The sequence below is a fragment of the Chryseobacterium sp. genome (assembly GCF_008831505.1).
Taxonomy (GTDB): Bacteria; Bacteroidota; Bacteroidia; order Flavobacteriales; family Weeksellaceae; genus Marnyiella.
In genome coordinates, this window is record NZ_CP044507.1 from 922,452 (window position 1) to 1,037,794 (window position 115,343).

Annotated in this window: 109 protein-coding genes (2 of these 109 cut by a window edge); 82 read left to right on the forward strand and 27 right to left on the reverse strand. The window is 43.9% G+C overall.

What is annotated here, in order from left to right; translation table 11 throughout:
* The 6 genes from F7R58_RS04340 to F7R58_RS04365 all read left to right on the forward strand — a co-directional run.
* Positions 1 to 618, forward strand: partial view of an ABC transporter ATP-binding protein gene (locus tag F7R58_RS04340; RefSeq protein WP_158065385.1) — the final stretch only. 1,113 nt of this gene lie to the left of the window's left edge; 618 of the gene's 1,731 nt are visible here — the last part of the coding sequence; its start codon lies off the left edge, out of view; its stop codon occupies positions 616 to 618.
* A gap of 28 nt (positions 619 to 646) precedes the next feature.
* The gene (locus F7R58_RS04345; RefSeq protein ID WP_158063721.1) at positions 647 to 1,231 is read left to right on the forward strand and encodes a hypothetical protein; all 585 of its coding nucleotides are present in this window, start codon (positions 647 to 649) and stop codon (positions 1,229 to 1,231) included.
* 43 nt (positions 1,232 to 1,274) lie between these two features.
* On the forward strand, positions 1,275 to 1,850 hold the full coding sequence (locus F7R58_RS04350; RefSeq protein ID WP_158063722.1) for a cob(I)yrinic acid a,c-diamide adenosyltransferase: 576 nt from the start codon (positions 1,275 to 1,277) through the stop codon (positions 1,848 to 1,850).
* Positions 1,851 to 2,501, forward strand: a complete 651-nt coding sequence (locus tag F7R58_RS04355; RefSeq protein ID WP_158063723.1) for a thiamine diphosphokinase — start codon at positions 1,851 to 1,853, stop codon at positions 2,499 to 2,501.
* A 76-nt stretch (positions 2,502 to 2,577) separates the two neighbouring features.
* Positions 2,578 to 3,969 carry an arginine decarboxylase gene (locus F7R58_RS04360; RefSeq protein ID WP_158063724.1) on the forward strand — a complete coding sequence of 464 codons (1,392 nt, stop codon included), beginning with the start codon at positions 2,578 to 2,580 and terminating at the stop codon, positions 3,967 to 3,969.
* A gap of 376 nt (positions 3,970 to 4,345) precedes the next feature.
* Positions 4,346 to 5,173, forward strand: coding sequence for a GLPGLI family protein (locus tag F7R58_RS04365; RefSeq protein ID WP_262714091.1), 828 nt, complete (start codon positions 4,346 to 4,348; stop codon positions 5,171 to 5,173).
* Between the two features lie 612 nt (positions 5,174 to 5,785).
* On the opposite strand, the gene F7R58_RS04370 is transcribed toward F7R58_RS04365, so the two are convergent.
* Complete coding sequence (locus tag F7R58_RS04370; RefSeq protein ID WP_158063726.1) at positions 5,786 to 6,445, reverse strand: HAD family hydrolase; 660 nt, start codon at positions 6,443 to 6,445, stop codon at positions 5,786 to 5,788.
* A 151-nt stretch (positions 6,446 to 6,596) separates the two neighbouring features.
* Here F7R58_RS04370 and speB point away from each other — a divergent pair, with 151 nt between their 5' ends.
* Positions 6,597 to 7,448, forward strand: a complete 852-nt coding sequence (gene speB / locus F7R58_RS04375; RefSeq protein WP_158063727.1) for an agmatinase — start codon at positions 6,597 to 6,599, stop codon at positions 7,446 to 7,448.
* A 75-nt stretch (positions 7,449 to 7,523) separates the two neighbouring features.
* Positions 7,524 to 8,135 (forward strand): alpha-ketoglutarate-dependent dioxygenase AlkB family protein, encoded by a 612-nt coding sequence (locus F7R58_RS04380; RefSeq protein WP_229723865.1) that lies wholly within the window; start codon positions 7,524 to 7,526, stop codon positions 8,133 to 8,135.
* Positions 8,136 to 8,182: 47 nt separating this feature from the next.
* On the opposite strand, the gene F7R58_RS04385 is transcribed toward F7R58_RS04380, so the two are convergent.
* Together F7R58_RS04385 and F7R58_RS04390 are read right to left on the reverse strand one after the other, a co-directional pair.
* The gene (locus tag F7R58_RS04385; protein WP_158063728.1) at positions 8,183 to 8,602 is read right to left on the reverse strand and encodes an SH3 domain-containing protein; all 420 of its coding nucleotides are present in this window, start codon (positions 8,600 to 8,602) and stop codon (positions 8,183 to 8,185) included.
* 8 nt (positions 8,603 to 8,610) lie between these two features.
* On the reverse strand, positions 8,611 to 9,087 hold the full coding sequence (locus F7R58_RS04390; protein ID WP_158063729.1) for a BON domain-containing protein: 477 nt from the start codon (positions 9,085 to 9,087) through the stop codon (positions 8,611 to 8,613).
* Between the two features lie 218 nt (positions 9,088 to 9,305).
* On the opposite strand from F7R58_RS04390, the gene F7R58_RS04395 reads away from it, so the two are divergent.
* From F7R58_RS04395 to F7R58_RS04415, 5 genes are all read left to right on the forward strand, one after another.
* Positions 9,306 to 10,733, forward strand: coding sequence for a dicarboxylate/amino acid:cation symporter (locus F7R58_RS04395; protein ID WP_158063730.1), 1,428 nt, complete (start codon positions 9,306 to 9,308; stop codon positions 10,731 to 10,733).
* A gap of 156 nt (positions 10,734 to 10,889) precedes the next feature.
* Positions 10,890 to 11,996: an Mrp/NBP35 family ATP-binding protein gene (locus F7R58_RS04400; protein ID WP_158063731.1), complete on the forward strand. Its 1,107-nt coding sequence runs from the start codon at positions 10,890 to 10,892 to the stop codon at positions 11,994 to 11,996.
* A 46-nt stretch (positions 11,997 to 12,042) separates the two neighbouring features.
* Positions 12,043 to 12,291 carry a NifU family protein gene (locus tag F7R58_RS04405; RefSeq protein ID WP_158063732.1) on the forward strand — a complete coding sequence of 83 codons (249 nt, stop codon included), beginning with the start codon at positions 12,043 to 12,045 and terminating at the stop codon, positions 12,289 to 12,291.
* A gap of 110 nt (positions 12,292 to 12,401) precedes the next feature.
* On the forward strand, positions 12,402 to 13,787 hold the full coding sequence (gene dacB / locus F7R58_RS04410) for a D-alanyl-D-alanine carboxypeptidase/D-alanyl-D-alanine-endopeptidase (RefSeq protein WP_158063733.1): 1,386 nt from the start codon (positions 12,402 to 12,404) through the stop codon (positions 13,785 to 13,787).
* A 7-nt stretch (positions 13,788 to 13,794) separates the two neighbouring features.
* Positions 13,795 to 14,946: a sensor histidine kinase gene (locus F7R58_RS04415; RefSeq protein WP_158063734.1), complete on the forward strand. Its 1,152-nt coding sequence runs from the start codon at positions 13,795 to 13,797 to the stop codon at positions 14,944 to 14,946.
* A gap of 3 nt (positions 14,947 to 14,949) precedes the next feature.
* Here the strand turns inward: F7R58_RS04415 and F7R58_RS04420 are convergent, their stop codons facing one another.
* The gene (locus F7R58_RS04420) at positions 14,950 to 16,563 is read right to left on the reverse strand and encodes a M1 family metallopeptidase (RefSeq protein WP_158063735.1); all 1,614 of its coding nucleotides are present in this window, start codon (positions 16,561 to 16,563) and stop codon (positions 14,950 to 14,952) included.
* Between the two features lie 110 nt (positions 16,564 to 16,673).
* Between F7R58_RS04420 and F7R58_RS04425 the strand changes: the two genes are divergently transcribed.
* From F7R58_RS04425 to F7R58_RS04435, 3 genes are all read left to right on the forward strand, one after another.
* Positions 16,674 to 17,231, forward strand: coding sequence for an RNA polymerase sigma factor (locus F7R58_RS04425; RefSeq protein ID WP_158063736.1), 558 nt, complete (start codon positions 16,674 to 16,676; stop codon positions 17,229 to 17,231).
* 44 nt (positions 17,232 to 17,275) lie between these two features.
* Positions 17,276 to 18,142 (forward strand): lipoyl synthase, encoded by an 867-nt coding sequence (lipA, locus tag F7R58_RS04430; protein ID WP_158065389.1) that lies wholly within the window; start codon positions 17,276 to 17,278, stop codon positions 18,140 to 18,142.
* 119 nt (positions 18,143 to 18,261) lie between these two features.
* Entirely contained in the window at positions 18,262 to 19,092 is an 831-nt protein-coding gene (locus tag F7R58_RS04435; protein ID WP_158063737.1) for a dienelactone hydrolase family protein, read from the forward strand.
* Between the two features lie 76 nt (positions 19,093 to 19,168).
* On the opposite strand, the gene F7R58_RS04440 is transcribed toward F7R58_RS04435, so the two are convergent.
* Positions 19,169 to 19,552: an STAS/SEC14 domain-containing protein gene (locus tag F7R58_RS04440; protein WP_158063738.1), complete on the reverse strand. Its 384-nt coding sequence runs from the start codon at positions 19,550 to 19,552 to the stop codon at positions 19,169 to 19,171.
* Between the two features lie 181 nt (positions 19,553 to 19,733).
* On the opposite strand from F7R58_RS04440, the gene F7R58_RS04445 reads away from it, so the two are divergent.
* Positions 19,734 to 20,984 carry a CinA family nicotinamide mononucleotide deamidase-related protein gene (locus F7R58_RS04445; protein ID WP_187695262.1) on the forward strand — a complete coding sequence of 417 codons (1,251 nt, stop codon included), beginning with the start codon at positions 19,734 to 19,736 and terminating at the stop codon, positions 20,982 to 20,984.
* 71 nt (positions 20,985 to 21,055) lie between these two features.
* On the opposite strand, the gene F7R58_RS13130 is transcribed toward F7R58_RS04445, so the two are convergent.
* Positions 21,056 to 21,310 carry a BPTI/Kunitz-type proteinase inhibitor domain-containing protein gene (locus F7R58_RS13130; protein WP_158063740.1) on the reverse strand — a complete coding sequence of 85 codons (255 nt, stop codon included), beginning with the start codon at positions 21,308 to 21,310 and terminating at the stop codon, positions 21,056 to 21,058.
* 240 nt (positions 21,311 to 21,550) lie between these two features.
* Here F7R58_RS13130 and F7R58_RS04455 point away from each other — a divergent pair, with 240 nt between their 5' ends.
* From F7R58_RS04455 to F7R58_RS04470, 4 genes are all read left to right on the forward strand, one after another.
* Positions 21,551 to 22,573, forward strand: coding sequence for a glutaminyl-peptide cyclotransferase (locus F7R58_RS04455; RefSeq protein WP_158063741.1), 1,023 nt, complete (start codon positions 21,551 to 21,553; stop codon positions 22,571 to 22,573).
* 34 nt (positions 22,574 to 22,607) lie between these two features.
* A complete protein-coding gene (locus F7R58_RS04460; protein WP_158063742.1) occupies positions 22,608 to 23,381 on the forward strand; it encodes a hypothetical protein in 774 nt (257 codons plus the stop codon).
* Positions 23,382 to 23,456: 75 nt separating this feature from the next.
* Positions 23,457 to 24,071: a deoxynucleoside kinase gene (locus F7R58_RS04465; protein ID WP_158063743.1), complete on the forward strand. Its 615-nt coding sequence runs from the start codon at positions 23,457 to 23,459 to the stop codon at positions 24,069 to 24,071.
* Between the two features lie 29 nt (positions 24,072 to 24,100).
* The gene (locus F7R58_RS04470; RefSeq protein WP_158063744.1) at positions 24,101 to 24,448 is read left to right on the forward strand and encodes an arsenate reductase family protein; all 348 of its coding nucleotides are present in this window, start codon (positions 24,101 to 24,103) and stop codon (positions 24,446 to 24,448) included.
* 2 nt (positions 24,449 to 24,450) lie between these two features.
* Here the strand turns inward: F7R58_RS04470 and F7R58_RS04475 are convergent, their stop codons facing one another.
* Genes F7R58_RS04475 through F7R58_RS04485 form a run of 3 tightly spaced genes read right to left on the reverse strand, consistent with a single transcriptional unit; the run spans position 24,451 to position 26,415 of the window.
* Positions 24,451 to 25,347, reverse strand: a complete 897-nt coding sequence (locus F7R58_RS04475; RefSeq protein WP_158063745.1) for a TIGR01777 family oxidoreductase — start codon at positions 25,345 to 25,347, stop codon at positions 24,451 to 24,453.
* A 3-nt stretch (positions 25,348 to 25,350) separates the two neighbouring features.
* The gene (locus F7R58_RS04480; RefSeq protein WP_158063746.1) at positions 25,351 to 25,659 is read right to left on the reverse strand and encodes a DUF493 family protein; all 309 of its coding nucleotides are present in this window, start codon (positions 25,657 to 25,659) and stop codon (positions 25,351 to 25,353) included.
* 54 nt (positions 25,660 to 25,713) lie between these two features.
* Positions 25,714 to 26,415 carry a DUF4197 family protein gene (locus tag F7R58_RS04485; RefSeq protein WP_158063747.1) on the reverse strand — a complete coding sequence of 234 codons (702 nt, stop codon included), beginning with the start codon at positions 26,413 to 26,415 and terminating at the stop codon, positions 25,714 to 25,716.
* A gap of 188 nt (positions 26,416 to 26,603) precedes the next feature.
* Between F7R58_RS04485 and purB the strand changes: the two genes are divergently transcribed.
* Complete coding sequence (purB, locus tag F7R58_RS04490; protein ID WP_158063748.1) at positions 26,604 to 28,031, forward strand: adenylosuccinate lyase; 1,428 nt, start codon at positions 26,604 to 26,606, stop codon at positions 28,029 to 28,031.
* 169 nt (positions 28,032 to 28,200) lie between these two features.
* Positions 28,201 to 31,896, forward strand: coding sequence for a phosphoribosylformylglycinamidine synthase (locus tag F7R58_RS04495; protein WP_158063749.1), 3,696 nt, complete (start codon positions 28,201 to 28,203; stop codon positions 31,894 to 31,896).
* Here the strand turns inward: F7R58_RS04495 and F7R58_RS04500 are convergent.
* Positions 31,889 to 32,254, reverse strand: coding sequence for a diacylglycerol kinase family protein (locus F7R58_RS04500; protein ID WP_158063750.1), 366 nt, complete (start codon positions 32,252 to 32,254; stop codon positions 31,889 to 31,891). The two genes, F7R58_RS04495 and F7R58_RS04500, sit on opposite strands and share 8 nt — an antisense overlap.
* 112 nt (positions 32,255 to 32,366) lie before the next feature.
* Between F7R58_RS04500 and dnaN the strand changes: the two genes are divergently transcribed.
* The 3 genes from dnaN to gcvP all read left to right on the forward strand — a co-directional run bounded on the left by dnaN (position 32,367) and on the right by gcvP (position 37,385).
* Positions 32,367 to 33,494, forward strand: coding sequence for a DNA polymerase III subunit beta (gene dnaN / locus F7R58_RS04505; RefSeq protein WP_158063751.1), 1,128 nt, complete (start codon positions 32,367 to 32,369; stop codon positions 33,492 to 33,494).
* Positions 33,495 to 33,594: 100 nt separating this feature from the next.
* Entirely contained in the window at positions 33,595 to 34,239 is a 645-nt protein-coding gene (locus F7R58_RS04510; RefSeq protein WP_158063752.1) for a J domain-containing protein, read from the forward strand.
* A gap of 290 nt (positions 34,240 to 34,529) precedes the next feature.
* Positions 34,530 to 37,385: an aminomethyl-transferring glycine dehydrogenase gene (gene gcvP, locus F7R58_RS04515; RefSeq protein ID WP_158063753.1), complete on the forward strand. Its 2,856-nt coding sequence runs from the start codon at positions 34,530 to 34,532 to the stop codon at positions 37,383 to 37,385.
* A gap of 67 nt (positions 37,386 to 37,452) precedes the next feature.
* Here the strand turns inward: gcvP and F7R58_RS04520 are convergent, their stop codons facing one another.
* Positions 37,453 to 38,190: an endonuclease gene (locus tag F7R58_RS04520; RefSeq protein ID WP_158063754.1), complete on the reverse strand. Its 738-nt coding sequence runs from the start codon at positions 38,188 to 38,190 to the stop codon at positions 37,453 to 37,455.
* A 72-nt stretch (positions 38,191 to 38,262) separates the two neighbouring features.
* Between F7R58_RS04520 and dgt the strand changes: the two genes are divergently transcribed.
* From dgt to F7R58_RS13105, 3 genes are all read left to right on the forward strand, one after another.
* A complete protein-coding gene (gene dgt / locus F7R58_RS04525) occupies positions 38,263 to 39,618 on the forward strand; it encodes a dGTP triphosphohydrolase (RefSeq protein WP_158063755.1) in 1,356 nt (451 codons plus the stop codon).
* Between the two features lie 98 nt (positions 39,619 to 39,716).
* Complete coding sequence (locus F7R58_RS04530; RefSeq protein ID WP_158063756.1) at positions 39,717 to 40,649, forward strand: SPFH domain-containing protein; 933 nt, start codon at positions 39,717 to 39,719, stop codon at positions 40,647 to 40,649.
* 124 nt (positions 40,650 to 40,773) lie between these two features.
* Positions 40,774 to 41,829 (forward strand): bifunctional transcriptional activator/DNA repair enzyme AdaA, encoded by a 1,056-nt coding sequence (locus tag F7R58_RS13105; protein WP_187695263.1) that lies wholly within the window; start codon positions 40,774 to 40,776, stop codon positions 41,827 to 41,829.
* Between the two features lie 66 nt (positions 41,830 to 41,895).
* Here the strand turns inward: F7R58_RS13105 and F7R58_RS04540 are convergent, their stop codons facing one another.
* Positions 41,896 to 42,330 carry a type I restriction enzyme HsdR N-terminal domain-containing protein gene (locus F7R58_RS04540; protein WP_158063758.1) on the reverse strand — a complete coding sequence of 145 codons (435 nt, stop codon included), beginning with the start codon at positions 42,328 to 42,330 and terminating at the stop codon, positions 41,896 to 41,898.
* Positions 42,331 to 42,336: 6 nt separating this feature from the next.
* Between F7R58_RS04540 and holA the strand changes: the two genes are divergently transcribed.
* The 31 genes from holA (at position 42,337) to gldG (ending at position 80,518) form a co-directional block, all read left to right on the forward strand.
* Positions 42,337 to 43,374: a DNA polymerase III subunit delta gene (gene holA, locus F7R58_RS04545; protein ID WP_158063759.1), complete on the forward strand. Its 1,038-nt coding sequence runs from the start codon at positions 42,337 to 42,339 to the stop codon at positions 43,372 to 43,374.
* 1,340 nt (positions 43,375 to 44,714) lie between these two features.
* Positions 44,715 to 44,906, forward strand: coding sequence for a DUF3606 domain-containing protein (locus tag F7R58_RS04550; RefSeq protein ID WP_158063760.1), 192 nt, complete (start codon positions 44,715 to 44,717; stop codon positions 44,904 to 44,906).
* 71 nt (positions 44,907 to 44,977) lie between these two features.
* The gene (gene ligD / locus F7R58_RS04555; RefSeq protein WP_158063761.1) at positions 44,978 to 47,671 is read left to right on the forward strand and encodes a DNA ligase D; all 2,694 of its coding nucleotides are present in this window, start codon (positions 44,978 to 44,980) and stop codon (positions 47,669 to 47,671) included.
* Positions 47,672 to 47,807: 136 nt separating this feature from the next.
* Positions 47,808 to 48,425, forward strand: coding sequence for a uridine kinase (gene udk / locus F7R58_RS04560; RefSeq protein WP_158063762.1), 618 nt, complete (start codon positions 47,808 to 47,810; stop codon positions 48,423 to 48,425).
* A 1-nt stretch (position 48,426) separates the two neighbouring features.
* The gene (locus tag F7R58_RS04565; protein ID WP_158063763.1) at positions 48,427 to 48,789 is read left to right on the forward strand and encodes an FtsB family cell division protein; all 363 of its coding nucleotides are present in this window, start codon (positions 48,427 to 48,429) and stop codon (positions 48,787 to 48,789) included.
* Between the two features lie 30 nt (positions 48,790 to 48,819).
* Entirely contained in the window at positions 48,820 to 49,983 is a 1,164-nt protein-coding gene (locus F7R58_RS04570) for a methylmalonyl-CoA mutase family protein (RefSeq protein ID WP_158063764.1), read from the forward strand.
* A 72-nt stretch (positions 49,984 to 50,055) separates the two neighbouring features.
* Entirely contained in the window at positions 50,056 to 51,192 is a 1,137-nt protein-coding gene (locus F7R58_RS04575) for a class I SAM-dependent methyltransferase (RefSeq protein WP_158063765.1), read from the forward strand.
* 65 nt (positions 51,193 to 51,257) lie between these two features.
* The gene (locus F7R58_RS04580; protein ID WP_158063766.1) at positions 51,258 to 51,506 is read left to right on the forward strand and encodes a hypothetical protein; all 249 of its coding nucleotides are present in this window, start codon (positions 51,258 to 51,260) and stop codon (positions 51,504 to 51,506) included.
* Between the two features lie 318 nt (positions 51,507 to 51,824).
* The gene (locus F7R58_RS04585) at positions 51,825 to 53,207 is read left to right on the forward strand and encodes a dipeptidase (protein WP_158063767.1); all 1,383 of its coding nucleotides are present in this window, start codon (positions 51,825 to 51,827) and stop codon (positions 53,205 to 53,207) included.
* Positions 53,208 to 53,337: 130 nt separating this feature from the next.
* Entirely contained in the window at positions 53,338 to 54,258 is a 921-nt protein-coding gene (locus F7R58_RS04590) for a T9SS-dependent choice-of-anchor J family protein (RefSeq protein WP_158063768.1), read from the forward strand.
* A 191-nt stretch (positions 54,259 to 54,449) separates the two neighbouring features.
* On the forward strand, positions 54,450 to 55,508 hold the full coding sequence (locus F7R58_RS04595) for a T9SS type A sorting domain-containing protein (protein ID WP_158063769.1): 1,059 nt from the start codon (positions 54,450 to 54,452) through the stop codon (positions 55,506 to 55,508).
* A 194-nt stretch (positions 55,509 to 55,702) separates the two neighbouring features.
* Positions 55,703 to 56,992, forward strand: a complete 1,290-nt coding sequence (locus tag F7R58_RS04600; protein ID WP_158063770.1) for a T9SS type A sorting domain-containing protein — start codon at positions 55,703 to 55,705, stop codon at positions 56,990 to 56,992.
* 207 nt (positions 56,993 to 57,199) lie between these two features.
* Complete coding sequence (locus tag F7R58_RS04605) at positions 57,200 to 57,907, forward strand: SDR family oxidoreductase (RefSeq protein ID WP_158063771.1); 708 nt, start codon at positions 57,200 to 57,202, stop codon at positions 57,905 to 57,907.
* 122 nt (positions 57,908 to 58,029) lie between these two features.
* Positions 58,030 to 58,776 (forward strand): electron transfer flavoprotein subunit beta/FixA family protein, encoded by a 747-nt coding sequence (locus tag F7R58_RS04610; protein ID WP_158063772.1) that lies wholly within the window; start codon positions 58,030 to 58,032, stop codon positions 58,774 to 58,776.
* A gap of 32 nt (positions 58,777 to 58,808) precedes the next feature.
* The gene (locus tag F7R58_RS04615) at positions 58,809 to 59,756 is read left to right on the forward strand and encodes an electron transfer flavoprotein subunit alpha/FixB family protein (protein ID WP_158063773.1); all 948 of its coding nucleotides are present in this window, start codon (positions 58,809 to 58,811) and stop codon (positions 59,754 to 59,756) included.
* 107 nt (positions 59,757 to 59,863) lie between these two features.
* Positions 59,864 to 60,460, forward strand: a complete 597-nt coding sequence (locus F7R58_RS04620) for a bifunctional nuclease family protein (protein ID WP_158063774.1) — start codon at positions 59,864 to 59,866, stop codon at positions 60,458 to 60,460.
* 13 nt (positions 60,461 to 60,473) lie between these two features.
* Complete coding sequence (locus tag F7R58_RS04625; protein ID WP_158063775.1) at positions 60,474 to 61,733, forward strand: nucleoside permease; 1,260 nt, start codon at positions 60,474 to 60,476, stop codon at positions 61,731 to 61,733.
* Between the two features lie 19 nt (positions 61,734 to 61,752).
* On the forward strand, positions 61,753 to 62,538 hold the full coding sequence (locus F7R58_RS04630; RefSeq protein WP_229723848.1) for a hypothetical protein: 786 nt from the start codon (positions 61,753 to 61,755) through the stop codon (positions 62,536 to 62,538).
* Between the two features lie 170 nt (positions 62,539 to 62,708).
* Positions 62,709 to 63,794 carry a hypothetical protein gene (locus tag F7R58_RS04635; protein ID WP_158063776.1) on the forward strand — a complete coding sequence of 362 codons (1,086 nt, stop codon included), beginning with the start codon at positions 62,709 to 62,711 and terminating at the stop codon, positions 63,792 to 63,794.
* A 121-nt stretch (positions 63,795 to 63,915) separates the two neighbouring features.
* Positions 63,916 to 65,097: an acetyl-CoA C-acyltransferase gene (locus F7R58_RS04640; protein WP_158063777.1), complete on the forward strand. Its 1,182-nt coding sequence runs from the start codon at positions 63,916 to 63,918 to the stop codon at positions 65,095 to 65,097.
* A gap of 94 nt (positions 65,098 to 65,191) precedes the next feature.
* Positions 65,192 to 66,682 carry an MFS transporter gene (locus F7R58_RS04645; protein WP_158063778.1) on the forward strand — a complete coding sequence of 497 codons (1,491 nt, stop codon included), beginning with the start codon at positions 65,192 to 65,194 and terminating at the stop codon, positions 66,680 to 66,682.
* 104 nt (positions 66,683 to 66,786) lie between these two features.
* The gene (locus F7R58_RS04650; protein WP_158063779.1) at positions 66,787 to 67,716 is read left to right on the forward strand and encodes a mevalonate kinase; all 930 of its coding nucleotides are present in this window, start codon (positions 66,787 to 66,789) and stop codon (positions 67,714 to 67,716) included.
* A 47-nt stretch (positions 67,717 to 67,763) separates the two neighbouring features.
* Positions 67,764 to 68,657 carry a UbiA family prenyltransferase gene (locus tag F7R58_RS04655; protein ID WP_158063780.1) on the forward strand — a complete coding sequence of 298 codons (894 nt, stop codon included), beginning with the start codon at positions 67,764 to 67,766 and terminating at the stop codon, positions 68,655 to 68,657.
* 54 nt (positions 68,658 to 68,711) lie between these two features.
* The gene (locus F7R58_RS04660) at positions 68,712 to 69,881 is read left to right on the forward strand and encodes a proline dehydrogenase family protein (protein WP_158063781.1); all 1,170 of its coding nucleotides are present in this window, start codon (positions 68,712 to 68,714) and stop codon (positions 69,879 to 69,881) included.
* Positions 69,882 to 70,025: 144 nt separating this feature from the next.
* Positions 70,026 to 72,473, forward strand: coding sequence for a primosomal protein N' (gene priA / locus F7R58_RS04665; protein ID WP_158063782.1), 2,448 nt, complete (start codon positions 70,026 to 70,028; stop codon positions 72,471 to 72,473).
* A 216-nt stretch (positions 72,474 to 72,689) separates the two neighbouring features.
* Positions 72,690 to 74,108, forward strand: a complete 1,419-nt coding sequence (dacB, locus tag F7R58_RS04670) for a D-alanyl-D-alanine carboxypeptidase/D-alanyl-D-alanine-endopeptidase (RefSeq protein ID WP_410493616.1) — start codon at positions 72,690 to 72,692, stop codon at positions 74,106 to 74,108.
* 81 nt (positions 74,109 to 74,189) lie between these two features.
* Complete coding sequence (locus F7R58_RS04675; RefSeq protein WP_158063783.1) at positions 74,190 to 76,112, forward strand: M1 family aminopeptidase; 1,923 nt, start codon at positions 74,190 to 74,192, stop codon at positions 76,110 to 76,112.
* Between the two features lie 139 nt (positions 76,113 to 76,251).
* On the forward strand, positions 76,252 to 77,445 hold the full coding sequence (kbl, locus tag F7R58_RS04680; RefSeq protein ID WP_158063784.1) for a glycine C-acetyltransferase: 1,194 nt from the start codon (positions 76,252 to 76,254) through the stop codon (positions 77,443 to 77,445).
* A gap of 89 nt (positions 77,446 to 77,534) precedes the next feature.
* A complete protein-coding gene (locus F7R58_RS04685; RefSeq protein ID WP_158063785.1) occupies positions 77,535 to 78,092 on the forward strand; it encodes a CopD family protein in 558 nt (185 codons plus the stop codon).
* A 24-nt stretch (positions 78,093 to 78,116) separates the two neighbouring features.
* On the forward strand, positions 78,117 to 78,845 hold the full coding sequence (locus F7R58_RS04690) for an ABC transporter permease subunit (protein WP_158063786.1): 729 nt from the start codon (positions 78,117 to 78,119) through the stop codon (positions 78,843 to 78,845).
* 11 nt (positions 78,846 to 78,856) lie between these two features.
* A complete protein-coding gene (gene gldG, locus F7R58_RS04695) occupies positions 78,857 to 80,518 on the forward strand; it encodes a gliding motility-associated ABC transporter substrate-binding protein GldG (RefSeq protein WP_410493613.1) in 1,662 nt (553 codons plus the stop codon).
* 8 nt (positions 80,519 to 80,526) lie between these two features.
* Here gldG and F7R58_RS04700 read toward each other — a convergent pair whose 3' ends face one another.
* Positions 80,527 to 80,955 (reverse strand): DUF4268 domain-containing protein, encoded by a 429-nt coding sequence (locus F7R58_RS04700; protein WP_158063788.1) that lies wholly within the window; start codon positions 80,953 to 80,955, stop codon positions 80,527 to 80,529.
* Positions 80,956 to 81,059: 104 nt separating this feature from the next.
* On the opposite strand from F7R58_RS04700, the gene F7R58_RS04705 reads away from it, so the two are divergent.
* Positions 81,060 to 81,353: a putative quinol monooxygenase gene (locus F7R58_RS04705; protein WP_158063789.1), complete on the forward strand. Its 294-nt coding sequence runs from the start codon at positions 81,060 to 81,062 to the stop codon at positions 81,351 to 81,353.
* 21 nt (positions 81,354 to 81,374) lie between these two features.
* On the opposite strand, the gene lipB is transcribed toward F7R58_RS04705, so the two are convergent.
* The 8 genes from lipB to F7R58_RS04745 form a co-directional block, all read right to left on the reverse strand.
* Positions 81,375 to 82,097 carry a lipoyl(octanoyl) transferase LipB gene (lipB, locus tag F7R58_RS04710; protein ID WP_158063790.1) on the reverse strand — a complete coding sequence of 241 codons (723 nt, stop codon included), beginning with the start codon at positions 82,095 to 82,097 and terminating at the stop codon, positions 81,375 to 81,377.
* Positions 82,098 to 82,148: 51 nt separating this feature from the next.
* Positions 82,149 to 82,718 carry an anthranilate synthase component II gene (locus F7R58_RS04715; RefSeq protein WP_158063791.1) on the reverse strand — a complete coding sequence of 190 codons (570 nt, stop codon included), beginning with the start codon at positions 82,716 to 82,718 and terminating at the stop codon, positions 82,149 to 82,151.
* Positions 82,719 to 82,800: 82 nt separating this feature from the next.
* Positions 82,801 to 83,931 (reverse strand): efflux RND transporter periplasmic adaptor subunit, encoded by a 1,131-nt coding sequence (locus F7R58_RS04720; protein WP_158063792.1) that lies wholly within the window; start codon positions 83,929 to 83,931, stop codon positions 82,801 to 82,803.
* A complete protein-coding gene (locus F7R58_RS04725) occupies positions 83,928 to 84,512 on the reverse strand; it encodes a cytochrome b/b6 domain-containing protein (RefSeq protein ID WP_158063793.1) in 585 nt (194 codons plus the stop codon). Before F7R58_RS04725 ends, F7R58_RS04720 begins: the two co-directional genes overlap by 4 nt.
* A gap of 27 nt (positions 84,513 to 84,539) precedes the next feature.
* Positions 84,540 to 85,754: a TolC family protein gene (locus F7R58_RS13110; protein WP_158063794.1), complete on the reverse strand. Its 1,215-nt coding sequence runs from the start codon at positions 85,752 to 85,754 to the stop codon at positions 84,540 to 84,542.
* 14 nt (positions 85,755 to 85,768) lie between these two features.
* Entirely contained in the window at positions 85,769 to 88,912 is a 3,144-nt protein-coding gene (locus tag F7R58_RS04735) for an efflux RND transporter permease subunit (protein ID WP_158063795.1), read from the reverse strand.
* Positions 88,913 to 89,008: 96 nt separating this feature from the next.
* A complete protein-coding gene (locus F7R58_RS04740; RefSeq protein ID WP_158063796.1) occupies positions 89,009 to 89,512 on the reverse strand; it encodes a hypothetical protein in 504 nt (167 codons plus the stop codon).
* An 83-nt stretch (positions 89,513 to 89,595) separates the two neighbouring features.
* Entirely contained in the window at positions 89,596 to 89,832 is a 237-nt protein-coding gene (locus F7R58_RS04745) for a hypothetical protein (RefSeq protein ID WP_158063797.1), read from the reverse strand.
* Positions 89,833 to 90,134: 302 nt separating this feature from the next.
* Between F7R58_RS04745 and F7R58_RS04750 the strand changes: the two genes are divergently transcribed.
* From F7R58_RS04750 to F7R58_RS04775, 6 genes are all read left to right on the forward strand, one after another.
* On the forward strand, positions 90,135 to 90,407 hold the full coding sequence (locus F7R58_RS04750; RefSeq protein WP_158063798.1) for a hypothetical protein: 273 nt from the start codon (positions 90,135 to 90,137) through the stop codon (positions 90,405 to 90,407).
* Positions 90,400 to 90,813, forward strand: a complete 414-nt coding sequence (locus F7R58_RS04755; protein ID WP_158063799.1) for a c-type cytochrome — start codon at positions 90,400 to 90,402, stop codon at positions 90,811 to 90,813. Before F7R58_RS04750 ends, F7R58_RS04755 begins: the two co-directional genes overlap by 8 nt.
* A 110-nt stretch (positions 90,814 to 90,923) precedes the next feature.
* Positions 90,924 to 92,621: a lysine--tRNA ligase gene (lysS, locus tag F7R58_RS04760; protein ID WP_158063800.1), complete on the forward strand. Its 1,698-nt coding sequence runs from the start codon at positions 90,924 to 90,926 to the stop codon at positions 92,619 to 92,621.
* 244 nt (positions 92,622 to 92,865) lie between these two features.
* Entirely contained in the window at positions 92,866 to 94,800 is a 1,935-nt protein-coding gene (gene gyrB, locus F7R58_RS04765; RefSeq protein WP_158063801.1) for a DNA topoisomerase (ATP-hydrolyzing) subunit B, read from the forward strand.
* 70 nt (positions 94,801 to 94,870) lie between these two features.
* Positions 94,871 to 95,692 carry an RsiV family protein gene (locus tag F7R58_RS04770; RefSeq protein WP_187695264.1) on the forward strand — a complete coding sequence of 274 codons (822 nt, stop codon included), beginning with the start codon at positions 94,871 to 94,873 and terminating at the stop codon, positions 95,690 to 95,692.
* A 29-nt stretch (positions 95,693 to 95,721) separates the two neighbouring features.
* Positions 95,722 to 96,570: a diacylglycerol/lipid kinase family protein gene (locus F7R58_RS04775; RefSeq protein WP_158063803.1), complete on the forward strand. Its 849-nt coding sequence runs from the start codon at positions 95,722 to 95,724 to the stop codon at positions 96,568 to 96,570.
* A gap of 27 nt (positions 96,571 to 96,597) precedes the next feature.
* Here F7R58_RS04775 and F7R58_RS04780 read toward each other — a convergent pair whose 3' ends face one another.
* Complete coding sequence (locus F7R58_RS04780; protein WP_158063804.1) at positions 96,598 to 97,239, reverse strand: MarR family winged helix-turn-helix transcriptional regulator; 642 nt, start codon at positions 97,237 to 97,239, stop codon at positions 96,598 to 96,600.
* Positions 97,240 to 97,507: 268 nt separating this feature from the next.
* Here F7R58_RS04780 and F7R58_RS04785 point away from each other — a divergent pair, with 268 nt between their 5' ends.
* From F7R58_RS04785 to F7R58_RS04815, 7 genes are read left to right on the forward strand one after another with little or no spacing between them, the layout of a single operon-like run.
* On the forward strand, positions 97,508 to 98,998 hold the full coding sequence (locus F7R58_RS04785) for a phytoene desaturase family protein (protein WP_158063805.1): 1,491 nt from the start codon (positions 97,508 to 97,510) through the stop codon (positions 98,996 to 98,998).
* A complete protein-coding gene (locus tag F7R58_RS04790; RefSeq protein ID WP_158063806.1) occupies positions 98,991 to 99,842 on the forward strand; it encodes a phytoene/squalene synthase family protein in 852 nt (283 codons plus the stop codon). Before F7R58_RS04785 ends, F7R58_RS04790 begins: the two co-directional genes overlap by 8 nt.
* Positions 99,839 to 100,297: a hypothetical protein gene (locus tag F7R58_RS04795; RefSeq protein WP_158063807.1), complete on the forward strand. Its 459-nt coding sequence runs from the start codon at positions 99,839 to 99,841 to the stop codon at positions 100,295 to 100,297. The genes F7R58_RS04790 and F7R58_RS04795 overlap by 4 nt, the downstream gene beginning before the upstream one ends.
* A gap of 3 nt (positions 100,298 to 100,300) precedes the next feature.
* On the forward strand, positions 100,301 to 100,768 hold the full coding sequence (locus F7R58_RS04800) for a sterol desaturase family protein (RefSeq protein WP_158063808.1): 468 nt from the start codon (positions 100,301 to 100,303) through the stop codon (positions 100,766 to 100,768).
* 9 nt (positions 100,769 to 100,777) lie between these two features.
* A complete protein-coding gene (locus tag F7R58_RS04805; protein ID WP_158063809.1) occupies positions 100,778 to 101,485 on the forward strand; it encodes a lycopene cyclase domain-containing protein in 708 nt (235 codons plus the stop codon).
* 2 nt (positions 101,486 to 101,487) lie between these two features.
* On the forward strand, positions 101,488 to 101,973 hold the full coding sequence (locus F7R58_RS04810; RefSeq protein ID WP_158063810.1) for an SRPBCC family protein: 486 nt from the start codon (positions 101,488 to 101,490) through the stop codon (positions 101,971 to 101,973).
* Positions 101,970 to 103,397, forward strand: coding sequence for an SDR family oxidoreductase (locus F7R58_RS04815; protein ID WP_158063811.1), 1,428 nt, complete (start codon positions 101,970 to 101,972; stop codon positions 103,395 to 103,397). The genes F7R58_RS04810 and F7R58_RS04815 overlap by 4 nt, the downstream gene beginning before the upstream one ends.
* Before the next feature lie 36 nt (positions 103,398 to 103,433).
* On the opposite strand, the gene F7R58_RS04820 is transcribed toward F7R58_RS04815, so the two are convergent.
* Positions 103,434 to 103,985 (reverse strand): hypothetical protein, encoded by a 552-nt coding sequence (locus tag F7R58_RS04820; RefSeq protein ID WP_158063812.1) that lies wholly within the window; start codon positions 103,983 to 103,985, stop codon positions 103,434 to 103,436.
* A gap of 53 nt (positions 103,986 to 104,038) precedes the next feature.
* Positions 104,039 to 105,724: a gamma-glutamyltransferase gene (gene ggt / locus F7R58_RS04825; RefSeq protein WP_158063813.1), complete on the reverse strand. Its 1,686-nt coding sequence runs from the start codon at positions 105,722 to 105,724 to the stop codon at positions 104,039 to 104,041.
* An 89-nt stretch (positions 105,725 to 105,813) separates the two neighbouring features.
* On the opposite strand from ggt, the gene F7R58_RS04830 reads away from it, so the two are divergent.
* Positions 105,814 to 106,776 carry an NAD-dependent epimerase/dehydratase family protein gene (locus tag F7R58_RS04830; protein WP_158063814.1) on the forward strand — a complete coding sequence of 321 codons (963 nt, stop codon included), beginning with the start codon at positions 105,814 to 105,816 and terminating at the stop codon, positions 106,774 to 106,776.
* Positions 106,777 to 106,910: 134 nt separating this feature from the next.
* Here the strand turns inward: F7R58_RS04830 and F7R58_RS04835 are convergent, their stop codons facing one another.
* On the reverse strand, positions 106,911 to 108,119 hold the full coding sequence (locus F7R58_RS04835; RefSeq protein WP_158063815.1) for a metallophosphoesterase: 1,209 nt from the start codon (positions 108,117 to 108,119) through the stop codon (positions 106,911 to 106,913).
* Positions 108,120 to 108,186: 67 nt separating this feature from the next.
* Entirely contained in the window at positions 108,187 to 109,254 is a 1,068-nt protein-coding gene (locus F7R58_RS04840; RefSeq protein ID WP_158063816.1) for a 3-oxoacyl-ACP synthase III family protein, read from the reverse strand.
* Positions 109,255 to 109,348: 94 nt separating this feature from the next.
* On the opposite strand from F7R58_RS04840, the gene F7R58_RS04845 reads away from it, so the two are divergent.
* From F7R58_RS04845 to F7R58_RS04875, 7 genes are all read left to right on the forward strand, one after another.
* The gene (locus F7R58_RS04845; protein ID WP_158063817.1) at positions 109,349 to 109,918 is read left to right on the forward strand and encodes a hypothetical protein; all 570 of its coding nucleotides are present in this window, start codon (positions 109,349 to 109,351) and stop codon (positions 109,916 to 109,918) included.
* Between the two features lie 9 nt (positions 109,919 to 109,927).
* Positions 109,928 to 110,647, forward strand: coding sequence for a bifunctional demethylmenaquinone methyltransferase/2-methoxy-6-polyprenyl-1,4-benzoquinol methylase UbiE (ubiE, locus tag F7R58_RS04850; RefSeq protein ID WP_158063818.1), 720 nt, complete (start codon positions 109,928 to 109,930; stop codon positions 110,645 to 110,647).
* 43 nt (positions 110,648 to 110,690) lie between these two features.
* On the forward strand, positions 110,691 to 111,473 hold the full coding sequence (locus F7R58_RS04855) for a porin family protein (protein WP_158063819.1): 783 nt from the start codon (positions 110,691 to 110,693) through the stop codon (positions 111,471 to 111,473).
* Positions 111,474 to 111,616: 143 nt separating this feature from the next.
* The gene (locus tag F7R58_RS04860) at positions 111,617 to 111,919 is read left to right on the forward strand and encodes a hypothetical protein (protein ID WP_158063820.1); all 303 of its coding nucleotides are present in this window, start codon (positions 111,617 to 111,619) and stop codon (positions 111,917 to 111,919) included.
* Positions 111,919 to 112,206 carry a cell division protein ZapA gene (locus F7R58_RS04865; protein WP_158063821.1) on the forward strand — a complete coding sequence of 96 codons (288 nt, stop codon included), beginning with the start codon at positions 111,919 to 111,921 and terminating at the stop codon, positions 112,204 to 112,206. Before F7R58_RS04860 ends, F7R58_RS04865 begins: the two co-directional genes overlap by 1 nt.
* A 239-nt stretch (positions 112,207 to 112,445) precedes the next feature.
* Complete coding sequence (gene rny, locus F7R58_RS04870) at positions 112,446 to 114,017, forward strand: ribonuclease Y (RefSeq protein ID WP_158063822.1); 1,572 nt, start codon at positions 112,446 to 112,448, stop codon at positions 114,015 to 114,017.
* A 298-nt stretch (positions 114,018 to 114,315) separates the two neighbouring features.
* Positions 114,316 to 114,555: a hypothetical protein gene (locus tag F7R58_RS04875; RefSeq protein ID WP_158063823.1), complete on the forward strand. Its 240-nt coding sequence runs from the start codon at positions 114,316 to 114,318 to the stop codon at positions 114,553 to 114,555.
* A 407-nt stretch (positions 114,556 to 114,962) separates the two neighbouring features.
* Here F7R58_RS04875 and F7R58_RS04880 read toward each other — a convergent pair whose 3' ends face one another.
* Positions 114,963 to 115,343: the 3' portion of a hypothetical protein gene (locus tag F7R58_RS04880; protein ID WP_158063824.1), read on the reverse strand. 150 nt of this gene lie beyond the right edge of the window; only the last 381 of its 531 coding nucleotides appear in the window; its start codon lies beyond the right edge, outside the window — the gene reads right to left on this strand; it ends in the stop codon at positions 114,963 to 114,965.

Sequence of the window (115,343 nt, forward strand, 5' to 3'; positions counted from 1 at the left end):
AATCTGCTCTGTAAGTTCTATTTGCCGGATTCGGGGAATATTACGCTCGATAACATTAACCTGAATCAGTATGAAAATTCATTTCTTCGCGGCGATATTGGTTTGGTGCTGCAGCGCAACCATATTTTCCAGGGAAGCATTGAAGATAACATCCGTTATGGTAATATGGAGGCCACTTTTGAAGAGATTGAAACTGCTGCCAGAAAAGCCTACCTGCATGACCAGATTATGGATTTGCCGCAAGGCTATCAGCATGACGCAACGCAGCTGTCCGGCGGACAGCAGCAACGCATCGCCATCGCCCGGCTATTCCTGAAGGATCCGCCAATTATTTTCCTGGACGAACCAACAGCCAGCCTGGACGCCATTGCCACCGAACAGATCAAAAATTCACTCGATGCGATTAAGGAGGGCAGGACGGTGATCATAATTTCCCATTCACTCTCGCAGATTCTGGACAGTGATATGATTTATGTGATGAAAAAGGGGAAAGTGGTTGAAAGTGGTAATCATGAGCAGCTGGTGAACATGAACGGAACCTACCGCGAGATCTTTGATGCCTCAGCCCGAAGCCTCAATCTGGATAAACTGGTGAGTTCCTTCCGCGATAACCAATAAAAGACTGAAAATTACGTTTAATCCAGACATGAAAATATTTAATACGAACGCGGTGCTGGCTGTAGGTGCAATGATGCTGTTTTCCTGCCAGAAAATTGAGGAAAGCGTAACGACTATTGTAACAGATACTAAGGAGCAGGTTCAGCAGAAAGCCATGGAGACCGTGCACCAAACAATCACCGAACAGGTGAGCAGGGTAGTGAAGGCAGAGGATGTCGCTTTTGACAGTGTGTTTATAGGATCAAATGACCTGCAACTGAGTCCAATAACCGGCAAAAAGATTGTAACACCCAGTGGCTCGCCATATTATGTCTTTAAGTATAAAACTCCGGAGAAGGAACTACTGTTGCAGTCGCTTACAGAACAGCCGACAACCGATGAAAGCCGGTCTTCCAAAGAGTATAAGAAAGTTGATGGCGCATCCATCATCGAAAAGATCGCTTTTGTTGAAAAATTCATCCCCGGTGAATTGGTTAATGTTTCCTTTCTGAATGAACTTAGGACCGATAAAACAATAGAATATTATAAAATAAGCCGTTTTCCAAACTCCAGCACCGTTATTTATCATCCCAAGGACCAGACGGTATGGCATTTCGTGGAGGTAATGAAGTAGGCTATCAACTTAAGATTTCCATTTTAAAACTTTATCTTTGGGTATGAAAATTTATACGAAGACCGGTGATAAAGGCGAAACCTCCCTATACGGCGGGACACGCGTTTCCAAAGCTTCAGCGCGGGTTGAATCTTATGGGACAATAGACGAGCTGAACTCATTTATAGGCTTTGCCAAAGCTGAGATAACGGACGAAGGTATACTTCATCAGCTTAAGAAAATTCAGTTTGACCTTTTTACGGTAGGTTCAGAATCGGCCACGCCCACCGATAAACTTACGCTGGCTAACGGAAAGTCAAGACTCTCTTTGATGATTTCTGAAACAGAAATTGAAGAACTGGAACAGTGGATGGATGAATTTGAAGCTGCTCTGGAGCCATTGCAGTATTTCATACTTCCGGGTGGTGGTAAAGGTGCCACCTCGCTGCATATTTGCCGTACGGTTTGCCGCCGGGCTGAGCGCAGTCTGGTGTTCCTTAATGAGCACGAAGAGGTAAGACCGGAACTCATCAAATACCTGAACCGCCTGTCGGATTATCTTTTTGTTTTGGCCAGATATGTATCAAAAATTCAGTGTGAGCCGGAAGAATACTGGAATCCCAACGACCGCGGCCAATAAATGAATCGCGCACTTCTTTTCATCAACGGTGTTCCACCTAAGCAATTGCCGGAAACTGCTGCGTACGATATGGTTGCCTGCTCTGATGGTGCCTTTCATTATCTGAAAGAAAAGGGTTTTGCTTTGAACCTGCTGGACTTTATTTCAGGTGATTTTGACAGTCATACGGGCAGCGACGAAGAAATTTACAGTCAGAGATTCATCCATACACCGGATCAGGACAAAACGGATTTTCAGAAATCGCTGGAAATTCTGCTGGAACGCGGAATTCAAAAAGTAGATGTGTATGGCGGCAGTGGTGGCGAAATGGACCACTTTCTCGGAAATCTGCATGTAGCTTACCTTTTCAAAGACCGGGTAAAAATTACCTTTTATGATGAATTTTCCAGTTACTTTTTTGCGGACAAATACACAGTGCTCAACGGCATAAAAGACCGTCTGGTCTCGCTATACCCCTATCCCGAAGCAAACCAGATCACTACAAACGGATTAAGATGGCCTCTGAACGAAGAAAAACTGATGATTACAGACCGCATCGGCACAAGAAACCACGCTGCAGACGATTTGGTTGAAATAAAATTTGAAAATGGTGCGCTGGTACTGTTCGTCGGCCTGGCAACAGGTATTTCAGCCGGCAGCGCTGACGGATAACTGAGCCGATTGCTCTTAAAAATCAACTTTTTTTACCACATTTGCATTTTGTAATTCCATAAACCGACAGCATATAATGAAAATTAAATATTCAGAACTTATTGACCAGACCCTGTATTTCCCAACTGAAGAATTCAACGTGGTTGAGAACAGTCTGCAGTTTCACGATATTCCGCTTATGGATATTGTTGAGGAGTTTGGTACCCCGCTGAAATTTAATTATTTACCTAAGATTTCTACCAATATCCAGCGGGCAAAAGGCTGGTTTAAGGAAGCTATTGAAAAAAATGATTATAAGAAAGGCTATGTATACTGTTACTGTACCAAATCCAGCCAGTTTGCATTTGTTGTAGAGGAAGCGCTGAAGAATGATATTTCACTGGAGACTTCATCTGCCTACGATATGGACATTATCCGTTCGCTGTACAACAAAGGCAAGTACGGCAAGGATGTAGAGGTTATCTGTAACGGTTTTAAAACCGATGATTACCTGGCAAAGATCTCAGACCTCATCAACAACGGTTTCCAGAACATCATTCCTATACTGGACAATTACCGCGAACTGGACAAGCTTACCGAAAGCATCGATACCACCTTTAACATAGGCATCCGTATCGCTTCGGAAGAAGAGCCTAAATTTGAGTTCTACACCTCGCGGCTTGGAATTGGATACAAGGACATTATTCCTTATTACAGCCAGAAAATTGCCGAGCATCCCAATGCCAGGCTCAAGATGCTGCACTTTTTCATTAATACCGGAATTAAGGATACTGCCTATTACTGGAACGAACTGTATAAATGTCTACGGGTATATGCCAGACTCAAGAAAATTGCGCCTGAAGTCGATTCACTTAACATCGGTGGCGGTTTCCCCATCAAAACCTCACTCAACTTTGATTATGATTACCAGTATATGGTGAATGAAATCGTTTCGCAGATCAAGAAATTCTGTGAGGAAGAAGGGGTGGAAGAACCGCATATCTACACGGAATTCGGCTCCTTTACGGTAGGTGAAAGCGGTGGACATCTTTACAAGGTGATTTCGCAGAAAAGACAGAACGACAGGGAAAAATGGAATATGATTGATTCCAGCTTCATGACTACACTTCCTGATACCTGGGCTATCTCTCGTAAGTTTATTATGCTGCCGCTTAACCGTTGGGACGATACCTATGAGCGTGTATTTCTGGGTGGACTCACGTGTGATTCGGATGATTATTACAACTCCGAGCAGCATACCAATGCCATTTACCTGCCGGTCTTCAGTGAGACCAAGCCCATGTATATCGGATTTTTCCATACGGGAGCCTACCAGGAAACCATAGGAGGCTACGGCGGAGTTCACCACTGTCTGATGCCGCAGCCAAAGCATATTTTAATCAACAAGGATGAAGACGGCAATTTTACGTACGAAGTCTTCCGCGAGGAGCAGCAGCCCGAGGAGGTTTTGAAACTTTTAGGATATTAAAATAAGGAGCAACACGTGAGTTGCTCCTTTTCATTTGTGATCCCGCTTTACGCTGCAATCTTTTAATATTTGGGTTGCGGCGGCTTCGCCGCCGTAACCCAAATATTAAAAGGATTTCCACTGCAATCCGGGCTAAGATCCGGAGTTTACCTTCTCTGACGGAGGAATTAATCGGTACTTTGATAATCTTCAATTTATCAGTAATTTGAGCCAAGATAATGTCATTCCTCAGGTATTCAACCGCACCGCGCTGTTAATAATGGTTTCAGTGAAACGACAATTGAAAACTTAGTTCAAAGACATTATAGGCTGGTTTTGTTTGTGTAATTAATCTTATATTCGTCATCACCGGTTTAGATTTATTAATAAACTCCTTATCAAGCCATATTCCACACTACTTACGTTATTCCTTTGTGTTGTAAGTTCATTTTTATTTGGACAATCCTATTCAATACTTTATAAAGTAAGCTACCAGCCGGTTGCTGATCTCAAAGAGAGAAAAACTGAGTACATGATGTTGGAGGTCAATAATCACACAAGCCGGTTCTACAGCCTGGATCAGAAGAAACTTGATTCTATGGTGCAGGCCAATGATCCTGCGCTTTCAGACAGCTACGAAAGTCCAAATTTAAAGTTTGAGGTTTACAAAGATCTTGGGACAAAAAAATCATGGGTTTCAGCTGACTTTAATGATGTCACCTATACCTATGAAGAACCTGCGCTCACTTATGAGTTGGTGAAGACGAATATGGAAAAACAGGGAAATTATTCCATGAAACAGGCATGGACAAATGCAGGAGGTCGGGAGTGGGCTATTTTCTATACAGAGGATGTGCCCCTGTTTGTTGGGCCTTATATTTTTTCCGGCCTGCCTGGAATGGTCTTTAAAGCAATTTCAAGTGACATGGATTATGAAATATCTTTTGTCGGAATCCAAAAATACAATCAGATCAGGGAGATTAAACTACCCAAAGCCAACATTACCAAAGAAAAGTATGCGAAGCAGATTCAGGAGTTCCTAAAGAATCCTGGACATCACAGCATAATGTACAAAAATATTTGGGGCGACAGGTTCCACTATAATTTTAAAACAGCTTCGCCAGCTGTAATTAAGCAGCAGGAAGAACTGATTAAAAAGATCACTTCGAGATTTAATAACCCGTTAGATAAAGAAGTTTATCTGTTTGATATCATTGTTCCATAAATTCTATAAGTAAAATTATGGTAGAATTTCGAATTAACCTGATTTGTGCCCGCAGTTAGTTTAAGACAGGTTCCGTAAACGCTCCATACATATCAAACTTCTTGAAATACTTCTGCATATTTTCAATTCAATACCCGAAAAAAAGCCGAAATGTGGGCTTTAGTATAATCTTGAATTTTGTTGGGGGCGACGAAGCCGCCAACAAAATCTAAAAGGATTTACGCTGCAAACGGGGCTGGTAGTCTGCTTTCACTTTGTGCGCCTGTTTGTCATTCAGCAGGAATCTCTACGAATTACTTCTTCTTCGGTTTAGATTCCTCCGGAATGACAGAAGTCATAGAAATAAAGTAATGTCCGTTTCGATTGCATTTTGATCGGATTACACTCACATCCAGACAGCAGCCTCCTTGTCATTCGCTGCAATTGGGGCTGAAAGTCTGTTCTTCACTTTGTGCGCCTGTTTGTCATTCCGCAGGAATCTCCACTAATTACTCCTTGCTCAGTTTAGATTCCTCCGGAATGACAGGCCAACGCGTATAATTTACTGCTGTTAGCTAAGTCTAATTCGCCACATGAGTGCTATAGAAGATGTAGCAAATCACTTAATAGCCTCTAAAAATACTTCTGCACCTTCTCAAATTCAATATCCGAGAAATCGAAAACCGACAGATTGGCTTTGGTATAATCCTGATTTTTTGAATGTGCGCTTTGGTAAGCCGTACAGAAAATCCCCGCCGAATGCGCAGCCTCAATCCCGTTTGTTGAGTCTTCAATCACCATGCAGTGTTCTCTGGGTTCGCCGGCCATGTCAGCCGCGAGTTCAAAGATCTCCGGGTGAGGCTTGGATTCCTGAAGATCCGCACCGGAAATTTTACCGATAAAATAGGGCTCAAGCTCAAACTTTTCGAACACCCAGTTGATGGTGTTCATGTGTGCCGACGAGGCCAGTACGAGCTTAACACCGTTTTCATAATAATTCTCAATCAGGCTTTTTACGCCCGGAATCAGGTCGAAATCCGGGTCAGTATCAAAATAGTTTTTGAAATGATGTCTTTTTATCCGTGCCAGATCTTCATGGTCGGCTTCCAGCCCAAAAGTGTCAATGAGTGTGGTGCAAACCCTCTTTGTAGATGCTCCCGTAAAGGTGGTAAAGAGTTCCTCAGAAACATCAATCCCGAAATCCTCAAACATCCGGAAATAAGCTTTCCTGTGTAAAGGTTCCGTGTCCACAATAACACCGTCCATATCAAATAAAACAGCTTTTAAAGGCATTGCAATTTTTTTTGCAAAACTATTAAAATAATAGGGAACGAAGCCTACGGCATAATGTATATCCGGCAACAGTCACCATGAACGGCTGCCATTGACCGCAATTTTATTATCTTTGACATCCGAAAAAACAAATTAAAAAAGAAGACCATCAATGAGAACATACGCCGCTATTCCCGAAGAGAATGCTACTCTGGAAAACTCGAAAGTGATGCTTGTGACCGTACCTTATGACGGAACTTCAACCTGGGGCAAGGGTGCCGACAAAGGACCTGAGCTTTTCCTGGATGCTTCCGAAAATATGGAACTCTACGATATTGAAACCGGCACCGAGCCTTACCTGGAAGGGGTATATCTGGCGGGTGAGATTTCTGAAAATTCTTCTCCGGAGGCAATGACTGACGCCGTTTATCAGAAAACCAAAGAACTGATTAAGAATGATGGCAAACTGTTCACACTTTTTGGCGGCGAACATTCGGTTTCCATCGGCTCCATCCGTGCAGTGGGCGAGAAGTATGAGAATCTTACCGTTCTGCAGCTGGATGCGCATACAGATTTAAGACCTGAGTTTCACGGTTCCACCTCCAATCATGCCTGTGCGGTTTTTGAAGCTGCGCAGAAACTGAATCTGGTGCAGGTTGGGATCCGCTCCTGCGATGCTGAGGAAATGCAGTATGTACCGGAAGGTCAGTGTTTCTGGGCGCACGAGATCGCCACTAATCCCAACTGGATAGATGATGTTCTGGCCAAGGTTTCCGGTAATGTATACATCACCATTGACCTGGATGCTTTCGATCCGTCGATCGCTCCTTCCACAGGAACACCGGAACCGGGTGGCCTGCAGTGGTACCCAACTTTGGAACTGCTTAAAAAAGTGTTTGAAAAATGCAATGTGGTAGCCTTTGATATAGTAGAACTTATGGATTCGCCCATGCCAAAACCAACCGCTTTCCTAGCGGCCAAACTCTACTATAAGATGCTGGCCTATTATCACGTGAATAAATAGAAATTTCTAAAATAGTGCACCTAAAACTTTCCGGGCTCCCGGGAAGTTTTTATTTTTATACTAATTTGCGGAATGATGTTGAATCTGTTTGACGATAATTTTGATCCGGAAAAAAATCTGCTGCCACAGGACGGTACGGTACTTTATTTTGGCAAAGTACTGGATCGCGCGCAGGCAGATGAATATTATGAAAAATTGCTGACAGGAATTGTATGGAAAAATGATGAAGCCGTCATTTTTGGCAAAAAAATCTTAACCAAAAGGAAGGTTGCCTGGTATGGTGATGAGGGTTTTGAATATACCTATTCCAAATCCACAAAAACTGCATTGGCGTGGACCAATGATCTTCTGGAACTGAAAAAAATTGCGGAACAGAAAACCGGTGAAACATTTAATTCCTGCCTGCTGAACCTTTATCACAGTGGCGAAGAAGGCATGGCCTATCACAGCGACGGCGAGAAGGACCTTAAGAAAAACGGCGCGATTGCCTCCCTGACTTTGGGTGCCGAAAGGAAATTTTCATTCAAGCATAAAACCACCGGCCAGAAAGTGGAGTTGGTTCTGGAACATGGTAGTTTATTGGTAATGAAAGACCAGACCCAGAGTTTTTGGCTGCACCGTTTGCCTCCGACCAAAAAGATATCCGCCCCGCGAATCAATCTTACCTTCCGCACGATCGAAAAATAAGAAATCCCCGAATTTTCGGGGATTGCAAAGTAGTTATTAGGCTGACGTTATGCTTTCAAATAACGCGCGTAAGCATAGCCCTCCTCTCCGGACGACGTTCTGATCTTCCACCAGTCATCTGAAGACTGCTCCACAAGCGTCACAGACTCACCTTTGGAAGCCTTCCCGATGATCGCTGCCTCGGTAGATGGTTCCTGTCTGATGTTCAGGCTGGATTCTTCTGTATTTACTGTAAGGTTGGCACCGGATGCCAAGCCTGTAACCTGGACATCAAGATTGATGTCTGATGCAGAATACGTTGTATCTATGGCACCCAATGCGTTCCATACCGCATCTTTGGCAGCGGTGCTGCCTGCCGAACCCGAAACATAAAGTATACCGTCCTGTTCGCGTACCTGTAAACCGGAAATTCCCGCCGCTTGTGCTGCTGAGATTACACCGGCATATTTGTCCTGTAATGCGCTCATATTTTTTCTTATTTAACGTTATAGTTGTAATTTACCTTACCTGCCTGAAGCGCATCTACCGATTCTTTAATCTTCCTGGCCTGAGCTGGCGATACATCACCTGTAAGGGTCAGTTCTCCGTTCACAACCTCTACTTTAACAGACGGGAAATCCTTTACCGCATCCTGAACTTTCTGCTGAACTGCCGGATCCACTGCGGACACCGTTTCAACTACAGGCGCTTCAATACGGGTCATATCCATTACATCCTTAATTCCGGAAATCGCTTTCAGCTGGCTGATCATCGCGTCGCGGGAAGCTTCATCCGGGAAAGTTCCGCTCAAATGGGCCGTACCGTCCTTAACTTCTACGGTTGCACCGGGGTTGCTGGTAACCACTGTTGTTGCCTGGGTCGTAAGTTCTGCATCGGAAACTTTCTTCTTACAGGAAACTGAACCGAAAGATATAGCCAGCACCATGGCAGCCATCGCAAATGTTTTTTTCATAGTATTTTATTTAATGTTAAGAATTAATGATCTCAAATTTAGTAATACTTATCTGATTGTTGTTTCAGCTAAAGGCTAAATGTTTCTTAAATTTTAAGGTCGTAGTTCCGAACTGTTGCTTTGCTGGGTCTTGTCATGCCGGCTGAGGCGCAGGGCATTTTAATGTTTGTTAACACTCTGATGAAAAATTATATATTTGTAGCTATTATAAAAATTATATGAGTCCTACACTCCTGAGGATATTTCCTTATTTTACACTTACGTTTGCCGTACTGCTTCATGGAATTAATCTGTTAAACCCTCTTCCCCCCGACTATCTTGTTTTTGGGCACCTGCTTTTTGTGCTGGGGATGGTTACTTATGCAATACAGAGAAAAAACCTTACAACATGGATCCTGGTAAGTATTGTAATAGGTGTGATTGTGGGACGGGACTACCCCGGTGTAGCGCTTTCTCTGCAACCTCTGAGCCAGGGCTTTATCAGGCTGGTAAAAACCATTGTAGGACCTATACTCTTTGCAACCCTTGTTTATGGAATTGCAGGTCATTCCGACCTTAAGCAGGTGGGGCGAATGGCTTGGAAATCATTACTTTACTTTTATACTGCCACTACTATCGCCCTATTCATCGGTCTTGCAGCCATTAATATATCGCAGGCCGGTGTGGGAATTGACGCTTCTAAAATTCCTCACCATGATCTTCCCACTGCTTCAGCGGTTAAGGAAGCAGATCAGCGTGCTCTGGAAGCCATTCCGGAGCATAACCACTGGCTTTTCAAGACAACCGCTTTCTTTCGTGATGTATTTCCTGAGAACATCATCAAATCAATTTACGATAATCAGGTTCTTCAGATTGTTGTATTTGCGGTGATCTTCGGTATCGGACTGGCTCAGTTACCGGAACGCAAAAAAAGACCGATGGTGGATTTCGTGGACAGTCTGGCGGAAACAATGTTCAAGTACACGCACATTATCATGTATTTTGCGCCGATTGGTGTGGGTGCCGCCATGGCATACACCGTAGGACATATGGGTATTGACATCCTGAAGTATCTCTTTATGCTCCTGCTTACGCTCTACTGCGCACTGATTGCCTTCCTGCTGCTGGTACTCCTGCCTATTGCGCTCTATATGAAGGTGCCAATCAAAAAGTTTATACAGGCTATAAAGGAGCCGGTTTCCATTGCTTTCGCAACTACAAGTTCCGATGCGGCGCTGCCTGTGGTAATGCAGAATATGGAGAAATTTGGTGTTCCCCGGAAAATCGTATCCTTTGTCGTTCCCACCGGTTATTCCTTCAACCTGGACGGAACCACGCTTTACCTGTCATTAGCGTCCATATTTGTAGCGCAGGCTGCCGGGATGCATCTTTCCTTCGGTCAGCAGCTGCTCATTTGCCTTACGCTTATGATCACCAGTAAAGGTGTGGCTGCGATTCCAAGGGCTTCCTTAATTATCCTGATCGCCACTGCCGACCAATTCGGTTTGCCGGTATTCATCATAGCAGCTATACTCGGGATTGATGAACTGATGGATATGGGCCGTACCTCTGTTAATGTGATCGGAAACTGTCTTGCGTCTGTAGTCATTGCCAAATGGGAAGGTGAGTTTGACCAGCAGGCAGCACTGAACTTTGAGGAGGAGTGATGTTGATCAGCTTATCCGGCAACTTAGCATCAGTTGTTTAGCCTCACTTTCCTGCGGTCACATGACATCGGTTAGGTTGGATGGAAATCCTTATTTTTATTAAGTCTAAATTGGCGTTTATTCCGTAACTTTGCGGTTCAATATTCAGATTATATTATGTTGAAGAAAGCAAACGTTCAGGAATTCCTGAAAGAGATTGAAGTAGAAGACCTCGTGAATAACCTTCAGGTTATGGGCAATGAAGTGTATATAGATATGACCGCACACTCGCCGGCAATGCACGAAAAGAAAAAACTGGAAGTGGCTATGAAGCAGGCTTTTGCCTCTCAGTTTGGAGAGGATGTCGTGCTGAAGTTAAAGATTGTTTCACCTGACCCTACGGAAGTTCAGCAGAATCAGATCAAAGGAAAGCAGATTCCCGGAATTCAGAATATTATCGCCATTGCTTCCGGTAAAGGAGGCGTGGGTAAATCAACAGTTGCCGCTAACCTGGCAGTTACATTGGCAAACATGGGCTTCAAAGTTGGTCTTTTAGATGCGGATATTTATGGTCCATCGGTTCCAACAATGCTTGATACTGAAGGTGCAAAACCACTTTCAGTGGAGGTAGACGGTAAAAACCTGATGCAGCCTGTGGAAAATTACGGCGTAAAGATGCTGTCCATCGGATATTTTTCCGGAGCCAACCAGGCAGTGGTTTGGCGTGGGCCAATGGCTTCAAAAGCACTTAACCAAATGATCCGTGATGCCCATTGGGGCGAACTGGATTTTCTGCTGATTGACCTTCCACCGGGAACCGGAGATATCCATCTTTCCATCATCCAGGAAGTACCTGTAACAGGAGCAGTGATTGTAAGTACACCGCAGCATGTGGCTCTGGCCGACGTGCGTAAGGGTATCGCCATGTTCCAGATGGAAAGTATTAATATTCCTGTTCTCGGTTTGATAGAGAATATGGCCTATTTTACACCCGAGGAGCTTCCTGAGAACAGGTATTACATCTTCGGGAAACAGGGTGCCCAATACCTTGCAGAAGATATCGGTATTCCTGTTCTGGGAGAAATACCTCTGATTCAGAGTATACGTGAAGCGGGTGATGTGGGCCGTCCGGCCGCATTGCAGGAAAATTCTAAGATTGCAGATATCTACGTTGAAACCGCTAAAAGTATGATTGAAAGTCTGGTGGAAAGAAATAAAAGCCTTCCGCCTACAGAGGCCGTAAAGATCACAACAATGGCCGGTTGTTCACCAAAAGCAAAATAATAAGGGAGTGATGGTCTGGAGACAGCACACCACCCCGACAAAAAATATGGAAAGTAATATCGTACACGAAGCCACTGTAACCAAGGTACTTGAAGCACTGGAGAGCATACGTCCCTTCCTGAACAAGGATGGGGGAGACATAGAGCTGATTGATGTGGAAGGCAGCAAGGTGATCGTTAAACTTCAGGGAAACTGTAACGGCTGTCCTATGAGCTTTTCGACAATGAAGTTGGGTGTCGAAAATACAATTAAACAGTATGCACCCGAAATTACTGAGGTTGTAAGTGTAAATTAATGCCTCAAAATTTATCAGAAAACCCTTTCAGCCTCTGCGGCTGGAGGGGTTTTTCATTTGCACAGATCAAGGATCAACTGATATTGACACCGCTTTTACTATATTTGACTATGATTAGTATTCAAAAGAAGCACCTGCTTGCTGCCGCTGTGCTGGGAGGCCAGGTTTTTTATGCGCAGGAAATACCGCAGAAACTGGATGCAGCTACAAAAAATCTGATGGAATTGCCGGCAGCCTATTCAGCGAACCTGTCTTTTTATGTGGCTGATGAAAACGGCAAGTTCATTTATGAATATCAGGGAAATAAAGGACTGTCCACCGCTTCAACCCAGAAAATCTTTACGGCTGCAGCTGCGCTGGAAACTTTAGGTAAAAACTACACCTTTAAAACTACAGCCTCCTATTCGGGAACTGTTAGTTCCGGTAAACTTGACGGCAATCTGTTTGTAAGCTCCAACGGAGATCCAACCCTGGGTAGCTGGCGCTACGACGGTCATAAACCGGAAGATTTCCGCCGCCAGCTTATTGAGGCGCTGAAAAAACAGGGAATTAGCAGCATTGCCGGCGATTTAATCATTGATGATACTTATTTTGATTTTCAAACCGTTCCCGGTGGCTGGCCCTGGGATGATATGGGAAACTATTACGGTGCAGGCGTCTGGAGTGTAAACTGGCGCGAAAACCAGTTTGATGTAAATTTACGGAATGGCGCAATAAAAGATTTTAATATTCCCCTCCACAATGTGAAGTGGGTCAATGAGGTAAAAGTGGCCGGATCTTCAGACCAAAGTCTTATTTTCACCGCACCGCACTCCGAGGTAGCCCTGATAAACGGTACCTTACCGGCTAAAGCGATGACGGTTTCGGGAGCACTTCCCAATCCACCCATGCAGTTGGGTATGGAAATAAAATCCTGGCTCAGTGAAAGCGGAATCTCCTTCACCGGTAATGTTATAACGAACAGCAGTCAACTGATTAATGGGCTCAAAACCCAAAAGGCCCCGGAATCAAAAGTCTTTTTTACATGGCATTCGCCAACGCTTGACAAGATCGTTTACTGGTTCCTGAAAAAAAGTGTAAACCTGTACGGCGAAACCCTGGTGAAGACCATGGCAAAAGAGAAAAGAGGTGTGGGAAGCTTTGATGAGGGAGTTGATTTCATGAAGGATTTTTGGAAGAACAAAGGTATCAATGGGGCGATGATTAATTTCGCCGACGGCAGTGGCCTGTCTCCCCAGAATTACGTTTCTGCCCGGGCCGAGGTTCAGGCTTTGCTCTGGTCCCGAAAACAACCCTGGTTCAGCAGCTATTTTGATGGCTTTCCGGAGCAGAACGGTATGAAGATGAAGAGTGGCACCATCAAAAACATTAAATCCTTTGCAGGCTATCACACATCAACCAGCGGCAATAAATACGTATATTCCATTATTATCAACAATTATCAGGGTGGAAATGTAAGTGATGCCCTTTACAAAGTTTTAAACGTTTTAAAATAGAAAATTCTTGAAAAGACCTTTTCTTTCCAGGCTCAACCAGTGGTTTGTCTTTGGGTTACTCACCATAGTGACCTCGGCAATCGTGATCTCGTCCGTAATGCTGATTGATTACTTGCGTAAGGAAGAGATTAAGAGGATTGATTTATTTGCAAGCGCGATAAAATTTCAGCAAAATGTGATCGCCCCGGATCCTGAAGTTCAGGATTTACTTCTGAAGATTACAAGTTCCAACAGCACCATTCCCGTAATTATACTTGACCGTGAGAACAAACCTATGTTCCACGGAAACATTCCAGCCGATATAGAAAATGATGCCGCTGCTATAGCCGAATTAGCAAAAAACATGGGTAAAACCTATCCCCCCATCGAACTCAAGTTTCCGGACGGAAATAACCAGTTTGTTTATTATGACAATTCGCGTTTGCTCAACGATTTGCGGTGGTCACCTTATTTACTTGGTCTTTTCATATTTGCTTATCTGCTTTTCTCCTTCTGGTTTCTGCGTACGATTAAGAAAACAGATGAAGGATTCCTGTGGGCAGGCCTCGCCAAGGAAACCGCACATCAGATCGGTACTCCGCTCTCGTCAATGATTGGCTGGGTCGAAATTATGCGGATGGATAATCCCAATTCCCAGGAAGCCGCTGAGATTGAAAAAGACGTGAACCGCTTAATGACTATTTCAGAGCGCTTTTCAAAAATTGGCTCGGTTCCGGAGCTGAACGATATGAACCTTTCCGAGACCATCCAGCAGAACTATGATTATTTGAAAAAACGCATTTCCGGCAGGATTGATTTTACACTTAACCTCCCTGCGCGTCAGATTATCATTCCCCATAACCGCATTCTGCTGAGCTGGGTCATTGAAAATCTGGTTAAAAACGCTGTTGACGCGATGAAGGGACAGGGAAAGCTTGAGATTCTTGCCTATGAGCGCGGCCGCAACATCATCGTGGACTTCCGCGATACCGGTTGCGGACTCACCGCACGACAGGCTGCCAATGTTTTCAAGCCGGGATATTCAACCAAGAAGAGAGGTTGGGGGCTGGGACTTAGTCTGGCCAAGCGCGTGGTAAAGGAATACCATCGCGGGGACATCCGGATTCCGCAAACTGACCTCGGTAAGGGAACCACCTTTCGGGTAATTCTCCGTAAATAGAAATCAGTCTGTTTTTCGGTACTCCACATAATAATTTCTGTCGAAGGTAACGGGAACTGAAGAGTTCAGTTCAACCTGCTGCCATCTTTCGGTAGGTAAGATCAGCTGATTCCCGTTGATCCTTAACGGTAATTGCAGGTCTTTCACCGCATTTTCATAACGGAATTCCAGCATCTTTCCTTTCTGTCGGTAAACTAAAGCCGGTATTTTAGTGGTGCGCAGGTATTGGTCGAAAACCGTACTGAGGTCCAGGCCGGATTTTTCAGTGATATAACTCTCAATCTGCCCTGTGGTTACCGTTTGATGGTAAAAATTTTTATTTAGTCCACGCAGGATACTGCGGAACTTTACATCATCATTAATCAGTGTCCGGATGGTGTGCAGCATATTGGCACCCTTAAAATACATATCGCTGCTGCCCGTATTCCTTACGCCGTAATCACCAATTACAGGCAGGTCATTTTGAATGTTCTGTCTTGTTCCCAGCACGTACTTATCTGCCTCCTTTCGGTTCAGGAAATTTTCAGTAAAAAGCGTTTCAGAATAGGAGGTGAACGCTTCATGAATCCACATGTCCGCTTTATATTTGGCTGTAATACTATTGGCAAACCATTCATGTCCACTTTCGTGGATGATGATGAAATCCCATTTCAAACCGACTCCCGTTCCTGATAAGTCCCTGCCCAAATAACCGTTAGTGTAGCCATTTCCATAGGCCACATTACTCTGGTGTTCCATGCCCAGATACGGACTTTCCACCAGTTTAAAACTGTCTTCGTAAAAAGGGTAGGGTCCAAACCAGTACTCCAGAGCTTGCATCATGGGTTTTACCTGTGTGAACTGCTTTTTCGCTTTCGCCAGATTCTGTTGCAGAACCCAGTAATCCAGGTCCAACGGACCTTTTTCACCACTGTAGGTATCTTTGAAATTCACATAATTCCCAATATTAGGAACTATGGAATACGCATTGATAGGATTTTTCACCTCCCATGTGAAGTGTTTCTTATCACCTGCGGTTTCCGTCTTGATCAGCCGCCCGTTTCCTACACCCACCAGTTGTTTTGGGGTGATGATTTTCATCCGTACCCCGTTGTCAGGCTCATCAGCCCAGTGGTCTTTAACAGGCAGCCACACCGACGTGCCAATTCCTTCCTGAGCCACACTCATAAACGGCATACCGGCATCATCCCGGCTGAATACCCAGCCCCCGTCCCAGGGCGCATTCTGTGCTATGGTAGGACTTCCTGAATAGGAAATTTCAATCCGGTAGTTTTTGGTAGGTTCAAAAGTTCCGCCCGCGTGAATCCACAGGAAGTCTCCCTGGCGCTCCGTCTTGATGATCTTGAAATTGGATTGAAGAACCTCTGCTTTCATCGGCTGCTGAATATCAATCTGAAATATGGGGTCTTTTACCTTTTTAGTTACATCAAAATGTATAATATTACTTCCGCTGACCATCCTGCTGTCAAAATCGGCCTCTACGGTAAGTTCATACTTTTTAACATCCCAGAAATTTCTGTAGACGTTATCAGATCCCTTCAGCGAATCTGATTTGGTATATTTCTGCGCTCCCAAACCTAGGGAACACAGCATGAACAGAAAAATCGGGGTTTTCATCTGAAAGTAATTTCATCAAAAATAACAAATATAATGGTAAGGAATTCGGCCATGTTTTTGCTGCCACAGGTCACACACCATCGTTATTAAATTTGTATTTTTACCATGAAATGAAAGACGGACAACTAATCACACTCATCCGCAGCGCACAGCAAAAGGACCAGAAAGCACAGACTCACCTCATCAACCTTTTTTGGGTAGATGTTTTTTCTTTTGTGATGAAGAAAGTCAGAAATGAGATTGATGCCGATGAGATTACCGTAAATGTTTTCTCCAAGGTCCTGAATAAGCTCGATCTCTATGATCCTAATTTCCAGTTCAAGACCTGGGTTCTCACCATTGCTCAGAATACAGTGATTGATTTTTGGCGAAGAAAAAACCGTGAAAATGAAGATGCTGTAAACAGTTTCGACGAAATCCGCGACCAGTTTGCACGGTCACCCGAAGAACTTCTGATTTCCGAAGAGGAGCAGAAGCAGATTCTGGCTGTTATTGCCTCTCTGGACCTTAATTATCAGGAAATAATCCGTCTGAGGTTTTTCGAGGAAAAAAGCATTAAGGAAATCGCCGAAGAGCTGAACCTCACCATTTCAAATACAAAAGTGAGGATCATGAGGGCCAAGAAAGTACTTTCGGCTCTGCTGAAAACCAATGAGTATGAGGATTGACCAGTCAATTTCTAAATTCGTAATTTTGCACTTTATTTTTAATGATGAACGACACTGTTGTAGATACCACCATCCAAAAGCCTAAATGGATCCGCGTAAAGCTTCCTACAGGGAAAAATTACCGTGAACTCCGTAGCCTTGTCGATAAATATAAACTGAACACCATTTGCCAGAGCGGCAGCTGCCCTAATATGGGCGAGTGCTGGGGCGAAGGAACGGCCACATTCATGATTCTGGGCAATATCTGTACGCGCAGCTGCGGTTTTTGCGGCGTAAAGACCGGAAGACCGCTGGATGTAAACTGGGACGAACCAGAAAAAGTGGCCAGGTCCATTAAACTTATGAAGATCAAGCATGCAGTGCTTACTTCGGTAGACAGGGATGACCTTAAGGATATGGGCTCCATACTATGGGCCGAAACAGTGAATGCCGTTCGCCGGATTTCTCCGGGTACCACGATGGAAACGCTTATTCCGGATTTTCAGGGAATTACAAAGCATATTGACCGCCTGGTAGAAGTGGCGCCGGAAGTGATTTCACACAATATGGAAACTGTGAAACGGCTTACCCGCGAGGTGCGGATACAGGCAAAATACGAGAGAAGTCTGGAAGTACTTCGTTATCTGAAGGAAGCCGGGCAAAACCGGACCAAAACAGGTCTGATGCTGGGCCTGGGTGAAGAACGTGATGAGGTTTTCCGGACAATCGAAGACATCAGAAACTCCAATGTGGATGTCATTACAATCGGCCAGTACCTGCAGCCAACTAAAAAACACCTGCCGGTTAAAAAGTTCGTGACACCTGAAGAGTTTGCAGAATTTGGTGATTTTGCCAGAAGTCTGGGCTTCAGACATGTAGAGAGTTCACCTTTGGTCAGGAGTTCCTACCATGCCGAAAAGCATATTCATTAAGGAGGAAAAAATAATGGGCTGCAGAAAAAGCAGCCTTTTTTTTGCATCGTTTTAAGTGTAAAAAATTATTCGGAATATTCTGGAAATGGATAACTTTAGTTCACTAAATACAATTTAATATGAAATTTCCTGTTTACCTGTGGGCGCTGTTGTCGCTCCTCACTTTTTCATGCGCTGAGAAAACAACAACTGAAAGTTCTGCCCTGGCAACTTCAGACAAAAAAACTTCAATAAAAAGCGAAGAACTTTCCTACGGAATCAATGGAATAACTCACAGGTCATTTGCAGCTTATAATCCTGATCTCCCGGGACCGCTGCCTGTAGTATTTGTGCTGCCGGAGTGGTGGGGACTGAATGACTATATTAAAGACCGCACAATGCAGTTGGCAGAACTCGGTTATTATGCCGTGGCGGTAGATTATTACGGTGAGGGCAAAGTGGTGGAGACGCCGGAAGAGGCACAGAAATTATCTTCGCACTTCTACAGGATCCCGATTGATGCCCGGAGGATGTTTGATGCCGCAAAAAACAGGGTAATTATCACAGAAAATGCAGACCATACCCGGATGGCCATAATCGGTTACTGCTTTGGTGGCGCACAGGCGCTTAATATGGGAAGAACTTACAGCGATTTCAAAGGAGTGGTGAGTTTTCACGGGAATCTTATGACCGGAATTCGGGCCAGGAACAATAAGGTGAAATACCTGGTTTTGAACGGTGCAGCGGATACTTTTGTGTCAAAGGAAGAGATTGCCGGATATAAAAGCGAGATGGACAGTGCAAAGATTGATTACAAATTTGTAAACTATCCCGGCGCGCTCCATGCTTTTACAAACCCTGCTTCTACAGCCACCGGAAAAAGATTCAACATTCCGATTTCCTATGACAGCGATGCTGATGAAAAATCATGGAAGGAGATGACAGCATTTTTGGCAGATGTGCTGAAATAGGTTGCTGTGAGTTTACATAAAACAGTTGCGCCGAAACGGAGTTTCGGCGCAACTGTTTTATAGGCAATTTGTGATATTAATCCCCGTCAACTTCATCTCCGTTCGCACACCAGAATACAGCATTCTGCAGAAACTCCTTCGGGAAAGACCGGAATTCACCCGGCATCAGGACGCTGAAGATGTCTGTGAAGTTTTGTACACCCTTATTATCGGTTACAATCGCCGCACGGTTCCATTTGGTAAGGTTTTTCATGCCTAAAAGGACATCCTGAAACCAGGCGCCGGCCGTCCAGTTGTCCAGGTCGGTATCCAGTAAAAGCAGATAGTTCAGTTCATCAAATGCATTTATTTTTGCCTCTACATGAGGAAAAACAAGGTTTTCAAAATCGGCCTGTGAGATTTCTCCGGTGGCTTTAAATGCCGCTACATTTTCGGGTACATCAGGAATTACGGTAATCATTTTTATGGAATTTAGTGTTCAACAAGTGATTTTCACTCATCAACAATAATTGAACCAATAAAAGATAGAATCAGGAACAGAAACAAGAGCAGTAATTCTAACAATTAGTTAAATACAGTTCACCTTCCTGGCACGCCGTTTATTCCGGGAAAACTTTAAATTTGAACCATAATTTTATTTGATGAAAGCAGTTCTGATTACCATTGGCGATGAAATACTCTCCGGAGATACCGTAGATACCAATTCCAGCTTCATTGCCGGCCAGCTGAAAATGATTGGGATTCCGGTAATTCAGATCCTGACCGTTGCAGATAAAGTGGAAACAATAAAAGCTGCACTTCAAACGGCATGTAATTCCGCTGATTTGGTGATTACCACAGGTGGTCTGGGACCCACAAAGGACGACAGGACCAAAACGGCATTTGCCCAGTTTTTTAATGATGAGCTGGTTTTGGATGCTGCCACCTTCAGTCATCTTGAAAAACTTTTCATTAAGCGGAAGCGTGAGCACCTCCTGGAACTTAACAGACCTCAGGCTATGGTACTGTCGCGCGCCCGGATTTTTCAGAATGAGAATGGTACCGCTCCCTGCATGATGATGGACCAGGACAGTAATCTGGTGTTTTGTCTGCCTGGTGTTCCGTATGAGGTAAAACCCCTTATTACAGATAAGATTATACCTTTCCTGGCGAAACGAAATCCCGTTAACCACCTGGTTACACGTACAGTTACGGTAGTGGGGATTCCGGAAAGTTTACTTTCTGCGCAAATTGAAAGTTGGGAACTGGCGCTGCCGCCATCCATTTCTTTGTCGTACCTGCCTGTGGGCAACAGGATCAAGCTGCGGCTCAACTCCAACGGGCCGGATCTGGAAGTCCTGAACGCGAATTTGGAGTCGGAAGTGCAAAAACTTCAGCCACTGATAGGAAAAAACGTCATTTCGTGGAAGGGTAATGAAATTCAGGAAATCCTGAAGGAAATCCTGCTGGCCCGTATTTTAACCCTATCAACAGCAGAAAGTTGTACAGGCGGGGCACTGGCACGGCTTCTTACTTCCGTACCCGGCAGTTCGGCCTATTTTCTGGGTGGAATCATTCCTTACGATTACCACAAAAAAATCGAAATCCTGAACGTTTCTTCAACAACCATCTCCGAAAAAACAACCGTTTCAGCAGAAGTTGCGCAGGAAATGAGTTTAGGTTGCCTCAATTTATTTCACACAGATATTGCTCTTGCCACAACAGGAGTTGCCGGTCCATCCACAGATGAATTCGATAATGAAGTAGGTACTGTTTATTACTCCATCCGCACCAGAACATTTGAAAAAACACAAAAACTTTATCTGCCACATCTTCAGCGTAATGATTTTGCACAATTTGTAGCATTACGGGTTCTGCAGGATCTGGTGGATGTCCTGGTTACGGGTGAATGAAATAGGATGGCTTAAACCAATATGAAGCGCGCCATCGCGGACAGTATTTAAGCTAAACGATACTCCGGGAACTACCTGCATTTGCAGGCTTCACATTCCTGTAAAGTTTCAAAACCCTTCTGCGAGCACCCGGTATAGGTTATCTGTTCACATTTACTGGTGCCTTCATTGTAAAACCACCTGGTGAAATTAGCTGAGCAGATTTCATTGGTTGGCGGAACCTCTGCGCATTTGGCCGGCGCGGGACCGCAGTCGCGGGATGAACAATTGATGACAAGGCCGGTTCCAAATAAAAGCAGGCCTTTAAGAAGTAGATTTTGTTTCATAATAATGCTTTAATAGGTTAATGAAATGAAGTGGTGCAAGAAGAAGAGCAATCATTGCTAAGTAAAATTAAAAAATAAAAACTGCATAGCCTGACATATTTTTTCAAATATTTTCTATTACTGCTTTGATTATCAGTTGCTGACAGTGTAACAGGTCAGTCACGAATGCACAGTACCTGCCATGGCCGGCTGGGCTTTTATGTCCTTTAAAATGACTATTTTTGGAAAAAAAATTATAGGATGAGAAGTAAATTCGCCATTGCGGTGCTTTCGCTGTTACTGCTTACGGCCTGTAACAAGGATAAAGAAATTCTTAATACGCTGAATGAGTACAATCTCCAGATGGAAAGTACAGGTTATCATTTTGGAGATAAACTGCAGTTGCCCGCTGAAGTCATGGAGAATGCCTCGGAAATAACCATAAGTTTCGGCGATAAGGAAACTTCTGCGCTCGTAGTTGATCCTAACTTTTTTACCCTCGGTGATAACGCGGTTACGTTTAATATCAAAAAGAAAAATGGCGAGGTATTAAATCAGGATGCCACTATAAATGTATTTGCCAAGAACCCTGAAAAGCAGTTAGCTTACACTGTAGTTGCAGAGTATCCGCACGATGTGGCTAATTTTGTACAGGGATTCCAGTTGGAAGGGAATATGGTTTATGAGTCCGACGGACAGAATGGGTCTTCAAAAATTTTAAAATATCCTCTTGGAAGCACTGCACCTGTGGCCTCCACAGATCAGCCGGCTGATGTCTTTTCTGAAGGCAGCACCATTATAGGTGATAAGGTTTATCAGCTTACCTGGCAAAATAAGAAAGGGTTCATTTATGACAAAGCGACGCTGAAACTGCTGGGCGAATTTCCATACCCCAATGTAATGGGCGAGGGATGGGGGCTTACTTACGACGGTAAAAATCTCATTGCTTCAGACGGTACCAAGAACCTCTACTTTCTGGATGTTTCAGATCCTTCGAAATTGGTAAGGTATGTGGCCGTAGCCGGAAATACGAGTGCCTATGACCGCCTGAATGAACTTGAATACCACAATGGTTATGTATATGCGAATGTTTGGCAAAAGCCCATCATCCTGCAAATCAATCCAAAAACGGGAGAGGTGACAGGCAAATTTGACTTTACCGAAATCGCTAAAAAGCACACGACCGGCGACGATGATGTCCTGAACGGGATCGCTTTCAAAGGAAACAATATGCTCATCACTGGTAAGAACTGGCCAAAAATTTATGAAATCGCCGTCCAATAACAGCGCTCTGGCGGTTCAGGAACCGAATTAAGATATGTTTTCAAAAGCACTTCAGTTCATCCTTTTGCTTATTTGCTGCACGGCTAACGCGCAGCATTTATTGCCTATGGACACTGTGCAGCTTAGGGAAACAAAGGAACTTTTTGCAGATGATTACGGAAATTTCTATCTGTACCGCAACAAGGACTTCAGTCTTACCAAGTATGATTCACTGGGCCTACAGAAGGGCCGGCTGATGCTTACACTGCCTTTCCGGATTCAGTCCGTTCAGAATCCGCTTAATATTCCCAGCTTTTCCGAAAATGCACAGGTACTTCGCTTTTATGACCAGAACCTCAACGAAATCCAAACCGTAGATCTGCGTAATCACTTCGGATATATTAAGGCAGCTTATGCTGAAGATCAGCAGTTTGTATGGTTGCTGGATGAGACTACAAAAAGCCTGATACGCTTCAACTTTCGCGATGGCAGGTCAGTACTTAATATTCCGCTGTATCTTCCTGTTGATGGTGTCCGCGACCTGCTGGTCTTCGAAAACAGAATTTATATCCTTACTCAACATCAGTTCCTTGTTTTTAATATGAGATCAAAAAAAATACTTGAACTGCCGTTTGAAGAAGGTAAACGGTTACGGCGCGAAAACGACCGGATATACATCATATCCGCTGATTCCGTATTTTTATTAGATAACGGACAGACCTTGGAAATCTTTCGCGTGCCTGGTGCATCGATTGTGGATAAAAACTCAACACGTTACTTTGTAATCAAAGGCAACAACCTCTATCTTTACCCCGTCCGGAACCATTAATGTGCAATGGCTGTTCAGCGCCGTCTATATTATTGGTCTTTAATATCCTATAACATTTAATCACAACCCTTAATAATGCATATTGCGGTAACAGGAAATATTGGTGCAGGCAAAACAACACTAACCACGATGCTGGCGAAACACTACGGCTGGGAAACCCAGTTCGAAGACGTAGACCATAACCCCTATCTGGAGGATTTTTATGCCGATATGAGTAAATGGAGTTTCGCTCTTCAGATTTATTTTCTGGGCAGCCGCTTTCGCCAGGTAAAGGAAATCCGCGACAGTGGCCGCAGTGTGATTCAGGACAGGACCATCTATGAAGATGCTCATATTTTTGCCGAAAATTTAAATGACATGAATCTGCTCTCGGACCGCGACTTTAACAATTATTCCGCGGTTTTTGACCTGATGCGTTCTTTCGTTTCGGCACCGGATTTGCTGATTTATTTAAAATCAGATGTTCCCAATCTGGTGAAAAAGATCTATAAACGCGGCCGGGATTACGAAGCGAGCATCAGTATAGAGTATCTGTCCAAGCTGAACCAGAAGTATGAGCGTTGGATTTCCGGATATAAAGAGGGAAAGTTACTGATCATTGAAGTTGATGATTTGGATTTTGTGGAGAGACCTGAGGATTTTGGATATATCCTGCAGCGCATCGAAACAGAAATGCATGGCCTTTTTTAGAAATATATAACCGTTAGATACTGCTAGCCATGATAAAAGTCCTTCATAATAACAGCTGTTCCAAATCCCGGGCGATCCTGGAACACCTGGACGAAAATAATGTTCCTTTTGAAATAATTGATTTTATGGAACATCCGCTCTCCGAACTTGAACTGCGTACCGTTCTTAAGAAACTCAACACAGATATTGACGGTCTTATCCGGAAAAATGAAACTCTCTACAAAGAGAAATTTGCAGACAAGCAGCTTTCGGAAGAAGAGTGGATACATGTACTGAGTCAGAATCCGTCTTTAATGCAAAGACCGATTTTAATAAAAGGATCGGTTGCCATGGTCGCAAGACCAGTGGAAAACGTTAGGTTTTTCCTTGATAAGTAAAATTAGTTGTTTAGCGCCTTAAAAGCCTCATTAAGTTCAGGATATTTAAAATCAAATCGCTGTGATTTGATTTTTTTATTGCTTACACGTGTGCCTTCCAGGATAATTTCACTCATCTCGCCCATTACTAGCCTTAACAGGAAAGCGGGAACATTAATTGGCAGGAAAAATTTATCCCGGGCTTCAGCGAGCTTCCGCATAAATTCCTTATTGGTAGGTATGTCATCTGCCACTGCATTGTAAATACCGTTAAACTCTGTGTTTTCCACCGCTTCAACATACATATTGACTAAATCATCCAGATGTATCCAGTTGAACCATTGAGTCCCTTTACCTATGCCGCTGCCCAGGTTAAGGTCAGTTATCATGTTCAGTTTTTCCAGTGTACCTCCCCGTGCCGACAGCACAGGTGCAGTTCTGAGTATGACTGTTCGGCTGGCAATGTTATTAAAATGCAGTGCGGCACTTTCCCATTTTCTGCACAAATCACTCAGGAAATCCAGCTTAGCAATATCTGAATCTTCATCCAAAATCCGGTCTGAAGTAAATGTCCCGTAATAATTGATTCCGGAGGCAGAAATGAAAGACTTTAATGATAGATCTGCAAGTGTGCAAATGTCAAACAGAAAGTTTGCACTGTCCACCCGGCTGGAAATCAGCTCCTGTTTGTATTCGTATGTCCATTTTCTACCAATAGATACCCCAGCCAGGTGAATGATACTTTCTACACCCTCCAGGGCGCCTTTGTCCAGTTCACGTTTTTTGTAATTCCAATAAAATTCATCCGGGTTTTTTGGCTTTCTGCGTACCAGAATATTTACAGAGTGTCCTCGTTTACGAAGTTCGGGTACCAGCTGCCTGCCTACAAGTCCGGATGCCCCGGTCACCAGGATTTTCATATGTTAAAGCATTACCACGCCGTCAATTTTTGCCACCTTCTTATAAAGGTCAATCACTTGGTTGGCATCCATTACAAAAGCGGTCATGCTGGCGGCAATGTACTTGCCGTTCTTACTTTCACGTGTAGAAATGGTGTACTTGATTTTGTCGAAGACCTGATACAGTTCCGTAAGTTTCAGATTGTCATTCGGGAAAATGAATTTATAAAGATAATCTTCAGGGAAATTATGATTCTCTTCAAGTTTGCTTTTGAGCGACTCGTAAAATTCATCCTGATTCTGTCCGCTGGTATCGGCGTATAATGGGTCCATTCTGTTAATTTTATTAATGAAAAAAGGTCCTGAAAAAGGACCCTAAAGATAGTATTATTTCATTGATCCTGCACTGCCGCTGAAGGCGCCTAACATGCTGGATTTATTTTTCTCCTCATAATCAGCAATAATGTTAAAGATTCCGTTTACCATCTGTTCGGATGCCAGCCTGCTTAAACCGTTACCACCCAGATTGGTTGAACTGCTTTGGCCGCCAAAAAGGCTACCCAGCATATTGGTACCCTGTAAAGCAGTGTTAATAGATCGTACGATGCCGAACTGATTCAGTTTTTCATCCACCTTCGGCATAATGGCCTGGATCAGTTGCTGTTCTGTTTTTTCACGCAGAACCTGGGTGGCAATCCCCTGGCCGCCCTGCATAATCCGAGATACATCGTTCGCATTCAGACTGTTTACTGCATTCTGAAGGATAGGTTGTGATATATTTACAGTATATGCAGCACTTTCAGCCACATACTCCTTGCCTCGCATTGCTAAATTCGGGGCCACCCTTTCAAGTAGATTGTACACACTTCTAAGGTTTTCGGGCAGTGCACGCACAATCAGGTCATTTTGCAGGAAAGCCTGCTTATTGCCGAAAATATTGCCCATTTGCGTCACGCCTCCCAACAGAACCCTCTTGATGACAGAAAGTCCGAGGTCTGAAGTTGCCAGAGCCATGCAGGATTGTGTGGAAGTAAGCAGAACACCACCGGTGCCCATTAGCAGAGCTGCGGAAAGTATGATCTTTTTCATGATATCTATTTTAAACTAAGGTGCACTCTCAAATATTACGCCAAATCTGAACATGCAACCGTATTGGACTCCGTACCATATTACAGTTGCTGTTAAAAGTCCTTTCCTCATCCCTTTTGTTATGCTTTAAGCCATTATTTTCCGCTAAAAATCCGTATTTTTGTGACGATAAAAAGTAAAAAGAAAGAATGGACTCGTACAAAAATCCACTGGAAGAGCGGTATTCAAGCCCGGAAATGCTTTACAATTTTTCCTCAAACAATAAGTTCAGAAACTGGCGTAAGCTTTGGATCGCTCTGGCAGAGATTGAGAAGGATCTGGGTCTTGAGATTTCAGATGAGCAGATCGCAGAACTGAAGGCCAATGCTGAAGATATCGATTATATAAAAGCGGCTGAATACGAGAAGAAATTCCGTCACGACGTGATGGCTCATGTGCATACTTATGGTGATGCCGCACCGTCTGCAAAAGGAATTATCCATTTGGGTGCAACGTCTGCATTTGTTGGCGATAATACCGACCTCATCCAGATGCGAGACGGGCTTCTCCTGCTGAGAAAGCAAATGGTCAATGTGATTAAAAACCTGTCGGATTTTGCCCTGAAATATAAAGACCTTCCTACACTTGGGTTTACGCATTACCAGCCTGCTCAGCTTACTACTGTGGGGAAGCGTGCTACGTTATGGCTGCAGTCTCTGATCCTGGATTTCGAGGAACTTGAGTTTTTTATAGAAACGCTTAGATTCCGCGGGGTAAAAGGAACTACCGGTACTGCCGCAAGTTTCCTGGAACTTTTTGAAGGCGATTATGCTAAGGTGAAGCATTTGGATACAGAACTTTCAAAGCGTTTTGGTTTTGACAAGGTTTTCGGTGTTTCAGGTCAGACCTACGACCGTAAGATCGATGCAAAGGTGATGGCCTTACTTTCCAATATCGCTCAATCCGCACATAAGTTCACCAATGACCTTAGACTTCTGCAGAATTTAAAGGAAATAGAAGAGCCTTTTGAGAAGAACCAGATCGGTTCATCGGCGATGGCCTACAAAAGGAACCCCATGCGTTCCGAAAGGATTGGTGCGCTGTCCAAATTCGTAATGTCACTGAGTTCAAGCTCCGCAATGGTAGCTGCAACTCAGTGGTTTGAAAGGACTTTGGACGATTCGGCCAACAAAAGACTCGCTATTCCGCAGTCTTTCCTGGCGGTGGACGCTATCCTTCTTATCTGGAACAATATTATGAACGGTATCGTGGTTTATGAAAACCGCATCAATAAACATATCATGGATGAGTTGCCGTTTATGGCCACTGAATATATCATTATGGAAGAGGTGAAAGCCGGCGGTGACCGTCAGGAAATCCACGAAACAATCCGCGTACATTCCATGGAAGCTTCAAAGAAAGTAAAGGAGCAAGGTAAGGAAAATGACCTGCTGGAGCGCATTCTGAATGATACCAGCCTGAAAATGGACAAATCCAAACTGATGGAAGTTCTTGATCCTAAGAATTTTGTTGGCTTCGCGCCAATTCAGACAGAAGAGTTTGTTAAAAATGAAGTGCAGCCAATTCTGGATAAATATGCCGGACTTATCGGCATGGAAGCCGATTTGAAAGTGTAAATAACAAAATGCGGTCTCCGGGCTGCATTTTTTACAGCATTGAATGCGGTAATTTATTTACGCTGGCGCAATATGCAATTCACCGTCAACGTGGCCGGACTTTATCACATTCTGCAAAAAAAAATATTGGCTTCGGCCAAAATCTATAAATCTAAAAATCTGACATCTAATGTCTAACAAAAAAAGAATCTTCGTAGAAAAAAGAGGAATTTTCGATGTTGAAAGTCCAAAAATATACAGCGAACTTAAAAATGTGGTTCCGGAAATCCAGGACGTAAAAGTGTATAATATCTACGATATTTTTGGTGTGGATGAGGACGGGTTCAAACTCGTTGTAAACAACACCTTCGTGGATCCTGTTACCGATATCCTGCACGAAAATAATCCTGCAGCACAGCTTCATTTTGCTACGGAATTTCTGCCGGGACAGTATGACCAGCGCGCCGATTCTGCCCAGCAGTGCATCGCGCTCCTAACCGGAAATGAAACTTCGACTGTCCGCAGTGGAAAAGTGATTGAGCTGTTCGGAATTTCTGAGGCAGATTTGGATAAAGTGAAAGACCATCTGATCAACCGTGTGGAAAGTCAGGAAAAAGACCTTTCAGTACTCCAAATTCCTGCAGAGGAAAAGCCTTCTCCCGTTATTACACATTCCGGATTTATAGATTTTACTGAAGAAGAGTTAAAGGCGTTCTACCAAGACCATGGCTTCGCATTTGGTTTGGATGATCTGCAGTTTATCCAGGATTATTTCCAGTCCGAAAAACGCGATCCTACAGAAACCGAACTGAAGGTCCTCGATACTTACTGGAGCGACCACTGCCGTCACACTACATTTGAAACTGAACTTACCGATATTCAGTTTACTGGTGACTTTAAATCGACTCTGGAAGCTATTTTCGGCGATTATCTTGAAAAAAGAAAAATCCTGGGCCGCGAGGCAAAACCCATATCGCTTATGGACCTGGCCACGGTTTGTGCCCGTTATTTCCATAAGACCGGAAAACTGGACAACCTTGTGGTTTCAGATGAGATCAACGCCTGTACAATAGAAATTGAAGCCGAATTCGACGGCAAGAAAGAGCCTTGGTATCTGCTTTTCAAAAACGAAACCCATAATCATCCAACAGAAATTGAACCGTTCGGTGGTGCCTCAACCTGTCTGGGTGGCGCGATTAGAGATCCGTTATCCGGTCGTGCATTCGTGTACCAGGCCATGCGGCTATCCGGCGCAGCCGATGTGCTGGAGCCAATCTCTGAAACTTTACCGGGGAAACTGCCGCAAAGGACAATCACCAAGCAGGCGGCCAACGGCTACTCGTCTTACGGAAACCAGATCGGTCTTGCTACTACACTTGTAAATGAGGTGTATCACGAAGGCTATAAAGCTAAAAGAATGGAAGTAGGTTTTGTGGTGGGTGCTGTGAAAAAAGATGCCGTGAAGCGCGAGCAGCCGCAGGTAGGCGACCTTGTAATCCTTCTGGGCGGTGCTACCGGTCGTGATGGGGTTGGTGGAGCTACAGGAAGTTCCAAAGAGCAGGACGAGACCTCAATCCATACACTTTCTACCGAAGTTCAGAAGGGTAACCCTGTAGAAGAGCGTAAAATTCAGCGCCTTTTCAGAAATCCTGAGGTAACCACACTGATTAAGAAATCGAACGATTTCGGTGCCGGTGGTGTTTCAGTGGCGATTGGCGAGATTGCTGAGTCGCTTGAAATCAATCTGGACATCCTTCCGCTGAAATATGGAGGTCTGAACGGTACCGAACTGGCGATTTCAGAATCCCAGGAACGTATGGCAGTCGTGATTGATGCAAAAGATAAGGATGCCTTTATAAGTTTTTGCGAGAAGGAAAATATAAAAGCGGTTGAAGTGGCCAAAGTAACGGATTCCGGCCGTATGAAGATGTTCTGGCAGGGCAGGCAGATAGTAGATCTGAGCCGCGACTTCCTGGATACCAACGGTTGTGCGAAACGTCAGGATGCAAGAATATCCCACCTTCAGGAGGTGAAAAATGATACTCCGGAATTTTCTGAGGAAAATCTGTTGACTGCGCTGGCAAATAAGAATACGGCCTCACAAAAAGGGCTTACGGAGATGTTTGATGCGTCCGTGGGCGGAACTACCGTGGCCATGCCTTACGGTGGCAGGTATCAGCTCACCGAGATGGAAGGAAGTGTACAGACACTGCCTGTATTGGGTGCCTCCGATGTAGAAACCGTTTCGTTGGCCAGCTGGGGATTTGATGCTGATATTTCCTCGCAAAACTCAATGGTCGGCGCTGCAAATGCCGTAGTGGAAAGTGTAGCTAAAATCGTGGCCATGGGCGGCGATTATAAAAGTATACGTCTGAGCTTCCAGGAATATTTTGAGAAACTTGGTTCAGTTCCTGAGAATTGGGGCAAACCACTGGCTTCGTTATTGGGAGCGTACGATGCCCAGATGAATTTTGGTTTGGCAGCTATTGGCGGTAAAGACTCCATGAGCGGCAGTTTCCAGGACATTAACGTTCCGCCCACTCTGATCTCATTTGCATGCTCGAACGGTCATAAAAGGAACATCATTTCCCCTGAGTTCAAAAAGGCCGGAAACAGCCTTTATTACTTTAGGCATAAGCCACAGGAAAACGGACTGCCGGATTACGAATCACTGAAAGAAGTCTTTGAATTTTTACACGACAACATTAAAAACGGTAACATCGTTTCCGTAAAAACAGTTAAGGATGGCGGAGCGGCAGTGGCACTTGCAAAGATGAGTTTCGGTAACATGCTTGGAGCGGAAGTTACCCTTGATGAGCAAGATTTACTCAGCAAAAATATCGGTAGTCTGGTGATTGAAGCAAGCTCAGAAATCGGTCATAGCCAACTTCAAAAAATAGGTGAAGTAAATAACTCCAACAGCTTATCGGTTAATGGTTTAATAATTTCAATCTCAAAATTAGTTGAAGCCTGGAGCGCAACTTTCGAGGAGCTTTTTCCAACAGTCGAAAAGGAAAAATTGGTAGTGGAAATTGATTCAGATATGAAATCCGGCGAGACTAAATCTTTCAGTATCCGAAAGCACAACCTGGCAAGTCCAAAAGTATTTCTTCCGGTGTTTCCGGGTACCAACTGTGAGTACGAAACGCAGAATGCTTTCCTTAAGGAAGGTGCCGTAGTGTCAAGTTTACCACTGGTGAATCTGAATCATGACCTGCTGAATGAAAGTCTGGATGCCTGGATTGAAGAAATTGAACAGTCTCAGATCCTGGCCTTCTCCGGTGGTTTTTCTGCCGGCGACGAACCGGACGGTTCGGCCAAGTTCATTGTGAATGTGCTGAAAAACGATAAAATGAGAAATGCAGTTCACAGGTTGCTGGAACGCGACGGATTGATCGTGGGAATCTGCAACGGCTTCCAGGCTTTGGTTAAGTCCGGGCTGCTTCCCTATGGCGAGATTCGTGACCTTGATGAAAATTCACCGACACTGGCACATAATGCGATTGGACGGCATATTTCCCAAATGGTGGATGTAAAGGTGTTAAATGATAATTCACCGTGGTTGCGTGGTATGAAGGATCAGGTTTATACGATTCCTATTTCGCATGGCGAGGGACGCTTCATGGCTTCGGAGGAAGTTTTGACAGAACTGTATCAGAACGGTCAGGTAGCAACGCAATATATAGACCTGAACGGAAACCTCGCACATGGAATGCCTCATAACCCGAACAATTCACTTTTTGGTATTGAGGGGCTAACGAGTAAATCAGGTAAGATCTTCGGCCGGATGGGACACCCGGAGCGTTTTGCTGAAGGACTTTTCAGAAATATCCCGACTGCGAACTACCACAACATCTTTAAAAACGGAGTTGAATATTTCAGATAAAATATTCACAAAGGTACTTTGGATAAATAATCAGGGCGATAATCAGGGCAGTTAAAGCCAGCAGCATTACTGCGCCGGCGGAAATATCCTTGATAAGGCCAATCTTGATATGGAATTCGGGGTGGATGAAGTCACAGAGCTTCTCCACCGCGGTATTCATAAGTTCTGCTGCCAAAACTGCACTGCAGATCAGCAGTATAACAGCTGTATCAGCCGGGTTAACTTTCAGGAAAAAAATCAGAACAATATTTATCGCCAGAGCGGCCAGCTCTATCTTAAAATTCCTTTCGTGCTTCACCATGTGACCTATACCGCGCAGGGCATTTAGAAAGCTTTTATAAAGTGGGGGTTTTCGCATTGCTGATCTTGAATTTCAAAGATAGAGATTTATCAAAATTGTTGATAAGTAATCCGGTTTAGTTTCTCAATTTTAAGCCAATTCATTATATTTGTCCAAATAATTTGTACAGATGAAGTTTATTGTGTCAAGTGGAGAGTTGCAGAAAGCCCTGCAGACCGTTAGTGGAGTAATTTCAACCTCCCAGTCAAGACCCATCTTAGAAAACTATCTTTTTGAATTAGAGAACAACAGTCTGAAGATTACCGCTTCCGACGGCGAAACGACCCTTATTACTTCCCTTGAAGTAAAATCAGAGGACAGCGGCAAATTTGCCGTACCGGCCAAGATTTTTCAGGACTTTGTAAAGACCTATGGCGAGCAGCCTCTTACCCTTTCTGTAAAGGAATCGGCCGATGCGGCCGGTAATGTTCTGGAAATTCTGGACGAAAAGGATAACTTCTCTGTGGCATTGGATAATGCGGAAGACTACCCCGAGATTCCCGAATTCGAAAGCGCCCAGAGTGTGTCCCTGCCTTCAGGTGTCCTTTCTGAAGCGCTCAGCAATACGCTTTTTGCTACCAGCAACGATTCCCTGCGTCCGGTGATGACGGGTGTACTTTTTCAGTTTGGCGAAAATGAAACCAATTTCGTCTCTACAGACTCTCACCGTCTGGTTGTGTACAAAAGAAAAGATCTCGTATCCGAGCCTATGGAATTCATTATGCCCAAGAAACCTCTGAGCATTTTCAAGAATATCCTGGCCAGTACAAACGACGATGTTCTTATTGAGTTCAACGACAATATGGCCAAATTTACTTTTGGAAATAATATCTGGATCTGCCGTTTGATCGACGGGAAATATCCAAACTATTCAGCGGTTATTCCGAAGGAAAATCCAAATGTACTTACCATAAACCGCAACCTGCTTCTGGGTGCAATCCGCCGTGCGTCCATCATGTCCAATAAATCTACAAATCAGGTTCGCTTCAAGCTTTCCGGAAATGTGCTTCACCTGCATGCTGAGGATACGGAATATGCAAACAAAGCCGATATGCAGATTCCCTGCGATTATAATGGCGAGGACATCAACATTGGCTTCAGCTCAAAATTCCTGACAGAAATGTTGTCCGTTCTTCGTGCCGATGATATTACAATGAAAATGTCCCAACCCAACAGACCGGGCATCATAGAACCTGTGGACGGGCTGGAAGACAGTGAGAATCTGCTTATGCTGTCTATGCCGGTTATAGGCATGTAATTGCGCAGAAACATAAAATTTAACCCGGGCGACCGGGTTTTTTATTTTTCAATGAGCTCCTCAATTTTAATTTTTATTTTTGTCAAAACCATATTAGCTTTTGAAGGACTACTATTATTTTCTGGGAATTAAGGACGATGCTTCCGACGAAGACATCAAGACTGCCTACAGGAAACTTTCCATGAAATATCATCCTGATAAGAATGACAATGACCCCTTCTTCGCGCAGCGGTTTATGGAAATCCAGGAAGCCTACGAAACGCTGAGTGATCCGCAAATGCGTCGCAATTACGACCACAATATAGTTTCCGGCAGAGGCAGCAGCCGCAGTTCGCTGCCGCCAACCGTTAAGAATTTCACCAGTAACAAGGTTCATGCGGTGAAAGGCGAGGAGGTAATTATTAAGTGGAATACGCTGAATGCCGACGTGGTGAAGATCGTTCCCTTTGGTTTGGAAAAGGCCTACGGCGAGCGTACTTTCAGGATTACAGAATTCAAGAACGGGAAATTTGTCATTATCCTTCATGCCGCCAATTCATTAACGCGCCAAACGGCGGTGAAGGGAATTACAATAACTGAAGTCTTTGAGAATGACCGTGAACGGTTTCGGGAAAATGTTGAAAAAGTCTTTCAGCAGGAAAATAAGGCTGAAGCGCTGCGGAGTAACACTTCAGCCTGGATCAGGATTTTGCTGGCCGTCCTGCTACTGGCTGCAGCACTCTATTTTATTATGCAGGAATTCTAGGCCAGTTTCAGCCTTCCCGGGCATTTCTTGCAGCGCTTTCCGGTTTTAAATTTCTTGCAGCATTTCTTTTTTCCGCAGTACATTTCTTCTGAAAAAGAACCTGCCGGAAGTAGCGGGGCTATCTTGAAAGGAACAATACCTGTTTTCATAGCGCAAATATAATTAATTTAGACTAATTATAAATAAGCTTTGTGCTATTGATTAACTGATTAAATACAGGGTTGCCCAAAATGCATAAAATCCGTAATTTTACAATCCTATACTCCCCATTAAATAAATCTTAACTAAAAATGAATACACAGCAGTTTGTTAGCCGTCACATTTCTATGAATGAGGACGACAAAAAAGCGATGTTGGACAGAATCGGTGTGTCCGGTATCGATGAACTCATCTCACAAACCATCCCGGCTTCCATTAGGGCGGAAAAGGAACTTAACATCTCCGAGCCGCTCTCTGAATATGAACTGATCCGTCAGTCTACGGCTTTGGCTGCTAAAAATGCCGACTATACTAATTACATCGGTTTCGGATACCACAATACCCTGTTGCCGGCGGCTATTAAAAGGAATATTCTTGAAAATCCGTCATGGTACACGGCTTATACGCCTTATCAGGCTGAAATTGCTCAGGGTAGGCTTGAAGCCCTGCTTAATTACCAAACAGTAATTTCCAACTTAACAGGTTTCCCGCTTTCCAACGCGTCTTTGCTTGACGAGAGTACAGCAGCTGCAGAAGCGATGAGCATGTTTTTCTCCAACAGGACCAAAGAGCAGAAGAAATCAGCTGCGAAATTCTTTGTTTCGGATCTTGTTTTGCCTCAAACTGTGGCGGTACTGCGTACGAAGGCCGAAGGTCTTGGAATTGAGATCGTAGAGGGAAATCACAAAAACCACCAGTTCAGCAATCAGTATTTTGGTGTATTGCTGCAGTATCCGGGTAAGAACGGAATTGTTCTGGATTATACTGATGATATCAAATCGTATAAGGAGCTGGACCTTCAGGTGGCAGTAGCCTGTGACCCGATGGCATTGGTGAAACTTAAATCACCCGCTGATATGGGTGCAGACTGTGCTGTAGGAACTTCTCAAAGATTCGGGATCCCAATGGGATACGGTGGTCCCCACGCCGCATTCTTTGCATGTAAGGAAGAATATAAACGTGATATCCCCGGAAGGATAATCGGTGTATCGGTAGATGCTTACGGAAAGAGAGCTTTAAGAATGGCACTTCAGACCCGCGAGCAGCATATCAAGCGCGAAAGGGCGACTTCAAACATCTGTACTGCGCAGGTTCTGCTTGCCGTAATGGCCGGTATGTACTGTGTATATCACGGACCAAAAGGCCTGAACTATATTGCAGACCAAATCCATTTCAAAGCCAATGCACTCTCTGATGCCCTTTCTGTATTGGGTTACGATGTTGTAGAGGAACCTCACTTCGATACGGTGAAGATGAGAATCCATGAAGACGAAAAAGGTAACCTGATGCGTTTGATGCGTGACCGCAAAATCAACCTGAATTATTTTTCTGAAGGTATAGTAAGTATTTCAGTTAATGAAAGTACTACGATTGAAAAACTAAACTGTCTGGTAGAAGCGTTTGCAAATTTCAAGCAAAAACAGGCGTTCAAACTGGAGATCAAGGAAAATCACAGCATCCCCGCCGACTTACTGAGAAAGGATGCCATACTTACGGAAGAGGTTTTCAACAGTTATCATACGGAAACGGAACTGATGCGTTATATCAAGCGTCTTGAGAGAAAAGACCTTTCTCTTACACATTCCATGATCGCTCTGGGCTCATGTACAATGAAACTTAACGCGGCAGCACAAATGCTTCCGATCTCATGGAGCGGCTGGGGGAGCGTTCACCCGTTTGTTCCCACCGAGCAGGCTGGCGGTTATCAGGAAATTATTAAAGAACTGGAGCAGGACCTGGCTGAAATTACAGGTTTTGCGGGAACCTCCCTGCAACCTAATTCCGGTGCACAGGGTGAATATGCGGGACTTATGGTTATCCGCGAATATCACAAAGCCAATGGTGAAGGTCACCGTAACATCGTGTTAATTCCGCAGTCGGCACACGGAACCAATCCGGCATCTGCAGTGTTGGCTGGAATGAAGGTTGTTGTTTGTAAAAATCTGGAGAACGGTGAAATTGATCCTGAGGACTGGAAAGCCAAAGCAGAACAGCATAAGGACAACCTTTCTGCAGCAATGATTACCTACCCGTCTACTTACGGTTTCTTTGATGCCAACATTAAAGAAATTATTAAAATCGTTCACGATAACGGCGGACAGGTGTATATGGACGGTGCCAACATGAACGCACAGGTTGGATTTACAAGCCCCGGACTTATCGGTGCGGATGTTTGTCACCTGAACCTTCATAAGACTTTTGCTATTCCTCACGGTGGCGGTGGCCCGGGTGTAGGTCCCATTTGTGTTGCTTCTCACCTCGTGAAGTTCCTGCCGAGCAATCCTAATATCAAGATCGGTACCCCGGAATCTATTGACGCCATCTCTGCTGCACCTTATGGTTCCGCGCTGGTATTGAATATCTCTTATGCTTACATCAAGATGTTAGGCGCCTCCGGACTGAAAAAGTCTACGGAACATGCCATCCTGAACGCCAACTATCTGAAAGAAGTTCTGGCCGAGCATTTCCCGATCCTTTACAGCAACGAGAACGGCCGCGTAGCCCACGAGTGTATCGTAGATTTCCGTCAGTTCAAATCCTTAGGTATTGAGGTGGCTGATGTGGCCAAGCGTTTAATGGATTATGGTTTCCACGCACCTACAGTTTCTTTCCCTGTAGCCGGAACGCTGATGATTGAACCTACAGAATCTGAAAGTAAGGCCGAAATTGACCGTTTTGCGGAAGCGTTGATCAGCATCAAGAAGGAGATTGACGAAGTTGCCAATGGCGAAGCAGATCCGGCAAATAACGTTCTGAAAAATGCACCTCACACAGAGCAGGTGGTGATCTCAGATAGCTGGGACAAACCATACAGCCGCGAGAAAGCTGCCTATCCGCTGGAGTGGGTACGCGACCATAAATTCTTTGCGTCAGTATCCAGAGTGGATGAAGCTTATGGCGACAGAAACCTGGTTTGTACCTGCGAGCCGATTGAAGCTTATATGTAATCATAGGTTTAAGCTAATTTATATTGAAGTTCCCGGCCGAAGGCCGGGAACTTTTTTTCAACACTTATCAAACATACAGTTTCTGGTCTTTTTCGCAGTAAAAGGAACGCCTCTTGGTTATTCCGAGGTGGTTTTTGGTAAGTGGCAGTCCGCATTTGGGACAGATTGTCTTTGTGTGCACCAACCAGTTTTTCTTCAGTACATATTCTTTTTTCCAGCGCAGGAAATCAAAACTGTAGTTTCGGGCCTCAGAAACAAGTGCCGAAAGCTTTTTTGGCGGGAGTTTTCCTACCAAACTTTCGGGATGAACGCCAATGCGGAACAGTACCTCATTTTTTATGATATTGCCCACACCTGAAAAAATATTTTGGTCCAGCAGGGCATCGCAAACCATGGTTTCCGGCTGCGCTTTAAGTTTTTTTCTGGCTTTCAGGGGTTTCCAGTCATCGCTGAGCACATCTGCTTCCCAGTCAATTTCCCTCAAAACTTCAATGTCTAGGAGTTTTATGGAACAGGAGTAGAAGTAAAGGTCTCCGTTCTCAAACTGTAGGTGCAGTCTTAGTTGGCGCTCCGGCTTTATGTTTTCATCAACAGAGTAGGAGCCGAACATCAGGAGATGAATCCGGATGGTGTAAGGACTGACAAGCAAATACGACTGCTTCCCGAAAATCCTGTACTCTTTAAAGATTAATCCCGGCAGTCTGTCCATTTCAACCTTTGCGTTTCCGGAGGCAGAAATGATTTTCCTGCCTATGAATTTTTGAGCTTTCTCTTTCAGGATTAATATGGACGGTCCTTCCGGCATATAGCTGTTTTTTTAGGTTGAATTCAAATCTTAAACCATTAGCCTGCGTCCAAAATTCCGTATTTTTGGATAATGAACCTTAACAGCATTTTTACTAATAAGCGTACAGGAAATATAGCCGCTACTTCCGCATCACGAACCGATTACCAAAGGGATTTTGACCGAATTATTTTCTCAGCGGCTTTCCGAAGGCTGCAGAACAAGACGCAGGTCTTCCCACTGCCGGGAAGTGTCTTTGTCCATAACCGGCTTACACATTCTCTGGAAGTTTCATCCGTCGGACGGAGCCTGGGCAGCGCCATAGGCGATTTTATTTCATCGGAATATAGTGACCAACTCGACCAAACTGCACAGAATTTCTATCAGCATAACCTTCAGAATGTGATTGCGGCGGCCTGTCTTTGTCACGATGTGGGGAATCCCGCTTTCGGGCATTCCGGGGAGGATGCCATTGCCAGCTATTTTGAAAAAAATGAACCTGGTTTAAAATTAAAATTTGACGAAAAAGAATGGGCGGACCTGGTTAATTTTGAAGGTAACGCTAATGCGATAAGGGTCTTAACGCATCAGCAAAACGGAAAGGATGAAGGAGGCACCCAGCTTACTTATGCTACTCTAGCCAGCATTGCCAAATATCCCTGCGAATCGGTAGCCCGGCAAAAAGGTGTATTGCACCGGAAGAAGTTTGGTTTCTTCCAGAACGAGAAGTCCACCTTTCTTGATATTGCGGAATCTGTAGGTATGATTTCCGAAAGTTCAGAGCCTGTTGTTTATAAAAGACACCCTTTTGTTTTCCTTGTTGAAGCTGCCGATGACATCTGCTATAACATCATCGACATGGAAGATGCACATCGTCTCGGAATTGTATCAACCTCCGATTGTGAAAATCTTTTTTTTGAATTGATCCGCTCAGAAAATCAGAATACCGGAAGGGTAGAGGACAAGCTGGCCGTACTGACGAATGCCAACGAAAGAATATCTTACTTAAGAGCGAAAGTGATCAATTCGCTGATCAATAAATCGATACTGCTATACCAGGCAAATTTTTGCGAAATAATAGCCGGAACCCTGGACAGATCACTGCTTGACATTTACAAAATGGATAATAAATCCCTCCAGGAAATCGAAAGTTTCTCGATTGAAAAGATTTATAATCATAAGGCTGTAGTTGAAATTGAAAATGCCGGCTACAATGTCATGTATGAGTTGCTGGATCATTTTGTGCCTGCTGTAGTAAAACCTAAGGACCAGAGAAAATCGTATGACCGGATGGCCCTGAAACTATTGCCTCAGCAGTTCGTTTACGAAAGCGGCAGCGATTACCAGAAGGTTCTGGGCGTAATAGACTTCGTTTCGGGCATGACAGACAACTTTGCCACCGACCTATACCGCAAGATTAAAGGAATCGAGATCGGAATGACGGTTTAGATCGGATTCACTTTTATACCGGAATTTATGTGGAAAAAACCGCTTTTTTCTCTATCTTTATGCTCAAACAACTATTAATCACAGACAAAATTTAAAACATGGCTTTTTTAGGTATTATTGGTTTTCTCGCGCTTATCACGCTCTTTGCCTCATTCTTTACGGTGAAGCAGGCTACGGCTGCGATTGTAGAAAGACTCGGAAAATTTCATTCGGTGCGGCAGTCCGGACTGCACCTCAAGATTCCTTACATCGATCAGGTGACAAAAAGGATGAACCTGCGGATCCAGCAGCTTGATGTAATCATCGACACAAAAACCCTGGATAATGTATTTGTTCGTATGAAAGTGTCTGTACAGTATCAGGTGATTAAGGAGCAGGTGGCAGACGCTTTTTACCGTTTGGAGAATCCTGAAAATCAGATCACTTCTTATGTATTTGATGTAGTAAGGGCAGAAGTGCCAAAGATGAAGTTGGATGATGTTTTTGTGCGTAAAGACGATATTGCCATCGCTGTAAAAGGTGAATTGCAGGAAGCGATGCAGAGTTATGGATACGACATCATCAAGGCTCTTGTAACAGATATCGATCCGGACGAACAGGTGAAGCATGCCATGAACAGGATAAACGCTGCCGAACGTGAAAAAACCGCTGCCGAGTACGAGTCCGAAGCACAGAGAATACGTATCGTAGCAGTAGCTAAAGCGGAAGCGGAATCCAAGAAACTTCAGGGGCAGGGTATTGCCGACCAGAGACGCGAGATTGCCAAAGGTCTGGAAGAGTCTGTAAAAATGCTGAACTCCGCCAACATCAGTTCCCAGGAAGCATCGGCACTAATAATCATTACACAACACTATGACACACTTCACTCCATTGGCGCAAGCAACAGAAGCAACCTCGTTCTTTTACCTAATACACCTACTTCGGCCAGTACAATGCTGAATGACCTCGTGGTATCCATGGCAGCGACCCAGAAGATGGACGATCTGTCCAAACCGGGCGTGCCCGAGCCACCCAAACAGCATCGTCATTAATATATTAAAACGATCTTAATAAAGCCGGGCAATGTTGTCCGGCTTTTTTTTAAAATTACCTGTCCGTTTTGCGGTTGTAGTGGTTGCTGTTTTATCTTTAGTTTTGTATTGTTAAATGAAAAAAATGCAGCTTACAAACGAAATCATGTACCAGGCTTCGGTGGATAAAAATCCTGACTTTGAAGGAGTTTTCTGGATGGGCGTAAAGACCACTGGGATTTTTTGCCGGCCAACATGCCGGGCCCGGAAGCCCAAAGCGGAAAATGTGGAGTTCTTCCACAGTACGCATGCAGCGCTGAATAATGGCTACCGTCCCTGTAAAGTCTGTAAACCTCTGGAAAACCCGGACGAAACTCCAGCCGGCATCAGCGGAATACTTCAGAAACTCGCAAACGATCCATCAGTTAAAATTGCAGACCGCGATTTAGCTGCCCGTGGGATGGAACCCGTAGCCGTACGCAGGTGGTTTACAAAACACCATGGAATGACCTTTCAGGCTTTCCAAAGGATGCACCGTCTGAATTCGGCTGTAAAGAAGCTGAAGCAGGGTCACAGTGTCCTGGATACTGCCTACGACAGTGGTTTTGAAAGCGTTAGCGGATTCGGCGATGGATTCAGTAAAATCTTCGGCACCTCACCGGCTAACGGAAAGTATCAGAAAGTAATCGACTTAAAGAGGATTGAAACACCCGTGGGAACCATGTATGCCGCGGCGGTTGAGGCAGGTATCTGTATGTTGGAATTTGGCGACCGCTCCACGCTGGAATCCACGCTTACCAAAATAGCTACTGCGCTGAACGGCAGAGTAGTGCCGGGAAATAATCCCCACTTTGACTTGCTTGAGAGGGAGTTGGCAGAATACTTTAACTGCAGAAGAAAAGTCTTTACAGTGCCGCTTTCGCCTATAGGCACAGATTTCCAGAAAAAGGTTTGGGAGGTTCTGCGTAAAATACCTTATGGTGACACCTGGACCTACAGCAGGCAGGCTGAATTTTTAGGGGATGTAAAGAAGGTACGTGCTGTGGCCAATGCCAATGGGATGAACCGGATATCAATCGTCATTCCGTGTCACCGTGTAATCGGAAGCAACGGCACCCTTACCGGATATGGCGGGGGCGTTTGGCGCAAGCAGAAACTGCTGGAACTGGAAAGAAATGTACTGAAAAATTCAGCTGATTAAAATGACTGGCTTTCGCTTTCTGTATGAATTCGGACCCAAACCCGGTTAGTTTAAAGGGTTTTCGCTTTAATAGTCAAACTGATAAAACTCGTAACCTTTATCGGAATATCTTGCGTTGATGTGCTGCAGGCCATTCGTCAGTATTATTTCAGGTGCACCGATTACCGAGTTATAGCGCGCGGTCTGCTCAAAAGTTTTTTCAGTAAGCGTTATCGTAGGCGCTTTACATTCTACCAGGATTTTAGGGGTGGTTTTCTCCGTTACCAGCAGGTCTACACGTTTGGTCAGCCCGTGCAGAACTACCTTCTTTTCTGATATTAATGCCGATGCTGAATAGCCTTTGCTGCTGAGGAAATAATGGATCCAGTGCTGCCTGACCCATTCTTCCGGAGTAAGCAGAAGGTAGCTTTTCCGGGTAAGGTCATAAATAAATAAGTTATCTTTGTCTCTCCTGAAACGGAAGTTATAGTCTTCCCGAAAATTAAGTTTTGGCAGTTGCAAACTGGTATGAAAGATTTAGAATTATTGCTCAAAAATATTAAAAATAAAGCACTTCTTCCCGTCTATTTTTTTCACGGTGAGGAGCCTTATTATATTGACATCGCTGTAAAAAGTCTGGAAAACGATGTTTTAACCGAGGACGAGAAATCCTTTGGGCAAACAGTGCTCTACGGAAAAGATACCTCGATACCGGAGATTATTTCCCTGGCACAGCAGTTTCCTATGTTTGGCGAGTTGAACCTCATCATTGTAAAAGAAGCTCAGGACCTTAAACTGGGTGAGGATGAACTGAAATCCCTTGCGTTTTATCTTGAAAATCCTGTGCCTACCACCGTTTTGGTTTTTGCCCATAAACATAAGAAGCTGGACAGCCGGAAAAAAGTTACTAAAATCCTGACTAGTAACAACTGGATTTTCCTGAGCGAACCCGTAAAGGATTATCAGCTTGCCAAATGGATTGCCGACGAGTGCAAAGCCAATCAAATAAAGACCGCACCCAATATCTCCCATTTGCTGGCAGATTACCTGGGCAACGACCTTTCCCGTATTGCCAATGAACTGGGTAAACTGAAAATGGTGATGAAGGAAGGTCAGGAGCTGGACGAAAAACTGGTGGAAACCCACATAGGCATCAGCAAGGATTTCAATGTCTTCGAACTTCAGAAAGCTTTGGCCAACAAAAACCAGGCGGCCGCCCTCAGGATCGCCTTTTTCATGGGCAAAAGCCCCAAGACTAATCCTTTTCCAATGATTATTGGGAACCTGTACAATTATTTCTCAAACATCATTATCTATCACACCATGCAAGGCCAGAGTCCACAGGCTATGGCTACCGCTATGAATGTGAATCCCTACTTTATAAAGGATTTTGCCGAATCGGCGCGTTTCTATCCCTTAAAACATGCTACCCGGGTCATTTCTCTGCTCCGCGAATCCGATCTCAAGAACAAAGGGCTTGGTGCCAACCAGACCGATGATGCTGAACTTCTGCGGGAGCTAACCTACAAAATACTGAATGTAGACAGGCTGAAGGTAAGCGTTTAATCCAACCTTAAAGAATCTTCAGGGGGTACTAAGTGTGGAACGTTAAATTCAGGATTTTTGATCTTGAATTTTGGATCCTGAATTGCTTCGTCAGTCTCTGAACGCTGATGGCAAACCTCTGACTTCTGAGGTCTTGCATCTTCGTCCCGCATCTCCGTATTTTAAGCGGGCTCTAAATTAACCGTAGAGCGCACAGAAGCTACACAGAGGCAACAGAGCTTAAATCTATAACTCATAAATTAAAATCCTGGTCTTGGTTCTCCCGGCGGTTAAAAATATCCCTAACTGACTACCGACCGGTCGCGGGCTGAGTAAATTGTTACATTGTTACATTCCCATATCTCACCTCTAATCTAAAGTCTAACATCTGGAATCTGATGTCTGATATCTGAAATCTTGCATCTTGACTCTTGGTTCTTGACTTACCTTTTACTTTTGCCTTGGCTATTTTCCTCCGTCATCCGGTAGGGATCTCTTCTGCCTACAGCGGACCTCGCCTCAAACACTCAAACACTCAAACACTCAAACATACTGCTACCTTGAAGGCCTCTGTGTCCTTTGCGCCTCCTCCGTGTCTCAGTGGTTACTTCAACAACCTTTTCACTTTTGTCATCCGTAGGGATCACCTCGATCTACATAGACCTCAACTTGCTTCTTTTTACTCTTGCCCTGAGTCTTCATTCAGGATAGCGTACCTACGGCACGCCCATTCTCCTCCCTAATTCCCTTCTACACAGATGATGTTCCTACGGAACCTTATTTCCATTACTCCACAACTTTACACTTTTACACCTCAACACCTTAACTACTCAACGACTTTACAACTTTACACCTCAACAACATTACTTTCTAACCCTCTAACCTGCTAACAGAATCTACTTTGGGCTTGCCGCGTCGCTTCCTTCGTCCGCTCCTCGCAAAGACATCCTTGATAGGGCTTTGTGATATCGCTCAAACACTCAAATACTCAAACACTCCGCCACATCAACGTCCCTTTGGGCCCCTTGTTAAACTTTGTGCCCTTTGTGGTTAATAAATCGCTGTAACTGGGTAATTATAATGTCACCCCCTTCGGGGTTCCGGAATCTTAAAGAAAAACTGCAAATCGTCAACTGCAACACATCTACATGGCTATACTGCTACATTGGTACATTGGTACATTCCAATATCTCACCTCTAAAATCTAACATATAGAATCTGATGTCTGATATCTGAAATCTTGCATCTTGACTCACTTTTACCTTTTTACTTTTGCCTTGGCTCTTTCTCTTTTTCTCTTTCCTCATCCTCTCTAATCCGCACAGGCAAACTTTTTGTACTCCCTTCCCAAATTCAACACTATGGCTGATAATAAAAACAAAAAAGGTAAACAGGACCGTAACCAGGTCAGCGGTTCGGAGAACTACGAAATTCAGTATTTTAAGGAAAAGATGGGCGTAAGCTCACAGGCTGTAACCGGTGCCATGCGAGCGACCGGATCAAACGACAGAAAAGTTCTGGAAGACTACCTTAAAAAGCGCTACAGCAAATAATGGTCATATTCACTTAATGCCCTGCCAATATTTTTGGCGGGGTTTATCACGTTTCACTTAAATCAAAAATTATGGCACTGGAAGAATACCGTAGGAAACGCTCTAAAGATAAAACACCAGAACCGTTTGGTGGGAAATCCACCGGAAAGGAACTTCATTTTGTGGTTCAGAAACACGATGCCTCGCATCTGCATTACGACTTCCGGCTGGAAATGGACGGCGTGCTGAAAAGTTGGGCTGTTCCAAAAGGGCCCTCACTGGATCCCTCAGTAAAGCGGTTGGCCATGATGGTGGAAGATCACCCTTTTGATTACCGTAACTTTGAAGGTGCCATTCCGAAAGGCCAGTACGGTGGCGGTACCATCATAGTATGGGATGAGGGCACTTATCTGCCTGCTGAACCCGCAAAAAGCCGTAAGAAACAGGAGCAGCAACTGTTGGAACAACTGAAAGCGGGGAAAATCAAATTTACACTTAACGGCACAAAACTAAAGGGCGAATTTGCCTTGGTCAAAGCGCACGGCCGTGGTGATAACGGTTGGCTGCTGATGAAGCTTAACGATAAATATGCCGACACTGAAGATGTAACTCTAAAAAACCGTTCGGTACTTTCTGATAAAACAATAGCGGAAATGGAAGAGGCCCCGGTGGAAGTGTACGGTCAGAAGGATTCCAAAAAAGCTAAAGACGAAACTGAAGCAAAAACTGCCTCCAAAACTTCAAAAAAGAAAACTGCCGAAACCGAAAAGAGTAAACCTGCGGTAAAGAAGCCTGCGAAATCTGTGGAGAAATTGCTGGCGAAGGCCCCTGAGCAGCCCTTTTATACGGAGCTTGCCCCCATGCTGGCTACACTGGTGGATAAACCCTTCGACAGTGACGAATGGCTTTACGAAGTGAAATGGGATGGTTACCGTGCGGTGGCTTTTATGAAAGAGGGTGAAGTGACCCTGAAATCGCGCAATAATAAAAGCTTCAGCGAAAAATTTTATCCCGTGCAGCAAGAACTGGCAAAACTTAAAATGGATGCGGTGCTGGATGGCGAGGTTGTGGTCCTGGACAAAGACGGAAAAGCGGACTTCGGCAAACTCCAGAATTGGCGCAGTGACTCCGACGGCGATTTGGTGTACTACGTTTTCGACTTGCTGTGGTATCGGGGCAGGGACCTGAAAGGACTCCCCCTAACCGACAGACGCGCGGTTCTGTCACAGATTCTGCCCAAATCAGACCGGATTATGCTCAGTCAGGAGTTTCATACCTCGGGTATTGAATTTCTGGAAGCTGCCCGCAATATGGATCTCGAAGGCATAATGGCCAAGCGTAAGGACAGTGTGTACCAGACCAAAAACCGAACGAAAGACTGGCTTAAGATCAAAGCCAACAAAAGGCAGGAGGTGGTAATAGGTGGATTCACCGTGAATGACGGTACCAAAAAAGTGTTCAGCAGCTTGTTGGTGGGTGTCTATGAGGGCAGGAAACTCGTATACAGTGGTAAGGTAGGCACCGGCTTTAATACTAAGACCCAAAAGGAAATGATGAATCTCTTTAAACCGCTGATTACGGATAAGCATCCTTTCACTCTGGAACCTGATGTAAACAAACCATCCCGTTTCCGCCACAATCCACCCAACGCCACTGTTACCTGGTTAAAACCTAAACTTATCTGTGAAGTGGATTACACTGAGCTTACATCAGACGGCGTAATGCGCCATCCCTCTTTCAAAGGAATGCGGTCCGATAAAAAAGCCGCGCAGGTGGTTCTGGAACAGGAAAAACCGGTGCAGGAAGTCGTTCCTGAAGCAGAGCCGGTGGTTACTGCACGGAAAGATCCGGGGCGGAGGACCCTGCTGAATCCGAAAGAAAAAACCCAGGTAAAAAAGGTTGGCGGCCATGAACTGAAATTTACCAATTTAGATAAGGTATTCTGGCCCGATGAAAAACTTACAAAACGCGATCTGATAAATTACTATTACCGCGCCGCTCCTTTTATTTTGCCGTATCTGAAAGACAGACCTCAAAGTATGAACCGCTTTCCGGACGGTATAGAGGGTGAAGGTTTCTATTATAAAGACGTTTCTGGTAGCGCTCCTTCTTGGGTGAAAACTTTTGACTATACCAGCGACTCTGATAAACGTGCCCGAAAATATCTGGTTGGTACGGACGAAGCATCACTGCTCTATATGGCGAATTTGGGTTGTATTGAGATGAACCCGTGGAATTCCACTATAAAGAAGCCTGATAATCCCACCTACTGCATTCTCGATTTGGACCCCGATAAGAATTCATTTAATGACGTCATCAAAACTGCGCAGGTAACCCGCCAGCTGCTGGACGACCTTGATATTCCCTCATACTGCAAGACCAGCGGTTCCACAGGTCTCCACATCTACATTCCGCTCAATAATAAATATACCTATGAAGAGTCAAAGGAATTTGCGCGCCTTTTGGTCACAATTGTACAGGGTGAGCTCCCCAAACTAACAACAATTGAAAGAATTATTAAAAAACGCGGAGGCAGGATTTATCTTGATTTTCTGCAGAACCGTCCGCATGCCACTATTGCCGCACCTTACTCCCTGCGGCCCAAACCCGGGGCGACTGTGTCAATGCCGCTGCATTGGGACGAAGTGAAGAAAGGTTTGAAGATGAAGGATTTTACCATTTTTAATGCGCTGGAGCGAATGGAAAGTGAGGGCGATATTTTCAAACCCGTTCTGGGCAAAGGCATTAACCTCAAAAAGGTGATTAAGAAAATGGAAGGGCTTTAGCCCTTCTTATTCGTTTACCTCTGAGCATTCTCCTGCAGGATTTTGTGTCCTCAAAATCAAATCTCTGCCCGAAAAATTACGCTGTACTGCCGCTTCACTTTCTGAAAATAGTATCTTTGTAAAAATTTACTTTTCTATGCTGGTTATCGGAATCGCAGGCGGAACAGGATCGGGTAAGACTACCGTGGTCAATAAGATTATGCAACAGTTAAATACTGAAGGCGTGAACGTGCTTTCGCAGGATAACTATTACCATGATAACCAGTCGCTTACCCTTGCCGAAAGGGAAGTCCTGAATTACGACCATCCAAAATCCATTGATTTTGAACTTCTCCTGCGCCACGTTCAGATGCTGAAAAACAATGAGCACATCGAACAGCCCATTTATTCTTTCGTTACCCACTCCCGGACCGGTGACCATGTTGTTGTGGAACCAAAGAATGTCCTTATTGTGGAAGGAATTCTGGTCCTTACCCATCCTGAACTGCTGAAGGAATATGATTTGAAGGTTTTCGTACATGCCGATTCAGACGAAAGGCTGATCCGCCGCATCCGCCGCGATACGCAGGAAAGAGGCCGCGATCTGCAGGAAGTTCTGCACCGCTACCAGAATACCCTGAAACCTATGCACCATGAGTTCATTGAACCGTCAAAGAATGAGGCTGATCTCATTGTACCCAATATGAAACACAATACGGTGGCAATTGACTTTCTTTCAACAGTCATTAATAATTCACTTAAAAAAGTACACTGACATGGCTAAGAATGACCCGCTAATAAAGCCCATCAGGCCAAAATCGCCGCTGGAAAAATTCGTCCGGAAATATATTGTTAATAAATATTTCGTTACGGTTTTCAGTTTCCTGGTCTGGATGGTTTTTTTCGACAGTACATCATTTCTGGTTATCAATGAACTGAACAGTGAAATTAATAAATATCAGGAGCAACTGGCCTATTATCAGTCCGAATACCGTAAAAATGACGAATTCTACCGCCGGCTCATGAACAATAAGGATGAAAAGGAAAAGTATGCCCGTGAAAATTATTTCATGAAGAAACCTAATGAAGAGATCTTCATCCTTGTGGTAGACAGTTCCAAAGTAAAGAAGCAACCCTAACAGAATTATATATTTCAAATAACCATCAGAATGTTTGCAAAGACCACACTCAGCGACTGGGAAAACTTAGTTCAGAAACAGCTTAAAACAGAAGACATCTATTCCGTTCTGCAGAAAGAAAACCTGGAGGGAATCACCGTTAGGCCTTACCACGAGGCGGTGCAGAAACCATTGTCGCTGTTGCCCAAAGTGGAGGAGTCTACCCAGTTGGTGTCCCGGTACAACGAAAGCCTGGAACAGGATGTTATTGCCTTTCTGCTGGATATGAATGTTGAAAACCTGGAAGAGAAAAGCATTTTCATCAACAATAAGGAACTTGCCGAGCACATCTCGCCGGAAGAAACTAACAGTTACTACTCACTTATAGATGTTTTTTCCGAAACTACAGGCGAAATGGATCGGCAGTTGGGAACGGAACTGTTGGCAAAAGCTTTTAACAGGAATATCTGTGTTGATGTTTCCCTGCATCAGAACTCCGGGGCTGCAATATACCAGCAATTGGGCATCGCATTGGCTAAGGCAAAGGATCTGGCTGAAGCTTTTGGTCCTGAAGTTTTGGACAAACTGGTCTTCCGCTTTGCGGTTAGTGCCAACTACTTCTTCGAAATTGCGAAGATCCGCGCTTTCAAACTGGTTTTTGCCCAGTTGGCTAAAGAATTTGATCTCCAAAGCGTACCTTATATTTTTGTGGAAACCTCCCTGCGGAACAAATCCAAAAATGACCCGGAAAACAACCTGATCCGTTCCGCCGTAGAACTTTCAGCTGCCATGATTGGTGGTGCCGATGCGGTATTTTCCAATGACTATATGCTGGACAGCGGAAATTCCCTATCCACAGAAGTGTCGTTTAAGCAGCAGATTGTTTTGGCTTACGAAAGTATCATAAATGTTTTTGAAGACGGTGCCAACGGCAGTTATTATGTAGAAGACCTTACTCGGCAGTTGGCAGCAAAAGCCTGGGCATTTTTCATTGAAATGGAGCAGGCCGGTGGTTATTCCGATATGATGAAGAAGGGTGAACTGCAAAAACTGATCTATACGCAGGCTCTTGAAGAACAGAAATGGGTAGAAGACGGACGTCTGAAAGTGATCGGTGTAAATATGTACCCAAAACGGGAAAAGACAAGGGAGGCCGGCGAACTTTACAGTGCAGATGAACTCCGTGCGGTAAGGCTTGCGCAGATGTTTGAATAATTTTGGTGCTGATACTTTTTCAGTCGGTATTCTGTTTTATAAGGTCACCCTTTTCTGTTGCCTTTATCGATCATGATTAGAAAAGAGATTCAGGATTACATCCGTGCGAATATTGCCACCGATCTGCCCACTTTAGTTTTGCGCAGGAGCCCGTTCCCTGATTACTCCATGCAGGAAATCGCTCAGCAGGTAAAAGGTCTCAAAGTGGCTACAAAAAAATTTCCTTTTCTGCTGAAAGAAGGAATAGAGTTTCCGCCGGGACTCAACCTGGAGCAGGCCTCTTCCCAGTCTACGGGTCAGTTTAAAGCCCGGGACCTTAAGGGTGAAAAATTTCTGGACCTTACCTGTGGTTTCGGTATCGATGCCTGGTTTATGTCGGAGAATTTCAGTGAGATTACACTTGTTGAACAAAATCCGGAACTGATTGAAATAGTGAAGCATAATTGGGAGCTTCTGGGTCGTAAGGCAAATTTCGTTGATGGTTCGCTGGAATCATTTCTGAAGCGAAACCGTGAGAGATTTGATCTGGTTTATCTGGATCCGGCGCGGAGGGACCAAAATAAGAACAAAAAATTCCTGCTGGAAGACCTTTCGCCCAACCTGATGGAGATTCAGGAAGATTTGTTCAGGATTTCAAATCATATCATCATTAAACTTTCACCGCTCATTGATATATCCTATTTGTTGGATGCTGTCCGGAACATCAGCAAAATACAGATTATAGCAGTACGCAACGAAGTCAGGGAATTGGTGCTTCATCTTCATCCGGATACCACAGCAGTTCCGGTTATTGAAGCTATCAACCTGGAAACCGCCGAACCTGCATTTGAATTTTTGGTAGGTGAAGAAGCTGAATGCACACCGGAGTATGCCGAACCCGAACAGTTTCTGTATCTGCCCAGCACAGCTGTCCTGAAGAGCGGCGCTTTCAACCTTCTAGCTTCAAGATTTGGATTGAAAAAACTGCATCCGAATACCCATTTGTACACCTCCGAGGTTCGGATAGAAAATTTCTCCGGCAGAGTGCTGCGGGTGGAAACCGTGGAAAGTAAATCAATAAAAAAGGGTGAAAAATTTAATATCGTATCCAGGAACCATCCTTTGACTCCGGACCAAATCAGAAAAAAGTACAGGATTTCCGACGGTGGCAGCCGGTATCTGATATTTACGCAGTCCGTTAAGGGTAAAATAATATTGAAATCGGTTTAAAATTTTGGTTAAAGGAGTCAAAATTTCTTATTTTTGGTGCCAATAATCCAGGAAGAATTATAATTATGAAAAAATTGGTATTGGTATTGTTTGTTGCAGGCTTGGCTATGAGCTGTAAGGAAGTACAGGCAGGTGGAAATCAGGGCATTTTGAGATTGGAAAAGGGCGCCGACCGTTATGATTCTCACGAAAACAGAGCACCGCTGCCCGAGACAGCAGTTGCAGCGCCTGTTGCCACGGATACCCTGGCTACTGCACCGGAATCCGGAATCATAGGCGACTCTGCAAATGTGCAGACAGGCCAGACCCGTTAATCCGCAGACTGCACTCAACAGAAAAAGACCAATGCCTTGCCTACGCGGGGCATTTTTTTTATTTTTACAGAGCAGGAAGCAGGAACAAGAACAAAGAATAAAGAACAAAGATGCAGGATGCAACGAAACAACAAGCAACAGTGTCGAACCTCGAACCCTAAGCTCTGGATCGCGAACCCCGCATCACGAACCCCGCATCACGAACCACCAATCACCAAATTTAACCATCTAAGCTTTTAACAATTTAGCAATTTAACGGTTTTACGACTGTACACCTCAACACCTGAACACCTCAACAACCCCACAACTCAAAGTAACATGCAAGAAACACTCAACTACATTAACGAAAACAAAGAACGTTATCTGGACGAACTTTTTGAACTGCTTAAAATTGCCTCTATATCCGCAGATCCTGCTTATAAGGATGAAGTCCTGAAATGTGCTGAAGTTTGTGCCGATCACCTTAGAAACGCCGGTGCAGATGAAGTGCAGATTTGCGAGACCGAAGGCTACCCCGTAGTCTATGGCGAAAAGTTGATAGGCAAAGACCTTCCGACGGTTTTGGTGTACGGTCATTACGACGTGCAGCCACCGGATCCGCTCGAACTCTGGAACAAACCGCCTTTTGAACCTTATGTGGAAAAAACAGACCTCCATCCGGAGGGGGCCATTTTCGCCCGCGGAGCAGCAGATGACAAGGGCCAGTTCTTCATGCACATCAAGGCTTTTGAAGCCATGATGAAAACCAATACGTTACCCTGCAACGTAAAATTCATCATTGAAGGTGAGGAAGAAGTGGGTTCCAAAAGTCTGGGCGATTTTGTAAATGAATACAAGGAAAAACTTTCCTGCGACTGTATCCTGATTTCTGATACCAGCCTGTACTCCACGGAGCAGCCTACGGTGACTACAGGCTTGCGCGGCCTGAGCTATGTGGAAGTAGAGGTGGAAGGACCGAACAGAGATCTCCATTCCGGATTATATGGCGGAGCGGTTCCGAACCCGATTCATGTCCTTAGCCGCATGATTGCCGGCCTCATAGATGAGAACGGTCACATCACCATTGACGGTTTTTATGATAATGTAGAGGAGGTGTCCGCAGATGAGCGTGCGCTGATGAACAAACTGAAGGACGATCAGGAAGCTTTTAAATCCTCAATCGGCCTTAGCGGAGTAGAAGGTGAAAAAGGTTTCACCACGCTGGAGCGTACTTCCATCCGTCCTACTTTAGACTGCAACGGAATCTGGGGAGGTTATACTGGTGAGGGAGCCAAGACCGTGATTCCGTCTAAAGCTTTTGCCAAAATCTCCATGCGACTGGTTCCGTATCAGACTCCGGAGGAGATCACCGAAAAGTTTACAAAGTATTTTGAAAAGATTGCTCCCGCCAATGTAAAGGTGAAAGTGAACCCACATCACGGAGGTATGCCTTACGTTTTACCGAGCGATACAAAAGAATTTGCAGCGGCCAAAGAAGCCATGGAGACTGCATTCGGAACAGAGGTGCTGCCCTTCCGCAGTGGAGGAAGTATCCCGATTACGGCCATGTTTGAAGAAGTCCTTGGGGCTAAATCTGTACTGATGGGCTTTGGTCTGGCCTCCGACGCGATTCACTCGCCTAACGAACATTATGGGCTTTATAATTTTTACAAAGGCATAGAAAGTATCCCGCTGTTCTTTCAGAACTATGCGAAAGGATAATAATCTGGAATTCTTGTAATTGCGCCGGCAAAATCTGCCGGCTTTTTATTTTTAGTAAAATAAATGGGTTATAAGATTTTGCCGATCTCATAATATTTAGTAGTTTTAGCTTAAATAAAATATAAAAATTATGAGAAAAATTTTACTTTGCGCCTTTTTAGCGGCGTTTTCATTTGCAAGTGCACAAACTACTGTGTACAGTTATGGTTTCGATACCGATTTTGGAACAGACTGGACCAGGACCAACCAAAGTACAGCGCCTCCTGCCACTCCTACATTGTGGAGCAAGGCCACGTATACCACGGCAAGTACCGTGACCAATTCAATTTTTGGCAGTGGTATCGGAGGGGTTCCTTCCGGACAGGCAGGGGGTCAGAATTCTTTTGCATTGGTAAATTATACGAGTACCAATACCGGAACCATAAGTAACTGGCTTATTTCTCCGACTGTAAATGTACAGGATGGTGACGTGGTAACTTTTTACACCCGAAAAGGAACTGACGGGACAGTAGACTATGCTGACAGGCTGGAAGTTCGCTACAGTTCAGCAGCTACTACAGTAGTGCCAAGTACGGGTCCAACCGATGTGGGCAGTTTTACTAACCTTGGAGTTACTGTAAATCCGAATCAGCTTACAGGTTTTGTATATCCGCAAACCTGGACTCAATATACTTTTAATATTACAGGAGTTGGCTCAACACCGGTGCCTGTCAAATTCGCTTTTAGATATTTTGTAACCAGCGCCGGACCAACTGGTACTAATTCAGATATTATTGGAATTGATAGCTTCCAGGTAACCAGATCTACGATGGCTACAGGCGAAGTTTCCAGAAATAAATTATCCGTTTATCCTAACCCGGCAACTGATTTCCTTAAAATTGACGGTGCATATAAATTGCAATCCGTCGCTGTATATGATATGAGCGGAAGAAAGGTACCTGCAACATTAGACGGAGACGCAGTTGACGTGAGAGGTTTGGCCGATGGTACATACCTGATTGATATAGAAACGGATAACGGAAAGGTATCTCAGAAATTTATTAAGAAATAGTTGAAATCAAAACCGGGCGAGCCCGGTTTTTTTATTTTTAAAGCTTAGACTATCTAAGCCGCAAACTGTAACGGTGTATGATTTCTGTATCATCCAAGTTATTCAAGGTCGATACGAATATATATGATAAAAATTGGCCTACGTCTTAATATTGTATTAAATTAGCCGGAAATTAAAGAAATTAAAAAAATATGAAAAAAGTTTTATCCTCTCTGTTGCTTACTTCTGCAACAATGATGATGTTTGGACAGGTAATTCTTAACGAAAATTTTAACGCTTTAACAACGGGTAATCTGGGAACGAATGTTGCCGGTACAGCGGCCGGCCAAAACGGATGGCTTACTTTAGGGGGCGCTAATGCCGATTATCAGGTAACTACTATTGATGCGCCGCATGGAAAATCACTGCAGATCGCGGGATATAATAGTTTTAACGCCACAGATACTGCGCTGAACGGACGTATAGCGGCGCAATTGTCTACCGTGACCGCAGCGACAGGAAACAACATTGTACAGGTGAAGTTCGAGTTGTATACAGGAAACTCTGCCGGAGCAGGAACAGCGCAAATGAGAGTTTGGGGCATGGATGGAACAACATCCCGCACCATCGGCGGCTATGTGTATAATTATGCCACTAAAACATTAACCGGACTTGCAACCGCTAATAATTTAGTACCACCCTCTCCACCTACTACGACCACTCCACTGGGTCCGGTAACCTATACCTTTAATCTGGCTGCAGCACCAGGTGTAGTGTTAGCTGCTAATACGTGGTATACTCTTATTTATGAGTATAATGCTACCACAGGTGTTTCTACCTGGAGACATCCTGCAGGCGCAGGTTCTACATCAAGTACCAGCACAAGTTATTCATTGATCACAGGAATGACCGCTGAAGATATTTATTTCTACAATAATTCGTCAGCTACAAATACTGTCAGTAATGTAATCGGTGTAGATAATATCATGGCACAGTTTGGAAATGCAGCATCACTTTCAACGGGAGATGTGGTGAACACAGTAAATGTTAAAGGTAACCTTGCGATTTATCCAAACCCAACTTCCGACATCCTGAACGTGAAAACCGACTCCAAAATCAATGCGGTTTCTGTAATAGATATGTCTGGTAGAAGTATCAAAGTAAATGTTGATGGCGACAAAGTAGATGTAAGCGCTCTTCCCGTAGGAACATATTTGATCAATGTTGAGACTAAAGACGGTATATCTACGGAGAAATTTATTAAGAAATAAACTGTTGTATTTACAATTGAAAGCGCTTCTGTAAAGGAGCGCTTTTTTTTATGCAGATTATATGTGTAGTTATGGGATTTAAATATATATAAAGGCACCTCCACCAGGAGGTGTTTTTTTTTATAAAAATAGTTTGGTAAAGTAGTAAGTAAATGAATAATTATATACATTTACTGTAAATAATTTACATTTATATGAAAAACTTTTTACTTCCCATTATTGCTGCCGCCTCAATAGGTTTAGGCGCACAGACCTGGACTCAGCAGAATACCGGGTTTCTTCAACCTTCAACGGGTGCAAACCCGGTTAGAATAGTCGACGCCAACACAGTTTGGGCTTTGGGCTATGACGGATCTGCTACAGCAGCTAATTTCCAGACTTTCTCAAAGACTGTTAACAGTGGTACAACATGGACCCCGGGATCAATAAACATTGGAAACTCCTCTTATCTGGTGTCCGATCTAACAGCTGTTTCCGGCACAACTGCCTGGGTTACTGCTACGCCAACTGCCGGGGGTGCCGGTGGAGGTGTCTGGAAAACAACAGACGGCGGAAGCACCTGGACCAAGCAAACTACAGCCTCCTACAATTTGGCTGCTTCTTTTGTAAATGTTGTCCATTTCTGGGACGCCAATAACGGAGTAACCATGGGTGATCCCACAGGAACTTTAATGGAAATCTATGTAACATCTAATGGCGGAACCAACTGGACCAAACTTACAAGTTCTTCTGTACCCCCAACTCAATCAGGTGAGTACGGGTATGTACATAACCGTGCCGTTGCAGGTGATAATATATGGGCAGGTACAAACAAGGGCAGAATTTTCAAATCGGCAGACAAAGGACTTACCTGGACCGTTGTTTCAACGCCTATTACCGATTTTGGCGGAACCGCTTCCAGTGGGACGATTGCATTGAAAGACGCTTCTACAGGCTGGATTCTGGATAATAATGGCATTGTAAGAGGCACAACAAATGGCGGAACAAGCTGGACAACCCTGGCTACAATACCACAGTCAAACGGTATCGTTTATGTTCCCGGTACTACAAATACGCTTGTTGCCGTGGGTAATGGCGACGGTTCAAACATCAGTTATAATGGCGGCAGTACGTGGACACCTATTGAAAATGCCAACGCTTTTGTTAGTGTTGCTGCTTTAAATGCAACATCAATATGGGGCGGCAGTTTCAGTACTACACCCACCTCCGGCGGAATTTATAAGCTTGCTGGCATCCTCGCAGTAAAAGATGTAAAGCCTAATGAGGGTCAGATTGCCGTTTATCCAAATCCTGCAACGGATATTCTGAATATCCGCTACAAAGGAAAGTTGAGCGGGATATCGGTTTATGATCTTTCAGGAAAACGCATGGTAATTAAGACGGACGGAGATGCAGCAGATGTAAGTTCGTTGCAGGCCGGTGTCTACATGCTTGTTGTGGAAACCGATAATGGTAAATTTTCTGAAAAGATTATTATAAAGTAGAGTTTCCAGACAATTAATCGCCCCTATATGGGGCGTTTTTTTTGCTTTCATGTCAGAGAGAGAGCAAATTTGGTTCAGTAGCATTGATAAATAGTACTTCTCAGATTTTGGACTTGAAAGGCTGAAAGCTGTCCTGTAAAATATTAGCACATGATGACCGGCCGCTTGCGGCCTTTTTCTTATCTTTAGGCCACCAAAATTTATATTATGTTCGAAGATAAAGTGGCCTATATAACGGGCGGAACCAAAGGTATTGGTTTCGGTATCGCCGAAGTTTTAATAAAAAACGGAATCAGAGTAGCGGTTTCCGGCAGAAAACAGGAAGATGCTGAAGAGGCGGCGAAAATCCTTTCTGATGACGGTACAATGGCATTCGGCATTGCTTCAGACGTTCGGAATTTTGCGGACGAGCAGCAGGCCGTGGCCGAAATCATCAATAAATTCGGCAGACTGGATTATGTGATCGCTAATGCGGGTCTGGGAGTATTCAAACCGATAGACCAAATGGAACTGGAGGACTGGAACAGCATGATAGAAACCAATCTGACAGGTATATTCCACACTCTTAAAGCCTCTGTAGATGAGCTAAAGAAAACGGAAGGCTATTATATTACCATCTCAAGTTTGGCCGGAACCAACTTCTTTGAAAACGGTGCCGGTTACAACGCTTCAAAATTCGGTGCGGTAGGTTTTACGCAGGCCGCCATGATCGATTTGCGTAAGTACAATATTAAAGTGTCCACCATTATGCCGGGATCAGTATCCACCAACTTTAACGGAAACGAACCATCGGAAAAAGATGCCTGGAAGATCCAGCCCAAAGATTTGGGTGAACTCATAATGGATATTCTAAAAATGAATCCGCGCACCTTACCGAGTAAGATTGAGATTAGACCCTCTAAACCAAACAGTTAATTATGCGATAAATATTATTCCGCATAGTGCTATGCATGCATAATATTTATTTTTTTTATCTTAGCCAAAATAAACTTCATAACCAGAGCCCTCAGGTTCTAAATCCATAAATAACTTTCAACATGAAAATATTAGTGTGTATCAGTAGTGTTCCGGATACTACTTCCAAGATTAATTTTACAGCAGACAAGTCCGCGCTGGACAAAAACGGGATCCAGTGGGTAATCAATCCTCTGGACGAGTTTGCATTAACCAAGGCGGTGAAGCTGCAGGAATCGCAGGGTGCTACGGTAACGGTACTTAATGTAGGTGATGCCGGCACTGAGCCTGTAATCCGCAAAGCGCTTGCTATTGGTGCAAACGATGCGGTTAGGATTAACGCTGAGCCAAAGGACAGTTTTTCGGTAGCGAAGGAAATAGCTGCTGTTGCTGAAGCGGGTGGTTACGACCTTATCCTTTGCGGAAGGGAATCCATTGATTATAATGGTGGCGCAGTTCCCGGAATGGTGGCGCAGCTGCTGAAGAGGCCATTCGTGAACGCCTGCGTTGGTCTGGAAGTGAACGGTGCTGAAGCTCAGGCTGTCCGTGAAATTGAAGGAGGTAAGGAAACTATTTCGGTAAAGTTACCTGCGGTGATTGCCGGTCAGAAAGGTATGGTAGACGAGAAAGAGCTTATTATACCAAACATGAGAGGTATTATGTCGGCAAGGACAAAACCTTTAAACGTACAGGAAGGTACTTCTGCTCAGGTAAAAGTACAGGGTGTTTCTTACGATTCCGTACCGCCAAGAGCTGCGGTAAAAATGGTATCACCGGATAATATTGACGAACTTGTAAGACTGCTGCACGAAGAGGCAAAGGTGATCTAATTCAGAAAAATTAATTTTTAAAAAGATTTAAAATGGCAATATTCGTATATGCAGAAAATATAAACGGAGTTTATAAAAAAGCCGCTTTTGAAGCTGTTTCCTACGCTAAAGCTGTAGCTGACCAAATGGGCGATACAGTGACCGCGGTTTCCGTGAACCCGACTGACGCATCAGATTCATTATATAAATATGGTGCAGATAAAGTCATCAACATAAAAGATGACGGACTTAAGAATTTCAGTGCGCGTGCTTATGCCGAGGCAATGAACGCAGTGGCAGACGGAAATGTGATTGTATTTCCACACACTACAGATGCTTCTTCGGTAGCACCCATGCTGGCGGTGATGAAAGATTTCTCGCTTATTACCAATGTACTTGAGGCTCCGGAAAGCACATCTCCGTTTCAGGTGAAAAGAAAAGCTTTTTCCGGAAAGGGTTACATGCATGCAAAGGCTGAGGGGCAGGGTGTGATAATCACTGTTTCCCAGAATGCTTTCGGTGTAAAGGAAAATGCTGTGGCAGGAACCGAGGAAGTAAAAGACCTGACGATTGCAAACGAAGATACTAAGGTTCTGTCGCACGAACAGAGCTCCGGTAAACTGGACCTAAAAGAAGCTGAAGTTGTAGTATCAGCAGGCCGCGGAATGAAAGGTCCGGAAAACTGGGGAATGATTGAGGATCTGGCGAACACTTTGGATGCCGCTACAGCCTGCTCAAAACCAGTGTCCGACATTGGCTGGAGACCTCACTCCGAGCACGTGGGGCAAACCGGTAAGGCAATTGCGCCTAACCTTTATATCGCTGTAGGGATTTCTGGAGCGATACAGCACTTGGCAGGGGTAAACTCTTCCAAGACGATTGTTGTGATTAATAGTGATGCAGAAGCGCCTTTCTTCAAATCGGCAGATTATGGAGTAGTGGGCGATGCTTTCCAGATCATTCCTGCGCTTACAGAGAAAATTAAAGCATTGAAAGGGTAGATTAAACCCTTCTTACAGACAGAGTCCGGCTGAGTCCGGACTTTTTTATTTGTTGGCCTGAAACCAAAGTTTCAGAATGAATACTAAATTTAATTATATTTGTGCTTATGGATTTAAAGCAACTCGTCATACGCGGAATTTCATACAGCCAGACCCAGTCTGGGGCCTATGCGCTGCTGCTGGAGCATGAAGAAACCAATGTGAAACTTCCGGTGGTGATTGGAAATTTTGAGGCACAGTCCATCTCTTTGGGTCTTGAGAAGGACATTCATCCGCCCCGACCTTTAACGCATGACCTGTTCGCCAAGTTTATAACAGACACAAAGCATTCTATTGCTTCCGTCATCATCTATCAGATTGTAGACGGTGTTTTCTTTTCAAATATAAATCTTCTGAATGAAGAAACGGGGCAGGCCGTGGTCCTGGATGCCCGAACTTCAGATGCCGTAGCTATGGCCGTACGTTTTGATGCGCCTATATTTACAACTGAAGAGGTTCTTAGTGAAGCCGGAATCCTGCTTGAAATAGAAGAAAAGCAGTCCGAAGATCCCGAATTCAGTGATTTGGTGGCCGATCAGTCGCTGAGCTCACTCTCTATGGATGACCTTCAGAAACTGCTGGAAGATGCGGTGAAGGATGAGGATTTTGATACCGCCATGGAAATTCAGGAGGAGATCAAGAGGAGGAAAAAGAAAATTGAATAATCATACTATTTTTATGAATTTAAAATTAAGACTCACCGTCCTGAGTTTTCTGCAGTTTTTTGTGTGGGGAGCCTGGCTTATCACCATTGGTGTGTACTGGTTTGGTACAAAACAGTGGGGTGGCGAAGAATTCGGAAAAGTTTTTGCCACTTTGGGAATTGCCTCCATCATCATGCCGGCGTTAACCGGAATTATTGCAGACCGCTGGATGAATGCTGAAAGGCTATACGGAATTCTGCATATCCTTTACGGCATCACCCTGTTTTTCCTGCCTCAGATAACAACACCGGATCAATTCTTCTGGGTTATGTTATTGGCAATGATGTTTTATATGCCCACGATTTCACTTTCGAACTCAATTGCATACTATATTCTGAAGAACAATAATTATGATGTGGTAAAGGTGTTTCCGCCTATCCGTGTGTGGGGGACCATTGGTTTTATTGTGGCTATGTGGATCACCAACCTTTCGGGTAATAAGGATTCAGGAAACCAGTTCTATATTGCTGCTGTTTTTGCAGTCCTACTGGGAATTTATGCATTTACCCTGCCTAAGTGCCCGCCACAGAACTTAATCTCAAAAGACGCTTCGCTGTCTGAAAAGTTGGGACTCAATGCCTTTTCGCTGCTGAAGGATTATAAAATGGCCCTTTTCTTCCTGTTTTCACTGTTCCTGGGTGCCGCGCTGCAACTTACCAATATGTATGGAGACACCTACCTGTCGGATTTTGGGAAAATCCCGGAATATGCGGACAGTTTTGTAGTGAAAAGATCCACGCTGATCATGTCGATTTCGCAGATATCCGAAACTCTTTTCATTCTTGCGATTCCATTTTTCCTGAAACGGTTCGGTATCAAAAATGTAATGCTGTTCTCAATGTTTGCCTGGGTGCTTCGTTTTGGTCTGTTTGCCTATGGTGTTCCGGTAGGTTTCGGTTTGGGGCTTATTATCCTTTCATGCATCGTTTACGGTATGGCCTTCGATTTCTTTAATATTTCAGGGTCACTTTTTGTAGAAACCACTACTGATTATAAGATCCGTTCATCTGCACAGGGACTTTTTATGATGATGACGAACGGCTTTGGAGCTATAATGGGCAGTTTGGTAAGTGGCTGGATGATCCAGAAATATTTTACCTACCCGGACGGTGGCAAAATGTGGCATGAGATCTGGCTTGCATTCGCACTTTACTCACTCGTAGTGGCCATTCTCTTTGCCGTATTTTTCAAGCATAAACATAACCCAGAAGCGCTGGGCGCTGTAAAACACTAAACCTGAAAAACACATAATCATGATGAAACTTAAATTAACAGCACTCACACTGATGCTGGTTTCCGGTCTGTCCTTCGCCCAAAAAGTGAAATACAGTAAGGAAGAAATCAAGGAGATGGACAACTACATGTTCGGGGAAATGTTCACCGGATTCTCGCCAAAAAAGGAAACACGGATCATTTTAAAAGATGCCGGGAATGTAAAGGGAAACGCCCGCGATATGGACCGCAAAAAAGGCCAGATCTATTCCGTAAAGATCAGAAATACTGCTACCGGTAAAGATGAAACTTATAAGGCAGAGGATATTGCGGAGATGTACCTGCCTGTTTCCGGTTTTGAAAAAGGGATGCGTACAGCCAACTATTTCAACAAGATCAGTAACTGGAGCAGGAAAAGCCCTTCGAAAATAACAGAGAAAGATGAGGTTTATCTGCGTAACCAGACTGTTTCCCTGAAAAATAAAAAAGCTGAAAAGGAATACCTGATGCAGCTTATCAACCCCGATTTCAGCAGCATTATTGAGGTTTATGCAGATCCTGTGGCCTCAGAAACTACCGGTGTATCTTTTTCTATGGGACCAATCAGCAGCCCTCAGGTAGGCGGCGGAGTAACCAAATCATTTTATGTGAGAAAAGGTGACCGTGTGATCTGGCTGAAGAAAGCGGATTTTGAAGAGCATTACAATTTCCTCTTTGGCGATAACAAAGAATTTATGGCAAAGTATCCTGCAGAATCAGTGAAGTGGGACTATTTCAGCTGGCTGGTATTCCAGTATACAAAAATGACCGAAGAAGCCAAAGGCTGAATCTCTTCCTGAAATTCTTTATTGAAAACACGCTTACACAGGTGTGTTTTTTCAATATAGAGTTAAGACAAATAATGGGCAGATAACTTTTTGCCGGTGGATGAGTGTGTTTATATCCTTAAGCACAACTTTAAATAAGTAACATAAACTAAAAAACAATAATAACCACGATGAACACAAGAATTTTACTTTCGGGAATAGCGCTGTCAGTTTCTGCGGTGCTGTTTGCTCAGGAAACTCCAACGCTCGGTCAAAAGATGAAAGAGCATGCGGCTAATGTAGACAGTATAGTTGCAGCCGAAAAGATGAAAATGAATGCCGAGTTTAACAGTTTGGATTCAGAATATAAGGAAGGCAAAATTACTGAAGCTGAAAAGCAGAAAACCCGTAAGGAAATTGCGGACCGCTATGAGCAGAGCCTTCGCGAAAAAGTGAATGCCGAAAGGGAAGCATTGGATGAGATTACTGACGATGTTTTAGCTTCTGCAATGCAAAATTCAGACACTGATCAAGAGTCCGAAACTTCAGAAGTTAGTGTGAGTGTAAAACATGCAACTAAAAAAAGTAAACATCCAAGAGATTTACTGAACAGTTCTGATCTGGCTGTAAGCATTGGTATACCCACCTTAACCAACAGCGATGCCCCGTTTAATTTTTTTAATGATGAATCTGAGGTTCGCCTGGGACAGAGCATTTCCTGGAATTTTGTGCTGCGCCGTGAGAATCAGTTAGGAAATTATAAAAGCCCTTTGTTCATCAACTATGGTTTAGGTTTCAGGGAAGACATTTACGATCTGGGCCCGGATCGCGTGTTCGCACAGACCGAAGACTATCTTTACATCGCTCCATTTGAAGCTGGAAAAATAAAATACTCCAATTTAGCCGTTGATTATATTGAAGTTCCTGTGGGCGTCAACTTTGTATTAAATCCCAAGTACCTGGAGCACGAAGGTACAGAATATCTGGACGCAACAAAGAGCCAATTCCGTGTGGGTCTGGGCATTTACGGAGGAGTCAAAGTTGGCAACCGGATCAAATACCGGTATTCCTCCGATGTCAGTAACAAAATTGTGGTACAGGAAAGAGTGACTGACGGTGTGAGCCCATTTCTTTTCGGCGGTAAATTCAGTCTCGGTTACGGCGGTATTCATCTGTTCTTAAAGAAGGATTTTACGCCCATTTTTGAAAAAGACACACAGCTTAATAACAAATTCGGTCTTCAGGTTGGTGTGGAATTCGTGAATATCACACTTTAACCGGCCGTTTAAACTCATGAAAAACACACTCCGGACGAGTGTGTTTTTTTTCGTAATTTGCGGCTTCTTAAAATCAATAAAATGGCTGTCTTTACTGCCGTCAATCAAATAATTTAACAAAATGAAAGAAGTATTCATCGTATCTGCTGCAAGAACACCAATCGGAAGTTTTATGGGAAGCCTTTCCACGGTTCCGGCTCCAAAACTTGGTGCTGCAGCAATCAAAGGAACATTGGATAAGATTAACCTGGATCCAAAGCAGGTTCAGGAAGTATATATGGGTAATGTGCTGCAGGCCGGCGAAGGTCAGGCACCTGCACGTCAGGCGGCTTTGGGGGCTGGACTTTCCAACGAAACCCCTTCAACAACCATCAATAAAGTTTGCGCTTCCGGTATGAAAGCTGTAATGATGGGTGCGCAGTCCATTAAAGCCGGCGATCAGGACATTATTGTTGCCGGTGGTATGGAGAATATGTCAGCAGTTCCTCATTATTTTAATGCCAGGAATGCAACTAAACTGGGCGATGTAAAGATGCAGGACGGTATGGTACTGGATGGGCTTACCGACGTGTACAACAAAGTACATATGGGTGTTTGTGCAGAAAAATGTGCTGCAGAACATCAGTTTTCGCGCGAAGATCAGGACAATTTTGCGGTTCAGTCCTACAAGCGTTCCGCACAGGCCTGGGCCGACGGCAAATTCAGTGATGAAGTGGTTCCTGTGGAGATCCCGCAAAGAAAAGGAGAGCCTGTTATCTTTGCTGAGGACGAAGAATATAAATCGGTAAATTTCGACCGAATCGCCACTTTGCCAACGGTTTTCCAGAAAGAGAACGGTACAGTAACAGCAGCTAATGCTTCAACACTTAATGATGGTGCTTCCGCACTTATCCTGATGTCCGGTGAGAAGATGAATGAGCTGGGGCTTAAGCCTCTGGCTAAAATCGTTTCTTACGCTGACGCTGCCCAAGAGCCTGAATGGTTTACCACTGCACCGGCAAAAGCCCTTCCCGTGGCCCTAAAGAAAGCAGGTCTGGAGGTATCGGATATTGATTTCTTCGAATTTAACGAGGCATTCTCCGTAGTAGGACTTGCCAACAATAAAATCCTGGGACTGGATGAAGCTAAGGTGAATGTAAACGGTGGTGCCGTATCTTTGGGTCACCCACTGGGAAGTTCAGGTTCCAGAATCATCGTGACACTGATTAATGTTCTGAAGCAAAACGGTGGTAAGTACGGTGCTGCAGCTATCTGTAACGGTGGCGGTGGAGCATCAGCTATCGTTATCGAAAACATGCAGTAAGAGGCACTTTAAATTTCATTAAACCATTAAGAAATACAGTTAATTTAAACCGTATTCTTAATGGTTTCTTTATTTTTGTTAATATTTCATCTCCATGCAGGAAACAAATCTGACCACGACCAAAAGGATCAAGAACAATCCGAAAATCATGAAAGCCTGGGCGGTTTATGACTGGGCTAATTCGGTTTATTCACTGGTAATTACTTCTACCATATTTCCCATCTATTATGCGATACTGACCACGATAACGGAAAAAAAGGTTTTTGTTGAAGAAACCGGTGAGTACATAATGGTCCCGGTTAGAAACCAGATTACTGTTTTCGGCGAAAGTTACCATCCCGACGCTGTTTATGGTTATTCCCTCACCATTTCCTTCTTTATTGTAGTACTGCTTTCACCCTTCCTGTCATCACTGGCTGATACGATTGGGAATAAAAAGTCCTTCCTGCAGTTCTTCTGCTACCTGGGTGCCACCTCATGTATGGGTTTGGCCATGTTCACCGGTATGAACAATGTCTTTTTGGGACTTCTTTTCAGCATAACTGCCAGCGTGGGCTTTTGGGGCAGTTTGGTTTTCTACAATTCCTTCCTGCCGGATATTGCCACACGTGACAAACAGGATGCACTGTCGGCCCGCGGTTATGTTTACGGGTATATCGGATCCGTAGTTTTGGTCATTATCTGTCTTATATTGATTCAGGTGCTTGCTAAAGATGCGGAACAGGCAAAACTTTATACCCGGATTTCATTCCTGCTTACAGGTGCCTGGTGGTTTGGTTTTGCACAGTATACCTTCCGCCATCTGCCGCAGTTTGGCTTGATCAAAGATCAGCTACCCAAGGATCTGGTGCTGCTGAACTATAAGAATATCTTCAAAAAACACGAAGAGCAGGGTGGATTTTTTGAGGTGCTGAAAGACAATATCAATTTTTATCTGGATGTTGCCAAAGAGAGTTTTAATGAGCTTTTTAAGGTGGGGCGTACACTTTTTAAAGATGCCAACCTGAAATATTTCCTTTCCAGTTTTTTCTTTTACAGTGTGGGTATGCAGACCATCTTCCTCATGGCAACACTTTTCGGTAAAAGCGAAATCAACCTGGAACAGGGTAAGCTTATTGCCACGCTGCTTATTATTCAGATTGAAGCCATCATTGGCGCTGTTATATTCTCCAGGCTTTCACGCCGGATCGGAAACAAAAATGTAATCTCAATAGCTGTAATCCTCTGGATGGTGGCCTGTCTTTCTGCTTACTTCCTGAACAAGGAAAATCCATATGTAGAATATCAGTTCTACGGTGTTGCAGCAATTGTAGGTCTGGTAATGGGTGGTCTGCAGGCCATGTCACGCTCCACTTACTCCAAATTACTGCCGGAGGAGAGCAATGACAATACCACATATTTCAGTTTTTATGATGTTTTGGAAAAACTGGCCATTATTTTAGGAACCTTCATTTTTGCTACCCTGATAGACAGGTTCGACAATATGCGGTATGCCGCGCTTTCAATGACCCTGTTTTTCGCCGTCGGACTTATTCTTATCAGATTCATGAAGATCCAGGTGAATACGGATAAAGAAGTTTTATAGTTTAGACACTGATAATTTTGTGGCTTGCCTTTTGCTAAATGCTTAGCAGAAAATCACTCTGCTTTTTGTATCTTTGCAATTGGAAATGTGATCCTTAATTTAATATGACGAATCCTTTATTTTACGCGAAAATCCTTCTCTTCGGTGAATACGGTATCATCGAGGATTCTCAGGGGCTTACAGTGCCTTACAGTTTCTATAAGGGTACCCTTAAGTTTTCAGCATTACCTACAGATTTTGAGAAAAAATCCAATGAACACCTTAGGCTTTATGCTTCTTATCTGAACACGGTTATACTGCCGGATGGATATCAGCTTGACCTTGAGGCATTTCAAAAAGACCTTGACAACAACCTGTTCTTTGACAGTAATATACCGCAGGGATATGGTGTGGGAAGTTCCGGTGCCCTGGTTGCGGCAATTTTTGAAAGATATTCGCTTACAAAGTATCATCCCGACAGTATTTCCAAAGACCAGCTGAAAGACCTGAAAAAGGTTTTTGGTATCCTGGAAAGTTATTTCCACGGCACCAGTTCCGGTATCGATCCGCTGATCTGTTATATGAATCTGCCTATACTTATTGAGAACCGGGAGAGTGTAGACAAGGTTACCATTCCGGCCAGTACAGATGACAGAAAAGGCGCCATTTTCCTGATCGACAGCGGCATGGTAGGAGAGACCGGCCCTATGGTGCAGATATTCTTTGAGAAAATGAAAACCGAAGGCTTCCGTAAAACACTCCGCGAGGAGTTTATCCGCTATAACAATGCCTGTATTGATGCTTTCCTGAAAAAGGAAATGAATCCGTTCTTCAAAAACCTGAAGAATCTTTCAGTTTGGGCCTACGAGCATTTTAAACCAATGATTCCTGAGAGCATTTATAATATCTGGAAGAAAGGTATAGACACCAACGCATACTATCTTAAACTGTGCGGCAGCGGCGGCGGCGGTTACATCCTTGGATTTACCCGGGATTACGAAGAAGCCGAAAAGATGCTGAGTGGCTTTAATAAAGAAGTGATTTACAGATTCTGATCATCAACCTGATTTTTTATGATTACCGGCTTGCCCTCTGACTGTTTATGAAAAAAAAACCTGTAATCTACAGAATTTCACAGCTGACGGGCTTCCTTCTGGGAGCGCGTTTTTTCATGACTGTCCTGCTGGCTTTTGCGCTGTATGTCTCCACATTTTTTCTGTTTAACCAGGAAGAAAGTCTGCGTGCCTTTGTTTTTGATTTTCGTGTGCACGCTATTATCTTCTGCAGTTTACTCAGCATTCTGGCAGGTGGCATCATCAATCAGTTTTATGACCGCGAGAAGGACCGCCTGGTGAAACCTTTCCGGAGCAGGCTGCAGGCTTTCCTGAAACAGAAGTATTTTCTGTATGCTTATCTGATCCTTAATACGCTGTCGCTGGGTATCGCACTGCTTATCTCAGCGCGGGTTGTAATCTTCTTCCTCATTTACCAGTTCCTGATGTGGCTGTACAGTCACCGCCTTAGCCGAATGCTTGTCATTAACAATGTCACATTCGTAGCGCTTACACTGTATCCTTTTTTTGGGATGCTGGTTTACTACCGTACTTTTTCCGTTCAGATTTTTATGATGGCGCTTTATCTGACCCTTATGTTGCTGCTTACGGACATCATAAAGGATACCCTCACAAAAAAAGCGGACCGGCTATTCGGATATATGACCATTCCCAACCATTTCAACGAAAAAACTACAACAGCAGTCATTTCCGTCCTCCTGGGATTCACCTTTGGTGTTTCACTGATTATTACGGACTGGCTTGGGCTGGAGCGGGTTATGGGCTGGTATTTTCTCCTGGGCCTGATTGTATTGGCAGCAGTTTTTTTCCAAATGAAGCTCAAAAGAGAGAGGTCCCGGTCCTATGCACTTAATACGCTGCGGATCTGGATTTTCGTGGGCATACTGGCTATGCTTGCAGACGGGATTATATTGAAGCATTAACCTTTTTTATACCGCAAACTATTGTTAAATTTGCGTAATAATTCCACCCATTTTATGTCCATCTTCAACGATACAAAGATTGCTTTTCAGGATAAATCCACCGACCAGCTCCGAAAAGCCTACTGGATGTTTAAAGCCATTGAGCATCCTACGCTTACAAGTTTAGGTATAAAAGCTCTCAACTTCACCATTCACAACAGATTTCCCCTTGTGGAAGGCATTGTACGTACCACTCTCTTCGAGCAGTTTGCCGGGGGCGAGACCCGTGAGAAAAGCCTGCAGGTTGTTGACAAGTTATACAAACACCATATAGGAAGCATCTTCGATTATGCAATTGAAGGAAAAGAGGATGAAGCGACTTTTGATCTTACCTGTGAGGAGATTAAGCACAACATTAATTTTGCCGAAGGTAATCCGGCGATTCCTTTCGTGGTTTTTAAACCTACCGCATTTGGACGTCTGGGCATTTATCAGGAAATCCAGGCCGGAACGGAACTGACGACCAGTGAAAAGGAAGAGTGGGCACGCGTGGTTAAGCGTTATGAAAACGTTTGCCGCCTGGCGTATGAGAAAGATGTAGTCATCATGATTGATGCCGAGGAAACCTGGATACAGACCGCTGTGGATGATCTTGTTAATGATATGATGTCCAGGTTTAACCAGGAAAAAGCCATCGTCTGGAATACCATTCAGATGTACCGCACCGGACGGCTGGAATATCTGGCGCAGGACCTGAAACGGGCTACGGAAGGAAACTATTACCTGGGTTATAAATTTGTTCGCGGTGCCTACATGGAAAAGGAGAGAGCCCGCGCCGCAGAGATGAACTATCCGGATCCTATACAGCCTGACAAACAGTCTACCGATGATAATTTTAACGCTGCCATCGACTTTGTAATGAAGAACACCGACCGCGTTTCCGCCTTTTTCGGTACACATAATGAAAAGTCTACGGAGCTGGTCATGGATAGGATGCGAGACCGGTCACTGCCAAATGATTACGGGAAAATTCACTTTGGCCAGCTGTACGGCATGAGTGATAATATTACTTATTATTTAGGCGAAAATAAGTACAACGCCACTAAATATCTGCCTTACGGACCCGTACGAGATGTCGTTCCTTACCTTACACGCCGGGCTCAGGAAAATACTTCGGTAGCAGGACAGACAGGCCGTGAGCTGGCACTTATCTCTAAAGAGCTGGAAAGAAGAAAAGGCAGTTAGATATAGCATCAACTTAAGTAATTTATAAAATTGAGCGGAGCAGGATCCGCTCTTTTTTATGCTCAAAAGCCGGTAAAACTTATATTAAATCCTTATTTTTGGATTTACTTTTCAGCAGTCACCACCAATTCCACAAGCACTACCTTGAAGTTTGCACAGATAATTCTTCCACTTAACCTGCACGGAACGTTCACCTACACTGTTTCGGTAGCCATCGGGGATCAACTTCGCCCCGGAATGCGCGTTTTAGTGCCGTTTGGCGGAAAAAAAATTTATACGGGTATCGTTTTCAGGATTCATGATGAAGTTCAGGACGCATTTGTGCCGAAAGAAATCATCAGTATACTGGACGAATCTCCCATTTTACCACAGGAACAGATTGATTTCTGGGCCTGGATGTCCGATTATTATCTGTGTAATCTGGGTGAGATTTACAGGCTGGCTTTCCCCGGTTCGTTGAAGCTGGAAAGTGAAACCTATCTTAAAATGAAGCCTAATGTGGTTGTAGACTTCCAGAATCTAGATGTACACGAAATGTACCTGATTCAGGCCCTGGAGGTCAGACAGTTAATTAATCTTTCTGAGATTGAGGCGTTTATTCCTAAAAAGGAAATAATCAAGACCATTAATTCGCTGATAGACTTACAGTATATTGAGGTGGATGAGAAGATCACAGAAAAGTATAAGGCCAAAGAAGTAGCCTATGTGCGAATTAAGGATCCTGAAGCCGTCCGGAATCATCTGCCGGAAATCCTTCTCCAGCTGAAAAGGTCGCCCAAACAGCAGGAACTGTTTCTGATGATCCTCCAGATGCATACCGAAAACCCCGAAGCTCAGCTTCGCAAGTCCCATATTCTGGACGATGGTAATTTTGCGCATGCACAACTTAAATCCCTTCTCGAAAAGAACCTTGTTGAGGAATATTTTCTGCAGGTGGACCGCCTGGAATCATATGAAGGTGAAACGGAACAGCTGGAAGAGCTGAGCGGTGAGCAGATGCGCGCCCGTAAGGAAATAGCTGAAGCGTTTGAGGAAGGTAAGAATGTGCTGTTGCATGGCGTAACTTCATCCGGCAAGACCCATCTCTATCTTGAGAATATCGAGGAGACTGTTTTGGCCGGTCTGAATGTTCTTTTGCTGCTTCCGGAAATTGCGCTGACCAAGCAAACTGCGATGCGTCTGGAAAAGAAATACGGTCAGGCATTAGGTTATTACCATCAGAAACTGTCGGATTTTGAAAGGGTAGAAGTGTGGCGCCGTATCCGCAACAACGAAATCAGGGTATTGGTTGGAACACGAAACTCGCTTTTTCTGCCGTTCCGCAATCTTGGACTGATTGTAGTTGATGAAGAGCATGATACCGCCTACCGTCCCCGTGAGGTAGCCCCTTATTTCAATGCCCGGGATGCCAGTCTCATACTGGCCGAGCTTTATGGCGGACGGGTAATTCTGGGATCGGCCACTCCATCGGTAGAGAGTTACTGGCTGGCCCAAAACGACAGGCTTAAGCTGGTCACGTTAAGCGAAAGATTCGGCAAGGTGAATCTGCCTCAGTTTGAAATTATAGATTTTAAAGAGGCACAGCAGAGCAAAAAGGTTAGTGGCAACTTTTCCCAGCAGGTACTCGATGAGATTACTGAAAATCTTCAGCATAAAAATCAGGTGATGGTTCTGCACAACCGTCGCGGCTATGCAAACGTGGTGGAATGTGAGACTTGCGGTCATGTTTCGTATTGCAGCAACTGCGATGTGATCATGACCTATCATAAGTATTCCAATGAACTTAAATGTCATTACTGCGGAAATAAATCTTCCAAACCAAGCAAGTGCCCGAAATGCAACGCGGAAAATCTGAATACCCGCGGTGTCGGGGTGGAGCAGATCCATGAGGAAGTTTCACGGCTTTTCCCTGATGCGGAAGTTGAACGCATGGATGTGGATTCTATGCGCCGGAAATTTGCCTATGAGAAACTCTACGAAAAGATTGAAAGTGGCGAAACGGACATCATTGTAGGCACCCAGATGATTTCCAAAGGATTGGATTTTGACCATATAGAGTTGGTAACTATCCCGCGTGCGGACCATATGCTGTATGTGCAGGACTTCCGTGCAGAAGAAAGAGCCTACCAGCTCATTACTCAGGTTTCCGGACGCGCGGGACGTGTATCCGGTAGGGGAAGAATACTGATTCAGACCTATAATCCACAGCATTTCATATTTCAGTTGATCCGTGAAAATGATCCGCGTGAAATCTACACCTACTTACTGGAGGAAAGGAAAAAATTCAATTATCCGCCTTTTACCAAAACCATCCTTATTGAACTTAAGCACCGTAACGAAGGCAAGACAGACCGGTCATCACAGTTTCTGGGTTCCATTCTGCGTAAATATTTACCGGCAGAATGTGTTCTGGGACCCGAGAAATCGCCGCTGGCCAAAATCAACCTGATGTATCAGTACCAGATTTTAATCAAATTACCCCGTGGAAAATCTTATAAGATTTTTAAAAATTATATAAGGGAAAGTATCGCTGAATTTGAGGAAATCGCGGCTTATCGAAATGTAAAACGTCACATTTATGTTGATTATTAACATTTTTTAACAGCATTTTTAGTCTTTTAGGTTTTTTAAATGATTGATATTCAATATTATTTAATACTTTTGGCGCATTGATCAGCTGATTTAGAAACTTCGCAGAAGTTCTTTAACCATAAGATAAAGCATTAATCAAAAATAAAGTGAACAATATTTATGATGATTAAACTGAAAAACTATATCGCCGGTGTCTCGGTCATGTTTTCAGCATTGATGGCTGCACAGTCGGGCAACAGTTCCGTGAAGCAGTATCCTACAATGTATGAAAACCAGAGCACCAGCCTTCCTTCCAATACATCCGTTACTGCTGAAAAAGTAGTACTTTCTGCCAAAGAGCTTGTCGACATTAACCTGAACGGTATGATGAACGACCCGGTTCTTCGGAACGCTGACTGGGGATTCGTGGTATATGACCCAAAAACCCGTAAAGTCATTTCTTCCTATAACGAGACAGCCTCCCTGATTCCGGCCTCCACTACCAAACTTCTTACCACCGAAACTGCTTTGAGCCTGCTTGGTGACAAATTCCGCTGGATTACCCAGCTGGAATATTCAGGTGAGTTAGATGCAGATGGCAACCTGAACGGGAACCTTTATATCGTAGGTAGCGGCGACCCTTCACTGGGTACCGGTAAAGCCGGTGCCAGCACATACAGCCGGATTTCTGCCGACTTTATTTCAGCAGTCCAAAACCTGGGAATCCGCAGGGTAAACGGTGGGATCATTATCCAGAATGCCGTCTTCAAGGAAAATAAAAGAGCGGTACTTCCCGAAAACATTGTTTGGCTGGAGCACCATAATTATTATCTGCCGGTGGGCACCACTGCGAATATCAATCCTGCGAATGAAAAACTGATTGCGAAGAAACCCAGCCCTTTTGATAAGGAAAGCAAACGTTATTTCTATGTTTCGCCCTACATCAACAAGATGGTTTATGCGGAAAAATTTGAAGGCAGTCCACTATCCACAAAACTGCCGGATGCTCCCTATTCACTTGCAAATACACTGAGAACTGCACTGGTGAAAAAAGGCATTCCCGTTACAGGAAAGGTAGAGGCCCGCACAACCGACCTGAATCCAGAGGAGAGAAGATTCATCACCTTCTACAAGTCGCCCACTTTAGCTGAGATCGTTTATGATACCAACCAGCGCAGTGACAATGCCCTGGCCGAGGCACTGTTGAGAATGTCGGGTTTTCAGAAAAAAGGTGATCAAACCCTGGAGTCGGGCCGCGAGGTTGTCAACGCGCATTTGGTCGCACGAGGTTTTGATATGAAAGGTTTAAATTATTATGACGGAAGCGGACTTTCACGAAATAACCATGTTACCCCAATTGCGCAGGTGAAATATCTTACCGATCTGATGAAGGAGGATTACTATAGGATTTATTTTGACTCACTGCCTATTGCCGGACAGACCGGTACACTGAAAAAATCTTTTATGGGCAGTGGCTACGGACAGGTGTTTGCTAAAACCGGCACTCTGAATAAAGTTAAGACACTGGCCGGCTATCTGAAAACCAATACAGGACGGACACTTGTTTTTTCCTTAATGGTGAATAACTACGCGGGTTCCGTGGACCAGGTGAAACAGCGTATGGAAAGTATCCTGGCGCCCACCTTAAATCTTTGATGATATTATTAAAATGAATATTAACCTTCCGGAATCCAACCGGGAGGTTTTTTTATATCTTTATTTCCTTAATTTTTATGAATGAAAAAGATATTTTTTTTACTCGTTACTATATTGGCTTCCCAGCTGAAAGCCCAGATACTTCCTGACCAAACTTCAGTGCTGATAAGTAAAGAACAGAAGGCCTTCCTCAATAAGATGAATGTAGGTAATATAAACCCCAACACGCTGAATTACGACCTGCGCTACCAGCGTATGGACATAAGCGTGGACCCCGCGGTTTATCAGGTTTCCGGCAGTGTGACCTCGCATTTCATTCCAAACCAGAATATTTCCAGTATTTACTTTGACCTTACCACTCAGCTTACTGTTTCGCAGGTGGTCTATCAGGGTGCTAACCTTAACTTCCAGCAACTTGGCAGCAACGAGGTGAGGATTGACTTTCCCACTGTTCGTCCTGCCGGTGTGCTTGATTCATTGAGCATACATTATGCAGGTGCACCGGCGCCGGGCTATAATGCATTCACCACCACTTCCCAGAATGGGGTAGCCTTGCTTTCTACACTTTCCGAACCTTACGGCGCGCAGGACTGGTTTCCGACCAAGCAGAGCCTTAATGACAAAATTGAAAACTTTGACATAAAAATTACCGCACCAGCCCAGTATAATGTGGCCTCAAACGGTACGCTGATGTCCGAAACTGCATTGACCGGTGGTCAAAAGCGCACCTTCTGGCGAACTCAATATCCAACGGCTGCTTATCTTATAGCGATTGCTGTAACCAACTACACGAAACTGAATGATGTAATCGGTTCGCCACCTTTTCCTTTCGTCAATTATATTTATCCTTCAACAGTAAATGACGCAACCGCAATGGCCAACATTGAGTGGACCAAGCAGGCCATGAACACTTTTGAAACTTATTTTGGCGCTTATCCTTTCCGCAACGAGAAGTACGGTCATATGCAGTTTCAGTTTGGTGGCGGAATGGAACACCAGACCATGTCATCAATGGGCGGATTTTCAAAGCAACTGATCGCACATGAGCTGGCACACCAGTGGTTTGGCGACAAAGTAACCTGTGGCGCCTGGAATGACATCTGGCTCAACGAGGGCTTCGCAACCTTTGGCGAGCATCTTGTGAACGAGAAACTCATTCTGACACCTGTGCAGTTTATGAACTATCTGGAGGACCAAAAGGATTACATCACTTCGGCCACGGGCGGAAGTGTTTATGTTGCAGATGCCAATTTGGGAAGTGTAAATGCCATTTTTAACGGAAGATTAAGCTATGCCAAAGGTGGTTATATAGTCCGGATGCTGAAGTGGGTGCTCACCGACCCGGTTTTTTATCAGGCAGTGAAAGATTATCACCAAAGGCCTAACCTTGCATATAATTATGTGCGTACCACCGACCTTAACGCATCACTGCAGGCATCTACAGGAAAAGATTTCACCGGATTCTTCAATGATTGGGTGTACGGTCAGGGTTATCCTACCTATAATATCAGATGGAAGCAGAACGCAAACCAGTCCATCACTGTTCAGGCGCTGCAGACTACCAGTCATCCTTCAGTAAGTTTCTATGAAATGCCTCTTCCCATTAAGGTGAACGGTACGGGCGGCCAGGTCGTTTATCTGAAGCCTGAACACACCGCAAACGGGCAGTACTTTAACTTCCCGCTCAACTTCACCGTAGCTTCTGTGCAGTTCAATTATGAACATCAGATTCTGGAAAAGAATTCAACGGTAGTGATGGATGCATCACTTTCAACAGCCGAAAGCGCAAAGGAAAATTTATCCGTGTATCCGGTGCCGGCCGGCAATGAAATCAGCATCTCAGGGTTAACCCGTCCGGCGGATTTTAAAATTTTCGCAACGGACGGAAAGCTGGTAAAAGTGGGAAGTTATACTCCGGGTAAAGCTTTGAATATTTCCGAACTGGTTCCGGGCAATTATATTCTTGCAATTGGGGACGGTAACTATAAATTCATCAAAAAATAATAGCGGAATAACGGATTAACATCTTAAGCTAACCATGGTAAAGTGCGGAATTATTGTTTTAGAAATTTTGCCACGAATGCCCAAGTGTTAGTATCCTGCCTCTATTTTTCTTAAATTAGCCCATCTAAAATTAATAAGAATGATTTCACAAAAGTATCTGGACAACCTGCAGCAGGAACTTAACAATATAAAGAACGACGGCCTTTTTAAAACCGAACGGATCATCACTTCGCAGCAGTCTGCTGAAATTGAGGCCAACGGTAAAAAACTGCTTAACTTCTGCGCAAACAATTACCTGGGACTTTCAAACCATCCGGAAGTGATGAAAGCGTCACAGGATATGATACAGAGTCATGGCTATGGCATGTCTTCCGTACGTTTCATCTGCGGAACCCAGGATATCCATAAGGAACTGGAAGCCAAGATTTCGAAATTTCTGGGTATGGAGGATACCATTCTGTACGCCGCCTGTTTTGATGCTAATGGTGGTGTTTTTGAACCGCTTTTCACCGAAGAAGATGCAATTATTTCAGATGAATTAAATCACGCATCCATTATAGACGGAGTCCGTCTTTGCAAGGCGGCGCGCTACCGTTACAAAAACAATAATATGGAAGACCTGGAGGCACAGCTGAAGGCGGCTTCCGAAAAGAACCACCGTTTCAGAATCATCGTTACCGATGGGGTTTTCTCAATGGACGGCATTGTTGCGGACCTGCAAGGGGTTTGTGACTTGGCAGAGAAATATGACTGCCTGGTAATGGTGGACGATTCTCACGCTACGGGTTTCATAGGCAAAACCGGCCGCGGTACCCACGAATCTAATGAGGTAATGGGTAGGGTAGATATCATCACATCTACCTTAGGTAAAGCGCTGGGTGGAGCATTAGGTGGCTTTACTTCGGGAAAGAAAGAGATTATCGATATGCTGAGACAGCGTTCCAGACCCTATCTTTTCTCAAATTCTTTGGCTCCCGGAATCGTAGGCGCAGCTTCAAAGGTAATTGACATGATTTCCGAAGATACCTCGCTCCGTGATAAAGTAATGGAAAACGCTGAGTATTTCCGCACCGAAATGAAGGCCAGGGGTTTTGATATTCCGGACGGGGATGCAGCCATTGTTCCGGTGATGCTTTACGATGCACCTTTGTCTCAAAAAATGGCCGAAATGCTTATGGAAGAGGGAATTTATGTAATTGGATTCTTCTATCCTGTGGTGCCAAAGAACAAAGCAAGAATCCGTGTACAGCTTTCAGCTGCTCATACAAAAGAACATTTGGATAAAGCCATAGAAGCCTTTACCAAAGTAGGTAAGGAACTTGGTGTAATCTAAGTTTATAATTGACAGATAACGAATGGTGTGGCGCTGGCCGCACCATTTTTTTGCTATAAAAAGTCTATCTTTGCGCTTAAATTTTTTGGATGCTCTACACCGTCATCAAAGCCGTTCACATCATTTTTATGGTCAGCTATTTTGCCGGACTTTTCTATCTGGTCAGACTTTTTGTGTACTATAAAGATACTGACGAGTTTCAGGAGGAAAAGAAGAAGATCCTGCGCGAGCAATACCTGTTCATGACGCGCAGATTATGGAACATCATCACAGTTCCCGCGGGAGTCATTATGCTGCTGAGTGGTCTTACCCTCATCATTCTGAATTTTGGGCTGATGAAGACGCCCTGGTTTCATCTGAAACTGACATCTTTGATTGGGCTCGGTCTGTATCATTACTGGTCATGGAAACAGGTTCTCAAAATGAAGACATTGGCAGGCGACACTTTTCCAACCGCCAATATTAAACTGAGGCAGGCCAACGAAATTGCGACCTTCATACTTTTCTTAGTTGTATTCACCGTAATATTAAAATCTATGGTGATTGAATATTGGTGGCAGCTCCTGACTGGTTTTGCTGCATTGGTAGTGGCCATTATGCTCACTGTAAAGTTGGTGAACAGAAATAAAAAAAAGATTAAGGCATAAAATCCTCATTATAATTCAATATAAATGACAGCAATATTTAAAAAAGAACTTTGGACTTATTTCGGCAACTGGAGCGCGTGGGTCATCATTGCGGCATTCAGTTTAATCGGGACTCTCTTTCTATTCTTTTTTGAAAATGATTCAAATATATTCGATATTGGTACCGCTACCCTGCAAAGTTATTTTGTATTGGTACCCTGGCTCTTGATGTTCGTCATTCCGGCGCTCTCCATGAAGTCATTGGCAGAGGAAAGACAGGGCGGTACACTTCAGTGGCTTTTCTCTCAGCCCGTACGCATCTCCGAAATCGTGACCGCTAAATTTCTTGCCGTTTGGTTCGTTGGTACACTTTGTCTTTTACCTTCGCTGGTTTATCTGTATACGGTTTATGTGTTGGGAGTACCGCAGGGAAATCTGGATATGGGAGCAACAATGGGAAGCTATTTTGGACTCATCATTCTGGTAGCGGCATTTTCGGCGGTCGGTATTCTGGCCTCGGCACTTTCGCAAAACCAGATCATGGCTTACCTGCTGGGAGTTTTTATGTGTTTTATCCTGTATTTCGGTATTGAACAGCTGGCCAGCTACAAACTTCTTGGCGGTGCAGATTATATTCTGTCTCAGGTGGGTTTTTATCAGCATTTCCTTGGTTTTACAAGAGGGCTTATCGATCTCCGCGACATCTGCTATTTCCTGCTGGTTATCGTTATCTGTCTTTCTCTGTCTAAAGTTTTTGTTGAAAAGAATAAGTAATTGTTATGAAGATGAAAATGCAAAAGAATACAGTTTTATATATCATTGCAGCGGTGATTCTGCTTTTAGGTGCCTACGGTCTGTTCAGTTTCAGGCTGGACCTTACTGAGGAGAAACGTTATACACTTTCGGAATCCTCACAGGAGGTTTTGAAATCAGTGGATAAACCACTGATGGTGGAAGTCTATCTGGAAGGTGATTTCCCGGCAAGTTTCAGACAGCTTCAGAATGAAACCCGTTTTATGCTGGAAGAATTCCGCAAAATCAATCCGAAAATCGATTATAAATTCATTGACCCTATAAAGACAAAGATTTCGCAGGATACTTTGATGGCCATGGGTCTGCAGCCATCGGTTTTACCTGATATGAAGGACGGCGAGATCCGTCAGATCGTTATGTTCCCATATGCAGTCCTGAAATATGAGACTTACGGAACATCAATTCCGCTTATCGTAAACCAGGCAGGGCTGGAGCCGGCAGAACAGCTCAGCAAATCCATTGAAGGCCTGGAGTACAGCCTGATTTCAAATATAAAAGACATCACACGCGACAGCCGCAAAAACGTAGGTATCCTGATAAACCAGGATGAACTCAGACCTGAAGAATTTCAGGGTTTTATGCAGATGGCGCTTCAGAATTACAATACAGGACCCATAATTCCGGAGAACGGAACCGAACTTACCGTGGCAGATGTTCCGAGACTCAGGCAAATGGACGCTCTGGTGATCGCGAAGCCCCGTAAACCTTTTACAGACGGTGAAAAGGTGGTGCTGGACCAATACTTTATGAACGGCGGTAAGACTTTGTGGATGATGGACGCTGTGAATGCTGAAATGGATACACTTTACAGGTCGAAGAAGATTATGGCTTATCCCATTGAGACCAATATGAATGATTTCTTCTTCAATTATGGTGTCCGTATAAATCCGGGTCTGGTGAAGGACATGAAAAAGTCGGCTCTCCTGCGAATTGTTTCCGGTGAGGTAGCCGGTAATCCGCAGTACAGTTCATTTCTTTGGCCTTATTTCCCGTTGGGCATCGCCGAAAAAAATAATCCCATCACCAAGAACATTAATCCGGTTAAATTTGAATTCCCGACGGCAATTGATACTTTAGGACGCCCCGGCATTAAAACCGAGGTGCTTTTTGAAAGCAGTGAAAGGACTTCTGTGAAACCGGTGCCTAACTATGTTTCCCTTTCCGAAATCGTAAGTGCCGACTCTGTAGCTGCGTTCGAAAAGCCAAGCACGCCTAAAATCTTTGCGGTCTCACTTCAGGGCAAATTTACATCGGCATATGCCAACCGTATTGAGTCCAGGTCTTATCCGGGTTTTAAAAAGCAAAGTGCAGACAATAAAATGATCGTGATTTCGGACGGCGACGTAGGTCGCAACCAGGTCCTTAAAGGAAAGCCACTTCCACTGGGTGAAGATCTGCTTACGAAACAAAGCTATGGCAACGGACAGTTCCTGAGCAATGCGCTGGATTTCCTTCTGGATGATGCCAACCTTATGGAACTCCGCAACCGCAATATTGAATCGCGGCTTCTGGACCGCCAACGGATAGATGAAGAAAAAAGTTACTGGCAGTGGTTTAATTTGCTCCTGCCTTTAGCCATCATCGGCATCCTGGGCGGTTTATTCTACCTGATCAGAAAGAGGAGGTTTGCGTAAATAAAAGGTTATACATCCTTTATAAAATCCTCATATTCGTAGTAAAAGCGTTCAAAAGCTTCCATTTTTTCCACGAAGAATTCAAATATGTCCTGCCATGTGTTTTTGTTGAAGATGGAAACATTTTCCTTTGAAACCCAAATCCGGGAGATTACTTTGCCGTTTTCAAGGGTGTAGAATTCGTCTTTTTGAAACTCGCCCACATGTTCTTCAAGCATGTTTTCCAAAGACCATATTTTCTCGTAATAGGCATTGCGGAACAGTTCGTCCTTCATTTCCAGATCCAGTGAGACCTCGGCTTTCTTATTGTCGGCGTAAAATTTAAAGGAAAAATCCTTGATCTTGGTATCGTAAAGGATCCATTTTCTCGGAAAACTTTTGCCGAAGGCGGTCCAGAATTCCTGTTTTAACTGCTGAGCTTCCTGTTTTGAGAACATGATCTGTAAAGTCTGTGTTTATTTCCACGAACATAAGGATTTTATTCATGCTGACACCGTACAGGGCTTACCTTTTTGCTTACTTTTGTGCGCAGATTTAAAAAATGAAAGAACTTTATATTGTTGCCCTGTTCCGTTTCAGGGAGAATTATCTGATGGACGCGGTAGAGATCCTGAACAAACTTGTTTACGAAACCAGGAAAGAGGAAGGCTGCCTGCAGTACGACCTGGTGGAAGATACAGATCAGAAAGGCGTTTTCTTCATCGCTGAACTTTGGCGTTCGGCAGAACATCACCGGCAGCATAATGTAAGCGAACATCTTATGGAGTTCCGCAGGCTGGCTGCTCCGTTACTTGAAGGCGCTGTGCAGGTTTACAGAGGGTATAAAACCTTTTAAGTAATCTGAAGGTGGTGGAGTTTAGGTAAGCGTAGCTTCAAATACTTCGGTGAAGTGGTTTTTGATTTTTTCCTTCAGCTCTGCAATCTCTTCACCGGTAAATTTCCTTTCCAGTTCGCGCTGTAGCGAGGTGACCGCCTTGTCCTTTATTCCGCAGGGAATGATATATTCAAAATAACGTAAATCGGTGTTCACATTCAGGCCGAAACCGTGCATGGTGACCCATTTTGAAGTCTTAACACCCATGGCGCAGATTTTACGTGCATAAGGTTTTCCCACGTCCAGCCAAACGCCTGTCTGTCCTTCACTGCGTTCACCCTTCAGGCCATATTCTGCGATCGTGCGGATGATTACTTCCTCCAGGTTTCGCATATAGAGAAAGATGTCGGATTTAAAATTGTCCAGGTCCAGAACCGGATAGCCTACGAGTTGGCCAAAACCGTGATAAGTAATGTCGCCGCCCCGGTTGGTCTTTACATAGGTGGCATTTATTTCCTTAAGTTTTTCAGCATTTGCCAGCATATTGTGCTCGTCTCCTGATTTTCCCAGGGTGTACACGTGAGGATGCTCCACAAACAAAAGATAATTAGGCGTTTCCTCTCTGTCATCCTCACTCTTTTCGCGGTTAGCCAGTTTAATGTCGATGATTTCCTTCATCAGCTTTTCCTGGTAATCGAAAGCGGGCAAATAATCCATTAAACCAAGGTCACTGAATTTCAGGCTTCTGTTCTGGGTTGCTGTCATAATCACATTTAAAGGTGCAAATTTAATATTTATTATCCTATGCAGTGAATATTAATCCAACAGAAAATTAGAAATGATCTTTTTACCTTCTGTTGTCAGCACACTTTCAGGATGAAACTGCACGGCATGAAGATTATAGCTTCGGTGCTGGAGCGCCATTATAATACCATCAGCATCAACGGCAGTTACTTCAAGTGGTTCCGGAAATGTGTCCGGATGCACCGCCCAGCTGTGGTAGCGTCCGGCTTCAAAATTTTGCGGAATACTTTGAAAAAGTTTGCATTCGGTATTCAGGATAATAACAGGCGAAGCCACACCATGATAAATTTGGTGAAGATTGATGAGCTTTCCGCCAAAGGTTTCTGCAATGGCCTGCAGCCCCAGGCAGATCCCAAGCATTGGAATCTCCTGGTGGAGGTCCCGGATCAGTTCTTTTAGTATTCCGGCTTCGGATGGTATTCCAGGACCTGGTGAGAGAATTATTTTGTCAAATTGCGCTGCCTGGGCCACACTTATTTCATCATTTTTGGCAACCTGAACCCTTTCACCAAGGATTTGCTCGGTCATCTGGACCAGATTATAGGTGAAGCTGTCGTAATTGTCCAGAATCAGAATCTTCATGGCGCAAAAATATAAAAAAAGACTTTGCCTGGTTGAGCATCAAAGTCCTGTTATATTCTGATTATTTTCTCCGTTAAATTTCTTATTCCTCAACATTTTTCAGGGCCATCAGCAGGGAATATGCACCTTTAATTACAAACTTTTTATTGCTGTTTTTAGGGTCAAAATTCAGCAGTTCGGTATATCCGCTTTCAGAATTCCCCACGGTTACCGGAAACATTTTGTAGGTGAGTGGTTTCACTTTTTCAAAAATATACTGTCGGTCTTCCCACGTAACTATGGCATCGTCAGAAATAACGAAACCTTCTTCTGCATTCACCTCAACCTCGGCATTCATAAACGTACCTGGAATCAGTGATTCATCTTTATCGATTAAGTCGCAGTGTACCATGACACTTCGGTCTGCAGAAAAATCTTTACCGATGAGTTTCACGGCGGCAGCGTATTTTTTATCCGGATTTTGGTTGGTAAAAGCGTACACCCTCTGTCCAATAGAAAGTTTATTCAAGTCTTTTTCAAACACCCTCAGTTCCAAATGGATAACATTGCTGTTCACAATCGTGTAAAGCACCTCGGCGGGGGACACATACTGGCCAACGCTAACATTCACAGTGGAAACATATCCGGAAATTGGTGCGGTAACCGCAGTACTTTTCTGAATATTTCCTGCACTTACCCCTTCAGGACTAATTCCATAGGAACGAAGCTGTGAAGAGATTCCCCGCACTGCTGCATTTTGGCTTTGCAACTCACTCATCGCACGCTGAGTTACTTTATTTGAACTTGCCTGATACTGATTCAGGTATTTCTGTCTTTCATAATCCTTCTGGGCATATCCGACCGCGGACCTTGCCTGCAGATAATCCTGCTGAAGTTTTGCCAGTTCGGGATTTTCAACAACCGCCAGTGTTTGTCCCTTTGCAACATAATTTCCGGGCATAAATCTAGCCGCTTTCACAATACCGCCGGATGACGATGAAACCCCCGACATGGCCTGTGGCGGAACACTGATCTGACCGGGAAGCATGATTTTGTTTGCAATGCTTTGGTTCGCCAGCGTTGTGGTTTCTATGCCTGCATTTTTATGTTGCAGCGCGGTAAGCGTAATCTGATTACCCGATACGGAAAAAGTTGCCTTTTCTTGTGCTTCTTTCTCATTGGAACAGGAAAACACCAGCAAGCCTTTAAGGATGATTGCTGCAAATTCTTTCATTCTGGCAGGTTTATTTGTTCGCCGCCGATCATTTTGGAAACAATCCCTTTTTTATTCGTCAGTTCCCCAAAGATGATTCCCATAAAATGCAGCACTACAAAGGTTGGAAGCCAGTAAACCGCAAATTTGTGCACTTCTTCCGCTCTTTCTAAAGTTGCTTCGCCGGCCAATTCGAATTTCAGCGCAAAACCGGTTAGAATCTGCACAATGAGAAGTACATAAAAAATGAGGTAAACGGTTCCCTGCAGTCGGTCTTTTCCATTTGTATTTTTGGAAAAGGGGTTCGGAAACCGGATTCCTTTCGCAAACATGTAGATTAACCTTATGATATAGGCGGCTACAAGGACATAGGCGAAATTGACGTGCCACTCAAACATTGGGTTGATGATGCTTTTTGCAATAGCAAGCACGCTTTCCTGTGGCAGCTGCATCTGTTGCGCCTCCAGTTCGGAGTTTACGGCAGTGGTAATGGTTTTTTTAGACATCCAGAACATTCTAAGAAATCCCGTGGCAAAGAGCACGAGCATTGCGGTGGCAATGGTCCAGTGGATGATGCGGTGTAGTGTTGTGAATTTTTTCATTTGATAATTTTGATTTAAGTGAATAGTTTATTCGGCTCTCAGAGTGTTCAGCTCAATTATTTTTTCATTAAACAGTTTTTGGGCATCGATATACCGGTTCTCGATTTCAAGGCTTTGGTTGACGAGCATCGTGTATTCCAGATAATTGATTTCACCCTCCTTTAAAAGCAGGTTTGCGGTAAAAAAGATGGTTTGAGCATTTTTCAGCCCTTTGCTTCTGTAATATTCAAGTTCTGATTTCAGTTTCAGGTATGCGCCAAAAGTAACAGCATACCGGTTTTTCAGATTTTTTACAGCAATCTGATAATTGTTTTCTGCAATCTGCTGATTGATTTTTTGGCCTTCTATTATGGATTTCTGCGCAGTGTTAAACAAAGGCAAGTCCAGGCCAATCAGCCCACTTTGAAATCGTTTCCCACGGTCGTAGAATTTTTCATCCGCTCCAAATCCATATTGTGTGGCAGAGGTAACCCCGAGATTAACACTCGGCAACAGCTTGGTTTTTTCGGCATTGAGTTTGGCATTTTCAATGTTTTTTTGCTGATCATACTGTTTCAGAACGGTTGCATTTCCGTCATAATTTCCATCGGACATCAGTTCCATGATATAAAAACCGCCTTTCTGATTGGTATAATACTGGGCATCATTTATTAAATAATTGAGCTGATGTTGCGATATCTCACGGTCTTTTCCCAGATTCTGCAACTGAATTTCTGCCTGACTACGGTAGTTTTCTGCCGTTGTTTTCTCCAGGATATTGCTTTCACCTGCCCTTAAACGAAGGTCTGCCCGCTGATAATATTGGGAATAAATACTGTCGGCTTTTTCAAGCAGTTTCTGCTTTTCATCCAGATAATTCAGGTTATTGTAACTCAGTGCAAGTTCACGCTTCAGCTGTAATTTTTGTACTTCCAGCGTCAGCATGGCATTTTTCCATTCCTCCATCAAAACCTGGTTCTGACTTTGGTAGAATTTGGGTAACCGCAGCTTTTGGTTTACAGAAATGGCGTTATCTGCATACGCAGAATTCAGCTGCCCGATTTCTGCGGTGATGTTCAGGGGGTCTACAACGGCAGCAGAATTTTTAATCCGGTGGTGATAATCTATTTTAAGCTGCCCGGACTTTACCTGAAGATTGTTCTCCACTGCCTTTTCATAGGCGGTCTCAAGAGAAACCGGTGTCTGCGAAAAAAAATTGAGAAAGCACAGCAGAAACAGGATATGGAGGTATTTAGTTTTCATTATTTTTCATTTTATTAGTCCAGGTTAACGGTTTTCTTCTTCTCTTGAAAATGTTTTTCAAACCAGATATAAACGGTTGGTAAAATAAAGAGCGTAAGGAATGTCGCCAGCAGCAAGCCGCCAATAACTACTGTAGCAAGCGGCCTTTGCACTTCTGCACCTTCACCCTGGCTCAGAGCCATCGGCAAAAATCCCAGCGATGCAACCAGCGCCGTCATTAGTACTGGTCGCAGTCTCATTTTACCGCCAATCCGTACCACTTCATTCAGATCAGAATGAATTTCCTTCTGACGGTTGAATTCGGCAATCAAAACAATTCCGTTAAGTACTGCCACTCCAAAAAGAGCGATGAAACCAACTCCGGCAGAAATGCTGAAATTCATTCCGCGAAGCCAGAGTGAAAGTATGCCGCCAATCGCAGATAAAGGAATCGTCGTGAAAATAATCAGTCCATATTTCACAGAACTGAAAGCGAAATAAAGCATGAGAAGTATTAATGCCAGACTTACCGGAACTGCGATCCCCAAACGTTTCTGTGCCTGCTGAAGATTCTCAAACGTTCCGCCGTATTTGATGGTGTAGCCCACGGGAAGTTTCAGATCTTTATCCACTGCCTGTTGCAAATCGGTAACGGTGGATTGTATGTCGCGGTCTTTCACATTGAACCCGACGATGATTCTGCGGTGTGCCTCTTCGCGCTGGATCTGGTTTACGCTTTCCTTTATTTCTACATGAGCTACGGTACTCAGAGGAATTTCCGCACCTGTAGGTGTCGGAATCAGCAGGTTTTTCACATCATCTACGTTTTTCCTGAGTTCACCGTCGAGACGGACCACCAGATCGAATTTTTTCTCTTCTTCAAAAACAGAACCCGCGCTTTGGCCCGCAAAAGCGGTGTTTACCAACCTGTTTACATCGCCGATGTTCAGTCCAAATTGTGAAAGTGCAGCCCGGTTATACTCAATTACAATTTGCGGCATTCCGGAGATCGGTTCCACATAAATGTTTTCGGCTCCTTCAATTTTCCGGGAGATTTCGCCCAGTTTTTCAGCATAAACCTTAAGAGAGTCAAGATTTTCACCAAAAATCTTGCACACCACATCCTGTCTGGCACCGGTCATGAGTTCATTAAACCTCATATTCACCGGATACTGAAAGGAATAGGTGATACCGATGAGATTTTTCTTGAGTTCCACAGACATTTTTTCGGCGAGTTCATCATAAGATTTGGCTGAAGTCCATTCCTCGCGGGGTTTCAGGATAATCATCATATCACTTGCATCGATTGGCATCGGATCCGTCGGAATTTCGCTGCTGCCTGTTTTCCCTACGATTTTCTCAATTTCAGGGAATTTTTTCAGCAGGATCTGCTGACTTTTTAAAACAGCTTCAGCTGACGTCTTCAGGTTACTTCCGGGTAAAACCCGCGTGTCCACCGCGAAATCACCTTCGGGAAGCGTAGGAATAAATTCGCCACCCAGTCTGGTCATGATAAAAACAGAAAAGAAGAAAAGACCCAAGACACTAAAAAACAGCGGATTATGATATTTCAGAACTGTTTTAAGAATTCTGTCATAAGCGGCTTCCAGCGTTTCCATCATCCGGTCCGCATAGTTCTTTTTGTGCGATATTTTCTTTGACAGAAACATCGCACTCATCATCGGAACATAGGTTAACGAAAGGATAAACGCGCCTAAAAGGGCAAAAATCACTGTCTGCGCCATCGGTTTAAACATTTTCCCTTCAACACCTTCCAAGGTGAGAATCGGAAGATAAACCATCAGAATAATAATCTGGCCGAATACCGCGGAATTCATCATTTTCCCGGCAGAACTCTGCACCGTTTCATCCATTTCGGTAGTGGTAAGTAAACTTTTGTTCTGTAATGTTGGTCCATGGAGCCTGTGCAGGATCGCCTCAACGATAATCACCGCTCCGTCCACAATTAATCCAAAGTCCAAAGCGCCCAAACTCATTAGGTTTCCACTGACACCGAAAAAGTTCATCATGATGAACGCAAACAGCATGGACAGTGGAATGACGGATGAAACAATAAATCCGGCGCGCAGGTTTCCGAGAAAAAGAACTAAGACAAAGATGACGATTAAGGCACCTTCAATGAGGTTTTTAGAAACGGTACTGATGGCGTTATTCACCATTTTGGTCCGGTCCAGAAAAGGTTCTATAACCACGCCTTCCGGAAGGGTTTTCCTGATTTCTTCAATCCTTGCTTTTACCTTACCTATCACTTCATTGGAGTTGGCGCCTTTCATCATCATTACAACTGCTCCGGCCACCTCACCTTTTCCATTGTAGGTCATTGCACCGTACCGGATTGCATTTCCGTACTGCACTTTTCCTAAGTTTTCAATTAGGATTGGTGTACCGTCAGGAAGGTTTTTAACAACCGTTTTTTCAATGTCCCTGATTTTCCCTATCAGACCTTCTGTCCTGATGTACAGAATCGTGGGTCCTTTTTCAATATAAGCTCCACCGGTATTTTGATTGTTGTTTTCTAGTGCGGTAAAAACTTCCTGCATCGTAACTCCCATTGATTTAAGCTGCGCGGGATTTACTGCAACTTCATATTGTTTAAGGTTGCCGCCAAAACTTGCAACATCAGCAACACCATCGGTTCCAAGTAGCTGTCTTCTCACGATCCAGTCCTGAATGGTGCGCAGTTCCATGGCATCGTAGCGGTGCTCATAACCTGTTTTTGGCCGGATGATGTATTGATAAATCTCGCCAAGACCGGTTGAAATTGGGGCCATTTCGGGGATTCCGAGCGTTTCGGGAATATTCTTTGAGACATTCAGTAAACGTTCCGAAACCTGCTGCCGTGCGAGATAAGTATCTACATCTTCCTCAAAAACAATGGTCACCACAGAGAGTCCGAAGCGCGAAAAACTGCGCATCTGCTTGATGCCCTGGATATTGTTCATCGACTGTTCCAGAGGAAAAGTAATGAAGCGTTCTACATCGGGAGCGCCCAGACTGGGAGATGCGGTGATGAGCTGCACCTGATTGTCGGTAATGTCCGGCACCGCATCTATGGGTAATTTTCTGAGTTCTATTATTCCATAAATAATCCAGCCGAGCGTCATAAGGAGGATGATCAGCTTATTTTTTATGGAAAAATTGATGATTCTGTCTAGCATTTTTTCACTTTAAAAATTAATAATCACCTAAGTAAATTTACGAACCAATAAGCTCATTTTAAGAATCTTAGGATATTCAAATGCTTTAAAATGACATTAATCATCATCATGATTGTCTTCCGTTTCCAATGCGTTTCCTCCGGAGTTTTGACTTGCAGTTTTGCTCCTGATTTCCGTATGACGGATTTCGCCGCCCGTTGTGCCGGCTTTCTGAGCGAAAAACAGTGTCGCGAGGGCAAGTACTCCTACGATAAAAGACATGAACTTGAAAAATGCATAGTTTTTGAAACTGGCAAAAAGCGCTACTGTGCTTATTCCGCCCAAGACATAAGACAGACCGGCAAAAAGTTCAGCTGCTTCTTCATGGGTTTCAATAAGGCTATCGGTCACGCCCGGAAGGTTTTCTACGCCGTGCTCAGCGCCTTCGCCAGTGGCCATAGCAGCAATTGAGGCAAGTGCACCAAGGATGAAAATGAAATAGGAGTTACGTTTTGAAACTTCGGTTTTTGTGAAAATACCGATAAGAAGCAGGATGATTCCTGCTACAGGAAATATAATTGGCAAATGGTTTACTACCAAATGCAGATGTGTGTTGTTCATTTTGACTGTTTTAAAGTTTAAATAATGAGAAATGCAAACCCCTCCTCAATTCAGTGCTTGAATAGGATTCATCTTTACAATATTTAAACAAAAACCGGTGGGCGGAACACGCTGTTCAGCGTATTGGAAGCATAAATGAAATTTCGGAAGGGAATAACTTTTCGCTCCCTGAATGGGGCAGGATATAAGAGTGAAAAGGTGAAATCTTCCGGGATAGTGAGTGGGTTTACGACTACTGTATTTGTTTCGTGAGTTTTAAAAGGTAGTTTCATATCCTGCTCATAGTCGGAATCCACACTCTGTTCGTCAACATAATGCATCTTTAAGAAGGAATATACGGTCGTGTCGCTGTTGCTAATCCGATGCGCCAGAAAATGCGAAACAAGGTTGGGCAGTCTCAGTATTTGCTGCACCTCCGTAAAAGAGAGAAGGTAAACAGTTAGAAATAAATATACAGTCAGCCGTTTCACTGGTCAAAGGTACGAAGCATTTTCTCTAAATTGTTGAGCCTGATAAATTTATAATTATTACAATTAAAAATAAGGTGTAATTCTTGAGCTCTTTTTATGTGTAAAGCCGCAAATTAAAACCTAATGTCCTATTTTTGTCCAAATTTGATATTATGAAAAAGCTACTTACATTAACATTCGCCACGGCACTTATTGCAGCCAGCTGCAGCAAAAAAGACAGTACTTACAAGCAGGACAGCAATACGATGCTTGCCGAGCCGGAAGTTTCTGAAATGGATACAACACAAACCATCTCCGAACCCACTGCAACTTCCACCTTCGAGGGTCCTGGACCAAATGCCAGCGGAGATACAATTAAGCCCTATCCTGCGGGAACTACTTCTACAGGAGCCACAGATAAATCCAAGCCGTCAGGGAATGAATAAATTTTTTATGGCCTGTATAGTTGCAGGTCTGCTGATGACTTCATGCGCTAAAAAAGAGACTTCTTCTGTTCCTGATTTTGACGCACCACCAGCTTCTGCGCCGGAAAAGGTTCAGGAAATTAAGGCGGAAGATCCCATGGCCAGAATAACAGAAGGTAAATCACTTATAGAAGGAACCGACTGTATGACCTGTCATAAAACAGACAGTAAACTTATCGGTCCTTCCTACCTTGAAATTGCGGCAAAATATGATAACAGTCCGGAAAACCTTGAACTGCTTGCCGGCAAAATAATTGATGGCGGCAGCGGTGTGTGGGGTAGTGTCCCAATGTCTGCCCATCCCGGCATGAGCCGTGACAATGCAAAGAAGATGGTGGAATACATTCTGAGTCTGCGGGTAAATTAGGCCTTAGCTAAGCAATATACAGCAGCCCGTACGGCTGCTTTTTTTATGCCCAGCTGTTCCGTTTACTGCAGAAATTTAACTAAATTTGCCCTCTTAAAAAGCAAGCAAACATGCAGTTATCAGAACAGGAAATCATCAGAAGAGAAAAGTTGGCAACCCTTACCAAAATGGGTATTGACGCTTTTCCGGCAGAGGAGTATAAAATCTCAGCAACTACCAAAAGTATAAAGGACGATTTCAGTGAAGGTAAACAGGTGCAGATTGCGGGACGACTAATGAGCCGAAGGATTCAGGGTAAGGCAAGTTTTGCTGAGCTCCAGGATTCCGAAGGCAGGATTCAGGTTTATTTTAACAGGGATGAAATCTGTACAGGTGAAGACAAAACCCTGTACAATGAAGTTTATAAACACCTTTTGGACATCGGTGATATCATCGGTATTGAAGGTGAACTTTTCAGTACTCAGGTGGGTGAGAAAACCGTAATGGTAAAGAATTTCAAAATTCTTACGAAATCCCTTCGTCCGCTGCCGCAGCCACGTACCGATGAGAACGGAGTGGTCCATGACGCATTTAATGATGCAGAACTGCGTTACAGACAGCGTTATGTAGACCTTACTGTAAATCCACATGTAAAGGAGATATTCGTTAAGCGTACAAAACTTTTCAACGCCATGCGTACCTTCTTCAATGATGCAGGCTATTTTGAGGTAGAAACACCTATCCTTCAGTCTATTCCCGGTGGTGCAGCTGCCAGGCCTTTCATCACGCATCATAACGCGCTTGATATTCCACTGTATTTAAGGATTGCCAATGAACTTTATCTGAAAAGACTTATTGTTGGGGGCTTCGATGGTGTTTATGAGTTTTCCAAAAATTTCAGAAATGAGGGCATGGACCGTACCCATAATCCGGAATTTACGGCGATGGAAATCTATGTGGCCTATAAAGACTATAACTGGATGATGGACTTCACTGAAAAACTGCTGGAATTCTGTGCGGTTCAGGTAAACGGTACCACTACTGCTACCTTCGGCGAGAACCAGATTGATTTTAAAGCTCCCTATCCACGGGTGTCCATGACGGAAGCCATCCAGAAGTTTACAGGTTTTGACATTACAGGAAAAACCGAAAAAGAACTTTACGATTTTGCTAAATCGATTGGTATTGAGGTGGACGAAACCATGGGCAAAGGAAAACTCATCGATGAAATTTTCGGTGAGAAGTGTGAAGGTAACTTCATTCAGCCTACATTTATCACTGATTATCCGGTTGAAATGTCTCCATTAACCAAAAAGCACCGCAGTAAAGAAGGCCTTACCGAACGTTTTGAACTGATGATCTGCGGAAAGGAGGTGGCCAACGCCTATTCGGAGCTTAACGACCCAATTGATCAACGCGAACGTTTTGAATCTCAGCTTGCACTTTCTGAAAGGGGGGATGATGAAGCAATGTTCATAGATAATGATTTCCTGCGCGCCCTGGAATACGGGATGCCGCCAACTTCAGGTCTGGGGATCGGTATGGACAGGTTAATTATGTTCCTGACCAATAACGCTTCTATCCAGGAAGTACTTTTCTTTCCTCAGATGAAGCCCGAAAAAACAGTTCCGCAAGTTGAGCTGGGGGAGGATGAAAAGGTGATATTGGAAATACTTAACTCTCAGGAAGAAGCCATGAAGCTTTCCGAAGTGAAGGAACGTGCACAACTGTCCGGTAAGAAATGGGATAAAGCGACCAAAAACCTTACGAAATTTGAAATGATTAAGGTTGAAAAATCGGCTGATGAAATCCTGATTTACCTGGTTTAATACACTCCATCAATTTAATAACGGGCTTCGGTCCGTTATTTTTGTTTAAAGGGTCTCTGTACCTTTCACATAACTCCCGTGTTCCGGGTTTACAGCATTACTTTAAATAACACTTTTTAACTTTTATATCCGGGTAAAAATCGCGATATTTGTAGGTCTTTGCAAACCGCAAAAACAATCACTAAATTATACATTAAATAAATATTTTGCTGCACATTAATTTGCAGCGGCAAAAACAAGCAGTATGAGTCAGAAACAATATACAGCAAGCAGTATTCAGGCCCTGGAGGGTATGGAACACGTGCGGATGAGACCTTCCATGTACATAGGTGATGTAGGTTTACGGGGTCTTCATCATTTGGTTTATGAGGTTGTGGATAATTCCATTGACGAGGCACTGGCCGGACACTGCGATACCATTTCGGTAACCATACATGAGGGAGAATCCATTTCCGTAAAGGACAACGGTCGTGGGATTCCGGTAGATTTCCACGAAAAAGAACAGAAATCAGCTCTGGAAGTGGTAATGACCAAAATTGGTGCCGGAGGTAAGTTCGACAAGGATTCCTATAAGGTCTCCGGTGGTTTGCATGGTGTGGGTGTTTCGGTTGTTAACGCACTTTCCGTGTCTCTTGTGGCAACCGTAAACCGTGACGGCAAGGTATATCAGCAAAAATATTCACGTGGGGCAGCCCTGGGGCCGGTGAAGGAGATTGGAACAACAGACGGGAGAGGTACGGAAGTATTCTTTGAACCGGATGAAACTATTTTTCAGGAAATACTGTTTAATTATGATACTCTGGCCGCACGCCTGCGCGAACTGGCCTTCCTGAACCGCGGTATCTCCATCACCCTTACAGACGAGAGGGTAAAGAATGAAGACGGATCCTTACAGCAGGAAACATTCTATTCTGAGGGCGGGCTTAAGGAATTTGTTGAATTCATCGACGGCAACCGCGAGGCCATCATGGATAATGTGATCTTCATGGAGGGCGAAAGGGATGATATTCCCGTGGAGGTGGCCATGCGCTACAATACGTCGTTTAACGAGAACTTACATTCTTATGTAAATAATATCAATACCCACGAGGGAGGTACACACCTTACAGGTTTCAGACGTGCACTTACCAGGACACTGAAGAAATTTGCCGATGAACTGGGTATACCGGCCAAGGAAAAGGTTGAAGTGACCGGCGACGATTTCCGTGAGGGACTTACAGCCATTATTTCGGTGAAAGTAATGGAGCCTCAGTTTGAAGGTCAGACTAAAACCAAACTGGGTAACTCCGAGGTCGCAGGAGCTGTAGATAAGATCGTGGGCGAAATGCTGACCAATTTCCTGGAAGAGAATCCTAATGAAGCCAAGATGATTGTGCAGAAAGTAGTTTTGGCGGCTAAAGCGCGGCAGGCTGCCAAGAAAGCACGTGAAATGGTGCAGCGAAAATCACCTATGGGCGGAGCCGGACTTCCAGGTAAGCTTGCAGACTGCTCTTCCAAGGATCCGGCGATTTCAGAAATCTACCTGGTGGAGGGGGATTCGGCAGGTGGAACTGCCAAGCAGGGCCGTGACCGTCATTTCCAGGCGATTCTTCCGTTGCGCGGTAAGATCCTGAACGTGGAAAAATCCATGATCCATAAGGTCTACGATAATGAGGAGATTAAAAATATCTATACGGCTCTTGGTGTGTCGGTAGGAACTGAAGAGGACAGCAAAGCACTCAATCTCTCTAAACTGAGATACCATAAGGTAGTGATCATGACCGATGCCGATGTGGACGGTTCACACATTTCCACACTGATCCTGACCTTCTTCTTCCGTTATATGAAGGAGCTTATAGAGCAGGGCTACGTGTATATCGCATCGCCGCCACTTTACCTCCTGAAGAAAGGTAATAAGAAGATTTATGCCTGGAACGAAAAGGAGCGGGAAGATTACACCCTGGAAATGTCTCCGGACGGAAAAGGGGTTGATGTACAGCGTTATAAAGGTCTCGGTGAGATGAACGCTGAACAATTATGGGAAACCACAATGAATCCGGATCACCGTATGATGAAACAGGTAACAATAGACAACGCAGGTGAGGCCGACCGGATCTTCTCCATGTTAATGGGTGATGAAGTACCGCCAAGGAGAGAATTCATTGAGAAGAACGCTAAATACGCACGTATTGACGTCTGATTTAAGTTGGATCCATATGTAAAACCGTCCGGCTTGGACGGTTTTTTGCATTTCAATTCAGATGACGACTATGAAACAATTACTTTGTACGCTGACACTTGCAGGCGTTCTCTCTGCAAGCTGCAACAAGAAAACTGTGGAAAAATCTCTGCCGGACACTTCATATAACAAAACGGATACTACAGCGGCCAGGGAGAAGGTATCCTTTGCTGTGGATTCGCTTAAAATCGCTGATTCCGCTGTAATTTCCCCAACGCTTACGCTGGAATACAGCCAGAATGTGCTGCTGTTCAAAGGTTTGAAAAAGGCCGTTCTGGACACTCTTTATGCTGATGTACTTTTCCAGGATGGTAATGTATTGCCCAACTATTCTAAAACTACTGTACAGAAAGCCGCATCTGACCTTATGCACAGCTACTTTGTAGATTCCCGTACAGATTACCGCGATTTTATGCCCGAACGGTCTCAAAAATGGGATCAGCATTCTGCGATGAAAGTTCACGGTAATTACCACGGATTACTGACTGTTCAGTATACCGGTTATGGATACACCGGCGGCGCACATGGGTATGCGTATGAGAATTACAGGACAGCCGATATTATTCAGCAAAAAAATATCAAACTGGAGGATATTGTTGATCTAGAAGCAGTTCCGTGGAATCAGCTATTGCTTGCACATCTGGGTTCGCGTAAAGGTGAGCTTTTCGAACCGGCAACTTTAACCTATACCCAAAATTTCTTTTTTGATCAGGATTCACTTACTTTCGTTTACGGGCAGTATGAAATAGCACCCTATGCTTCCGGAATAATTCAGATAGCACTGCCGCTGTCCAGGATTTCAGGAGCGCTGAAGCCAGAATTTAAAGAACGCATGGGTATACCGGCCAAATAATTAGCTTTTCTTTATCTACATTTGCAGCTATGTTGCGCACCGCTTTTATAATCAATCCACGTTCTGCAAAAAACAGTGCAGACCACTTTCTCAGACAACTAAAGGCCCGGATACCGGATCCCCTTGTCCATATTTCCCAGTCGGTACAGTCAACACATGATTTCATCCTGGAAAATTTTGATGAGGCAGATATTTTTGTTGCAGTTGGCGGAGACGGTACCATATCCAGTGTAGCTTCAAACCTGCTGAACACTTCAAAACTCCTGGCTGTAATTCCGGCAGGATCAGGTAACGGTTTTTCTCGTGAGATGAAATTTTCTTCAAGCCTGGATCACTTGCTGGGTAAAATAAAGGCAGGCAATGTTGAGGAGATTGATACTTTCACGGTGAATGGCAGGATTTCCGTCAATGTTTCAGGTACCGGTTTTGACGGCGAAGTAATACAGGCATTTGAGAAGACCTCCCGTGGTTTTGCCAATTACATCCGCACTTCCGTGGCAAAATACAGGAGTTACAGACCCATCAAGGTACGTTTTGAAGAAAAATACAGTGACTGCAACGGCGAATATCTGATGATTAACGTGGCCAATACCCGGCAGTTTGGTAACAATGCCTTTATCGCACCTCACGCCAGCCATAGTGACGGACTGCTGGAGATCGCCCTGGTGCGGAAATTCCCTTTCATACACGCACCGGTTTTTGCATACCGAATGTTCTCAAAAAAACTCATTCCAAATCAGTACATAAAATATCTGTCCGTGCCGGAAATCCGGTTTGAGGTCGATAGTAATGTCTGGCATCTGGATGGTGAGGGTGTCAAAATACCTTCGCCAGTGCATATAAAAATATGGCCAAAAAGCCTGAAAATTGTTGTGTAAATTTTCAGACAGGTTTTTTTGAGGAGTTTAAAGCATTTTCATAATTTCATCGGTGTCTTCATTTTTGAAGTTGGAGTAAACCGTGTGATGAAAAGTATTCAGTTTTTTAAGTGAGGAAAGAAGTGCTTCTTTTTCCTTGAGGCTGAGTTGCCCACACATGATCCTGGAAACTTTGGTAATGTCCTGCATGGAGTCTAAAAAAACATTGCGGCCCTTCTCCGTTACTGAAATCCGTGTGCTGCGCTTGTCATTCTCATCAGGACTTTCCTTAAACAAGCCGTTCTTTACCAGACGTTTAATGATTTCAATGCCCGTCTGCTTTTCGTGCGCATTTTTTTCAATGAGTTGCATTTTCGTCAGGCTCTCATAATCCATCATCCGGAACAGATAAGTGAAATCCTCATTTGCCAGGGCAGGATGGTTTTCCAGTGATTTTCGGATAAGCTGTTTGGAATAACGTCCAAGCATGATCACCTGCTTGGCGATTTCATTCTCCAGATCATATACCTTAAGGTCAAATTTTTCAGAAAGATTCCTGGGAGTCTCTCTTTGGTAAGCTCTTTGGTTAAGGTGCATGCGGAAATCTTCCAGACTTTGCTGGTTTTGTGGATGACTTTTCTGAAAATGGTCCAGTTCTGTCAGAATTTCAATGATAAGATGAAGTTCCATCGTTTATTTAAGTTCAGACCGTCTCATTATAGGAAACTTGTGGTCCTGTATATAAATTAATCTCTGCAAAGATACTGAGAATACAGGCAGATGCCAAACAGCAGCGTAAGCAGTCCATACAGCAGATGGACGCCTGTAAAAAGATTGTGATTCAGTACTTTAAAAAAACAGTATATTTATTATTGATTTTCCTTATTGTAAAGATAGTCAAAAATATTTCCAAAGTAAGTATAAAAGTATACTTTTGTACTAATTGATTTTAGCCCTTATGAAAAAAGCAGTTATCATTGGATCCGGTTTTTCATCTTTATCATGTGCCTGCTATATGGCCAAGGCCGGTTATGAGGTAACGGTCCTGGAGAAAAATGAGCAGATCGGCGGACGCGCTTCCATGCTGGAAGGCGATGGCTTCCGCTTCGATATGGGACCCAGCTGGTATTGGATGCCTGATATTTTCGAAAGGTTTTTTGCTGATTTTGACCGCAGGGTTGAGGATTATTATACACTGGAAAAGCTCTCACCTGCCTACAGGGTATATTTTGGCGAAGATGATTACATAGACATCGCGGATAATCCTGAAAGCATTATCCAGACATTTGAAAATTTAGAACCCAGTAGTGGCGCTCATCTTCGCAGGTTTATGGAAAAAGCAGAGGCTAATTACAAAGTAGCCATGACGGACCTTGTGTACAATCCCGGTAAATCCCTGCTTGAACTGGTAAGTCCGGAAACAGCTGCACGTCTTCCCTTATTTTTTCAGAATATTTCACAAACTGTCCGCCGCAACATTAAGAATCCTAAGTTACGCAGCATTCTGGAATTTCCCGTGCTCTTTCTGGGCGCAAAACCGTCGGATACTCCTGCTTTTTACAACTTTATGAACCATGCGGATTTCGGCATGGGCACCTGGTATCCGAAAGGTGGCTTCAACGCGGTTGCAAGGGGAATTCATCAACTGGCGGTTGAATTTGGGGTAGCATTTAAGGTTAATGAAGAGGTGAAGTCGATAGACTGCCAGGAAAGCAAGGTGAAATCCGTAACTACTCAGAACTCCACTTATTATGCAGATGTTGTGATCTCCGGCGCCGATTACGCCCATACCGAAACTTTACTCCACAGCGGCCTGCGGAATTATTCAGAATCTTACTGGCAGAAGAAGACTTTTGCTCCTTCATCGTTCCTGTATTATGTGGGATTCAACAGAAAAGTGCCGAAGTTGCAGCATCATAACCTTTTCTTTGACACCGATTTTGAGGAGCATGCCCGTGAAATCTATGATACCGGTGCATTGCCCCAAAAACCTCTTTTTTACGCGAATTTCTCCAGCAAAACAGATCAGGGGCTTTGCGATCCTGATAAGGAAGTAGGCTTTTTCCTCATTCCCGTGGCTGTGGACCTTCAGGATTCGCAGGAAATTCATGACCGCTACTTTGATCTGATTCTGGAGCGCATCAGAAAAAACACGGGTGAAGACCTGCGGGACGCTGTTGCTTTTAAGAAGAGTTTCGGTGTGCAGGATTTCAAAGAGCGCTATCATTCCTGCAGGGGCAATGCCTACGGTCTTGCCAACACGCTTCTGCAGACTTCCGTGCTGAGGCCGAGAATTGACAACAGGAAACTAAGCAATCTTTTTTATACGGGACAACTCACGGTGCCGGGCCCCGGAGTTCCGCCCGCGCTTATTTCGGGAAAAGTTGTCGCTGAGTATATTTGTAAAGAACACAAATCACCAAATCACCCACAGTATACCTATGAATAATCTTGACATTTTCCACACAGTTTGCGGCCTGTCCTCAAAGATGGTGACGCAAAAATACAGTACCTCATTTGCATGGGCGTCCACACTGTTTAAACCTGACATCAGACAGCATATCTACAATATTTACGGTTTCGTGAGATTCGCCGATGAGATTGTTGATACTTTCCACGGGTATGATAAGGCCCAGCTTCTGGCAGAATTTGAATCCTGTTACCGCAGCGCAGCCGACAAAGGGATTTCTTTAAATCCCATACTGCACTCGTTCTGCCGCACCCTGCATGAAAAAAACATCCCTGCTCATTTGGTGGATTCATTTTTAGATTCCATGCGTATGGACCTTGGCGATATACGGGATTTCAATGATTTGCGCTATAATGAATATATTTACGGAAGTGCTGAAGTGGTAGGTTTAATGTGTCTGAAGGTTTTTGTGGACGGAAACGACGAAGAATATGAGCGACTGAAGCCGTATGCTCAAAGCCTGGGTGCGGCCTTTCAGAAAATAAATTTTCTGCGGGATATTGCAGCCGATTTCAATGACCTGAACAGAACCTACTTCCCTGAGGTGGATTTCAGTAAGTTCAGCCTGGGCGACAAACAGAGGATAGAGGAAGACATTGCCAGAGATTTCGCTCATGCCTTCATTGGCATTAAAATGCTGCCTATTTCCAGTAGGGTGGCCGTTTTTATGGCTTATAAATATTATCTGAACCTGTTCCGGAAGATCAGGAATACCGAGCCGGCACTGCTGCTCACCAAAAGAATCAGGGTGTCCAATGCAAGGAAGATTTACCTTTTTGGCGAGATGTTGCTTAATAAGAACCTAAATTTGGTGCGGCTGTGAAAAAGTTATTTGCCTTAGTTTTGTTCAGTTCGTTTGTGCTGGCCAGTAGTCAGGATCTTGAGCGGTTCCGTAAACTTATGCAGCAGGCTGAGCATTCGGATTCGGCCTCCAAAACGCTTTTTGAAGATTCCCGCAGGAGCTATGATTCAAGTCGTAAACCTATTGCCCTGGCATTCTTTGCTCTTGGAAATTTTCTGATGGCCAAACATTCAACCAATCCCATCACCCAGTATTATTATTTCAGCAAAGGTCAAAAAGTGCTGGAGGAAGCGGTGAGGAAGGATCCAAAAAATCTGGAGATCCGTTTTATACGTTTTATGAGTCAGGATCAGGCACCTGCGGTATTAGGTTATCGCTCCGATTTGGCCGCGGACAGAAAGTTTATCTTATCTGAAATGAAACGCACTTCAGATGCTTACCTGATAAGGAAAATAAAGTCATATTTTAAGATGTAAATAATGGAAGTTCTTTTTTATATTTTAATTACTGTTGCTGTATTTGTAGGTATGGAAGGGATTACCTGGCTTACGCACAAGTACATTATGCACGGGCTGGGTTGGTATTTTCATGAGGACCATCATCAGCCCGGATATCCGCATGTTTTCGAGAAAAATGATTTCTTTTTCGTTGTATTCGCTGTTCCTTGTATGCTATTATGTTATTTTGGTAGCTGGTATGGCCTCAACTGGCTGTTCTTTGTAGGATTGGGCGTTTTTCTGTACGGCATGTGCTATTTCATGGTGCATGATGTCCTTATTCACCGCCGTTTCAAGTGGTTCGACAAAACCAATAACTGGTATTTCCGGGCACTGAGAAAAGCACATAAGATTCATCATAAACATTTGGGAAAGGAAGACGGCGAATGTTTCGGCATGCTGTTCGTGCCGCTGCGCTACTTCCGCGAAGCAAAATCATCAACAAAATAATTATCCGTCTTGCAGCATTACTACTATCTGTTACTTGATCTTCTGAGTTTCTGCATTCCGTTTCTTTTCAGTTTCGAACGAAAAAGAATGCATTTCATCCAATACTGGAAACCTTTTTTTTCGGCGATATTCATTGTTGGACTGTTTTTTATTGCCTGGGATATCTGGTTCACAGAAATGGGTGTCTGGGGATTTAATGATGACTATCTTATTGGTCTCCGCATTATAGGGATGCCGTTGGAGGAATACCTCTTCTTTCTTCTTATACCTTATGCGAGCGTCTTTATCCATTACGCAATGGAGTATTTTCTCCCAAAACTTGTACTCAGTAAATCTGTCACTCATTATATCTCCCTTTTCCTGTTTGTTCTGAGCGCGGCCATTGCTGCTCTTAACACAGATAAGATCTATACTGTCACCGCATTTGGTCTTTTCTCATTGCTGACGCTTTTTCAGCTGATTTTCCGGTGGAAATTTGCTTCGCGGTTTTATTTAAGTTTTGCCATCATATACATCCCTTTTTTCTTTGTTAACAATGCCCTAACCGGCAACTATTCAGCTGAGCCCGTGGTGTTTTATGATGATGCTGAGAATCTGGGAATCCGTGTGGGAACTATGCCACTGGAGGACAGTTTCTACTGTTTTGCTCTGCTGTACGGTATCGTTTTGGTGTTCGAATATTTTAAACTGAGATGGCAGAAACCTTTAACCCTATAAAAATGAAGCTTAAAGTAGTTAAACAGTCCGGCATCTACACCCTAACTTCAGAGCAGGAACTTCCTATATCGTTGGATGAAGCCTGGGCGTTTTTCACTGTTCCAGGCAATCTGGACCGGATCACCCCTTCAGAAATGAAATTCAGTATTACCAACAGTCCGGGCCAGCATACGTACCAGGGACAGATTATTACCTATAAAATCGGAATAATTCCATTAATCAAAAGCAACTGGATTACCGAGATTACACACTTTGTCCCTAAGAGATTTTTTGTGGATGAACAACGCTTCGGTCCTTATGCCATGTGGCATCATGAGCACCATTTTACCGAAACCGGTGACGGACGTGTCCTGATGAAAGACATAGTGAATTTTAAAATGCCCTTAGGCATCTTTGGCGACATACTTGCAGGTGAAGCTGTAAAAAAGCGTGTGGTTTTCATATTTGAAAGCCGATACAGAATACTGCAGAAACTCTTCTCTAAATGAAAATTTTTCTTACCGGTGCCACAGGTTACATTGGCAAACGTTTACTCATACAGCTTCTGGAAGAGGGGCATACTGTAGTTTGTTCCGTGCGCGATCCCAAGCGATTCAGTACCAGGCTTTACCAGAATCACATGGACCGTCTGCAGGTTGTACAGAATGACTTCCTGGATTCCGCCACGCTGGACAATATTCCTGCAGATCTAGATGCAGCCTATTATCTTGTGCATTCCATGTCTTCAGGCGAAGGCGATTTTGCCAAAAAGGAGCAGCAGTCCGCCGATAATTTCCGTACGGCTATGGAAGCAACTCGCGTAAAGCAGGTCATTTTCCTGACCGGAATAGTGAACGAACAGAAACTCTCCAGGCACCTGGAATCGCGGAAGAGGGTAGAAGAGTCGCTTAAAAGTGACAGATATGCACTTACGAGTCTGCGTGCCGGAATCATAGTGGGCTCAGGCAGTGCTTCATTTGAAATCGTACGCGACCTTGTAGAGAAACTTCCGGTAATGATTGCTCCAAAATGGCTGAACACGAAATGTCAGCCCATCGCAATCCGGAACGTGATCCAGTTTCTGGTGGGTGTTCTGGGCAAGGAATTTACTTTCAACAAAAATTATGATATTGCGGGTACCGATATCCTGACTTACAAAGAAATGCTGCTGCAATATGCGGAGGTACGCGGACTGAAAAGGCACATCTACATGGTGCCGATAATGACGCCCAAGCTGTCCTCCTATTGGCTTTACTTTATTACAAGTACGAGTTATCCCCTGGCAAAGAACCTGGTGGATAGTATGAAGATCAACGTAATAGCCAGTAACAATACGCTTGCTGAGGATCTTGGTATTCAGCTTTTTTCGTACCGCGAGGCGATTCTGATGGCTTTTGACAAGATTAAACAGAATGATGTGCTGTCCAGTTGGTACGATTCATTCAGTGGGACCTTTCATGCTCGTAATGTCTGGCAATATCTTGAAGTGCCGTCCAAAGGCTGTTTCAAAGATGTCCGTTCCATGACGGTTGACAATGAAGATTCTGCACTGGAGCGAATTTTCAGTATTGGCGGCAAGACCGGCTGGTATTATGCCGATTTCCTGTGGCGGATCCGTGGTTTTCTTGATAAGATATTTGGAGGTGTAGGACTTCGGCGGGGCCGGCGGAATCACAGTGAGCTGGAAGCCGGAGACTCTGTAGATTTTTGGAGGGTGCTTTATGCCAGTAAGGAAGAAAAACGGCTTTTACTTTTTGCTGAAATGAAAGTTCCGGGCGAAGCCTGGCTCGAATTCAGAATAAAAGATGGAGTACTGCATCAGGAGGCAACGTTCAGGCCATTGGGTTTGTCCGGCAGACTGTACTGGTATGCAGTCCTGCCGTTCCACGGGCTTATTTTTAACGGGATGCTGCGAAAACTTGCCGGTGCGTAACAAAATTTGCCCGAAACATACTTCAAGAAAAGTCTTTTATTGCTTACCATGTATTTTTCGTTGCTCAATAACCGATAGAATAAAAAATAAAAGCGGAAAGCCAAAGTACACGGCTAAAATTATTAAAGTGATTTTTATTTGTCCATACCTTTTTTCGTCAAAAATAGATTTGTCAATTAAAACATCATCATCTTTTTCAAGCTGAATAATGTCAATGGTATTCTGAGTTTTAACGGGTGGACTGTGGTAAATTCTCACCAGATCGTCCTCGTTAAGGATGGAGAAAATCTTGTCATATTGCTTCTCATCCTTTGATAAGAAGGAATACAAGTTGCCATTTCCTTTTAATTTAACAAAAAGAACTTTAGTTTTGCTTTTAATAGGAAGTCTTTTGTAGGCATTCCCTTTATGAACTCTTTCTGTGAAGCCCACAATGTCAATTTTTCCTGTTGATATATTGAAATCATCTTTGCTCTGTGAGATATCGTTGATTTGAAGATACAGCAGAAATGATAGAATGCATGGCAAAAGACCAAGTATTAAAATCCATTTAAAATAATTTCTTGCTGTTTGGAGAACATTAGCCATGTAAGACATTAAAATATAAGGGCTCTATATTCAATCTATTATATAAACTAATTCTACTCTAAACCTACAGAATCATCGCCGCGACTGTCAGCAATTGCTGTCGTCATTCCCGTATCATCAATGACGATTAATTCTGTCCTGCCAATCTGTTCCGTTTTAACAAAACTGTAATTCTTTTTGATCAGTGACTCTATTGTCTTTTCTGGAAACGTCCTTTCAACAAGGACGCCCTCTGGCAGCCACTGATGGTGAAACTTGGGCGAATTTACGGCTTCTGATGGGTTTAACCCGAAATCTACAATATTTACGATCGACTGAAACACGGAGGTTGGAATTGTAGTACCGCCCGGTGTTCCTACAATGATGAACGGTTTACCCTTCTTCATAACAATAGTGGGTGTCATTGAGCTCAGCATCCTTTTACCCGGTTGTATGGCATTGGCTTCGCCTCCTACAGCTCCAAACATATTGGGCACTCCGGGTTTAACTGAGAAGTCATCCATTTCGTTATTCATGAAAAATCCTGCGCCTGCTACAACCACTTTACTTCCATATAATCCGTTGAGTGTGGTAGTGACAGATACCGCATTTCCTTCCCGGTCCAGTATTGAGATATGGGTTGTTTCCGCAGATTCTTCAGGCAGCGCTGTGATTTTACCTACAGCAGCACTCGGAGTTGCGAAATTTCTGTCAAAATTTTCCCAGCGTTTCTTCAGATACTCCTCAGAAATCAGCATTTGGGTCCTGTCTTCACTGAAATCCGGATCACCCATAAATTCAGCACGGTCAGCAAAAGCCCTGCGCTCAGCCTCCACCATGATCTGGACAGCTTCAGGTGAGTTATGAGTAAACTTTCCGAGGTTTTCAAAATCCGACATCTTCAGCATTTGCGCGAGCAATATTCCGCCACTTGAAGGCAAAGGCATGGATACTATTTCATTCTCTTTATAACGGAAAAGCAGGGGTTGCCGTTCAACAGCTTTATAATTCCGCAGGTCCTGCAGTTCAATGATGCCGTTGCCCCGTCTCATTTCGGCAACAATCAATTCTGCAGTTTTGCCTTCATAGAATCCTTTGGCGCCATTCTTTTGTATACTTGTCAGTGTTTCAGCCAGTTCCCTCTGGACCAGCAAATCTCCTTGCTTCCAGAACCCTCTTTTCTGAAATACGGACGGAATTTTATTGTGTTTATTGAATTGAGGCATTTCGCGGTTAAGCAAAGCTGCTTCACGCGCTGTTATAGTAAATCCTTTCGCTGCAAGCTCTATGGCAGGCTGTATTAGGACATCCATCGGCAGATTGCAGTGTTTTAGAGTAGCAAACATTCCTGCTACAGAACCCGGTACGCCAACGGCAAGCCTGCCGTTTTGGGACAGGTCTGTATCGGCATTGTTTTGTTTGTCCAGGTACATATCCCGTGAAGCTTTTGCCGGTGCAGTTTCGCGGTAATCCAGGGTGAATTTTTCGCCGCTGCTTTTTACCGCGACCAGAAAACCTCCGCCGCCCAGATTTCCCGCTTGCGGATAAACCACTGACAGAGCCAGCTGGGTTGCGACGGCTGCATCAAAAGCGTTGCCGCCAAGCCGTAATATGCCTGCGCCAACTTCACTTGCTAGCGGATGAGCGCTTACAACCACACCTTTATCTTTAGTACGTACTTCCTTTACCACATTGATTTCGGTGAACTGCGCAAGCGTGATAACCGGCCAAAACAGAATAAACAAAAGCATATTTTTCATCACAGGAAGTTTTATCAAAAGTAAAGAATACTTTTATTAACGTCTCAATTTTTCTAAATTTGCCGGTATCTAATTTCTAAACAAAAAGCATGGAGTCCTACACGGAAAAAATCCTGATTACAGGTGCCCTTGGGCAAATTGGAACTGAGCTCACCAACAGACTTGTTGAAATTCATGGCGCCGAAAATGTGGTAGCTTCCGGACTGGACCGTTACGACAAAAACCTTACCTCTGCAGGCTATTATGAAAGGATGGACGTATCCAATACTCAACTTGTTAGGCAGGTGGTGAAGGACTACGAAATTACAACTGTGTATCATCTCGCTTCACTGCTCTCCGGAACCTCCGAGAAGCAACCGCTGTTTGCCTGGAAACTTAATGTAGAGCCTTTGCTCAATTTCTGTGAACTTGCGCGGGAAGGTTTGCTGAAAAAGATTTTCTGGCCAAGTTCTATTGCAGTTTTCGGTAAAGGAATTCCCAAGCATAATGTAGGGCAGGACGTAGTTTTGAACCCAACAACTGTTTACGGCATCTCCAAAATGGCCGGTGAAAAATGGTGCGAATATTATTTTGATAAATATGGTGTGGATGTAAGGAGCATCCGTTATCCCGGACTTATTTCCTGGAAAACACCTGCCGGAGGTGGAACCACGGATTACGCCGTTGAAATTTTCTATGAAGCTGTGGAAAAAGGCAGCTATACCAGCTTTATCTCCGAAGAAACTGCTATGCCTATGCTTTATATGGACGATGCGATCAACGCCACACTCCAGCTCATGTCGGCTCCTTCCGAAAATCTGACGGTTCGTTTCTCTTATAATCTCGGCGGAATGTCATTTACTCCCCAGGAGCTTGCAGCAGAAATCAAGAAAGAAATGCCTGAGTTTGAAATTGATTACAACCCGGATTTCCGTCAGGCAATTGCCGATTCCTGGCCTTCATCCATTGATGACAGCGTGGCAAAAAAAGACTGGGGACTGAACTATGAATTCGATATTACGGATATGACAAAGGACATGCTTAAGAACCTAAAAGTAAAATTAGAGAAATAGAATTTGGTTTAAATAATCTAAATCAACTATCAGAAAATCAGTTGAGAAGAGGATTTAATTAAATAATACTTTAAGTTAACACTTTTTATATTTGCCATAAAAGACGGGACTGCATATTGCGGTCCCTTTAAAATTTAACTAAGTTCAAACACGGTGATCTCGGGATCTATACCCACCCGTCCGGGGTAGGCAATCACACCGAATCCCCTGTTCACATAGAGATATCTGCCTTCACTTTCATATAGGTCTGCCCATTTCTTATAACGGTACTGCACGGGACTCCATTTGATGTTTTTCAAGTCCAGCCCAAACTGCATTCCGTGCGTATGGCCCGAGACGGTGAGCTGCACATTGGATGGATGCTTTTTCACCACTTCATCAAAATGTGACGGATCATGGCTCATCAAGACTTTTATCGCGTCGGACGGTATGCCTTTGGTCGCTTTGTTAAGGTCTCCATATTGCGGAAAAGGCTTGATGCCCCAGTTTTCAACGCCTATCACGAAAAGGTCCGCACCTGCAACGGTCAGTTTCCGGTGTTCGTTTAGAAGGGTTTCGAAACCGGCTTTTTTCAGAAGTTTGATCAGGTTGGGAACATTTGCCTTCTGTTCTTCTTCAGACGCCCACTCGCCATATTTTCCGTAATCATGATTGCCCAGAACCGCAAACTTACCGTCAGGTGCCTTAATCTCGGAAAAAAGCGGGATAAACCGTGAGAATTCTTCCGCATAGTTATTAACTACGTCACCGGTGAACAGCACAAGATCCGGTTGCTGACTGTTGATCAGTTCAATCGCGGGTCTTAATTTCTCAGGGTTAAAAAAACTGCCGCTGTGAAGGTCGGAAATTTGCACGATTCGATATCCTTTAAGTCCTGAAGGGAGATTCGGAATTTTAAGCTTTACCTTACGCGCTTTGTGACGGTACTTTCCAAATATAATTCCATCGGCAAAGAGCCCTGCCGCCAGTCCGAATAAACCTATACCGGCCAAGCTCAGGAATTTCCGGCGTTCCGGATATTCCGACGTAGGGTTAGAGGTCACGAATTGATAACCAAACTGAAAAAGTCTCAGTATGTCGTCTATTAGTAACATTACAACCACCAAGAGTTTAGGAAGAACAAAGATCAGAAAAACAGATACGATGATCTGTATACGGTGATGCTCACGGTCAGCGCGGTCCAGTGTAAGAATAAGGTAAACCAGAGTGGTATAGGTAAGTATGGTAATGATCCAGTACATGTTCCGAGCTGCGCCTTTGTCAAAAATATTCCGGAAAGCCTGAAAGACGTAAAATTCCAGAAAGAAGATAAGGACAGTGAATATCAGAAAATTCCTTTGCATAGGGATAAAAACTAAAAGGCACAAAAATCAGAAAAATTTGTGCCTAAATTGATTTATGTGATCTTTTTTACGGGAAACGGTAGACAATACAGTTGATGTTCATACCAGCGCCTACGGAAGCGAGCAGGATGTTGCCTTTGTCCCTGAACTTATGACCCTTCATTTTACCTTTTTTGATCATATTGAACATGGTAGGAACAGTAGCCACGGATGAGTTGCCCAAAAACTGAATGGTCATGGGGGCGATAATGCGGTCATAATCGCTGTGCCCGTACAGTTTCATAAGACGGTCTATAATTGCATGGTCCATTTTGGCATTGGCCTGATGCAGGAGGATCTTATCGATATCATATATTTCCAACCCTGCATTGTCAAGGGTAGCTTTCATTGCAGCGGGAACGTTCTTCAACGCATATTCGTAGATCTTCCGTCCCTGCATACGAACATAAAGCGGAATCTGACTGGCTTCTTTGTTCAGTGAAGGTGCATTTTCCAGAAAATTAAGTTCTGCGTCATTATCGCAGATGGTATTATGCTCCAGAATACCTACATTTTCCTCTTCAGTGGCCTGCACTACAACGGCACCGGCACCGTCAGCAAAAATCATCTTGTTCCTGTCGTAGGGATCAGTTACGCGGCTCAGCGTTTCGGCACCTACCACCAGGATCATTTTCGCTGCACCGGCTTTAATTAGGTGGTTGGCCATAATCATGGATTCCACCCAGCCCGGACAGCCAAAGATCATATCATAGGTAATACACTTTCTGTTCCTGATGCCCAGTTTCTTTTTCAGACGGGCGGCCATATTAGGCATGAAGTTAGAGCGTGAGCTCTCGCTTACCTCACCAAAATTACTGGCATAAATAATATAATCAAGTTCTTCAGGATTGATTTGCGCGTCCTCTATTGCCTCCTGAGCCGCGATAAGACCGATATCGGAATTCATTTGGGTGTCATCCACATATCTGCGGGTCTCGATCTCCGTGATTTCTACGAATTTGTCTATGATTTCGGCATTTGGTTTATCGATGCGCTGGCCTTCTTCGGTATAGAATTCACTGTCCAGGAAATGGTCTCTACCTACTACTCTTGGCGGAAGATAGCTTCCTGAACCTATTATTATTGTACTCGGCATTTAAATAAAAATATACCTGCAAATGTAAGAATTAAAATCTAACAGGACAGAACCAAAAATATTACTAAATTTGCAGAAATATCACCGAAAAACAATGAAAAAAAACCCCGCCCTTACAGGCTTTATAATTTCCGTTTTATTCGTAATTATGGCGTTTGGGGTCTATTTTCTTTTCCTTTCCAAGAAAGACTATTACCTGGTGGACAATCCTACTCCTGAGATCTATTATTTCAGGATTAATGACGATGCTGAACGTATTATCACTGCAGGGCAGTATATAAAAGTGGACCTGCCTAAAGGCACGAACCGGATAAAGGTTTATGATGAGAAGAAAAGCATGATTTACGATTCTGCCTTTACTGTAAACAAAGTGCGTGGTCTGCTTAACATCAGTCACCAGGATTATTACATCAATACCCAGTATTATGGTTATGACCTGAAACGTGATTCTCTGCTTTTGGCTCTGGGTACTACAATGATTGACGGCAAGGCGTACCACGGTGCACCTAAGCTCTTCAACAGCTTATATACAGAGGATTTCTATTACAATCTGGACGAGCGGTATGACCCGGTGATCAAGAACATACAGAAAGTGGAAGCTCGCACCAAAATATTCCGTAAACAGGATTTCCTGAATTACTACAAAGATTATTATCAATTTTAATTAACAGATTTGGAACAGATAAAACCCTATAATTCGGATGCCAGCAAAAAAAGTGAAGTGGAGGATATGTTTGACAACATCGCTCCCAAATACGATTTGCTGAACCATGTACTCTCGATGAAAATTGATGTAGCCTGGCGGAATACACTTGTAAAGTGGATGAAGAAGGATTCCGTGGAAAAGGTTCTGGATGTGGCTACCGGCACCGGAGATCTGGCGATTGCAGTCCATAAAGGAACACAGGCCGAGGTCGTAGGGTTGGATTTATCTCAGCAAATGTTAAATGTTGGTCTGGTTAAAATAAAAAAACTTAATTTAGACGGCAGAATTTCCATGCAGAAAGGTGATGCAGAGAACCTTCCTTTTGAAGATAACAGCTTTGATGCGGTTTCAGTGGCGTTCGGGGTCCGTAATTTTGAAAATCTGAACAAAGGGCTCGCTGAACTTAGAAGGGTTGTTAAAGAGAACAGAAGCGTGTACATACTGGAATTTTCTAAGGTGGAAGGCTTCCTGGGACCGTTTTATATGTTTTATTTCAGGAATATCCTGCCCAGAATCGGCAAGCTGATCTCTAAGGATCACAGAGCTTACAGCTATCTGCCGGATTCGGTAAATGCATTTCCGTATGGAGAGAAGATGAAGAATATCCTGCTGGAAACAGGATTTAAAAATGTTGAATTTAAGAAGCTGAGTTTAGGCATTGCCACAATTTATAAAGCTACCAAGTGATATCCGGCGGCAGCGCGGGATGTTGTAAAAATTAATATAACACATGAACAGAATTTTATTTAAGTCTTTGGTCCTGTCGTCGTTGGCATTTGCCACTTTTGCAGATGCGCAGTTCCGTACAAGAAACCGGATGGATAAACTGGAAAGTTTTGACCAACAGAAATTCAGCTGGGGCTTTTATCTTAATGGGGCAATGTATGATTACCGTTTGGTACTGGATCCCAGATACGGGATGGATGTTAACCACAATCTCGTAACCTCCAAGCCCAGCTACGGATTTGGTGCCGGCCTGATTGGTAAGATGCGCCTTAACGACCATTTTGACTTAAGACTGGAGCCGGGACTGCAGTTCATTCAGAGAGAGCTTCGTTTTGAAACTCAGAGCAATGACCAATATTCCGCGGGTACGCTTACCAATCCTCCGTTTACTCCAAAACAGCTTACTGAAGCAGATAAGGTTCGCAACATCAAGGCAACCATGCTGGATATACCTGCGATGATCGAGGTACACGGCGACCGCTGGTACAATACCCGCGCCTATGCTGCCGCAGGTGTAAATTACATTATGAACCTGCAGTCCAATGCAAATAACAGCGACGACAACCTTCAGGGTGTTTTCCGTTCCACAACACATAATTTTGCATGGTCGGCGGAAATGGGTGTTCAGATTTACTTTAACCGGTTTAAACTGACGCCGGGCTTCAGAGGGACTTTCTTCCTGAATAATGAAATGGTTTCCGATGATCCGGCAACGCCACCGTACTGGGCAAAATCAATTAGCACGGCACAATCCAGAGCTTTTATGTTTATTCTTAAATTTGAATAAGACAATTTATACAATCTATAGGAAAGAAGGTTTATTTAGCCTTCTTTTTTTATGCTTTCTCCTGAAAATACTGCCGGGTAAAGTACCTGATTTCAATTTAATTTTATACTTTTGCTTAAATGTTAGAATTTTAAAGACGCGGAATGCTAAAAGAATTAGAAAATAATTTTTCTGAATTAGAAAGAAAAATTTCTAATGTTAGTAAGGATTACCGTAATCTTTATACCAAATATAAGGATCTGGAAAAAGAGCACGAAGAGCTGCAGTTTAAATATGATGAAGAGCGGAAAAAAAACCAAGTACTCGCAGAAGAACAGAAGAAAATAAAACTTTATTCAGCAATAGCAGGAAATCCCGAACATAACAGGCTAATGAAGAGTCATATCAACCGGTTGATCAAGGAAGTGGATTTTTGTATTGCAGAGCTTCAAAACAGTGGACTGTAATGGACGTGAGGCGAATCACCATCAATGTGGCCGGAAGGGTTTATCCGCTGAATGTGCCTGCCGCTGAGGAGGAAACACTCCGCAAGGTAGGGAAGCAGATTGAAGCAATGATTAAAGATTTTGAACTTAATTTCGATGTCAGAGATAAGCAGGATGCGCTGGCAATGTGTGCCCTGAAACTGGGTACCAGTGCTGAAGTTTCTGCCAAGAACAACGAGAAAAATATAAATGCTTCCAACGAAAGGCTTTTGAAGATCAGCCAGCTGCTGGAAGACCTGGAAAAGTAGATTTTTCTTTTCCGATAAGTACTGCCTACAATAGTTCTAACACATTAAAGGTAAACTCAACGCTAAACAATTACCGAACAAAAGTCCAGTGAATGGCGTGCCGCAACCGCGGATTACAGACATTGGAAATCAGTTCAAATCGTGTTGATTAGGAGTTTACTCTAAATCACTGAACTGTTGTGGGCTTTTTTTATTTCAAACATTTAAAATAACATATAACTAGACAAATAAAACGCAATATGACAACAACTGTTATTATCGTAGGCATTCTCGCACTGGTCATTGGGGCTGTGCTGGGTATGGTTTTTTCCCGAAGTTCACTGAACACCAAAGCCAGGTTCATTCTGGAAGATGCAAAGAAGAATGCCGAAAACGTTATAGAAACTGCTAATGTGAAAGCCGAAGCAGTACGCAAAGACAAGGAATCTCAGGCAAAAGTTAAATTCCTTGAGTTGAAATCGCAGCACGATTCTGAGATCCAGAGCCGTGAAAAGAAGATGCAGGATGCCGAGAAAAGAATCCGCGACAAAGAGCAAAAACTGAATGATGAACTCAGCAAGACAGGAAAACTTGAAAAAGACCTGGACAGACAGATTGCTGATTATGCGAAAAAGCACGAAATCCTGGAAAAGAAACAACAGGATCTTGATGCAGTGATCGCTCAGAAAGTAGAAATCCTCGAGAAAATTGCCAATTACAGTGCCGAAGACGCAAAAGCTGAACTGGTGGAAGCGATGAAGGCCGAAGCCAAAAGCCGTGCGCAGGCTCACGTACAGAGCATCATGGAAGAAGCGCAGCTTAACGCCAAGCAGGAAGCCAGAAAAATTGTCATTCAAACGATACAGCGTATCGGTACGGAACAGGCCATAGAGAATTCTGTATCTGTCTTTAATATTGAGTCAGACGAGATCAAGGGACGCATTATCGGTAGGGAAGGACGTAATATCCGTGCCCTTGAAGCTGCAACTGGAGTTGAAATTATTGTTGACGACACTCCCGAAGCAATCCTGCTCTCCTGTTTTGATCCGGTTAGGCGTGAAATCGCAAGACTGTCTCTGCACAGACTTGTAACAGACGGCAGAATTCACCCGGCAAGAATTGAAGAAGTGGTTGAAAAGACCAAGAAAATGATCGAAGAGGAGATCATTGAAGTAGGTAAGCGGACTATTATGGACCTTGGAATCCACGGACTGCATCCTGAATTGGTTAAAATCGTAGGACGTATGAAATTCAGGTCTTCCTATGGCCAGAACCTTCTTCAGCACTCCCGTGAAGTGGCCAATATTGCGGCAACAATGGCTGCAGAGCTTGGCCTGAATGTAAAGATGGCTAAAAGAGCAGGGTTACTGCACGATATAGGAAAGGTGCCGGAGCAGGAATCCGAGCTTCCACACGCACTGTTAGGAATGCAGTGGGCTGAGAAATATGGTGAAAATGCAGAGGTAGTGAATGCTATCGGTGCGCACCACGACGAAGTAGAGATGACTTCACTACTGTCGCCAATCATCCAGGTGGCTGATGCGATTTCAGGTGCCAGACCGGGCGCCAGACGTCAGGTGCTGGAGTCCTACATCCAGCGTTTAAAAGACCTTGAAGCTGCAGCTATGAGCTTTGACGGTGTTTCCAGCGCGTACGCCATCCAGGCTGGACGTGAACTTCGGGTAATGGTAGAAAGCAGCAAGGTGAATGACGATCAGTCCTCACAGCTGTCTTACGACATCTCCGAAAAGATCCAGAACGAACTTACCTATCCTGGTCAGGTACGGGTAACCGTAATCCGCGAAACGAGATCCGTGAATATTGCGAGATAAGTTAGAACAAAATATTTCAACAAATCAATCCTTTCTTAATTCAGAAAGGATTTGTTGGATCTTAACCCAACAGTAAGTTCTCTATTGATTTAAAGTAACTTGCCTACAATGCCTTATCCTTATGAGTACTCAATTTATTAAAAGAGATGTGTATTTGCTTCCGAACGGTTTTAAAATGGTTGGGGTCGCTGTAATCCTATTGTCAGTGGCTGATTTTATTCTCCAAACGCAAGGCTGGTTTCCAGATATTGAACATGACTTTAGGATCGCGGTCACTTTGTTATTAACTGGGCTGGCGTTGATAAATATTTCAAAGGAAAAAATTGAAGATGAACGAATAAAGAAGATTCGATACAGAACCTGGGCCTATTCTCTTCAAAGTATTATCGGACTTGTAGTCTTCGGACGGATTTTGAATTCCTTTCTGGAAGAGCCACTGGAATATTTCAACTCATCTTCAGCATTATTGATCGTAATCCTTACACTGAACCTGATTTATTTCTCAACCTATAAAGAACTGGATTACGATAAAGAATAACATCCCCGCTGCCGTGCGATTGCAGCGCGTGCACGATAATTCTAATATTATACATTAGTTTACGTATATCAATCCTGTTGAACCAGGATTGGTTTCCGTGGGGAGGATTACAGGTACAGCAATGCCATAGATTACGCGGATGGACAAGGCCTTTTGGCTGGATTAGTGGTTTTCCGGATATTTGATTTTTTTAGCTTTAAAAGTGGCCACACGATGCAATCGTGCGGCAGCGGTGGGAGCCTGCTAAAAATAGGGGCTAGATTGTACTGGCTTACCGATTGAATATTTACTTCATCAAGAATATTATTTAGCGGGTTACTGTTTCCGCTTCTATGGACAGAGGGATCAAACGTTGTTCCTTCCCGGCTCCACCACCAAACCGTTTCGCATTTTTATTAAAGTTGTCATTATTGTACGGTAAATTCTATTCTTCGGTCTGAATTCATACCCAATATATTTGTTTTTATTCCGTATCTATTGCATTTAGGAGAGCCTTGAAAATCTATCATATCTTCAGCAAACATAGAATAATTTCCTATTTTGTTTAGTTTCACTTTTATTTCCAATTCATAATTACCGTTGGAAGAATTATAGGCTACATTATGCCAGTTTTCTGCACCGTTTCTTTTACTCCCTTTTAAATAAACCACAGTATTACCATCAAAAAGATAGGTAGAACTGGCAGTATACCATGAGTTTGTATCCCCTGTTTTTTCATAAAGATTAATAGATGAGCCAAAGTAATCATTTTGAGCAGGAATAGTGAGTTTATAAATTATCTCCTCTCC

Coding starts and splice junctions, on each gene's coding strand:
- F7R58_RS04520 (WP_158063754.1), bottom strand. CDS start 38,190: ATGCCGGAAGGACCGTCCATATTAATCCTGAAAGAGAAAGCTCAAAAA.
- F7R58_RS04800 (WP_158063808.1), top strand. CDS start 100,301: ATGGAAGTTCTTTTTTATATTTTAATTACTGTTGCTGTATTTGTAGGT.
- F7R58_RS04820 (WP_158063812.1), bottom strand. CDS start 103,985: ATGGCTAATGTTCTCCAAACAGCAAGAAATTATTTTAAATGGATTTTA.
- F7R58_RS04855 (WP_158063819.1), top strand. CDS start 110,691: ATGAACAGAATTTTATTTAAGTCTTTGGTCCTGTCGTCGTTGGCATTT.
- F7R58_RS04500 (WP_158063750.1), bottom strand. CDS start 32,254: ATGCGAAAACCCCCACTTTATAAAAGCTTTCTAAATGCCCTGCGCGGT.
- F7R58_RS04595 (WP_158063769.1), top strand. CDS start 54,450: ATGAAAAAAGTTTTATCCTCTCTGTTGCTTACTTCTGCAACAATGATG.
- rny (WP_158063822.1), top strand. CDS start 112,446: ATGACAACAACTGTTATTATCGTAGGCATTCTCGCACTGGTCATTGGG.
- F7R58_RS04685 (WP_158063785.1), top strand. CDS start 77,535: ATGCTCTACACCGTCATCAAAGCCGTTCACATCATTTTTATGGTCAGC.
- F7R58_RS04470 (WP_158063744.1), top strand. CDS start 24,101: ATGATAAAAGTCCTTCATAATAACAGCTGTTCCAAATCCCGGGCGATC.
- F7R58_RS04810 (WP_158063810.1), top strand. CDS start 101,488: ATGAAGCTTAAAGTAGTTAAACAGTCCGGCATCTACACCCTAACTTCA.
- F7R58_RS04605 (WP_158063771.1), top strand. CDS start 57,200: ATGTTCGAAGATAAAGTGGCCTATATAACGGGCGGAACCAAAGGTATT.
- lipB (WP_158063790.1), bottom strand. CDS start 82,097: ATGACAGCAACCCAGAACAGAAGCCTGAAATTCAGTGACCTTGGTTTA.
- F7R58_RS04405 (WP_158063732.1), top strand. CDS start 12,043: ATGGAAAGTAATATCGTACACGAAGCCACTGTAACCAAGGTACTTGAA.
- F7R58_RS04860 (WP_158063820.1), top strand. CDS start 111,617: ATGCTAAAAGAATTAGAAAATAATTTTTCTGAATTAGAAAGAAAAATT.
- purB (WP_158063748.1), top strand. CDS start 26,604: ATGGACTCGTACAAAAATCCACTGGAAGAGCGGTATTCAAGCCCGGAA.
- F7R58_RS04745 (WP_158063797.1), bottom strand. CDS start 89,832: ATGCATTATGTTGACGAACAGAGTGTGGATTCCGACTATGAGCAGGAT.
- F7R58_RS04615 (WP_158063773.1), top strand. CDS start 58,809: ATGGCAATATTCGTATATGCAGAAAATATAAACGGAGTTTATAAAAAA.
- F7R58_RS04650 (WP_158063779.1), top strand. CDS start 66,787: ATGACGAATCCTTTATTTTACGCGAAAATCCTTCTCTTCGGTGAATAC.
- F7R58_RS04480 (WP_158063746.1), bottom strand. CDS start 25,659: ATGGACCCATTATACGCCGATACCAGCGGACAGAATCAGGATGAATTT.
- F7R58_RS04840 (WP_158063816.1), bottom strand. CDS start 109,254: ATGCCGAGTACAATAATAATAGGTTCAGGAAGCTATCTTCCGCCAAGA.
- F7R58_RS04620 (WP_158063774.1), top strand. CDS start 59,864: ATGGATTTAAAGCAACTCGTCATACGCGGAATTTCATACAGCCAGACC.
- F7R58_RS04630 (WP_229723848.1), top strand. CDS start 61,753: ATGATGAAACTTAAATTAACAGCACTCACACTGATGCTGGTTTCCGGT.
- udk (WP_158063762.1), top strand. CDS start 47,808: ATGCTGGTTATCGGAATCGCAGGCGGAACAGGATCGGGTAAGACTACC.
- F7R58_RS13110 (WP_158063794.1), bottom strand. CDS start 85,754: ATGAAAACTAAATACCTCCATATCCTGTTTCTGCTGTGCTTTCTCAAT.
- F7R58_RS04585 (WP_158063767.1), top strand. CDS start 51,825: ATGCAAGAAACACTCAACTACATTAACGAAAACAAAGAACGTTATCTG.
- F7R58_RS04675 (WP_158063783.1), top strand. CDS start 74,190: ATGAAAAAGATATTTTTTTTACTCGTTACTATATTGGCTTCCCAGCTG.
- F7R58_RS04495 (WP_158063749.1), top strand. CDS start 28,201: ATGTCTAACAAAAAAAGAATCTTCGTAGAAAAAAGAGGAATTTTCGAT.
- dgt (WP_158063755.1), top strand. CDS start 38,263: ATGAACCTTAACAGCATTTTTACTAATAAGCGTACAGGAAATATAGCC.
- lipA (WP_158065389.1), top strand. CDS start 17,276: ATGAACGACACTGTTGTAGATACCACCATCCAAAAGCCTAAATGGATC.
- F7R58_RS04720 (WP_158063792.1), bottom strand. CDS start 83,931: ATGAAAGAATTTGCAGCAATCATCCTTAAAGGCTTGCTGGTGTTTTCC.
- F7R58_RS04570 (WP_158063764.1), top strand. CDS start 48,820: ATGTTTGCAAAGACCACACTCAGCGACTGGGAAAACTTAGTTCAGAAA.
- F7R58_RS04575 (WP_158063765.1), top strand. CDS start 50,056: ATGATTAGAAAAGAGATTCAGGATTACATCCGTGCGAATATTGCCACC.
- F7R58_RS04770 (WP_187695264.1), top strand. CDS start 94,871: ATGAAACAATTACTTTGTACGCTGACACTTGCAGGCGTTCTCTCTGCA.
- F7R58_RS04395 (WP_158063730.1), top strand. CDS start 9,306: ATGAGTCCTACACTCCTGAGGATATTTCCTTATTTTACACTTACGTTT.
- ligD (WP_158063761.1), top strand. CDS start 44,978: ATGGCACTGGAAGAATACCGTAGGAAACGCTCTAAAGATAAAACACCA.
- F7R58_RS04835 (WP_158063815.1), bottom strand. CDS start 108,119: ATGCAAAGGAATTTTCTGATATTCACTGTCCTTATCTTCTTTCTGGAA.
- gyrB (WP_158063801.1), top strand. CDS start 92,866: ATGAGTCAGAAACAATATACAGCAAGCAGTATTCAGGCCCTGGAGGGT.
- F7R58_RS04360 (WP_158063724.1), top strand. CDS start 2,578: ATGAAAATTAAATATTCAGAACTTATTGACCAGACCCTGTATTTCCCA.
- F7R58_RS04780 (WP_158063804.1), bottom strand. CDS start 97,239: ATGGAACTTCATCTTATCATTGAAATTCTGACAGAACTGGACCATTTT.
- F7R58_RS13130 (WP_158063740.1), bottom strand. CDS start 21,310: ATGAAACAAAATCTACTTCTTAAAGGCCTGCTTTTATTTGGAACCGGC.
- F7R58_RS04865 (WP_158063821.1), top strand. CDS start 111,919: ATGGACGTGAGGCGAATCACCATCAATGTGGCCGGAAGGGTTTATCCG.
- F7R58_RS04460 (WP_158063742.1), top strand. CDS start 22,608: ATGTTTTCAAAAGCACTTCAGTTCATCCTTTTGCTTATTTGCTGCACG.
- F7R58_RS04435 (WP_158063737.1), top strand. CDS start 18,262: ATGAAATTTCCTGTTTACCTGTGGGCGCTGTTGTCGCTCCTCACTTTT.
- F7R58_RS04830 (WP_158063814.1), top strand. CDS start 105,814: ATGGAGTCCTACACGGAAAAAATCCTGATTACAGGTGCCCTTGGGCAA.
- F7R58_RS04350 (WP_158063722.1), top strand. CDS start 1,275: ATGAAAATTTATACGAAGACCGGTGATAAAGGCGAAACCTCCCTATAC.
- F7R58_RS04740 (WP_158063796.1), bottom strand. CDS start 89,512: ATGAACAACACACATCTGCATTTGGTAGTAAACCATTTGCCAATTATA.
- F7R58_RS04705 (WP_158063789.1), top strand. CDS start 81,060: ATGAAAGAACTTTATATTGTTGCCCTGTTCCGTTTCAGGGAGAATTAT.
- F7R58_RS04400 (WP_158063731.1), top strand. CDS start 10,890: ATGTTGAAGAAAGCAAACGTTCAGGAATTCCTGAAAGAGATTGAAGTA.
- F7R58_RS04425 (WP_158063736.1), top strand. CDS start 16,674: ATGAAAGACGGACAACTAATCACACTCATCCGCAGCGCACAGCAAAAG.
- F7R58_RS04640 (WP_158063777.1), top strand. CDS start 63,916: ATGAAAGAAGTATTCATCGTATCTGCTGCAAGAACACCAATCGGAAGT.
- F7R58_RS04735 (WP_158063795.1), bottom strand. CDS start 88,912: ATGCTAGACAGAATCATCAATTTTTCCATAAAAAATAAGCTGATCATC.
- ggt (WP_158063813.1), bottom strand. CDS start 105,724: ATGAAAAATATGCTTTTGTTTATTCTGTTTTGGCCGGTTATCACGCTT.
- F7R58_RS04550 (WP_158063760.1), top strand. CDS start 44,715: ATGGCTGATAATAAAAACAAAAAAGGTAAACAGGACCGTAACCAGGTC.
- F7R58_RS04790 (WP_158063806.1), top strand. CDS start 98,991: ATGAATAATCTTGACATTTTCCACACAGTTTGCGGCCTGTCCTCAAAG.
- F7R58_RS04380 (WP_229723865.1), top strand. CDS start 7,524: ATGTTGAATCTGTTTGACGATAATTTTGATCCGGAAAAAAATCTGCTG.
- F7R58_RS04445 (WP_187695262.1), top strand. CDS start 19,734: ATGAAAGCAGTTCTGATTACCATTGGCGATGAAATACTCTCCGGAGAT.
- F7R58_RS04420 (WP_158063735.1), bottom strand. CDS start 16,563: ATGAAAACCCCGATTTTTCTGTTCATGCTGTGTTCCCTAGGTTTGGGA.
- F7R58_RS04845 (WP_158063817.1), top strand. CDS start 109,349: ATGAAAAAAAACCCCGCCCTTACAGGCTTTATAATTTCCGTTTTATTC.
- F7R58_RS04690 (WP_158063786.1), top strand. CDS start 78,117: ATGACAGCAATATTTAAAAAAGAACTTTGGACTTATTTCGGCAACTGG.
- F7R58_RS04610 (WP_158063772.1), top strand. CDS start 58,030: ATGAAAATATTAGTGTGTATCAGTAGTGTTCCGGATACTACTTCCAAG.
- F7R58_RS04725 (WP_158063793.1), bottom strand. CDS start 84,512: ATGAAAAAATTCACAACACTACACCGCATCATCCACTGGACCATTGCC.
- holA (WP_158063759.1), top strand. CDS start 42,337: ATGAAAGATTTAGAATTATTGCTCAAAAATATTAAAAATAAAGCACTT.
- F7R58_RS04565 (WP_158063763.1), top strand. CDS start 48,427: ATGGCTAAGAATGACCCGCTAATAAAGCCCATCAGGCCAAAATCGCCG.
- dnaN (WP_158063751.1), top strand. CDS start 32,367: ATGAAGTTTATTGTGTCAAGTGGAGAGTTGCAGAAAGCCCTGCAGACC.
- F7R58_RS04530 (WP_158063756.1), top strand. CDS start 39,717: ATGGCTTTTTTAGGTATTATTGGTTTTCTCGCGCTTATCACGCTCTTT.
- F7R58_RS04785 (WP_158063805.1), top strand. CDS start 97,508: ATGAAAAAAGCAGTTATCATTGGATCCGGTTTTTCATCTTTATCATGT.
- speB (WP_158063727.1), top strand. CDS start 6,597: ATGAGAACATACGCCGCTATTCCCGAAGAGAATGCTACTCTGGAAAAC.
- F7R58_RS04355 (WP_158063723.1), top strand. CDS start 1,851: ATGAATCGCGCACTTCTTTTCATCAACGGTGTTCCACCTAAGCAATTG.
- F7R58_RS04750 (WP_158063798.1), top strand. CDS start 90,135: ATGAAAAAGCTACTTACATTAACATTCGCCACGGCACTTATTGCAGCC.
- F7R58_RS04655 (WP_158063780.1), top strand. CDS start 67,764: ATGAAAAAAAAACCTGTAATCTACAGAATTTCACAGCTGACGGGCTTC.
- F7R58_RS04440 (WP_158063738.1), bottom strand. CDS start 19,552: ATGATTACCGTAATTCCTGATGTACCCGAAAATGTAGCGGCATTTAAA.
- F7R58_RS04465 (WP_158063743.1), top strand. CDS start 23,457: ATGCATATTGCGGTAACAGGAAATATTGGTGCAGGCAAAACAACACTA.
- F7R58_RS04635 (WP_158063776.1), top strand. CDS start 62,709: ATGAACACAAGAATTTTACTTTCGGGAATAGCGCTGTCAGTTTCTGCG.
- F7R58_RS13105 (WP_187695263.1), top strand. CDS start 40,774: ATGCAGCTTACAAACGAAATCATGTACCAGGCTTCGGTGGATAAAAAT.
- F7R58_RS04370 (WP_158063726.1), bottom strand. CDS start 6,445: ATGCCTTTAAAAGCTGTTTTATTTGATATGGACGGTGTTATTGTGGAC.
- gldG (WP_410493613.1), top strand. CDS start 78,857: ATGAAAATGCAAAAGAATACAGTTTTATATATCATTGCAGCGGTGATT.
- F7R58_RS04385 (WP_158063728.1), bottom strand. CDS start 8,602: ATGAGCGCATTACAGGACAAATATGCCGGTGTAATCTCAGCAGCACAA.
- dacB (WP_158063733.1), top strand. CDS start 12,402: ATGATTAGTATTCAAAAGAAGCACCTGCTTGCTGCCGCTGTGCTGGGA.
- F7R58_RS04455 (WP_158063741.1), top strand. CDS start 21,551: ATGAGAAGTAAATTCGCCATTGCGGTGCTTTCGCTGTTACTGCTTACG.
- lysS (WP_158063800.1), top strand. CDS start 90,924: ATGCAGTTATCAGAACAGGAAATCATCAGAAGAGAAAAGTTGGCAACC.
- F7R58_RS04755 (WP_158063799.1), top strand. CDS start 90,400: ATGAATAAATTTTTTATGGCCTGTATAGTTGCAGGTCTGCTGATGACT.
- F7R58_RS04345 (WP_158063721.1), top strand. CDS start 647: ATGAAAATATTTAATACGAACGCGGTGCTGGCTGTAGGTGCAATGATG.
- F7R58_RS04660 (WP_158063781.1), top strand. CDS start 68,712: ATGTCCATCTTCAACGATACAAAGATTGCTTTTCAGGATAAATCCACC.
- F7R58_RS04815 (WP_158063811.1), top strand. CDS start 101,970: ATGAAAATTTTTCTTACCGGTGCCACAGGTTACATTGGCAAACGTTTA.
- F7R58_RS04775 (WP_158063803.1), top strand. CDS start 95,722: ATGTTGCGCACCGCTTTTATAATCAATCCACGTTCTGCAAAAAACAGT.
- F7R58_RS04390 (WP_158063729.1), bottom strand. CDS start 9,087: ATGAAAAAAACATTTGCGATGGCTGCCATGGTGCTGGCTATATCTTTC.
- F7R58_RS04700 (WP_158063788.1), bottom strand. CDS start 80,955: ATGTTCTCAAAACAGGAAGCTCAGCAGTTAAAACAGGAATTCTGGACC.
- F7R58_RS04590 (WP_158063768.1), top strand. CDS start 53,338: ATGAGAAAAATTTTACTTTGCGCCTTTTTAGCGGCGTTTTCATTTGCA.
- F7R58_RS04625 (WP_158063775.1), top strand. CDS start 60,474: ATGAATTTAAAATTAAGACTCACCGTCCTGAGTTTTCTGCAGTTTTTT.
- gcvP (WP_158063753.1), top strand. CDS start 34,530: ATGAATACACAGCAGTTTGTTAGCCGTCACATTTCTATGAATGAGGAC.
- F7R58_RS04475 (WP_158063745.1), bottom strand. CDS start 25,347: ATGAAAATCCTGGTGACCGGGGCATCCGGACTTGTAGGCAGGCAGCTG.
- F7R58_RS04600 (WP_158063770.1), top strand. CDS start 55,703: ATGAAAAACTTTTTACTTCCCATTATTGCTGCCGCCTCAATAGGTTTA.
- F7R58_RS04485 (WP_158063747.1), bottom strand. CDS start 26,415: ATGAAAAAGATCATACTTTCCGCAGCTCTGCTAATGGGCACCGGTGGT.
- F7R58_RS04580 (WP_158063766.1), top strand. CDS start 51,258: ATGAAAAAATTGGTATTGGTATTGTTTGTTGCAGGCTTGGCTATGAGC.
- kbl (WP_158063784.1), top strand. CDS start 76,252: ATGATTTCACAAAAGTATCTGGACAACCTGCAGCAGGAACTTAACAAT.
- F7R58_RS04645 (WP_158063778.1), top strand. CDS start 65,192: ATGCAGGAAACAAATCTGACCACGACCAAAAGGATCAAGAACAATCCG.
- dacB (WP_410493616.1), top strand. CDS start 72,690: ATGGCTGCACAGTCGGGCAACAGTTCCGTGAAGCAGTATCCTACAATG.
- F7R58_RS04715 (WP_158063791.1), bottom strand. CDS start 82,718: ATGAAGATTCTGATTCTGGACAATTACGACAGCTTCACCTATAATCTG.